Source organism: Sulfitobacter profundi, from assembly GCF_042661425.1.
In the GTDB taxonomy this organism is placed as follows: domain Bacteria; phylum Pseudomonadota; class Alphaproteobacteria; order Rhodobacterales; family Rhodobacteraceae; genus Sulfitobacter; species Sulfitobacter profundi.
The window spans coordinates 2,403,233-2,515,048 of record NZ_JBHSWA010000001.1; the positions used below are offsets into that span (position 1 = coordinate 2,403,233).

108 protein-coding genes, 1 tRNA gene and 14 pseudogenes (1 of these 123 running past the window's edge) are annotated in these 111,816 nt (G+C 62.0%); 63 read left to right on the top strand and 60 right to left on the bottom strand.

From position 1 onward, the window contains the following. Positions 1-203 precede the first annotated feature (203 nt). Positions 204-2,150 (bottom strand): threonine--tRNA ligase, encoded by a 1,947-nt coding sequence (thrS, locus tag ACFQAU_RS12560; protein WP_132445170.1) that lies wholly within the window; start codon positions 2,148-2,150, stop codon positions 204-206. Between the two features lie 173 nt (positions 2,151-2,323). Here thrS and ACFQAU_RS12565 point away from each other — a divergent pair. The 3 genes and pseudogenes from ACFQAU_RS12565 (at position 2,324) to ACFQAU_RS12575 (ending at position 5,265) form a co-directional block, all read left to right on the top strand. Continuing rightward, positions 2,324-3,609 (top strand): annotated as a pseudogene (locus ACFQAU_RS12565) (MFS transporter). 51 nt (positions 3,610-3,660) lie between these two features. Beyond that, positions 3,661-4,412 (top strand): annotated as a pseudogene (locus ACFQAU_RS12570) (alpha/beta fold hydrolase). A gap of 142 nt (positions 4,413-4,554) precedes the next feature. Next, the gene (locus ACFQAU_RS12575) at positions 4,555-5,265 is read left to right on the top strand and encodes an alpha/beta fold hydrolase (protein WP_067622867.1); all 711 of its coding nucleotides are present in this window, start codon (positions 4,555-4,557) and stop codon (positions 5,263-5,265) included. Positions 5,266-5,274: 9 nt separating this feature from the next. Here the strand turns inward: ACFQAU_RS12575 and phaZ are convergent, their stop codons facing one another. Next, positions 5,275-6,606: a polyhydroxyalkanoate depolymerase gene (phaZ, locus tag ACFQAU_RS12580; protein WP_132445164.1), complete on the bottom strand. Its 1,332-nt coding sequence runs from the start codon at positions 6,604-6,606 to the stop codon at positions 5,275-5,277. Positions 6,607-6,887: 281 nt separating this feature from the next. On the opposite strand from phaZ, the pseudogene ACFQAU_RS12585 reads away from it, so the two are divergent. The 4 genes and pseudogenes from ACFQAU_RS12585 to phaR all read left to right on the top strand — a co-directional run. Continuing rightward, positions 6,888-7,438 (top strand): annotated as a pseudogene (locus tag ACFQAU_RS12585) (class I poly(R)-hydroxyalkanoic acid synthase); the annotation flags it as partial. Between the two features lie 96 nt (positions 7,439-7,534). Then, the gene (locus ACFQAU_RS12590) at positions 7,535-8,398 is read left to right on the top strand and encodes a PHA/PHB synthase family protein (RefSeq protein ID WP_386283906.1); all 864 of its coding nucleotides are present in this window, start codon (positions 7,535-7,537) and stop codon (positions 8,396-8,398) included. Positions 8,399-8,611: 213 nt separating this feature from the next. Further along, the gene (locus ACFQAU_RS12595) at positions 8,612-9,055 is read left to right on the top strand and encodes a phasin family protein (RefSeq protein WP_067622858.1); all 444 of its coding nucleotides are present in this window, start codon (positions 8,612-8,614) and stop codon (positions 9,053-9,055) included. Positions 9,056-9,198: 143 nt separating this feature from the next. Then, positions 9,199-9,747, top strand: a complete 549-nt coding sequence (gene phaR, locus ACFQAU_RS12600) for a polyhydroxyalkanoate synthesis repressor PhaR (protein ID WP_067622929.1) — start codon at positions 9,199-9,201, stop codon at positions 9,745-9,747. Positions 9,748-9,793: 46 nt separating this feature from the next. On the opposite strand, the gene ACFQAU_RS12605 is transcribed toward phaR, so the two are convergent. The 15 genes and pseudogenes from ACFQAU_RS12605 to secG form a co-directional block, all read right to left on the bottom strand. Further along, the gene (locus ACFQAU_RS12605) at positions 9,794-10,972 is read right to left on the bottom strand and encodes a DegT/DnrJ/EryC1/StrS family aminotransferase (RefSeq protein WP_132445162.1); all 1,179 of its coding nucleotides are present in this window, start codon (positions 10,970-10,972) and stop codon (positions 9,794-9,796) included. 215 nt (positions 10,973-11,187) lie between these two features. Continuing rightward, positions 11,188-12,490, bottom strand: a pseudogene (locus tag ACFQAU_RS12610) (NAD(P)/FAD-dependent oxidoreductase). A gap of 14 nt (positions 12,491-12,504) precedes the next feature. Continuing rightward, complete coding sequence (locus tag ACFQAU_RS12615; RefSeq protein WP_132445158.1) at positions 12,505-13,866, bottom strand: glutamine synthetase family protein; 1,362 nt, start codon at positions 13,864-13,866, stop codon at positions 12,505-12,507. Continuing rightward, complete coding sequence (locus ACFQAU_RS12620; protein ID WP_120351506.1) at positions 13,866-14,555, bottom strand: type 1 glutamine amidotransferase; 690 nt, start codon at positions 14,553-14,555, stop codon at positions 13,866-13,868. Before ACFQAU_RS12620 ends, ACFQAU_RS12615 begins: the two co-directional genes overlap by 1 nt. Positions 14,556-14,565: 10 nt before the next feature. Next, positions 14,566-15,900 (bottom strand): glutamine synthetase family protein, encoded by a 1,335-nt coding sequence (locus tag ACFQAU_RS12625; RefSeq protein WP_132445156.1) that lies wholly within the window; start codon positions 15,898-15,900, stop codon positions 14,566-14,568. A gap of 100 nt (positions 15,901-16,000) precedes the next feature. Further along, the gene (locus ACFQAU_RS12630) at positions 16,001-16,807 is read right to left on the bottom strand and encodes an ABC transporter permease (protein WP_120351504.1); all 807 of its coding nucleotides are present in this window, start codon (positions 16,805-16,807) and stop codon (positions 16,001-16,003) included. After that, positions 16,804-17,688 carry an ABC transporter permease gene (locus ACFQAU_RS12635; RefSeq protein ID WP_067627062.1) on the bottom strand — a complete coding sequence of 295 codons (885 nt, stop codon included), beginning with the start codon at positions 17,686-17,688 and terminating at the stop codon, positions 16,804-16,806. Before ACFQAU_RS12635 ends, ACFQAU_RS12630 begins: the two co-directional genes overlap by 4 nt. Positions 17,689-17,797: 109 nt before the next feature. Then, a pseudogene (locus ACFQAU_RS12640) lies at positions 17,798-18,533 on the bottom strand (transporter substrate-binding domain-containing protein). A 24-nt stretch (positions 18,534-18,557) separates the two neighbouring features. Next, positions 18,558-19,334, bottom strand: coding sequence for an ABC transporter ATP-binding protein (locus tag ACFQAU_RS12645; RefSeq protein ID WP_132445154.1), 777 nt, complete (start codon positions 19,332-19,334; stop codon positions 18,558-18,560). 111 nt (positions 19,335-19,445) lie between these two features. Further along, entirely contained in the window at positions 19,446-19,886 is a 441-nt protein-coding gene (locus tag ACFQAU_RS12650; RefSeq protein WP_067938626.1) for a tellurite resistance TerB family protein, read from the bottom strand. Positions 19,887-19,922: 36 nt separating this feature from the next. Further along, a complete protein-coding gene (locus ACFQAU_RS12655) occupies positions 19,923-20,360 on the bottom strand; it encodes a tellurite resistance TerB family protein (RefSeq protein ID WP_120351501.1) in 438 nt (145 codons plus the stop codon). Positions 20,361-20,445: 85 nt separating this feature from the next. Continuing rightward, positions 20,446-20,739, bottom strand: a complete 294-nt coding sequence (locus ACFQAU_RS12660) for a DUF1330 domain-containing protein (RefSeq protein WP_067627071.1) — start codon at positions 20,737-20,739, stop codon at positions 20,446-20,448. A 3-nt stretch (positions 20,740-20,742) separates the two neighbouring features. Further along, a pseudogene (locus ACFQAU_RS12665) lies at positions 20,743-21,533 on the bottom strand (23S rRNA (adenine(2030)-N(6))-methyltransferase RlmJ). Positions 21,534-21,750: 217 nt separating this feature from the next. Continuing rightward, a complete protein-coding gene (locus ACFQAU_RS12670) occupies positions 21,751-23,394 on the bottom strand; it encodes a CTP synthase (protein ID WP_067627074.1) in 1,644 nt (547 codons plus the stop codon). A 179-nt stretch (positions 23,395-23,573) separates the two neighbouring features. Then, positions 23,574-23,939 (bottom strand): preprotein translocase subunit SecG, encoded by a 366-nt coding sequence (secG, locus tag ACFQAU_RS12675; protein ID WP_067627076.1) that lies wholly within the window; start codon positions 23,937-23,939, stop codon positions 23,574-23,576. 353 nt (positions 23,940-24,292) lie between these two features. Here secG and nthA point away from each other — a divergent pair, with 353 nt between their 5' ends. The 5 genes from nthA to ACFQAU_RS12700 all read left to right on the top strand — a co-directional run bounded on the left by nthA (position 24,293) and on the right by ACFQAU_RS12700 (position 27,521). Beyond that, positions 24,293-24,910: a nitrile hydratase subunit alpha gene (nthA, locus tag ACFQAU_RS12680; protein ID WP_120352251.1), complete on the top strand. Its 618-nt coding sequence runs from the start codon at positions 24,293-24,295 to the stop codon at positions 24,908-24,910. Then, positions 24,907-25,581 carry a nitrile hydratase subunit beta gene (nthB, locus tag ACFQAU_RS12685; RefSeq protein WP_132445150.1) on the top strand — a complete coding sequence of 225 codons (675 nt, stop codon included), beginning with the start codon at positions 24,907-24,909 and terminating at the stop codon, positions 25,579-25,581. The genes nthA and nthB overlap by 4 nt, the downstream gene beginning before the upstream one ends. Further along, positions 25,578-25,904, top strand: a complete 327-nt coding sequence (locus ACFQAU_RS12690; RefSeq protein ID WP_132445148.1) for a nitrile hydratase accessory protein — start codon at positions 25,578-25,580, stop codon at positions 25,902-25,904. Before nthB ends, ACFQAU_RS12690 begins: the two co-directional genes overlap by 4 nt. Before the next feature lie 89 nt (positions 25,905-25,993). Beyond that, entirely contained in the window at positions 25,994-27,289 is a 1,296-nt protein-coding gene (locus ACFQAU_RS12695; RefSeq protein ID WP_067938637.1) for an adenylosuccinate synthase, read from the top strand. 4 nt (positions 27,290-27,293) lie between these two features. Continuing rightward, positions 27,294-27,521, top strand: a complete 228-nt coding sequence (locus ACFQAU_RS12700; RefSeq protein ID WP_067626583.1) for a DUF2842 domain-containing protein — start codon at positions 27,294-27,296, stop codon at positions 27,519-27,521. A gap of 59 nt (positions 27,522-27,580) precedes the next feature. Here ACFQAU_RS12700 and ACFQAU_RS12705 read toward each other — a convergent pair whose 3' ends face one another. After that, positions 27,581-29,278 (bottom strand): hypothetical protein, encoded by a 1,698-nt coding sequence (locus tag ACFQAU_RS12705; protein WP_386282641.1) that lies wholly within the window; start codon positions 29,276-29,278, stop codon positions 27,581-27,583. Between the two features lie 164 nt (positions 29,279-29,442). Here ACFQAU_RS12705 and ACFQAU_RS12710 point away from each other — a divergent pair, with 164 nt between their 5' ends. Then, entirely contained in the window at positions 29,443-29,838 is a 396-nt protein-coding gene (locus tag ACFQAU_RS12710; protein ID WP_386282644.1) for a hypothetical protein, read from the top strand. Next, positions 29,835-30,530, top strand: a complete 696-nt coding sequence (locus tag ACFQAU_RS12715; RefSeq protein ID WP_240791613.1) for a thiamine diphosphokinase — start codon at positions 29,835-29,837, stop codon at positions 30,528-30,530. Before ACFQAU_RS12710 ends, ACFQAU_RS12715 begins: the two co-directional genes overlap by 4 nt. Here ACFQAU_RS12715 and ACFQAU_RS12720 read toward each other — a convergent pair. Next, positions 30,466-31,392 (bottom strand): DMT family transporter, encoded by a 927-nt coding sequence (locus tag ACFQAU_RS12720; RefSeq protein WP_132445146.1) that lies wholly within the window; start codon positions 31,390-31,392, stop codon positions 30,466-30,468. The two genes, ACFQAU_RS12715 and ACFQAU_RS12720, sit on opposite strands and share 65 nt — an antisense overlap. A 57-nt stretch (positions 31,393-31,449) precedes the next feature. On the opposite strand from ACFQAU_RS12720, the gene ACFQAU_RS12725 reads away from it, so the two are divergent. Next, a complete protein-coding gene (locus tag ACFQAU_RS12725) occupies positions 31,450-31,581 on the top strand; it encodes a hypothetical protein (protein ID WP_276321497.1) in 132 nt (43 codons plus the stop codon). A gap of 206 nt (positions 31,582-31,787) precedes the next feature. On the opposite strand, the gene ACFQAU_RS12730 is transcribed toward ACFQAU_RS12725, so the two are convergent. After that, the gene (locus ACFQAU_RS12730; protein ID WP_132445144.1) at positions 31,788-33,194 is read right to left on the bottom strand and encodes a diguanylate cyclase; all 1,407 of its coding nucleotides are present in this window, start codon (positions 33,192-33,194) and stop codon (positions 31,788-31,790) included. 97 nt (positions 33,195-33,291) lie between these two features. Between ACFQAU_RS12730 and ACFQAU_RS12735 the strand changes: the two genes are divergently transcribed. Continuing rightward, positions 33,292-33,576 carry a DUF3572 domain-containing protein gene (locus tag ACFQAU_RS12735; protein ID WP_132445142.1) on the top strand — a complete coding sequence of 95 codons (285 nt, stop codon included), beginning with the start codon at positions 33,292-33,294 and terminating at the stop codon, positions 33,574-33,576. Next, on the top strand, positions 33,567-34,262 hold the full coding sequence (locus tag ACFQAU_RS12740; RefSeq protein WP_120351494.1) for an HAD family hydrolase: 696 nt from the start codon (positions 33,567-33,569) through the stop codon (positions 34,260-34,262). The genes ACFQAU_RS12735 and ACFQAU_RS12740 overlap by 10 nt, the downstream gene beginning before the upstream one ends. Positions 34,263-34,269: 7 nt before the next feature. On the opposite strand, the gene ACFQAU_RS12745 is transcribed toward ACFQAU_RS12740, so the two are convergent. Genes ACFQAU_RS12745 through ACFQAU_RS12755 form a run of 3 tightly spaced genes read right to left on the bottom strand, consistent with a single transcriptional unit; the run spans position 34,270 to position 35,638 of the window. Next, positions 34,270-34,791 (bottom strand): DUF421 domain-containing protein, encoded by a 522-nt coding sequence (locus tag ACFQAU_RS12745; RefSeq protein ID WP_132445140.1) that lies wholly within the window; start codon positions 34,789-34,791, stop codon positions 34,270-34,272. Next, entirely contained in the window at positions 34,791-35,438 is a 648-nt protein-coding gene (locus ACFQAU_RS12750) for a DUF998 domain-containing protein (RefSeq protein ID WP_162931861.1), read from the bottom strand. The genes ACFQAU_RS12745 and ACFQAU_RS12750 overlap by 1 nt, the downstream gene beginning before the upstream one ends. Before the next feature lie 53 nt (positions 35,439-35,491). Next, entirely contained in the window at positions 35,492-35,638 is a 147-nt protein-coding gene (locus tag ACFQAU_RS12755; protein WP_161487393.1) for a hypothetical protein, read from the bottom strand. A 210-nt stretch (positions 35,639-35,848) separates the two neighbouring features. Here ACFQAU_RS12755 and ACFQAU_RS12760 point away from each other — a divergent pair, with 210 nt between their 5' ends. The 5 genes and pseudogenes from ACFQAU_RS12760 to ACFQAU_RS12780 all read left to right on the top strand — a co-directional run bounded on the left by ACFQAU_RS12760 (position 35,849) and on the right by ACFQAU_RS12780 (position 39,517). Continuing rightward, entirely contained in the window at positions 35,849-36,433 is a 585-nt protein-coding gene (locus tag ACFQAU_RS12760) for a heme NO-binding domain-containing protein (RefSeq protein ID WP_120351492.1), read from the top strand. Then, a complete protein-coding gene (locus tag ACFQAU_RS12765) occupies positions 36,430-36,687 on the top strand; it encodes a hypothetical protein (protein ID WP_386282657.1) in 258 nt (85 codons plus the stop codon). Before ACFQAU_RS12760 ends, ACFQAU_RS12765 begins: the two co-directional genes overlap by 4 nt. Positions 36,688-36,698: 11 nt before the next feature. Further along, positions 36,699-37,454 carry a diguanylate cyclase domain-containing protein gene (locus tag ACFQAU_RS12770; RefSeq protein WP_386282660.1) on the top strand — a complete coding sequence of 252 codons (756 nt, stop codon included), beginning with the start codon at positions 36,699-36,701 and terminating at the stop codon, positions 37,452-37,454. Positions 37,455-37,497: 43 nt separating this feature from the next. Further along, positions 37,498-38,589 carry a glycosyltransferase family 2 protein gene (locus tag ACFQAU_RS12775; protein ID WP_240791612.1) on the top strand — a complete coding sequence of 364 codons (1,092 nt, stop codon included), beginning with the start codon at positions 37,498-37,500 and terminating at the stop codon, positions 38,587-38,589. Then, positions 38,586-39,517: pseudogene (locus tag ACFQAU_RS12780) on the top strand (glycosyltransferase family 2 protein). The gene ACFQAU_RS12775 and the pseudogene ACFQAU_RS12780 overlap by 4 nt, the downstream one beginning before the upstream one ends. 3 nt (positions 39,518-39,520) lie before the next feature. On the opposite strand, the pseudogene ACFQAU_RS12785 reads toward ACFQAU_RS12780, so the two are convergent. Then, a pseudogene (locus tag ACFQAU_RS12785) lies at positions 39,521-40,266 on the bottom strand (WecB/TagA/CpsF family glycosyltransferase). A 130-nt stretch (positions 40,267-40,396) separates the two neighbouring features. On the opposite strand from ACFQAU_RS12785, the gene ACFQAU_RS12790 reads away from it, so the two are divergent. From ACFQAU_RS12790 to ACFQAU_RS12830, 9 genes and pseudogenes are all read left to right on the top strand, one after another. Next, positions 40,397-41,917 carry a hypothetical protein gene (locus ACFQAU_RS12790; protein WP_386282665.1) on the top strand — a complete coding sequence of 507 codons (1,521 nt, stop codon included), beginning with the start codon at positions 40,397-40,399 and terminating at the stop codon, positions 41,915-41,917. Between the two features lie 169 nt (positions 41,918-42,086). Beyond that, positions 42,087-48,530, top strand: a pseudogene (locus ACFQAU_RS12795) (type I polyketide synthase). Beyond that, the gene (locus ACFQAU_RS12800) at positions 48,527-49,537 is read left to right on the top strand and encodes a glycosyltransferase family 2 protein (RefSeq protein ID WP_346504537.1); all 1,011 of its coding nucleotides are present in this window, start codon (positions 48,527-48,529) and stop codon (positions 49,535-49,537) included. The pseudogene ACFQAU_RS12795 and the gene ACFQAU_RS12800 overlap by 4 nt, the downstream one beginning before the upstream one ends. Then, a pseudogene (locus tag ACFQAU_RS12805) lies at positions 49,537-54,128 on the top strand (MupA/Atu3671 family FMN-dependent luciferase-like monooxygenase). The gene ACFQAU_RS12800 and the pseudogene ACFQAU_RS12805 overlap by 1 nt, the downstream one beginning before the upstream one ends. Beyond that, positions 54,100-54,654, top strand: a complete 555-nt coding sequence (locus ACFQAU_RS12810; protein WP_386282670.1) for a 4'-phosphopantetheinyl transferase family protein — start codon at positions 54,100-54,102, stop codon at positions 54,652-54,654. Before ACFQAU_RS12805 ends, ACFQAU_RS12810 begins: the two are co-directional and overlap by 29 nt. Further along, entirely contained in the window at positions 54,573-54,809 is a 237-nt protein-coding gene (locus ACFQAU_RS12815; protein ID WP_386283909.1) for a 4'-phosphopantetheinyl transferase superfamily protein, read from the top strand. Before ACFQAU_RS12810 ends, ACFQAU_RS12815 begins: the two co-directional genes overlap by 82 nt. A gap of 4 nt (positions 54,810-54,813) precedes the next feature. Further along, positions 54,814-55,758, top strand: coding sequence for a hypothetical protein (locus ACFQAU_RS12820; RefSeq protein ID WP_132445128.1), 945 nt, complete (start codon positions 54,814-54,816; stop codon positions 55,756-55,758). Further along, a complete protein-coding gene (locus tag ACFQAU_RS12825; RefSeq protein WP_132445126.1) occupies positions 55,755-58,418 on the top strand; it encodes a hypothetical protein in 2,664 nt (887 codons plus the stop codon). Before ACFQAU_RS12820 ends, ACFQAU_RS12825 begins: the two co-directional genes overlap by 4 nt. Beyond that, positions 58,409-58,807, top strand: a pseudogene (locus ACFQAU_RS12830) (glycosyltransferase family 2 protein); the annotation flags it as partial. The gene ACFQAU_RS12825 and the pseudogene ACFQAU_RS12830, both read left to right, overlap by 10 nt. 6 nt (positions 58,808-58,813) lie before the next feature. On the opposite strand, the gene ACFQAU_RS12835 reads toward ACFQAU_RS12830, so the two are convergent. After that, positions 58,814-59,134 (bottom strand): hypothetical protein, encoded by a 321-nt coding sequence (locus ACFQAU_RS12835; RefSeq protein ID WP_386282675.1) that lies wholly within the window; start codon positions 59,132-59,134, stop codon positions 58,814-58,816. Between ACFQAU_RS12835 and ACFQAU_RS12840 the strand changes: the two genes are divergently transcribed. Further along, positions 59,133-59,261 (top strand): hypothetical protein, encoded by a 129-nt coding sequence (locus tag ACFQAU_RS12840; protein ID WP_386282678.1) that lies wholly within the window; start codon positions 59,133-59,135, stop codon positions 59,259-59,261. The two genes, ACFQAU_RS12835 and ACFQAU_RS12840, sit on opposite strands and share 2 nt — an antisense overlap. Here ACFQAU_RS12840 and ACFQAU_RS12845 read toward each other — a convergent pair. Then, positions 59,258-60,463 carry a glycosyltransferase gene (locus tag ACFQAU_RS12845; RefSeq protein ID WP_132445122.1) on the bottom strand — a complete coding sequence of 402 codons (1,206 nt, stop codon included), beginning with the start codon at positions 60,461-60,463 and terminating at the stop codon, positions 59,258-59,260. The two genes, ACFQAU_RS12840 and ACFQAU_RS12845, sit on opposite strands and share 4 nt — an antisense overlap. 158 nt (positions 60,464-60,621) lie before the next feature. On the opposite strand from ACFQAU_RS12845, the pseudogene ACFQAU_RS12850 reads away from it, so the two are divergent. Further along, positions 60,622-61,930, top strand: a pseudogene (locus ACFQAU_RS12850) (oligosaccharide flippase family protein). A gap of 5 nt (positions 61,931-61,935) precedes the next feature. Here the strand turns inward: ACFQAU_RS12850 and ACFQAU_RS12855 are convergent. The 13 genes and pseudogenes from ACFQAU_RS12855 to ACFQAU_RS22130 form a co-directional block, all read right to left on the bottom strand. Beyond that, positions 61,936-63,237: a GumC family protein gene (locus ACFQAU_RS12855; protein WP_132445120.1), complete on the bottom strand. Its 1,302-nt coding sequence runs from the start codon at positions 63,235-63,237 to the stop codon at positions 61,936-61,938. 114 nt (positions 63,238-63,351) lie between these two features. Beyond that, positions 63,352-63,990: a CpsD/CapB family tyrosine-protein kinase gene (locus ACFQAU_RS12860; protein WP_386282683.1), complete on the bottom strand. Its 639-nt coding sequence runs from the start codon at positions 63,988-63,990 to the stop codon at positions 63,352-63,354. After that, complete coding sequence (locus tag ACFQAU_RS12865) at positions 63,912-64,250, bottom strand: hypothetical protein (protein ID WP_386282686.1); 339 nt, start codon at positions 64,248-64,250, stop codon at positions 63,912-63,914. The genes ACFQAU_RS12860 and ACFQAU_RS12865 overlap by 79 nt, the downstream gene beginning before the upstream one ends. Positions 64,251-64,321: 71 nt before the next feature. Continuing rightward, a pseudogene (locus ACFQAU_RS12870) lies at positions 64,322-65,037 on the bottom strand (sugar transferase). A 1,146-nt stretch (positions 65,038-66,183) separates the two neighbouring features. Then, positions 66,184-66,516 (bottom strand): DCC1-like thiol-disulfide oxidoreductase family protein, encoded by a 333-nt coding sequence (locus ACFQAU_RS12875; RefSeq protein WP_067622436.1) that lies wholly within the window; start codon positions 66,514-66,516, stop codon positions 66,184-66,186. Then, positions 66,513-67,337 carry an HTTM domain-containing protein gene (locus ACFQAU_RS12880; protein ID WP_132445116.1) on the bottom strand — a complete coding sequence of 275 codons (825 nt, stop codon included), beginning with the start codon at positions 67,335-67,337 and terminating at the stop codon, positions 66,513-66,515. Before ACFQAU_RS12880 ends, ACFQAU_RS12875 begins: the two co-directional genes overlap by 4 nt. Further along, entirely contained in the window at positions 67,334-67,804 is a 471-nt protein-coding gene (locus ACFQAU_RS12885) for a hypothetical protein (RefSeq protein ID WP_132445114.1), read from the bottom strand. The genes ACFQAU_RS12880 and ACFQAU_RS12885 overlap by 4 nt, the downstream gene beginning before the upstream one ends. A gap of 687 nt (positions 67,805-68,491) precedes the next feature. Continuing rightward, positions 68,492-69,487 (bottom strand): patatin-like phospholipase family protein, encoded by a 996-nt coding sequence (locus tag ACFQAU_RS12890; protein WP_386282692.1) that lies wholly within the window; start codon positions 69,485-69,487, stop codon positions 68,492-68,494. Between the two features lie 208 nt (positions 69,488-69,695). Next, positions 69,696-70,094 (bottom strand): hypothetical protein, encoded by a 399-nt coding sequence (locus tag ACFQAU_RS12895; protein ID WP_132445110.1) that lies wholly within the window; start codon positions 70,092-70,094, stop codon positions 69,696-69,698. A gap of 174 nt (positions 70,095-70,268) precedes the next feature. Then, entirely contained in the window at positions 70,269-70,943 is a 675-nt protein-coding gene (locus ACFQAU_RS12900) for a response regulator (RefSeq protein ID WP_132445109.1), read from the bottom strand. A 2-nt stretch (positions 70,944-70,945) separates the two neighbouring features. Next, complete coding sequence (locus tag ACFQAU_RS12905) at positions 70,946-72,406, bottom strand: ATP-binding protein (protein WP_386282697.1); 1,461 nt, start codon at positions 72,404-72,406, stop codon at positions 70,946-70,948. Between the two features lie 65 nt (positions 72,407-72,471). Beyond that, positions 72,472-72,774, bottom strand: a complete 303-nt coding sequence (locus tag ACFQAU_RS12910) for a prepilin peptidase (RefSeq protein WP_386283912.1) — start codon at positions 72,772-72,774, stop codon at positions 72,472-72,474. Next, the gene (locus tag ACFQAU_RS22130; RefSeq protein ID WP_465320455.1) at positions 72,732-72,947 is read right to left on the bottom strand and encodes a prepilin peptidase; all 216 of its coding nucleotides are present in this window, start codon (positions 72,945-72,947) and stop codon (positions 72,732-72,734) included. Before ACFQAU_RS22130 ends, ACFQAU_RS12910 begins: the two co-directional genes overlap by 43 nt. Positions 72,948-73,129: 182 nt before the next feature. Between ACFQAU_RS22130 and ACFQAU_RS12915 the strand changes: the two genes are divergently transcribed. After that, entirely contained in the window at positions 73,130-74,755 is a 1,626-nt protein-coding gene (locus ACFQAU_RS12915; protein ID WP_120351471.1) for a DUF4331 domain-containing protein, read from the top strand. Positions 74,756-74,779: 24 nt separating this feature from the next. Beyond that, the gene (locus tag ACFQAU_RS12920; protein ID WP_132445105.1) at positions 74,780-74,977 is read left to right on the top strand and encodes a hypothetical protein; all 198 of its coding nucleotides are present in this window, start codon (positions 74,780-74,782) and stop codon (positions 74,975-74,977) included. 86 nt (positions 74,978-75,063) lie between these two features. On the opposite strand, the gene ACFQAU_RS12925 is transcribed toward ACFQAU_RS12920, so the two are convergent. From ACFQAU_RS12925 to ACFQAU_RS12935, 3 genes are read right to left on the bottom strand one after another with little or no spacing between them, the layout of a single operon-like run. Further along, the gene (locus ACFQAU_RS12925; RefSeq protein WP_386282702.1) at positions 75,064-75,912 is read right to left on the bottom strand and encodes a type II secretion system minor pseudopilin; all 849 of its coding nucleotides are present in this window, start codon (positions 75,910-75,912) and stop codon (positions 75,064-75,066) included. 17 nt (positions 75,913-75,929) lie between these two features. Further along, the gene (locus ACFQAU_RS12930; protein ID WP_120352242.1) at positions 75,930-76,457 is read right to left on the bottom strand and encodes a type II secretion system protein GspJ; all 528 of its coding nucleotides are present in this window, start codon (positions 76,455-76,457) and stop codon (positions 75,930-75,932) included. Then, positions 76,454-77,122 carry an ABC transporter substrate-binding protein gene (locus ACFQAU_RS12935; protein ID WP_386283917.1) on the bottom strand — a complete coding sequence of 223 codons (669 nt, stop codon included), beginning with the start codon at positions 77,120-77,122 and terminating at the stop codon, positions 76,454-76,456. Before ACFQAU_RS12935 ends, ACFQAU_RS12930 begins: the two co-directional genes overlap by 4 nt. Here ACFQAU_RS12935 and ACFQAU_RS12940 point away from each other — a divergent pair. Further along, complete coding sequence (locus ACFQAU_RS12940; RefSeq protein WP_386282707.1) at positions 77,093-77,362, top strand: hypothetical protein; 270 nt, start codon at positions 77,093-77,095, stop codon at positions 77,360-77,362. The two genes, ACFQAU_RS12935 and ACFQAU_RS12940, sit on opposite strands and share 30 nt — an antisense overlap. A 1-nt stretch (position 77,363) precedes the next feature. Here ACFQAU_RS12940 and ACFQAU_RS12945 read toward each other — a convergent pair whose 3' ends face one another. After that, positions 77,364-77,588 carry a hypothetical protein gene (locus ACFQAU_RS12945; protein ID WP_386282709.1) on the bottom strand — a complete coding sequence of 75 codons (225 nt, stop codon included), beginning with the start codon at positions 77,586-77,588 and terminating at the stop codon, positions 77,364-77,366. A gap of 35 nt (positions 77,589-77,623) precedes the next feature. Here ACFQAU_RS12945 and ACFQAU_RS12950 point away from each other — a divergent pair, with 35 nt between their 5' ends. After that, positions 77,624-78,241, top strand: coding sequence for a hypothetical protein (locus ACFQAU_RS12950; protein WP_132445099.1), 618 nt, complete (start codon positions 77,624-77,626; stop codon positions 78,239-78,241). Here the strand turns inward: ACFQAU_RS12950 and gspF are convergent. From gspF to ACFQAU_RS12975, 5 genes are read right to left on the bottom strand one after another with little or no spacing between them, the layout of a single operon-like run. Continuing rightward, complete coding sequence (gspF, locus tag ACFQAU_RS12955) at positions 78,238-79,449, bottom strand: type II secretion system inner membrane protein GspF (RefSeq protein ID WP_132445097.1); 1,212 nt, start codon at positions 79,447-79,449, stop codon at positions 78,238-78,240. The genes ACFQAU_RS12950 and gspF overlap by 4 nt on opposite strands. Next, complete coding sequence (locus ACFQAU_RS12960) at positions 79,430-80,974, bottom strand: GspE/PulE family protein (RefSeq protein ID WP_386282714.1); 1,545 nt, start codon at positions 80,972-80,974, stop codon at positions 79,430-79,432. The genes gspF and ACFQAU_RS12960 overlap by 20 nt, the downstream gene beginning before the upstream one ends. Next, positions 80,974-81,426, bottom strand: coding sequence for a type II secretion system protein GspM (gene gspM / locus ACFQAU_RS12965; protein ID WP_120351464.1), 453 nt, complete (start codon positions 81,424-81,426; stop codon positions 80,974-80,976). Before gspM ends, ACFQAU_RS12960 begins: the two co-directional genes overlap by 1 nt. Beyond that, positions 81,423-82,178 (bottom strand): type II secretion system protein GspL, encoded by a 756-nt coding sequence (gene gspL, locus ACFQAU_RS12970; protein WP_386282719.1) that lies wholly within the window; start codon positions 82,176-82,178, stop codon positions 81,423-81,425. The genes gspM and gspL overlap by 4 nt, the downstream gene beginning before the upstream one ends. Further along, on the bottom strand, positions 82,178-82,579 hold the full coding sequence (locus tag ACFQAU_RS12975) for a hypothetical protein (protein WP_386282722.1): 402 nt from the start codon (positions 82,577-82,579) through the stop codon (positions 82,178-82,180). Before ACFQAU_RS12975 ends, gspL begins: the two co-directional genes overlap by 1 nt. A gap of 175 nt (positions 82,580-82,754) precedes the next feature. On the opposite strand from ACFQAU_RS12975, the pseudogene gspG reads away from it, so the two are divergent. The 6 genes and pseudogenes from gspG to gspD form a co-directional block, all read left to right on the top strand. Further along, a pseudogene (gene gspG, locus ACFQAU_RS12980) lies at positions 82,755-83,045 on the top strand (type II secretion system major pseudopilin GspG); the annotation flags it as partial. A 289-nt stretch (positions 83,046-83,334) separates the two neighbouring features. Further along, positions 83,335-83,655, top strand: a complete 321-nt coding sequence (locus ACFQAU_RS12985) for a hypothetical protein (protein WP_386284006.1) — start codon at positions 83,335-83,337, stop codon at positions 83,653-83,655. Further along, positions 83,652-83,894 carry a type II secretion system minor pseudopilin GspI gene (gene gspI, locus ACFQAU_RS12990; RefSeq protein ID WP_386282725.1) on the top strand — a complete coding sequence of 81 codons (243 nt, stop codon included), beginning with the start codon at positions 83,652-83,654 and terminating at the stop codon, positions 83,892-83,894. The genes ACFQAU_RS12985 and gspI overlap by 4 nt, the downstream gene beginning before the upstream one ends. Beyond that, positions 83,858-84,013, top strand: coding sequence for a hypothetical protein (locus ACFQAU_RS12995; RefSeq protein WP_386282728.1), 156 nt, complete (start codon positions 83,858-83,860; stop codon positions 84,011-84,013). Before gspI ends, ACFQAU_RS12995 begins: the two co-directional genes overlap by 37 nt. Next, entirely contained in the window at positions 84,010-84,885 is an 876-nt protein-coding gene (locus ACFQAU_RS13000) for a type II secretion system protein N (RefSeq protein WP_120351459.1), read from the top strand. The genes ACFQAU_RS12995 and ACFQAU_RS13000 overlap by 4 nt, the downstream gene beginning before the upstream one ends. Continuing rightward, positions 84,882-86,831 carry a type II secretion system secretin GspD gene (gene gspD, locus ACFQAU_RS13005; protein ID WP_240791609.1) on the top strand — a complete coding sequence of 650 codons (1,950 nt, stop codon included), beginning with the start codon at positions 84,882-84,884 and terminating at the stop codon, positions 86,829-86,831. The genes ACFQAU_RS13000 and gspD overlap by 4 nt, the downstream gene beginning before the upstream one ends. 878 nt (positions 86,832-87,709) lie before the next feature. Here gspD and ACFQAU_RS13010 read toward each other — a convergent pair. Both ACFQAU_RS13010 and ACFQAU_RS13015 read right to left on the bottom strand, forming a co-directional pair. Next, positions 87,710-88,498, bottom strand: a complete 789-nt coding sequence (locus tag ACFQAU_RS13010; RefSeq protein ID WP_132445087.1) for a MauE/DoxX family redox-associated membrane protein — start codon at positions 88,496-88,498, stop codon at positions 87,710-87,712. 16 nt (positions 88,499-88,514) lie between these two features. Further along, entirely contained in the window at positions 88,515-89,033 is a 519-nt protein-coding gene (locus tag ACFQAU_RS13015; protein WP_165935576.1) for a DUF305 domain-containing protein, read from the bottom strand. A gap of 98 nt (positions 89,034-89,131) precedes the next feature. On the opposite strand from ACFQAU_RS13015, the gene ACFQAU_RS13020 reads away from it, so the two are divergent. The 14 genes from ACFQAU_RS13020 (at position 89,132) to ACFQAU_RS13085 (ending at position 96,667) form a co-directional block, all read left to right on the top strand. Continuing rightward, positions 89,132-89,371 carry a metal-sensitive transcriptional regulator gene (locus ACFQAU_RS13020; protein WP_162931852.1) on the top strand — a complete coding sequence of 80 codons (240 nt, stop codon included), beginning with the start codon at positions 89,132-89,134 and terminating at the stop codon, positions 89,369-89,371. Next, complete coding sequence (locus ACFQAU_RS13025) at positions 89,355-89,495, top strand: hypothetical protein (protein WP_240791608.1); 141 nt, start codon at positions 89,355-89,357, stop codon at positions 89,493-89,495. Before ACFQAU_RS13020 ends, ACFQAU_RS13025 begins: the two co-directional genes overlap by 17 nt. A gap of 3 nt (positions 89,496-89,498) precedes the next feature. After that, positions 89,499-89,813 carry a helix-turn-helix transcriptional regulator gene (locus tag ACFQAU_RS13030; RefSeq protein WP_240791607.1) on the top strand — a complete coding sequence of 105 codons (315 nt, stop codon included), beginning with the start codon at positions 89,499-89,501 and terminating at the stop codon, positions 89,811-89,813. Positions 89,814-90,073: 260 nt separating this feature from the next. Beyond that, positions 90,074-90,541, top strand: coding sequence for a DUF411 domain-containing protein (locus ACFQAU_RS13035; RefSeq protein ID WP_132445085.1), 468 nt, complete (start codon positions 90,074-90,076; stop codon positions 90,539-90,541). Positions 90,542-90,580: 39 nt separating this feature from the next. Then, positions 90,581-91,552: a cation diffusion facilitator family transporter gene (locus tag ACFQAU_RS13040; RefSeq protein WP_132445083.1), complete on the top strand. Its 972-nt coding sequence runs from the start codon at positions 90,581-90,583 to the stop codon at positions 91,550-91,552. A gap of 119 nt (positions 91,553-91,671) precedes the next feature. Beyond that, positions 91,672-92,013, top strand: a complete 342-nt coding sequence (locus ACFQAU_RS13045; RefSeq protein WP_317389269.1) for a hypothetical protein — start codon at positions 91,672-91,674, stop codon at positions 92,011-92,013. Between the two features lie 280 nt (positions 92,014-92,293). Continuing rightward, the gene (locus ACFQAU_RS13050; RefSeq protein ID WP_386282743.1) at positions 92,294-93,058 is read left to right on the top strand and encodes a WD40/YVTN/BNR-like repeat-containing protein; all 765 of its coding nucleotides are present in this window, start codon (positions 92,294-92,296) and stop codon (positions 93,056-93,058) included. Then, complete coding sequence (locus ACFQAU_RS13055) at positions 93,055-93,549, top strand: DUF411 domain-containing protein (protein WP_132445081.1); 495 nt, start codon at positions 93,055-93,057, stop codon at positions 93,547-93,549. The genes ACFQAU_RS13050 and ACFQAU_RS13055 overlap by 4 nt, the downstream gene beginning before the upstream one ends. 10 nt (positions 93,550-93,559) lie before the next feature. Then, positions 93,560-93,703, top strand: a complete 144-nt coding sequence (locus ACFQAU_RS13060) for a hypothetical protein (protein WP_260009635.1) — start codon at positions 93,560-93,562, stop codon at positions 93,701-93,703. A gap of 84 nt (positions 93,704-93,787) precedes the next feature. Further along, positions 93,788-94,174 carry a c-type cytochrome gene (locus ACFQAU_RS13065; protein ID WP_386282748.1) on the top strand — a complete coding sequence of 129 codons (387 nt, stop codon included), beginning with the start codon at positions 93,788-93,790 and terminating at the stop codon, positions 94,172-94,174. After that, positions 94,171-94,749 (top strand): DsbE family thiol:disulfide interchange protein, encoded by a 579-nt coding sequence (locus ACFQAU_RS13070; protein WP_132445077.1) that lies wholly within the window; start codon positions 94,171-94,173, stop codon positions 94,747-94,749. The genes ACFQAU_RS13065 and ACFQAU_RS13070 overlap by 4 nt, the downstream gene beginning before the upstream one ends. Next, a complete protein-coding gene (locus ACFQAU_RS13075; RefSeq protein WP_132445075.1) occupies positions 94,746-95,261 on the top strand; it encodes a TlpA family protein disulfide reductase in 516 nt (171 codons plus the stop codon). Before ACFQAU_RS13070 ends, ACFQAU_RS13075 begins: the two co-directional genes overlap by 4 nt. Before the next feature lie 348 nt (positions 95,262-95,609). Next, positions 95,610-95,738, top strand: a complete 129-nt coding sequence (locus ACFQAU_RS13080; RefSeq protein WP_386282753.1) for a hypothetical protein — start codon at positions 95,610-95,612, stop codon at positions 95,736-95,738. 62 nt (positions 95,739-95,800) lie between these two features. Continuing rightward, complete coding sequence (locus ACFQAU_RS13085; RefSeq protein WP_386282756.1) at positions 95,801-96,667, top strand: endonuclease/exonuclease/phosphatase family protein; 867 nt, start codon at positions 95,801-95,803, stop codon at positions 96,665-96,667. A 67-nt stretch (positions 96,668-96,734) separates the two neighbouring features. On the opposite strand, the gene ACFQAU_RS13090 is transcribed toward ACFQAU_RS13085, so the two are convergent. Continuing rightward, positions 96,735-96,983: a YrhK family protein gene (locus ACFQAU_RS13090; protein WP_120351446.1), complete on the bottom strand. Its 249-nt coding sequence runs from the start codon at positions 96,981-96,983 to the stop codon at positions 96,735-96,737. Between the two features lie 201 nt (positions 96,984-97,184). On the opposite strand from ACFQAU_RS13090, the gene ACFQAU_RS13095 reads away from it, so the two are divergent. Continuing rightward, on the top strand, positions 97,185-97,358 hold the full coding sequence (locus tag ACFQAU_RS13095) for a CsbD family protein (RefSeq protein ID WP_132445071.1): 174 nt from the start codon (positions 97,185-97,187) through the stop codon (positions 97,356-97,358). 438 nt (positions 97,359-97,796) lie between these two features. On the opposite strand, the gene ACFQAU_RS13100 is transcribed toward ACFQAU_RS13095, so the two are convergent. From ACFQAU_RS13100 to ACFQAU_RS13130, 7 genes are all read right to left on the bottom strand, one after another. Beyond that, complete coding sequence (locus ACFQAU_RS13100; RefSeq protein ID WP_276321498.1) at positions 97,797-98,060, bottom strand: ATP-binding protein; 264 nt, start codon at positions 98,058-98,060, stop codon at positions 97,797-97,799. A gap of 83 nt (positions 98,061-98,143) precedes the next feature. After that, a protein-coding gene (locus tag ACFQAU_RS13105; RefSeq protein ID WP_386282773.1) for an IS3 family transposase occupies positions 98,144-99,272 on the bottom strand; the annotation gives its coding sequence in 2 pieces (ribosomal slippage) (positions 98,144-99,029 and positions 99,028-99,272; 1,131 coding nt in all). A 1,165-nt stretch (positions 99,273-100,437) separates the two neighbouring features. After that, positions 100,438-100,512 (bottom strand) — tRNA-Glu (locus ACFQAU_RS13110). 116 nt (positions 100,513-100,628) lie between these two features. Beyond that, a complete protein-coding gene (recJ, locus tag ACFQAU_RS13115) occupies positions 100,629-102,368 on the bottom strand; it encodes a single-stranded-DNA-specific exonuclease RecJ (RefSeq protein ID WP_132444438.1) in 1,740 nt (579 codons plus the stop codon). Positions 102,369-102,419: 51 nt separating this feature from the next. Beyond that, positions 102,420-103,382 carry a class II fructose-bisphosphatase gene (gene glpX / locus ACFQAU_RS13120; RefSeq protein WP_132444439.1) on the bottom strand — a complete coding sequence of 321 codons (963 nt, stop codon included), beginning with the start codon at positions 103,380-103,382 and terminating at the stop codon, positions 102,420-102,422. 474 nt (positions 103,383-103,856) lie between these two features. Beyond that, positions 103,857-105,143 carry a homoserine dehydrogenase gene (locus ACFQAU_RS13125; RefSeq protein ID WP_120351428.1) on the bottom strand — a complete coding sequence of 429 codons (1,287 nt, stop codon included), beginning with the start codon at positions 105,141-105,143 and terminating at the stop codon, positions 103,857-103,859. Positions 105,144-105,259: 116 nt separating this feature from the next. Further along, complete coding sequence (locus ACFQAU_RS13130; RefSeq protein WP_206054294.1) at positions 105,260-105,619, bottom strand: hypothetical protein; 360 nt, start codon at positions 105,617-105,619, stop codon at positions 105,260-105,262. An 84-nt stretch (positions 105,620-105,703) separates the two neighbouring features. On the opposite strand from ACFQAU_RS13130, the gene ACFQAU_RS13135 reads away from it, so the two are divergent. Then, on the top strand, positions 105,704-106,288 hold the full coding sequence (locus tag ACFQAU_RS13135; protein ID WP_120351427.1) for a TetR/AcrR family transcriptional regulator: 585 nt from the start codon (positions 105,704-105,706) through the stop codon (positions 106,286-106,288). A 19-nt stretch (positions 106,289-106,307) separates the two neighbouring features. On the opposite strand, the gene ACFQAU_RS13140 is transcribed toward ACFQAU_RS13135, so the two are convergent. Together ACFQAU_RS13140 and ACFQAU_RS13145 are read right to left on the bottom strand one after the other, a co-directional pair. Further along, positions 106,308-107,219, bottom strand: a complete 912-nt coding sequence (locus ACFQAU_RS13140) for a pirin family protein (RefSeq protein ID WP_132444440.1) — start codon at positions 107,217-107,219, stop codon at positions 106,308-106,310. Between the two features lie 94 nt (positions 107,220-107,313). Further along, on the bottom strand, positions 107,314-108,687 hold the full coding sequence (locus ACFQAU_RS13145) for an L-serine ammonia-lyase (protein WP_132444441.1): 1,374 nt from the start codon (positions 108,685-108,687) through the stop codon (positions 107,314-107,316). Positions 108,688-108,690: 3 nt separating this feature from the next. Here ACFQAU_RS13145 and ACFQAU_RS13150 point away from each other — a divergent pair, with 3 nt between their 5' ends. From ACFQAU_RS13150 to hflK, 4 genes are all read left to right on the top strand, one after another. Continuing rightward, positions 108,691-108,927 carry a hypothetical protein gene (locus ACFQAU_RS13150; RefSeq protein WP_120351424.1) on the top strand — a complete coding sequence of 79 codons (237 nt, stop codon included), beginning with the start codon at positions 108,691-108,693 and terminating at the stop codon, positions 108,925-108,927. Between the two features lie 13 nt (positions 108,928-108,940). Continuing rightward, a complete protein-coding gene (gene rpiA / locus ACFQAU_RS13155) occupies positions 108,941-109,729 on the top strand; it encodes a ribose-5-phosphate isomerase RpiA (protein WP_120351423.1) in 789 nt (262 codons plus the stop codon). A 118-nt stretch (positions 109,730-109,847) separates the two neighbouring features. Beyond that, positions 109,848-111,227, top strand: coding sequence for a glutathione-disulfide reductase (gene gorA / locus ACFQAU_RS13160; protein ID WP_132444442.1), 1,380 nt, complete (start codon positions 109,848-109,850; stop codon positions 111,225-111,227). 217 nt (positions 111,228-111,444) lie between these two features. Next, a protein-coding gene (gene hflK, locus ACFQAU_RS13165) for an FtsH protease activity modulator HflK (RefSeq protein ID WP_067624537.1) crosses the window boundary here: on the top strand, positions 111,445-111,816 show its start. It continues 711 nt past the right edge of the window; 372 of the gene's 1,083 nt are visible here — the first part of the coding sequence; its start codon is at positions 111,445-111,447; the stop codon falls past the right edge of the window.

Genomic DNA, 111,816 nt, shown 5'->3' on the forward strand with positions numbered 1-111,816 from the left:
TTGAACAGGTTTACTAGAGCAGCCTGCTTCCTCACAAGCCAGTCACGAGGGAGTGCGTCACGGTCCCGTCAGAAATCACGCGGAAAACTAGCGAAAATTGTAACCTTCCCGCGCAGGAAGGGAATGATTGTTACAAAAACGCTCCGGCGGGCAGGGGGCAAGCTGCCCGCAAGACCGCCGGAGCGCAGATTTGTTACAAGCCGTTAGCGCAGGTCAGGCGGGGTCGCGTCCTGCGCCAGTTCGGCGGTGAGTGCATCCAGCGGCTGCACCGAAGTCTGCTTTTGCCCCAGACGGCGCACGGAAACGGTACGCTCTTCAACCTCACGCGCCCCGACGGCGAGGATCACCGGCACTTTGCCGACCGAATGCTCACGGACTTTGTAGTTGATCTTCTCATTACGCATGTCGGCTTCCGCACGCACACCAGCGGCTTTCAGGGTCTCGACGACCTCGGCCACATAGTCATCCGCTTCAGATGTGATGGAGGCCACGACCACCTGACGCGGGGCCAGCCAGAAGGGCAGCTTGCCAGCGTGCTCTTCGATCAGAATGCCGATGAAACGCTCGAAGCTGCCCAAGGTGGCGCGGTGCAGCATCACAGGGCGGTGCTTGTTGCCGTCCTGCCCGATGTAGCTGGCCTCCAGCCGCTCGGGCAGGTTGGCATCGACCTGTAGGGTGCCGCATTGCCAGTTGCGCCCGATGGCGTCGGTCAGAGTGAACTCCAGCTTCGGCCCGTAGAATGCGCCTTCGCCCTCCAGCACCTCAAAGTCATAGCCGGCAGCCTTGCAGGCATCGCCAAGCGCCTGCTCCATGTTGTCCCATGTCTCATCGGAACCAATCCGCTTTTCGGGGCGGGTGGAGAGCTTGATGGTCCAGTTCTCAAACCCGAGGTCGGCATAGACCTTCGACAGAAAGGCGATGAACTTGGCGGTTTCCGAGGTGATCTGATCCTCGGCGCAGAAGATATGCCCATCGTCTTGGGTAAAGCCGCGCACCCGCATGATGCCATGCAGCGCCCCCGAAGGCTCATAGCGCGCGCAAGATCCGAACTCGGCCATCCTGAGCGGCAGGTCGCGATAGGATTTCAAGCCTTGGTTGAAGACCTGCACGTGGCAGGGGCAGTTCATCGGCTTGAGCGCGTTCACCGCCTTTTCGCGGGCATGTTCCTCATCGACCTCAACGATGAACATGTTCTCTTGGTATTTGTCCCAGTGGCCGGATTTTTCCCACAGTTTGCGGTCGACGACCTGCGGGGTGTTCACCTCGACATAGCCGTCGCGGTCCTGCATGCGGCGCATGTAGTCCTGCAAGGTGGTGTAGATGCGCCAGCCGTTGGGGTGCCAGAAGACTTGGCCCGGTGCCTCTTCCTGCATGTGGAACAGGCCCATCTCTTTGCCAAGCTTGCGGTGGTCACGCTTGGCGGCTTCTTCGAGCATGTTGAGATGCGCGCGCAGCTTTTCCTTGCCGGTGAAGGCCACGCCGTAGATGCGTTGCAGCATCGCGCGGTCACTGTCGCCGCGCCAATAGGCACCGGCGATGGACATCAGCTTGAACGCATCGCCCGGCACTTGGCCGGTGTGTTGCAGGTGCGGGCCACGGCAGAGGTCTTGCCAATCGCCGTGCCAATACATGCGCAGCGGCTCATCGCCGGGTATCGCGTTGATCAGCTCGACTTTATAAGGCTCGTTCAAGTCCTCGTAATGTTTGATCGCGCGGGCGCGGTCCCAAACCTCGGTCCGGACGGCGTCGCGTTTGTTGATGATCTCTTTCATCTTCTTTTCGATTGCGCCGAGGTCTTCTGGGGTGAAGGGCTCTTTGCGGTCAAAGTCGTAATACCAGCCGTCCTTGATCACCGGGCCGATGGTGACCTTGGTGTCGGGCCAGATTTCCTGCACGGCGCGGGCCATGATGTGCGCGAGGTCGTGGCGGACCAGTTCATTTGCCTGCGCTTCGTCGGCCATGGTGTGGATCGCGATGTCGGCATCTGCTTCAATCGGCCACGCCAGATCGAAATGCGCGCCATTGACGGTGGCGCTGATGGCCTTTTTGCCCAAGGATTTTGAGATGTCGGCAGCCACTTCGCCAGCGGTGATACCGGCGTCATATTGGCGGCTATTGCCATCGGGAAGGGTGAGGGAGATTTGGGCCATCTTGGGCGCTCCTCGTCGGTTTGGCGCCTACGAGACGCCCGGTTGCGGGTTATGTGTTGCGCCTATGTGGCGGGACGGGGGCGTTTTGTCAATGCGAGCGGGACCTTGGGCAGGCAAGTTGCGGCCCTGCGGCGGCGCGCTATGTCAGGCGGGCAACAACGAGGATGGGTCACATGCAAGACGACACGGCGCAGCGCGCTTTCGAGACGATTTCGGGGGCGGATGACCCGGCACCGGGGTTGGACGACAAGGCGCAGCGGGCCGAGGCACGCAATGGGCTGCGCCATATCCTGTCGTTGTCGATGACCAAAGTGGCCGATGGGCTGATTGATCCCAAGCTGGTGTTGGCGTGGCTGCTGAGTGCCCTCGGCGCGCCTGCGGTCTTTGCGGGGCCTTAGTGCCGATCCGCGAGGCCGGATCGCTTTTGCCGCAGATCGCGCTGGCGGGCGTGGTGCAGCGCATGGCGCGGCGCAAATGGGCTTGGGTGTGGGGCTCGGTCGGGCAGGGCATGGCGGCGGCGCTGATCGCCCTCGCCGCGCTGAGCCTTGAGGGGGCCACGGCAGGCTATGCCATCTGCGCGGCCCTCGCGCTGCTGGCCGTTTGCCGCGCCGCCTGTTCGGTGTCGTTCAAGGAAATTCTGGGCAAGACCGTGGGCAAAACCCGGCGTGGATCGGTGACCGGTTTGGCGGGGTCCGTGTCCTCGGTCGGGGTGGTGATCTTTGCCGGGCTCTTGATGTCGGGCCTGTTTCAAAGCCGCGGTGTCGTCGTGGTGGCGATTGCGCTGGCGGCGGGGCTTTGGGTCGCGGCGGCGCTGCTCTTCTCAACGATCAAAGAAACGCCGAGCGAGACCGAAAAGGCCGATGGCGTGGATTTCAAACTGCTGCGCGGCAATCGCGACCTGTGGCTGTTCATTCTGGTGCGTGGGCTTTTGGTGTCGACCGCGCTTGCGCCGCCCTATTTGGTGGTGCTGGCCGGATCGTCGGAGGGCGGGCAGTTGGGGCAGTTGGGCGCCTTGGTGCTGGCCTCGGCATTGGCGTCCTTGGTCAGCTCCTATGTCTGGGGGCGGCTGTCAGATATGTCGAGCCGCCGAGTGCTGATGCTGACGGGCATCGTCGGCGCACTGGCGATGGCGTTGGCGGTGGGGCTGTGGTTCCTTGGTTTGGCGCAGGCGGTCTGGGCCATGCCCGGCGTGCTGTTCATCCTGATGATCGCCTATCACGGCGTGCGGCAGGGGCGCTCGACCTATCTGGTCGACATGGCCCCGAAAGACCACCGCGCCGCCTATGCCGCCGTGAGCAATACGGTGATCGGGTTGCTTTTGCTGCTGGCCGGGGTGCTGGGCGGTGGTGCTGCGCTGATCGGGGCGCAGGCGACGCTGATGCTCTTTGCCGTGATGGCGGTCGCCGCCGCGGTTCTGGCCCATTGGTTGCCCGAGGTTGAGCATCTTTCCGAGGACTGACTTGCCCTCATCCGCGGCGATGCCCATGATTGGGCCAAAGACGGAGGCAGCATGTCAGACAGCAAATTCATCGACACCCCAGAGGGGCGGCGCATCGCCTATCACAAGACCGACGGGGCGGGGCCCTGCGTGGTTTTCCTCGGCGGGCTGAAGTCCGACATGATGGGGACCAAGGCGGTCTATCTCGAAGACTGGGCGCGGGCCGAGGGGCGGGCGTTTCTGCGGTTCGACTACTCCGGTCACGGGGATCCTCGGGCAGCTTCACCGAAGGCTGCATCGGCGATTGGCACGAAGATACGCTGGCCGCAGTCACGGCGCTGACCGAGGGGCCGCTGATCGTTGTGGGGTCGTCCATGGGGGGCTGGCAGGCGCTGCTTTTGGCCCGGCACCTGCCAGAGCGCATTGCCGGGCTGGTCGGCATCGCCGCCGCACCTGATTTTACCGAAGACGGATACTGGGCGAATTTCACCGAGGCGCAGAAACAGACGCTGGCAGAGGTCGGGCAGGTCGAACTGCCGTCGGACCATATGGAGCCCTATGTCATCACCCGCCGCATGATCGAGGATGGGCGCAAGCGGCTGGTGCTGCGGGAGGCGCTCGACTTGCCGTTCCCCGTGCGGCTGCTGCAGGGCACGGCCGATACGGCCGTCAGCACGGCCACGGCGGTGCGGCTACTGGAGCACGCGCAGAGCCCTGATATGCAACTGACGCTGGTCAAAGACGCCGATCACCGCTTCTCAGATGCGCGCTGTCTGGCGATGATCGTCGCGGCGATCAACGAGGTTTCCGGCAAAGAGGGCTGACCCAAGGCGCGGGCATGGAACCGCCGATAAGGTTGCGCCCCCGATGCCACCCCAAACCACCCATGCTAAGAGACCGCCAAACCCAAGGGGGACGGCATGAAACCACGTCATTTCAACCGCATACCGCAGCGGATCCTGCGCAATGGCTGAGCCGCTTGTTCTGCTGCCCGGCATGATGTGCGATGCCCGTGTCTTTACGCCACAGGTCCGAGCGCTCTCCCCACGCAGCACGGTGGTGTTGGCTCCGATCACCCAAGGGGAACGGATCGAAGAGATCGCCTCGGGCCTTTTGGATCAACTGCCACCGCGTTTCGCGTTGGTGGGGCAGGGCATGGGCGGTGTTGTGGCGCTGGAGCTTTTGCGTCGCGCCCCCGACCGGATCAGCCGCATTGCCTTGCTGGCGACGCAGGTGCTGGCCGAACTGCCCGCCATCGCCGCGGACCGGGAGCCGCAGATCATCATGGCGCAATCCGGCAAGCTGGGGGAGGCGATGCAGGCGCGGATGGCCTCGGGCTTTCTCGCCCCCGGCAAGGGACGGGGCGAGGTGCTGACCCGCGCGATGGAAATGGCCGAGACACTGGGCGGCGATACCTTTGTGCGCCAGTCCCGTGCCCTGCAACGGCGGCGGGACCAGCAAGCGGTGCTGCGCAAATGCAAGGTGCCGGCACTGGTGCTTTGTGGGGAGCATGACATGCTCTGCCCCGTCAAACGCCACGCCTTCATGGCCGAGATGATCCCCTACGCCAAGCTGACGGTGCTGGAGGATGCAGGCCATTGGCCCAGCCTAGAGGCACCAGAGGCCACAACCGCCGCGCTGCGCGACTGGCTGCATCAACCTCTGGTGCTGCAATAGGGCGGCGGCTCAGGCCGCTGCCGGTTTGTCGGTCTTCTTGGGCGCAGATTTCTGAGACACGGGTTTCTGAGACTCGGATTTCTGAGGCTCGGGCGTTTTCGGCTCGGGCTGGCCATTGTTGGCATCGATAAAGTCCAGCACCAAGGGCCGAATATTGTTGCGCCAGCTTTTGCCTGCAAAAATCCCGTAGTGGCCCGCCCCATCTTCAAGATGGCTGGCCTTTTTGGAATCAGGCAGACCGGTCAGCAGATCAAGCGCCGCGATGCATTGGCCGGGAGCAGAGATGTCATCCTTGCTGCCCTCAACCGTTTTAACCGCCACCGTGGTAATCTTGCCGATATCGACCTGACGGCCCGCCACGGTAAAGACGTTCCGCGCGATCTCGCGCTCTTTAAACACGCGTTGCACGGTCGACAGATAGAACTCTGCCGGCATGTCCATCACGGCGAGGTATTCGTCGTAGAACTTGTTGTGCTTGTCGTGCTCATGCGCCGCTTTTTGCGCTACGCGGGTGATCTGATTGGTAAAGGCATCGCGGTGGGTGTCGTTGTTCATTGAGATGAAAGACGCCAGTTGCAGCAGACCGGGGTACACCTTGCGGCCCACGCCCGCGTATTTGAAGCCGACTTGCTGGATCATCAACTGCTCAAGCTGGCCCATGGTGACACTATGACCAAAGTCGGTCACATCGGTAGGCGCGGCATCCGGGTCAATCGGGCCGCCAATCAACGTCAGCGAGCGCGGCTGCGCTTCGGGCGCTTCTTCGGCCAGATAGGCGGTGGCCGCCAAGGTCAGCGGGGCGGGCTGACAGACCGCGATCACATGGGTGTCGGGGCCAAGGTGGTGCATGAAATCAACGAGGTAGAGCGTATAATCCTCGATGTCGAATTTGCCTGCACTAACTGGAATATCACGCGCATTGTGCCAGTCTGTCACATAGACGTCGCAATCAGGCAGCAGGGAGATCACGGTGGACCGAAGGAGCGTGGCATAATGACCGGACATTGGCGCAACCAGCAGAACCTTGCGGCCCGTCTCTTTGCGGCCTTGGACCGAGAATTTCAGCAGATCGCCAAAGGGGCGTTCCATCACCGGCTCGATGCTGACCAGACAATCTTGGCCCGTGGGGCCGACCACTGGGGGAATGTCCCAGTCGGGTTTCACGACCATGCGGGCGAAACTACGCTCCGTCACTTCGCCCCATGCGGCGAGCCATTCCATCGCAGGGTTTGGAAACAGAGAGAAAGCCGGGTAGGATGCCATAGCAAGCGCCGAAGCGCCGAGCCATTGATTGGTATTCCGGATGGACTCCATCATGTCGTAGGTGGCCATATAGCGCATGTGGGGGCTCCTTTATGCTGCACCTGCAAAGATAGGAGGTAAGGGTTAAGATGACAACAGAATCCGAAAATCCCGAGATCACTGAGCCTCAAGCCCTGTCTCGAATGGCGCAAAACCTGAAAAAGGTTGAAGAATTAAGTAAGCGCCTGACCCGCGTGATGTCGCAGCGCGAGGGCCATCAGCCCGCGTTGGACGGGCCGAACCAACAACTTTTCGCGAAAGCAGCACAGTCTTACTGGGCCGAGGCGATGACAAATCCGGCCCGTTTGATGGAGCATCAGATGGGCTATTGGACCAAATCGGTCGCCCATTTCGTCGAGGCGCAGCAGGCGCTGGCCAAGGGCGGGCTGGCCCCGGTCGAGGGGGAGGCGCCCACCGACAAACGTTTTGCCAATCCGCTGTGGCAAACCCATCCCTATTTCAACTTCATCAAACAGCAGTATCTGATCAACGCCGAAGCGCTGCGCCAAGCGGTCGAAGACGCCCAAGACATGGACCCGGCCGAGAAGAAGCGGCTGGTCTATTTCAGCCAGCAGATCATCGCGATGATGTCGCCGACCAATTTCCTTGCCACCAACCCCGATGTTTTGGAGCGCGCGGTAGAGACAGAAGGCGAGAGTCTTGTGAAGGGGCTGGAAAACCTGATCGCTGATTTGGAGGCCAACAACGGCGAGTTGGTCGTCAAACTGGCGGATGACAGCGCCTTTGAGTTGGGCCGTAACATCGCCACCACGCCCGGCAAGGTGGTGTTTCGCAACCGCATGTTCGAGCTGATCCAATACACGCCCAGCACCGAAGAGGTGCACAAGACCCCGCTGCTGATCTTCCCCCATGGATCAACAAGTTCTACATCCTCGACCTCAAGGCGCAGAACAGCCTTGTCAAATGGCTTGTCGATCAGGGGCACACGCTGTTCGTCGTCTCATGGGTGAACCCCGATGTCAGCTATGCCCAGATCGGCATGGAGGATTACGTCGAAGAAGGCTACCTCGCAGCGATTGAAGAGGTGAAGGCGATCACGGATGAAAAGCGCGTGAATGTCGTCGGCTATTGTATTGCAGGCACCACGCTGGCGCTGACGCTCTCGCTGTTGAAAAAACGCAGCGACACGTCGATCAAATCCGCGACCTTCTTCACCGCGCTCACCGATTTCTCGGATCAGGGCGAATTCCAGCCCTTCCTCACCAATGACTTCATCGACGGGATCGAGGCCGAGACGGCGGACAAGGGCATCCTGCCCTCCGTGGTCATGGCGCGGACATTCTCTTTTCTGCGCTCCAACGATCTGGTCTATGGCCCCGCCGTGCGCAGCTATATGATGGGAGAGACCCCACCGGCCTTTGATCTGCTCTATTGGAACGGGGACGGGGCCAATCTGCCGGGGCAAATGGCGATGCAATATCTGCGCGGCCTGTGCCAGCGGAATGAATTGGCCGAGGGCGGGTATAAACTGCTGGGCGAGCGGCTGACCCTCGACGATATCGAGGTGCCGCTCTGCGCTGTGGCCTGCGAGACCGACCATATCGCGCCGTGGAAAGACTGCTACCGTGGCGTGCAGCAGATGGGTTCAAAGGACAAGACCTTCATCATGGCGCAATCAGGCCATATCGCGGGCATCGTGAACCCGCCCAGCCGCAATAAATACGGCCACTATGTGAACGGTGATCTTAGCCAAGATTACGCAGCCTGGCGCGAGGCCGCAACTTATCACGAGGGGTCATGGTGGCCGCGGTGGGGCAAGTGGCTGGTCAAACGTGCAGGCGCTATGATTCCCGCGCTTTCCCGGCGATGATGGCCGCGAGGTTCTCGGCGACGCGCCGGGCGCCTATGTGGCCCGCAAGGCAAATGACTGATTACCTTACGTAATCTTAGCGCGCTAAGCAGCTTATGCTGCAATGCAGAAAAAACCTTGAAATGCTGCACTGCGGCATCTATATTGTGGTCAGACGCGAAACGGACGGGTCTTCCCGCTCCCTTGCCACAGTAGCAGTAAAAGGATTGAGACATGACCAAGACACCTGACATGACCGCGATGTTCAAAGACATTATGGGCGCTTTCCCCGTAGATAACGCCGCCATGCAAGACGCATTCAAAAACACCGCCTCCCTGAACGAGAAACTCTCGGGCGTTGCTTTTGACGCGGCTGAAAAATCGGCTGACATCTCCACCGCCTGGACCAAAGAAACTCTGTCCCGCCTGACTGAGATGACCAAAGTCAAAGCCGAGCCTACAGACTACGCCAAAGCGATGACCGATTTCGCTTCCGCCTCCGCTGAATCCGCGGCCGAGCATATGGCCGCCTTCGCCGAGATCGCGAAAAAGGTGCAGATGGACACTGTTGAGCTGATGATGTCGGCTGGCAAAGAGTTCCAGAGCGACGCGACTGCCGCAGCGACCAAGACAGCCGAGAACGCTCAGGCTGCTGCTAAGAAATCCACCGTGAAGTAAACCGCCCGTCGGTTTTATCTTCTCGGCATGATGCCTAGAAAAAGGGCAGGTCCAATCGGGCCTGCCCTTTTGTCATGCGCTCTTTCTATTTGCCGATCCCTGTCCTAAGCTGCGATGCAGCACCACTGGTCGGGAGTAACATCATGGCGGACAAACCGAAGCCCTTGCTGATAAAACGCTATGCCAGCCGCAGGCTCTACAATACCGAGACAAGCGATTACGTCACCTTGGAGGATATCGCCGGTTTCATCCGCGATGGCCGTGAGGTTCAGATCGTCGACCTGAAGTCTGGCGATGACCTGACACGGCAATATCTTTTGCAAATCATCGCCGAACACGAAAGTCGGGGCGAAGCCGTCTTGCCGGTCGATGTGCTGACCGATCTGGTCCGCAGCTATATGTCGGGCAATGTTTCGGTGGTGCCGCAGTTCTTGCAGGCCTCTTTCGACATGCTCCGCGATGGGCAGAGCAAAGTGGTCGAAAACATGAGCGCGATGAACCCGATGGCCAAAATGCCCGGCATGGAAGCGATGCAGGCGCAGCAAGAAGCCTTCATGAAAGCGATGACAGGGGGCTGGGCCAAATCGACCGCGCCGGAACCACCCAAGCAGCAGGCCGAGCAGGGCGACGATCTGGATGCGATCAAAAAGCAGTTGGCCGAATTGCAGGACAAACTGTCAAAGCTGAACTAACCCACCCCTGGTGAGGGAGCCCTGCGCTCCCTCCTTTCGGTGCACCCTATGCAGCCTGCGCATCCGCCACATCGGCCAGCGCCGCCAAGATCACATCCGCCACAGCGTCGATCTCATCCAGCGTCAACTGAACCGGCAGGCGCACGTCACAGGCCCGCATCAACATGGCGCGGGTACGCGGCAGGTCAGGCAGGTCTTCGATGAATTGCCAGTTCCAAAAAGCCCGGGCGTTATCGGTGCTCTGGCCAAAGACCTGCACCTTCACACCCGTCGCTTCAGCCGCCGCGGCGAAGGCGCGGATCGTGGCATCGGGCAGGCCCACCAGATTGAACTGGATCGAATCCGGCGCGCGGGTCTCTCCGGGCAGGGGGCTTGGCACATCGATCAACGGTGAGGCCGCCAGCCGCGCGGCCATGTGATCATGATTGCGCAGCCCATCCGCCACCCGGCGCGGCAGATGCGACAGTTGCGGGCGGATGATCGCCGCCGACAGGTTCGACATGCGCAGATTGTAAAGCGGCAGCCGGTTCTGCCACGTGGCAAAGCTGTCTTGCAGGGCTGCGTGTTTCTTCCAATTATGCTCATAGGCGCCCGACATGATGATGGCACGGGCCACCAAATCGGCATCATCGGTGATCAGGATGCCCCCTTCGCCGGCGTTGATCATCTTGTAGGACTGAAAAGAGAAACAGCCGATTTTGCCAATCGTGCCAATCTTTCGCCCCTGCCAAAGCGTTCCCAGCGAATGGGCGGCGTCTTCGATCACCGCCACATCGGCGGCCTCACAAAGCGCCATGATCGCATCCATATCCGAAGTGTGCCCGCGCATATGGCTGATAATCACGGCCTGAACACCGGGCAATTTGGCGGCGAAATCCTCAAGATCGACGCGGTAATTCTCGCCCACCTCGCAAAGCACCGGCTTGCAGCCTGCGTGGATCACCGCAGAGGGCACGGCGGCGAAAGTAAACCCGGGGATCAGCACCGACGCCTCTTTCGGCAGGTCCAAGGCGAGCAAGGACAGAAACAGCGCGGCAGAGCATGAAGAAACGGCCAAGGCATATTCGCTGCCCATCATCCGCGCAAATTCGACCTCCAGCAAGGAAACAGGCGCGTCCTTTGCCGCAGTGTAGCGAAAAAGATCGCCGCTTTGCAAAAGCGCCGCAATGGCAGCCTCGGCTTCAGCGGGGATAGGTTCGGCGCGGTGCATGTCGGGCAAAGCCATATTTCAAAATCCTGAATAATGATTTCCAGAATTGTAAAACAACGCGCCGCTCAGGCCAAGAGAAGACCAGCTCAACCCGCACCCCAGTTCTTCCTTCATTCTTTCTCAAATACCCGCGGGGGAATCGCGCCCCCGGCGCGATGGGGGCAGCGCCCCCGCTTTTCAAAGGCCCGCCCAAAACGAGCCCCCCGCCATTGCCGCTCACGCTGGAGAAGTCAAAGACCCAGCCGATCCCGCGTCGCATACCAAAGCATGGCCAGCACCAGCAGCGGGCTGCGCAGAGAGGCGCCACCCGGAAATGCCTGCGTCGGGATCGCGGCCATCGTGTCGAACCCAGCAGCATCGCCCTCGATCGCCTTGGCCATCAGATAGCCCGCATGGGTCGCGGTGCCGACCCCGTGGCCAGAATAGCCGGAAGCCGATAAGATGTTCGGCGCCAGCCGCGCGACATAGGGCAGGCGCTTCATCGTGATGCCCAAGGTGCCGCCCCAAGCATAGTCGATCTTCACATCCTTCAACTGCGGAAAGACCTGCGACATCGGTTTGCGCACCTTAGCGGCGATGTCCTGCGGGAACCGGTAGCCATAGCTTTCGCCCCCCGAAAAGCAGGCGCCCGTCGTGCGACAGCCGGAAGTAATTCACCACGAACCGGCTGTCAGCCACCGCCACGTCGCGGGGCAGCACATCGTTTACGCGGTCGCCCAAGGGTTCGGTGGCGGCGATGAAGTTGTTGATCGGCATGACCCGCGCGGCCACGTCGCCGTTCAACTTGCCCAGATAGCCGTTGCAGGCCAGCACCACATGGTCGGCGGTGACGCTGCCCGTGGCGGTCTGCACCAGTGCCTTGCTGCCTTCGACGATATTCTCGGCGGGGCTTGTCTCATGAATGCGCACCCCTGCCGCCGCGGCGGCGCGGGCAAGGCCGAGCGCATAGTTCAGCGGATGCAGATGCGCCGCACCCATGTCGAGCACGCCGCCCTTGTAGTCGGGCGAGGGGCAAACCGATTGCAGCGCGGCGTGATCCAGCACCTCGATTTCATCATAGCCGTAGTTCTTTTGCAGATGCTCCGCATAGTCATGCAGATGCCGCACGTCAGAGGCGGTCGATCCGGTCCATGCCACGCCGGGTTTCAGGTGGCAGTCGATCTCATGTTTTTCGATCAGCGATTTGACCAGCGCCTTGGCCTCTTGTCCCATCTCCCAAAGCTTGCTGGCATGCTCTTGGCCCAGCATCTTTTCCAGACCGTCCTGCTCAACACGCTGGCCCGACCCCAACTGCCCGCCATTGCGGCCCGAGGCGCCAAAACCCACGCGCTGCGCGTCCAAAAGCACCACATCATAGCCCGCCTCGGCCAGATGCAGCGCGGCTGAAAGGCCGGTATAGCCCCCGCCAACGACACAGACATCGGCTTTGGTGTCGCCCTGCAGCGGCGGGTAGGCCGTGTGCTTCGTGGCGGTGGCGGCGTACCAGCTGGTGGGATACTGGCCTGGCGTGTCATTGGCGTAGAGCAGGTTCATCGGGCCTCCGGGCGTTAGACGTTCATCAGCAGATGTTCACGTTCCCAAGGCGAGATGACCTGTAGGAACTCCTCATATTCCGCCCGTTTCACGATGGAATAGACGCGGGCGAACTCCGGACCCAAAGCCTCATGCAATTCTGTGGCTTCCTCAAACAGATCAAGCGCTTGGCCCAGAACTTGGGGGATGTCCCCTTCGCCGACATAGGCGTCGCCCTTGAATTCGGGCAGCGGGTCTTTTTGCTGGATTAATCCCAGATAGCCGCAGGCGAGGCTGGCGGCGATGCCGAGGTAGGGGTTGCAATCCATCCCCGCAAGGCGGTTCTCAACCCGGCGCGATTTTGGCCCCGAGAGCGGCACGCGGATGCCTGTGGTCCGGTTGTCGCGGCCCCACTCAAGGTTGATCGGCGCGGCGTGATCCTTGACGTAGCGGCGGTAGGAGTTGACGTAGGGCGCGATCACGGCCAGCGCCGAGGGCATGTGGTTTTGCAGCCCGGCGATGAAGTGCTTGAAGGGCGCAGTCTCTTCCCCATCCGCATCGACAAAGATGTTTTCGCCGGTTTCCACGTCCAGCACCGAGTGGTGGATGTGCATCGCGCTGCCCGGCTCATCGGCGATGGGTTTGGCCATGAAGGTGGCATAGCACTCGTGCCGCATCGCCGCTTCGCGGATCAGCCGTTTGAAGTAGAAGACCTCATCGGCCAGACGCACCGGATCGCCGTGCTGCAGGTTGATCTCAAGCTGGCCAGCACCGCCTTCTTGGGTGATGCCGTCAATCTCAAAACCCTGCGCCTCGGCAAAGTCATAGATGTCGTCGATGACGGGGCCGAACTCATCCACGGCGGTCATCGAATAGGCCTGCCGCGCCGCAGCCGGGCGGCCCGAGCGGCCCATCATCGGCTGAATTTCCTTGGCCGGGTCGATGTTGCGGGCCACAAGGAAGAATTCCATCTCAGGGGCCACCACAGGCTCCCATCCCTTGTCGCGGTACAGTTGCACCACCCGTTTAAGCACATTGCGCGGCGAATAGGCCACCGGCTCATTGTTGCGGTCATAGGCGTCGTGGATGACCTGAAGCGTCCAGTCCCCGGTCCATGGGGCGGCGGTGGCCGTGTCCATATCCGGGCGCAGGATCATGTCTTTTTCAATGAACCCATCGTCGCCTGCCGCTTCGCCCCATTCACCGGTGATGGTCTGGTAAAAGATGCTGTCGGGCAGGTGAAAGTAATCCTGCCGCGCGAATTTCGACGCCGGGACAGCCTTGCCGCGGGCGATGCCGGGCAGGTCGGGGATGATACATTCCACTTCGTCCAGACGCCGGCCCTCAAGATAGGCGCGCGCCGCTTCGGGTAGTGCTTCTGTCCAATCCTCGGCCATCAGGCCCTCTCTTTCCTGTTGTCTTTGAAGAATGCGGCCATTTGGTCCGCGATTTTTTGGTTATCGATGGGGCCACCAAGCGCGGCGGTCGCCTGTTCAAGCTGGTGGTCCGGCACCACGCCTTTGCCACGGGTTTTGATCAAGCCGTCGATGAAATCATGACCGAACTCGGGGTGAGGCTGAACCGTCCAGATGCGGTTGTCATAGGCCAGCGCCGCATAGGGGCAGAAATCAGATGAGGCGACGACCTTCGCACCTTCGGGCAGTTCGACAACCTGATCCTGATGCCATGCGTTGAGCGCCAGCTTGTCTCCGTCCATGTCGTATTCGGTGCGGCCAATGGACCAGCCGCCGGTGAACTTTTCGACCTTGCCGCCAAGCGCTTGGGCGATGACCTGATGGCCAAAACAGACGCCAATCATCGGGCGGCCATCGGCATAGGTTTCGCGGATGAAGTCTTCCAGCGGCGGGATCCAGTCGTGATCCTCGTAAGCGCCGTGTTTGGACCCGGTGATGAGCCAGCCATCGGCTTCATCCACCCCTTCGGGCAAGATCCCATCGACGACCGACCAGATTTGAAAGTCAAAGTCATGACCGTCCAGCAGCTTGGTGAACATTTCGCCATAGTCGCCCAGCTGTTCGCGGAAGTCGTCGGGAGAATGGCCGGTTTGAAGAATGCCGATTTTCATGTGTCACCTGTTACACAGTGTCGAGATAGATCTCGACCTGTTCCTCTGGGGTCAATTCCTGCATGTAATGCAATTCTTGGCGTTTCGTCAGCACGAAGTTGCGGACCATCTCGGGGGCAAAGATCCGTGCGACATGGGGGCAGCTTTCAAACAAGTCGATAGCGGTTTTCCAATCGCTGGGCATGCGCGGCAGATCGGCGGCATAGGCGTTGCCGGTGATCGGGGCAGGCGGCTCTGCTCCATCTTCGATCCCGTTAAGCGCCGCGCCCAGAACGGCGGCCAGCATCAGATAGGGGTTCACGTCGCCGCCAGAGACCCGATGTTCGATCCGCCGCGCCTTGTGGCTGCCCGAAGGGATGCGGATCGCGGCGGTGCGGTTTTCATAGGCCCAGCATACCCCGGTGGGCGCATGGGATTCCGGCACCATCCGGTCAAAGCTGTTGGCGTGCGGACAGAACACCAGCGCCGAGCCCCGCATCGCGTTCATGCAGCCCGCCACTGCGTGGCGCAGCGTGGCGGTCCCCTTGGGCCCGCCATCGTCAAAGATGTTGTCGCCATTTTCATCCAGCACCGAAAAATGCGTGTGCAGGCCAGAGCCGGAGTAATCCTCATAGGGTTTCGCCATAAAGCTTGCGGCAAAGCCGTGCCGCCGCGCCAGCCCTTTGACCAGCATCTTGAACAGCCATGCGTCGTCAGCGGCGCGCAGCGCATCGTCGCAATGCATCAAGTTGATTTCGAACTGGCCCAGACCCGCCTCGGAAATGGCGGTATCGGCGGGGATGTCCATCTCTTCGCAGGCGTCATAGAGATCGGTGAAAAAGAGATCGAACTGGTCGAGCGCGCGGATCGACATGGTCTCGGCCGCCTTGCGTCGTTTGCCCGAGCGGGGCGAGATCGGCACCTGAAGGTTGCGGCCCGAATCGTCGATCAGGAAGAATTCCAGTTCCACCGCGCAGACGGGCGTGAGGCCGCGCGCTTTGTAGCGGTCAAGCACGGCACGCAGCGCGTGGCGCGGATCGCCGGGGTAGGGGCGGCCATCTTCGCGGAACATCCAAATCGGCAGCAGGGCCGAGGGCGCGTCGAGCCATGGCATCGGCATGAAGCCCCGCTCGGTCGGTTTCAGCACGCCGTCCGCATCGCCAGTCTCAAACACCAGCGGGCTGTCGTCGATATCCTCGCCCCAGATGTCGAGGTTCAGCACCGAGACCGGAAAGCGGGTGCCTTCGGTTGTCACCTTATCGGCAAAACGCGACGGAATGCGCTTGCCGCGGGCTTGGCCATTGAGGTCGGCGGCGGCCACACGAATGGTGCGGACCTGAGGGTTTTTGCGAAGCCAGTTGTTCATACGTCACCTGCAAAGGCGGTGGGCATGTCACAGAGCGGTTCACCCGGGGGCAAAAGCAGTTGGCGCCCACGCGCCGCGTAATTTGATCAAATAATGGATACTACCGGATCAAATTAGGACGCAAGCGAATTTTACGGCGTTGGGCCTGTGGCAGGTGCCGGTTTAGGCGGGAATTGATCAAACCGAAGACGCCAATGATGCAGAGCGTCAGAAGGATGAAATAACCGGCAAGAATGGGATAGGGCACGAAGGGATTGAAGGTTTTGTCGGCAAAATAGCTGGCGTAATAGAGCGCATCTCCGCGCTGTTGCCAGGCCGGGAAACCGCTGAAAAACACCAGTGTCGTGGCGTGAAACAGAAAAATCGCCTCGTTCGTATAGGCGGGCCAGGCAAGGCGCAGCGAGGTGGGCCAGATCACCCGGCGAAAGCGCGACCAGCCCGACAGACCATAGGCATCTGCGGCCTCGACATCGCCCTTGGGGATGGACTGCAGCGCGCCGTAAAAAATTTCGCCCGAATATGCGGCAGTGTTGAGAAAGAGCACGATCAGCGCCCCCAACCATGCCGCGGTGAAGGGAGCGAAAAAGGCGTATTCGGACTTCAGCGACAGAAACAGGAAGTAGCCAAAGAAGAATTGGATGAAGAGCGGCGAGCCACGGAAGATGAAGATGAACCATTCCGCCGGTTTGCGGAACCAAGGGTTCGGACTGGCCTTTCCAACGCCAAGCGCCGTGGCAAAGAAGAACCCTGTCAGCAGGGCGATGACGCCGAAGTAGATGTTCCACAGCATCCCTGAGCCGATCAGCGTGAACTGTTCGCAGAGCGTGAAACCCTCGCGCGGCAGCAGGCGTTCACCATAGCCAAGAGAGCGCAGACCGTAGTCCTGAATCGTTTGCAGACAGCTCATGCGCCGGCCCTCCGCTGGGCTTCGCCGCCGGTGGTGGCTTGGCCGCGTGTCAGTCGTTTCATCAGGCGGTCCAACGAAATCTCGGAAATCCGGGTAAAGAGCAGGTAGAACACCAGCAGCCCGAGGAAGTACCACATGCGCCAGTCGGGGTGCGGATAGTCGGTAAAGCGCGGCGTCTTGGTGCCGCCCAGTTCGCGCGCCCAATAGACGATATCCTCGACGCCCAAAAGAAACAGCAGCGGCGTGGCCTTGATCAGCACCATCCACAGGTTGCTGAGACCGGGCAGGGCATAGACCCACATCTGCGGCACCAGCACCCGCCAGAAGGTCTGGCGGTGGTTCATGCCGTAAGCCTCGGCGGTTTCAAGCTGCGCCCGGGGCACGGCGCGCATGGCACCGAATAGGACGTTGGCCGCAAAAGCGCCGAAGACGATGGCAAAGGTAAAGACCGCAAGGCCGAAACCATAGGTCTCATGCACCCATTGCGCGGCATTGCCCAAAGGCATCTTGGCGGCCTGACAGACCACGAAATCACTGCCTTGGCGGACCGGCATGTCCCAATCGGAACAGAGCGCCTTGTGACGCAGGTATTCGATGCCCTGATCCAAGGCGATGACGAAAAACAGAAAGAAGGCGATATCCGGCACACCGCGCACCAGCGCGATATAACCTTTGCCGACCCAACTCAGCGGCGCGAAACGCGCACGCGCCATCATGGCCCCGCCAAAGCCGAAGGCCAGCGCCACAGGCGCGGTCACGGCAAGCAGCATCAAGACCTTAAGGAAGGACATGTAGAACGACATATGAACGCCGGTTGTCAGGTAACAGGCGGTCCAGAACCAGTCGTTCAGGATCGATGGGTCAGAGCAGAAAGAAAACATGGGCCCCCATGGGCTGGTCCGCGCGAGGGTGCTGCGCGAGGGCTAATCCGCGCGAGGGTGCCGCGCAGGGAAGGTCAGGCGCGCCGCGAAGGGCGCGCCTGAGGTTGGATCACTCGTAGGTGTTGGTATCGTCGCCGAACCACTTTTTGAGCATTTCGTTCAGCGAGCCGTCTTCTTTCATCTCAGTGATGACGGCGTCGAATGTGTCACGCAGTTCGGTGTCGGACTGACGCAGACCCATGCCGATGCCGTCGCCAAGCGGGACATCGTCGCCCACGAACATCAACTCACCGCCGGATTCCTCGACGATCGGAACGAGGTAATCTTTGTCAGCGAATACCGCGTCGGCTTCGCCGTTGCGCACGGCCGCAACGGTTTCTTCGGGGGTCGCGAATTCGATCAGCGTGGCACCGCTTTCGGCAACGTGACCAGCTTGGATGGTCGCTGTCTGACCTGCAACAACGCCGCCTTCGATGTCCGCATCCTCAGAGGCCGCAACATAAGCGGAAGCGGTCGGCGGATAGTAGTTCTGCGTGAAGGAGATGACTTCCTTCCGCTCGTCGGTGATGCTCATCCCGGCCATGATGTTGTCGTAGTTGCCCGACACGAGGTTGGGGATGATGCTGTCCCAGTCGTTTTTCACCCATTCGCAGGTCAACTCGGCGCGTTTGCACAGCTCGTCGCCCAGTTCACGCTCGAAACCGTCGACTTCGCCGGCGTCGTTGATGAAGTTGTAGGGGGTAGGCGCCCTCGGTGCCCATGCGGATGGTTTTGCCATGAGCTTCGGCCATCGCGAAACCAGCAGTCATGCTGAGCGCGGCGCTTGCCAGTAGGATCTTTTTCATTTGGTAACTCCCTTTGGTTTTTGTTTACGCAGGCTGGGTTGCCGAAAGGAACCCACGCAGACGTTCCGATTTGGGCGCGCCGAAGACTTCTTCGGGCGTCCCTTGTTCTTCGATCAGACCTTGGTGCAGGAACACGACATGGTCGCTGACATCAGCGGCCAGTTTCATGTCATGGGTCACGATCACCATCGTGCGCCCCTCTGCGGCGAGGTCTTTGATGACTTTGACGACTTCCTGCTCCAGCTCGGGGTCGAGCGCGCTGGTCGGCTCATCAAACAGCAGCGCCTCGGGCTCCATGCAGAGTGCACGGGCAATGGCGGCGCGCTGTTGCTGGCCGCCGGACAGTTGGGCGGGGTAGACATCGCATTTGTCACCGATCCCGACCTTTTCAAGATAGCCGCGCGCGGCGCGCTCTACCTCTGCCCGGTCGCGGCCCAGCACGGTCAGCGGCGCTTCCATGACGTTTTGCAGGATCGACATATGCGCCCAGAGGTTGAACTGCTGGAAGACCATCGACAGGTTGGTGCGGATGCGCAGCACCTGCTTGGCGTCCGCCGGGCAGCGGTGGTGGCCGTTGCCTTTCCAGCGCACCGGTTCGCCTTTGAAAATCACTTCGCCCTGCTGGCTGTCTTCCAGCAGGTTACAGCAGCGCAGCAAGGTCGATTTACCAGAGCCTGAAGAGCCGATCAGCGAGATCACATGGCCACGCGGGGCGGTCAGATCGACCCCTTTGAGAACCTCCAGTGAGCCATAGGCTTTGTGAAGGTTCTTGATCTGGATAACCGGGGTATCTGTCGTCACGGAAACTGTCGCCAATCTGTCATTTCAGTGCGCTATAAAGCGACGAATCGACGGAAATTGCAACGCAGAGTTTGGCCCGCGTTGCATCGCAGTACCGGTGCTGACGCTAGGTCAGCTTTCCTTGGCGACACGCTGGCGCGCCATGGCGCTGTCGGTATCGGTGACGCCCAATAGGTTCGACACCAACCGCAGCAGCGCGTCTTCTTCGTCAGAGCGGCTGCCATCGGCCAAAACCACCTGCCAAAGCGCTTCGATCACCTCCAGCCGACGCTCATAGGGCACCGCGTCTTTGATCGCGCGGGTAAAGCGCACAGTGTCGGGGGCTTGCGCCTCAAGCGCCTCGGCTTCTTCGCGCAGGGCGGTGGCGTCAGCCTCATTCAGCCCGTAGCGTTCAGCCGCGATCCGGTCGATCAAGCGCCGTTCGCTCATCGCGTAGTCATTGTCGGACCTGGCGATGCGGACCAAGAGCGCGGTCAGCGCGAGGCGGGCATCGTTGTCGGCCAATGGGTCGGGTTCGGGCTGGGTCAGCCGTTTGAGAAAGTCACCAAACATAAGTGCGTTATCATCCTGCTGCGGGGAAAGGGAATGTCAGAGCGTATTTAGAGCGTTGGCGCGGGCTGCGGCCATATCCTCATCCGATAGGCCAAGCGCGGTTTCGATGGCGACAAGCTGGATTTCCTCGTCATCATTGCGCGCCCCGTCCGAGAGGGCCACCTGCCACATCGCCTCGCCCAGTGCTTTGCGGTCGGCATAGTCGACCTCTTCGCGCAGGATGCGGGTGAACTCAGGCGTGCCGGGGGCGTCACGTTCCAGCGCCTCGCACGTGGCGCGCAGCTTGGCGGCCTCGATCGGTTTCAATCCAAAGGTCCGCGCCAGAATCTGGTCGATCTGGCCGATCTCGGAGGCGCGGTAGGTACGATCCGCAAAGGCCACACGGACCAAAAGCGCGCCCAGTGCCAGTTGGGCATTGGGCTGCGGCAAAGGTTTCGGCTGTGCCTTACGGCGGGGGAACAGTCGGTTCAGCATGGGGCTCACTTATCGCAGGAAACAGGGTCGCCATAGAGGAAACTGCGCGTGGGGCGCGCTGGTTCCTGCAATGGTCCGCATGGATTTAGCTGTCATAGCCTTCTACGATCACCAAAGACCCATCGGCCACGTTCAGGCGGATGTCTTTGGCACGCTGGTAGCCGGGGCTTTCGTAGCAGGCGACCGCGTCGGCATAACTGTCGAATTCCAAGACAACAGTGCGGGCGCGCATCTGGCCTTCGCGGACTTGTTGGGTGCCGCCGCGCACGAGGAAACGCGCGCCGTAATCCGCGAATGGTTTGGCATTGGCGGCGCGGTATTTATCATAAATCGCGGTGTCGTGGATATCCATGGTGGCGATCCAATAGCCCTTTGGCATCTGTTATCTCTCCTGTTGGGTCAAAGTGGCGAAACGGGCGGTGAGGTTCTGCGCCTCAGTTGCCAGCCCGTAGGGGGATTGATCACGAACATGCCTGAGCCGACCATGCCATGACCGGGGCGCGCAGGCGGGAAGCGCACTTCGTGGCGCAGCGCATCGGGGTGGTTGGCGGTGAGCGTGTCGAGCATGGGTACATGTGCGCGGTTGGTCAGGATCGGATACCACAGGGCGATGATCCCGACGTTCCATGCGCGGCTAAGCTTGGCGATCTGGCGCGGGATGGTCTCGTAATCTGTCTTGATCTCATAGGAGGGATCAATCAGCAGCATCCCCCGGCGCGGCGTCGGTGGGGTGAGGGCAAAGGCCATCTCGAACCCATCGCTGAGATGGCATTTCGCCGGGTAGGGCGACATCGCCAGATCAAGGGCGCTGTGCTCTTGGGGGTGCAACTCGGCCAGATGGATGCGGTCAACGGGGCGCAGCAGTTTCGCAGCCAGCAGAGGAGAGCCGGGGTAGGCGCGGGGGCCGTGGGTCTCGCGCAACGCTTGCAAGACTTGGGAATAGGGGTGATCGGGGGCGAACCAATCGGCCACCTTGTCGATGCCCTGCCGCGCTTCGCCGGTCTTTTCCGCCGCCGCGTCCGACAGGTCATAGAGCGCCCGGCCTGCGTGGGTTTCCAGATAGGTGAGCGGTTTGTCCTTGCGGGTGAGATACGACAGCATCCACGCCAAAAGCGCGTGTTTCTGCACGTCTGCAAGGTTTCCGGCGTGGTAGATGTGTTGATAGCTCAGCATGGCCTAGCTGTAGCGGAGTGGTTGGCGGGTGCAACGCGAAAGAGCGGAGAGGGCCATAGCATACCCGTCGCACCGCAGGTGCGGCGAATGAATGATGGCACGCCTGCGGCGTGGCGGGCGGGCAGGCGATGGCCCGGCGCCTGCGGCTTGATTCCGGGCCTGTTGATGCCTGCCAGACAGAAAAAAGGCCCGGCGTTTAACGCTCGGGCCTTCGATCTTATACCAACCGCGACACATCCTTCGCGGCGCGCACGAAATCCTTGAAAAGGGGATGCGGATCAAACGGCTTTGACTTCAGCTCAGGGTGGAATTGAACGCCGATGAACCACGGGTGATCCGACCATTCCACGATCTCTGGCAGCTTGCCATCCGGCGACATGCCCGAGAACTTCAGCCCAGCCTTCTCAAGCTGTTCCTTATAGGCGATGTCGACCTCATAACGGTGACGGTGACGTTCATCGATCGTAGTGGTGCCATAGGCTTCGGCCACGCGCGAGCCTTCGGCCAGCGTCGCGTCATAGGCACCCAGACGCATGGTGCCGCCTTTGTCGTCATCGACCTTCCGCGCCACCTTGTGGTTGCCCTGCACCCATTCTTTCAGGTGGTAAACCACCGGCTCGAAACGCTTTTTGCCTGCCTCATGGTCAAACTCTTCTGACCCCGCAGATTTCAGCCCGGCCACGTTTCGCGCGGCTTCGATCACCGCCATCTGCATGCCAAGGCAGATACCGAGGTAGGGGACCTTATGCTCACGGGCATATTGCGCGGCCTTGATCTTGCCTTCGGTGCCACGCTCGCCAAAGCCGCCGGGGACGAGGATCGCGTGGAAACCTTCAAGATGCGGCGCGGGGTCTTCGCTGTCGAAAATCTCGGCGTCGACCCATTCCACGTTAACCTTGACCCGGTTGGCCATGCCGCCATGGGTCAGCGCCTCGGCGATGGATTTATAGGCGTCTTCAAGCTGGGTGTATTTGCCGACAATGGCGACTTTGACTTCGCCTTCGGGGTTGTAGATGCGGTCGGCCACATCTTCCCAACGGCGCAGGTTCGGCTTGGGGGCAGGGGTGATCTGGAAGGCATCCAGAACCGCCTGATCCAGCCCCTCGCGGTGGTAGGCCAAGGGCGCTTCGTAGATCGATTTAAGGTCTTGCGCGGCGATCACCGAATCCGGGCGCACGTTGCAAAAGAGCGCCAGCTTCTCGCGTTCTTTCGCGGGGATCGGCCCCTCGGAACGGCAGACCAGAATGTCGGGCGCGATGCCGATGGAGCGCAGTTCTTTGACCGAGTGCTGCGTCGGCTTGGTCTTCAGTTCGCCGCTGGCTTTGACGTAGGGCAGCAGCGTGAGGTGCATGAAAATACACTGCCCGCGCGGCTTGTCTTGGCTGAACTGGCGGATCGCTTCAAAGAAGGGCAGACCTTCGATATCGCCCACGGTGCCGCCGATTTCGCAGAGCATGAAATCGACCTCATCATCGCCGATATCGATGAAGTCTTTGATTTCATTGGTGACGTGGGGGATAACCTGAATGGTCTTTCCCAGATAGTCGCCGCGGCGTTCTTTCTCCAGCACGGTGGAATAGACCCGGCCCGAACTGATGCTGTCGGTTTTCCGCGCGGCCACGCCCGTGAAGCGCTCATAGTGCCCAAGGTCGAGGTCGGTCTCTGCGCCATCATCGGTGACGAAGACTTCGCCATGCTCAAATGGCGACATCGTGCCGGGGTCGACGTTCAGGTAGGGGTCCAGCTTGCGCAGACGAACCGAAAAACCGCGTGCCTGAAGCAAGGCGCCCAAGGCCGCCGAGGCCAGACCCTTGCCCAGCGACGAGACCACACCGCCTGTGATGAAGATATAGCGTGCCATGTGATCGGAGACCCCCGTGAAATCAAAGTTTGTTGCAGGCAAAAACCAGCCAAACGCGCTGCGGAAAGCCGCAGCACCACGGGATTTAAGCCTTACAGGATTCGTGCGTGTGAGGCAAGGCCTGCCGCAACATGCAGTTGCGGAACAAGGCCGTGCCTCAAGGTTTTGTGTTCGTTAGCTTAATCGGCCGCAGGGACCAGCGGTGAGTTGCCATCCGCGGAAGGCGGCAGCAGATCGTCGCCCGCAGGCAGGGCAGGGCTGCCATCTTGGTTCTGGGCGGGCGGTGTCGCGCTCAGCCGGTCGATGACCGACGAGCCTGCGGATTTTTCCGCCGCGATGATGGTCAGCGTGATCGAGGTGGCGATGAAACCAGCGGCAAGGATCCATGTCACCTTGCCCAGTGCCGTCGCGGCAGAGCGGCCCGAAACGGCACCGCCGCCGCCACCACCCATGCCAAGGCCACCGCCCTCAGACCGTTGCAGCAGTACCACGGCGATCAGGCCGAGGGCCAGAATCAGGTGAATGATCAGAACGACATTTTCCATGGGTACGACAGCTTTCGGTTTTGGTTGGCGGGTATCTATTCGTCTTTGCCCATGGGGGCAAGGGTGGATTGCCGCCGAGCAGCGATCGGACCGGGGTGAAAAGCGGGGAGGGGGCACCAGACGGATGAAAGGCACGAGCAAAGACCGCCGCATGGGGGCGACGGTCTTTTGAAGCAGTACTCAACCACAATATGTAAGAGGGTTATCCTGGAATTAAGGTGGTGCAGACTCGCTTCGTAGGAATACTATAGCATGAAATGCGGGCAAATTCGCCCATTTTCTTTGCAGAGAAATGAAGGAATTGGCTTTGATCGGCGATGGACAGCCGATCCCCTCTGGGGCAGTCTGCCGCCATGCCTCATGATCATCCAGACCACGACCACCCCCATGCCCTGCTGCCGCCCGAGCCTGCGCTCAGGGTCAAGGCGCTGGAAACGCTGTTGACGGCCAAGGGGCTGATTGACCCCGCCGCATTGGATGAGATCATCGACACCTATGAGAACCGCATCGGCCCGCGCAACGGGGCCGAGGTCGTCGCCCGCGCGTGGAGCGATCCTGATTTTCGCGCGGCGCTGCTCAAGGATGCGACCGCCGTGGTGGCCGAGATGGGTTTCTTCGGGCGGCAGGGCGAGCATATGGTCGCGGTCGAGAATACGGATGAGGTGCATAACATCGTCGTCTGCACGCTGTGCTCCTGCTACCCTTGGCCGCTTCTGGGCATTCCGCCGGGTTGGTATAAATCCGACGCCTACCGCGCCCGCGTGGTGCGCGAACCGCGCAAGGTGCTGGCGGAATTCGGGGTGGACCTGCCCGCAGACACCGCCGTACGGGTCTGGGATTCAACAGCCGAGGTGCGCTATCTGGTGATCCCGCAGCGCCCGGCGGGAAGCGAGGGCTTGGATGTCGCGGCGCTGGCCGACCTTGTCACCCGCGACAGTATGATCGGCACCGGATTGGCCAAAGCGCCATGACCCGCGTGCATGATATGGGCGGGCGTTTCGGCGATGGCCCGGTCACGCCCGAGGCCGAAGACGTGATCTTTCACGCCGAGTGGCACCGCCGCGCGCTGGCGTTGACCTTGGCCACCGGCACCTTAGGCAAATGGAACATCGACGTGTCGCGCCATGCCCGCGAATGTCTCGCCCCCACTGATTACATGCGGTTCAGCTATTACGAAAAGTGGCTCGCCGGGGTGGCCGATATGTTGGTCGCCCGCGGGGTGGTCAGCCGTGAGGAACTGGCGGGCAAGGCCGATCCTGCGCCCAGCCCGCTGGCGGAAAAAGCGCTAAAGGCGCCGCAGGTGGCTGGGGTGCTGGCCCGTGGCGGCCCGGCGGATCGCCCTTCGGACATCGCAGCGATCTTTTCGCCCGGCGATGCGGTCGTCACCCGCAAGCGGCCTGAAAACACAATCGTTCCGGGCGGCCACACCCGGCTGCCCGCCTATGCCGCGGGCGCGAAGGGCCGGGTGCTGCGGCTGCATGGCGCGCATGTCTTACCCGACAGCAACGCCCATGATCTGGGCGAAGCCCCCGAGCCGCTTTATGCCGTGGCCTTTCCGGCCTCTGAGCTTTGGGCGCATCCCGAACACCCCCGCGATGAGGTCGTGCTCGACCTATGGCAAAGCTATCTGGAGGCCCCATGAACGCCCCGGAACCCGTCTTTGAGGCGCCATGGCACGCGCATCTCTTCGCGCTGACGGTGCATCTGAACGAGAGTGGTCTTTTCGATTGGCCCTTTTGGGCCGACCGCTTTGGCGCGACTTTGGCACAGCATGGGCTGAGGCGAGAGTTGAACGGCGGAGAGGACTACTTCAACGCTTGGCTGGAAACCCTCGAAACCCTGCTGATCGACGCAGGCCATGCCCGCCCCGGTGATCTGCGCAGCCTGCGCGACGGGTGGGAGGCCGCCTATCTCAGCACGCCACATGGCGATCCGGTGCGTTTGAGCGCGGCAGGAAACGTCTAAACCCCTCGCTGGCGCTCAGCGCGTTTTTCGAGTTTCACACGCCTGCCACTGTCGCTATACGGGCGCGGGACATCGCAAAGGAATATATCATGGCCAATGTCGTCGTTGTCGGCGCCCAATGGGGTGACGAGGGAAAAGGCAAGATCGTTGACTGGCTCAGCGAACGCGCAGATGTGATCGCGCGCTTTCAAGGCGGGCATAACGCGGGCCACACTCTGGTCATCGACGGCAAGGTTTATAAGCTGCACGCGCTGCCTTCGGGCGTGGTGCGCGGCGGCAAGCTGTCTGTCATCGGCAACGGCGTGGTGCTGGACCCGTGGCACCTGCTGAAAGAGATCGAAACGATCGAAGGGCAGGGTGTTGAGATCAACCCCGAGAACCTGATGATCGCGGAAAACACGCCGCTGATCCTGCCGTTCCACGGCGAACTTGACCGCGCCCGCGAAGAAGCGGCCAGCAAGGGCACCAAGATTGGCACCACTGGCCGCGGCATCGGGCCGTGCTACGAGGACAAAGTGGGCCGCCGCGCCATCCGCGTGGCCGATCTGGCGGACCCCGCGACATTGGAAGCCCGGGTTGACCGGGCGCTGCAGCACCACGATCCGCTGCGCAAGGGCTTGGGCGTTGAAGCCATCGACCGTGATGCGCTGATCGCGCAACTGCAAGAAATCGCTCCGAAAATTCTGCCTTTCGCTGCACCCGTTTGGAAAGTGCTGGCCGAAAAGCGCAAAGCGGGCAAGCGCATCCTCTTCGAAGGGGCGCAGGGCGCTCTGCTCGACATCGACTTTGGCACCTATCCCTTTGTCACGTCGTCGAACGTGATCGCGGGGCAGGCGGCGACCGGCGTGGGCCTTGGCCCCACCGCCATCGACTATGTGCTGGGCATCGTCAAAGCCTATACCACCCGCGTCGGCGAAGGCCCGTTCCCGACAGAGTTGGAAGACGCAGACGGCCAACGTTTGGGTGAGCGGGGCCATGAGTTCGGCACCACCACCGGGCGCAAGCGCCGCTGCGGCTGGTTCGACGCGGCCCTGCTGCGCCAGACCTGCGCCACCTCGGGCATCACCGGCATCTGCCTGACCAAGCTTGACGTGCTTGATGGGTTCGAGACGCTGAAGGTCTGCGTCGGCTATGATCTGGACGGTGAGCGGCTCGACTATCTGCCGACCGCCGCCGAACAGCAGGCGCGTTGTGTGCCCGTCTACGAAGAACTGCCGGGCTGGTCCGAATCGACCGAAGGCGCGCGCAGTTGGGCCGATCTGCCCGCCAATGCGATCAAATATGTGCGCCGGGTCGAAGAGTTGATCCAATGCCCCGTCGCACTCGTCTCCACCTCGCCAGAGCGGGAGGACACCATTCTGGTGACCGACCCTTTCGCGGACTGATCTGATGGCGCTGAGCTACAAAGCACGTCGCCGTTGGGCGCTGGTGATCCTGCTGATCGGGCTGCCAAGCTATATCGCGGTGGCGGTCTGGACGGTGGCCCAATTCGACCGCCCGCCGGTGCTGCTTGAGCTTGGCATCTATGTTGCCCTTGGCATCGTCTGGGCGCTGCCGTTCAAATTTGTCTTTAAAGGCATCGGACAGGCGGACCCGGACGCGGACGACGACCAGTAACACGCAATAAAAAAGCGCCCCGCGGGGCGCTTTTTCGTATCCGCACTTTTGTCGGGGGTTTAACCCACGGCGCGGTGATCGGGGCGGTAGCCAATCTCATCGGAGACGGTGAACCGCCCGCCTTTGATTTTCTCGATCTTGCCTGCGCGCAGCAGTTGACCGAAGGAGCGCAGCCCGTCTTCGCGGGTGAAATCCGGCAACCCGATCGAGCGGACCTTGCCCATCAGCTGCGGGCGGGAGAATTGGTCGCGCCCTTCAACAAAGGACATGTAGGATGCCGCAGCTTCGAGCAGTTCCGGCAGTTTGGTGGCGCCCATGTCCGCTGCGAAATCGGCAAAGCTTTCGGCATCGGGGTTGGTCTTGACGGGCTCGACCACCGCGGCCACACGGCGCGGACGCACGGGGCCGGCGCTGCGCAGCTTGTCGACGTCGATGCGCTGCTCGGCTACCAGTTTCAGCGGAGCAGAACGGGCGTCGGCCTTGGGTCGCTCGGTCCGGGCCGAACGGCTCACCGGGCGGCGCGGCCGGACCACATCGGCCAAGTCTTCACGGTAGGCGTCATCCGAGGTCGCGGTGGTGGCGCGGCCACCCATCGCCTCATCGGCTTTCTTCGCGGCGACGGCGGCGCGAAGATGGGCAAAGGCATCGCGGCGCGTGGTGCTTTCGGCCTCGTCCATCTTGCTGTCGGTTTCCGCCATCAGACGCGACATGTCGGGGCCGGTCTCATCGTCGATGGTGGGCAGGCTGTGACGGGCCGCTTGCGCAGGCTCGGCTTGCTCTTCGATCTGTTCAGCTGCGGCTTCAACCTCTGCTGGTTCCTGCTCTGCGGCTTTAACCTCTTCGGGCTCTTCGCCTGCGGGTTCGTCTTCAACAGGCGCGGCTTCCGGCTCGGTCATCTCGACCGCGGGGGCGGGCGTTTCCTCGGCCTCTGCCGGGGTGGACGCGCCAAGTTCGGCCTCCAACGCGGCCAATTCGCGGGCCAGTTCGTCTTCATCCTCGGGCGACAGCGAAGAGCTGCGCGCTTCCTCGGCTTTTGCGGCGGGTGCCTCTTGCGGTGCCGGGTCAGAGACTTCTTCCAGATCACCCCGGTCCACGGCGGCTTCGAGATCCGCGCGTTTGACCTTGATCACGCGCCCTTTGCGGGGCAGGTCGGCGGCGTCGATCTCCGGTGCGGCTTCGGCTTCAGGTTCCTCTTCGTCCTCTGCGTCGAACAGGCTTTCGTCCGTCTCGGCGACTTCTGCTTCGTCTTCTTCTTCGGCCTCGAGACGGTTGAGGATGTCAGCGAGATCGTCGTCGTCCTCTTCCGCTTCGTCTTGCGCCATCTCTGTGGCTTCATCGGCGTCCAGCGCATCTTCGATGTCGCGACGGGCGGCGTCGATGGCGGCTTGGCTCTCTTCGGATTCGACCTGCGTTTCGGCGGTGGCACGGGCCACTTGGGGCGCGGCTGCTTCTTCCTCGTCGTAGCTTGCGGCCTCATCCTCGTCCTGCTGGGCGACCACGGCGCGGATGCGCTGCAGTTTGGCGGCGATGCTGTCGGCGGGGGCGGCGCTTGCGGCGGGCGTCTCTTCGACGCTGGCGGCCTGCGCTTCATCCTCGTAGTGGGACTGCGGCTGCGGGCTGGCGGCAAAGAACGCCTCGGCGTCGCTGGTGTCTTCTTCCTCTGCTTCGGCTGCCGGTGCAGGCTCGGCGGTAGGGGCGGGCTCCGCCTTTTCGACGGCTTCAGCGATCTGAGGTTCGGCTGCTGCTGGGGCTTCCACGGCGGCGGTGTCGGCGATCTCAGCCTTAAGGGGGCTGGCGCTTCTTCTTGGACGGGCGCAGGCTCTGCCGCGGCGGGTGCTTGCGGCGCTGCGGTTTCGGCCTGAGCCGGAGCGGCTGCGGCAGGTGCTGCTGCCGGGGGCGCTTGGGCCGGAGCCTCCGCGCTTTGGTTCTCCAGCGCGCTCAGCACGATCTTGCCTTCCTGCTCACGGGCTTGCACCCGGCGGGAGACTTCGCGCTGCGCGATCCGGGTGAGCATCTCAGCATCCGGTTGTGGCGGCTCGGCACCGAAGTAACGGTCATCCGAGGCCAGATCGCGGAAATACTCGGCAATGGCCTTCATGGTGCCGAAGGAATCGTCGAAGCCTTCCAGCGTACACGAAAAAGTGCCATAGGAGACCGTCAAGATTTTGTTGCTGTTCATCATCGGATGCTCGTCCTCTGCGGTGTTGCAGGTATCGTTTACCACGATGTCCAAGACCAAAGCGGCTCGAATCTGTGCCATTCAACGTATGATTTCAAGGCAAGATTAAGGCAGATTTCCGAAAGGGGCACTAATTGACCACTTCAGACCATATCGTGCGGGACCACAAACCAGTCACGCTGCTCGGCGGCGGAGAGGTCTTTGAGGGAGACATCGGCGCGGCACTGGCGCTGGCACCCACCTGCGTTGCGGCCGACAGTGGCGCCGCGCTGGCTCTGGCGGCAGGGGTGGAATTGGCGGCGGTCATCGGCGATTTCGATTCCGCCCCGGCAGAGGTGTTGGCACGGATCCCATCAGAGCGGTGTCACCGGGTCGCCGAGCAAGAGAGCACGGATTTCGACAAGGCGCTGACCCGGATCGACGCGCCGCTGGTGCTGGGGGTTGGTTTTACCGGGGCGCGGCTGGACCATCAGCTTGCGGCCTTTAATACGCTCGCCACCTATCCGGATCGGCCCTGCATCTTGTTGGGCGCGCATGAGATCGTGCTGCTCGCGCCGCCGCGCATCACCCTACCGACGGGGGCGGGGGATGTGGTCTCTCTCATGCCATTGGCGCCGGTGACGGGGCGCAGTCGTAGATTGGAATGGCCGATTGACGGGCTGGATTTTGCGCCTGGTGGCCGAGTTGGCACGTCGAACCGCGCTTTGGGGCCCGTCGCGCTTGAGATGGACGGCCCCGATATGCTGCTGATCCTGCCGCGTCGTCTTATGGCGCCACTGGCGGCGCAACTGCTGCGGCCAGATCACGCGCAGTGGCCCGCTCGCGCATGATCACGTAGAGACCCGCGCTGACGCTGATCAGAATGCCCAAACCTGCGAGTGGATTGGGCAGGTCGGAGAAGATGAGCAAACCAAGCAGCGTGGCGAAGGGGATTTCAAGGTATTGCATCGGCGCCAATGTGGCCGATGGGGCAAAGCGCAAGGACCATGTCATCAGCAGATGCGCGATCGTACCGAGAACCCCGATGCCGAGCAGCAGGGTCCAGTCGAAGGCATCGGGTTGTATGATCTGTAAAGGCGCGAACTCCGTGATGGCGCCGAGCGCCAGCAAAGGCAGGATCATCACGACAGCCATCACCCCGCTCACGGCTTGCAGGCTGATCGGGTCCGTCTCCTTGGCGATCTGGCGGGTGACCAGCATGAAGAATGAAAAGACGACCGCCACGACGATCGGCAGCAGTGCGGGCCAGCCGACGTTCACGAAACTCGGTTGTACGATGAGAAGCGTGCCGAGAAACCCAACGATGCTCGCGCCCAAACGTCTTGGGCCGACCTCTTCCTTTAAGATGAGTTTGCCGAGCAGCAACATGAAAAAAGGCATGACGAAAGCAATGGCAACGGCATCGGCGAGGGGCAGGTATTTCAACGCGGTGAACATGGCGGCAATGCCCGCCATATGCAGCAGGGTGCGCAGAAGGGTCAGCCGAAACACCCGCCCGCGCATGTGCCAGACGCGGCCAGAGTACCACACGATTGGAAGCAGGATCAGCGCCTGAAGGGCGAAGCGGAGCAGCACCACCTGTCCCAAGGGGACCGAAGCGCCCAGTAGCTTGGCCACCGCATCGCCCACGGGCGCTACGATGCAGAAGCCCATCATCAGGGCTATTCCGATAAGGGGCCGATCCTGTTGCATTGCGTTACGCTAAGGAAGGTTTGTGTTTAATGCAATCTTTGGTTGAGGCTGGCTCATTTGTATCGCGTCCTTTTCGCAGAGGCAGAGGCAGAGGCAGAGGCAGAGGCAGAGGCAGAGGCAGAGGCAGAGGCAGAGGCAGAGGCAGAGGCAGAGGCAGAGGCAGAGGCAGGATGCGGGTGGAAAGGCTGACAAAAGGACCGGCATCGAAGGGGACGTTGATTGCGATTGCCTGCTTACGAAGACCCGGCGGTGGACAGTGGACTATGCAAACCTAGTACCCCCAAATGGACTTTCGTCTTGTCCTAAACGCAACCAGCGCCGCGAATGCGACTGACACTTGCCCGACAGAAGGGCGTCCGGCGCCTTTGGTCCCGGTTTCGTTCTGGGCCTCAGGTTCAAGCCGCGGGGCGGCTCAGGTTCACCCGGTTTCGACCGTGGGTTTTCGCAGCGTAGAGGGCCTGATCCGCCTGAGCCATCAACGCTTCCGAGGATAGCGGGCGGCCCTCTTCCTCCATCGGGCCGACGGAGAGACCGATGCTGATGGTCACATGTATCGGTAGGGGAGTGCCGGGAACGACGAAGCCGCGATTGCCGATATCGGCACAGATCGCCGCCGCCGTTTTTTCGGCATCCGCAAGGTTGGTCCCCGGCATGACGATAAGGAATTCCTCCCCGCCAATCCGCGCGACAAGGTCCATGCCGCGCAGATTGTTGCGCAGCCGTTCCGCCGTTTGCACCAGCACCGAATCCCCCGCGGCATGGCCATAGCGGTCATTGATGCCTTTGAAATGATCCAGATCGGCGACCATCACCGAAAAAGGGCGGGCGGTTTCAAGGGCATGTTCCGCGATGTGATCCAGATGGGGCAGGGCATAGCGGCGATTGTGCAGCCCCGTCAGAGGGTCGAAAACGGCAGCCTTCAGCCCTGTGCGTACCGTATCGCGAAGTTGGTCCGTCATCCGTTTGCGCCGCAAGATCGCATGAAGACGCAGGGCCATTTCCGCGGGGTTGAAGCCTTCGGTCATCAGATCGTCTGCCCCCAGATCTAGGGCAGTGGCAGCAAGCGCCGCATCCGGGGCCAGTTGCACCACCAGCAGCCCGGTATGGCGGGTTTGCGCATTGGCGCGTAGGGTCGAGATTAGGCGCAGAGCCGCCGTGGCAGGCACGGGATCTTGAGGCAGGACCAATACAAAGGCGTCTGGCGGCCCGTTTGCGGCGGCGGCGCGAATGGCCTCCTCCGGGTTGGCGAGGGTGAGGCGCGCGCGCAGTTGGGGGCGGAGGTGTTTGGCCCAATTCACGCTCATCGCGCTGTCGGAATGGATGATCACACAGTGGCTGCGGGCTGTGAATTCCGCCGTAAATTGAGCCGCGGGTTCCGCCAACCCAAGCGCGCGTGACGTGTCATCGCGCATCTCCCATTCGTCAGCCGCATTGCGGGCACGGATGAGACTGCGCGCCCGGCCTAGCAATAGCGTGCAATCAAGCGGTTTGAGCAACACGTCGTTTGCCCCCGCTTCGAGCGCGGCAAACCTATCCACCGCCTGATCGCCGTTGCCGATGGCCAGCACCGGAAGCTGCGCGCTATCGCCAGAGGCTTTGAGCGCGCGGCATAGGTCCGCCGCCCCGCCACCCGGCAGGGTCAGGGCGCAGATCACCAGATCCGGCGGGTTGTCCCGCACGCAGGTCAAAGCCTCTTCCATATTCTCTGCCTGCACGACGTGATAGTATGCCGCACAGAGCTTGACCTTGAGGGCGATCCGATTGGTTGCAATCGCATCTGCAATAAGGATGGTCCCTTGCACGACAGCTCCTTCACCGTACAAATCAGTTTGATGAGACTGTCTTTGCCCCTTAATGGTTAACAAAGGGTTTCCAACCTTCAGCAAAAGACGGTTTTCAATGTCCTATACCCAAGATTCCGCCGAAACTTTGGCACTTCAGGCGCTGGGCTGGCTCGCGGCGAATGATGATCTATTGCCGGTGTTTCTGGGCAGTACGGGCGCGTCCGAAGCGGACCTAACGAAAGAGGCCAGCGACCCTATTTTTCTGGGCGCTGTGCTGGATTTTCTGATGATGGACGACGCCTGGGTCATCGGGTTTTGCGACCATCTGGCGATACCCTATGAACGGATCATGCAAGCCCGCGCGGCGCTGCCCGGTGGGGAGCAGGTGCATTGGACTTAAGAAACGTTAAGGGTCTGCTCTTTGACAAGGACGGCACCCTTTTTGACTTTGCCGCGACTTGGGAACCTTGGGCCGAAGCCTTCTTGCTGCGGGTCTGTGATGGGGAGCGTGAAATGGCCGCGCGGGTCGGCGCAGACATTGGCTTTGACCTTGCCACCCGCCGCTTTGCCCCAGACAGTATCGCCATCGCTGGCACACCGCAGCAGGTGGTCGATGCCTTGGCCCCGCATTTCCCTGAACGGCCGCCTTCGGACCTTCTAGAGTTAATCAATGCCGAGGCGGCCCGTGCGCCGCAGCGCGAGGCGGTGCCGCTCAGACCGTTTTTGCAGGGACTGCGCGACCGGGGGCTGCGCCTCGGCGTGGCGACCAATGATGCGGAACACCCCGCGCGCGCGCACCTGCTGGCGGCGGGGGTGGTTGATATGTTCGACTTTATCGCAGGGTTCGACAGTGGGCATGGGGGCAAGCCATCTCCGGGGCAGTTGCACGCCTTTGCGACGCATGTGGGCCTGCCGGCCTCCTCCATCGCGATGGTCGGCGACAGCATTCATGATCTAGCAGCCGCGCGCGTGGCGGGCATGGGGCGGATCGCGGTGTTGACCGGACCGGCCACAGCGGAAGATCTCGCCCCGCACGCCGATCTGGTCTTGCCGGATATCGGCCATTTGCCGGGGCGGTTGATTTAAGGCCGGGTCAGTCCTTGATCACCCGCGCACCCTCAAGAATTCCCTCTTCGAGGGTATCCCCATGCAGGACCGAGATATCGCCCGTCGTCTCCAACACAACGGCACGCACCTCCGAAAAGCGCAGCGCATTGGCCTCCCGCAGCTTGGCAATCAGATCGGCGCGCGCGACGCGGGTTTCGCTTAGGGCGGCGTCGAAAATTTCACCCTCCCGCATCAGGATCACAGGCTCGTTCTGCACGACTTTTTCGAATTGGTCAGAGGCTTGCCGTATCCGCGCGATGACGAATTGCGCACCAAGCAGGGCGGAAATGGCTAAGGTCGGCTGCGCAAACTCTGGCCAAGTGGTGGCCTGACAGGCCCCGGCAAGCAGCGAGCCTGTGGCGACCGTGGCGACGAAGTCAAAGGCGGTCATCTTTGAAAAAGTGCGCAGCCCGATCACGCGGACCACAAAGATCACCCAAGTCAGCGCAATGGCGGAAAGCAAGAGCGCCCGGGCGAGGATATCGAGCGGAACGTGGTCGAAAAACATCACCCGTGCCCCCCGTTCAATGCCTTGCCCCGCTGGATAAAGAACCGCCCCAAAAGCACCACCATCGCCATGGCAATCAGCCCCAGATAGCGCTCATAGATGCCGTCGATCCCGGTGGGCAGGAAGAAGAACGGCGGGGCGGAGACCAGCCACAGAAGCGAGATCACCTTGAGCGCCTTGGCAAGGAACGCAGAGATATCAGCGAAACCTTTCGACAGCAGCCAAGGCACGGTGAGCATAATCAGCCCAAGCGCGTAGACCAGATAGACATGGATCACCACGCCATCGGAATCGCGGTCCCCGTATTCGTTTCTTGCGCCGACCAGAAAAACGATGAGCCCCAGAAGGGCAAGGCCAATGGTGGCGATGCTCCACCACCGATCGCCGAAATGCACATGGGCACAAAGCAGGGCACAGGCAATTAGCGCGGCGGAGAAGGCATAGATGCCGATGTCGACGATGAATTCATACCGCCCCGCACCCAAATCGCTGATCGTGTCGGCGATCCAGTCATGATTCGGCACCACAAAATCCGCGATCAGGATCGAGACGGCGAATATCACACAGCCAAGGATGGCGACCCAGCCCAGACAAATCATAAACCCCGGCGCGCTGTGCTGCCGGGGGGCTGTGACGTCATTGCTCATATTTAGACACCCTTTTTTACTTGAGGTCTGACACCAAGGTCAGACCCAGACCCTCAGTCCGATAGCCGCGAGCGTTCTTCGGCGTTGGGGCTTCCTGCGGGGGCTTCGTCCAATGTGGCCTCAGGGCGGTGCAGGTCTTTTTGAGGTTTCTTGGGCGGTGTCTTGTCTTCGTCTTTCGGGTGTTTGGGATCATCGCTCATGGATATGCTCCTCACTGGCTGGGGGAGAGGCGGGGCGTCGCCTCTTCTCTCCAATACCGAACGCGCGGAATGTGGCGGCGGTTCCGGGTGCGATTCCGGGCTTGGCGTGGCCGGGTGGACGACGCAATTTCCTGACAACTGTATTCATCAGGCCAATCTTAACCACTGCAACGGCAATCTGCTCTCGGGAAAAATGGGAATGAGGCAGTCATGCACGGGCTTATCAACCGCAGCATTCAGAACTACTTTTGTGCCAACTACGGGCAGAGACTTTGGGCCGAGGTGGCCTCTCGGGCCGGGTTGGACTTTACCGAATTCGAGGCGATGCTGACCTATTCGGATCACGTCACCCCGGCTGTCCTTGAGGCGGTCTGCGACGTGCTGGACCGACCCCGGGCCGAGGTGATGGAAGACGTCGGCACCTTTCTTGTGGCGCAACCGGGCTATGAGGCTGTGCGGCGTTTGCTGCGCTTTGGCGGGGTGAGCTTCAGTGACTTTTTGCAATCGCTCGACGATTTGCCGGACCGGACGCGCCTTGCCCTATCCGAACTGCATTTGCCTTGGGTCGAACTGCGCGAAGACCCCGATGGCCAGTATTCCTTGATCTGCGAAGCCCCGCTCGTTGGCTATGGCTACCTTATGATGGGGGTCTTGCGGGCCATGGCCGATGACTATGGCGCGCTGGTGCTGTTGGAACACTGTGGGCGATCGGATGGCATTGAGGTGCTAAAGATCATTCTGGTCGAGGCCGAATTCTCGGAAGGGCGCCGGTTTGAGCTTGGGGCGCGGGCATGAGCGGAGGGTGCCATGATCCGGCGGTTCTGGACAAACTATGTCCGATGCATCTGCTGTTGTCCGCCAATGGCGAGATCCGCCACGCCGGGCCGACGATCCAAAAGCTTCGCCCGCAGTCCCCGCTGGCGGGGCGGCATTTTCTGGAAACCGTCACCGTCAAGCGGCCCCGCGGGATTGACGGGATGAAAGACCTGCACCGGGCCACGGGGGTAAAGCTGCACCTCGCCTTTCGCGATTCCCCCGGACCGAGCTGAAGGGGCTGCTGGTGCCCTTGGGGGATCGGCGGCTGATCGTGAACCTCTCTTTCGGGATTTCGATTTTCGACGGGGTGCAGGACTATGCGTTGACCAATGCGGATTTCGCCGCCACCGATCTGGCGATCGAGATGCTCTATCTGATGGAGGCGAAATCAGCCGCGATGGAGGCCTCCCGTCGCCTGAACCTGCGCCTGCAAGAGGCGCGGATCACGGCAGAAGAACAGGCCTTTACCGATACGCTGACCGGGCTGAAAAACCGCCGCGCGCTGAACGCGGTGCTGGAGCGGTTGATCACCGCCGGAGAGGGGTTCGCGGTGATGCATGTCGATCTCGATTACTTCAAGGCGGTGAATGACAGTCTGGGCCATGCCGCGGGCGATCATGTGCTGCAAGTTGTCGCCCGGATCATGCAACAAGAAACCCGAAGCTCTGACATGGTGGTGCGGTTGGGCGGGGATGAGTTCACCGTGGTTCTGCCCGATGTGCGGGGCGAGGGCATATTGCGGCGGATCGGCCAGCGGATCATCGATCGGCTGGAAGAGCCAATCCGCTACAAGGGGGAGGTTTGCAAGGTTTCCGCCAGCATCGGCACGGTCTGGATCCAGCGCGGCGATCGGCGACCGCGTGAGGTGGTTCTGGCCAATGCAGATGCCGCGCTCTATGCCTCGAAACACGCTGGCCGTGCGCGCCACACATTCTTTGACCCCGCCCTGCGGGCGGTGGCCGGGCCTGCTGCCGCGCCCGGTCAAAACGGTGGCAGCTAATCGCTCGGGGCGCTGTGACGCGGATCAGAAAGCCCTGGCGGCAGTGGACCGCGCAGATTGCCTGTCGTATCACAACGGCATGAAATCGCCCCTGCATCTGCTCCGCCGCCTGCGCCAACGCCTGCACGACGCCCGCCGCCGGGCGCGCTTTGCCGCTTCCTTGCAGCATCTGCACGGGCCGAGCAAACTGGACGTGGCCCTGGGGGAGGTGGTGCTGATCGCCTTGGTGCGCGACGGCAGCTATTACCTCGACGCCTTTTTTCGCCATTACCGCGCGATGGGCGTGCAACATTTCGTTTTCATCGACAACGGCTCGCGCGATGACACCATCGCCCGGATCAAAGCGCAGAAAGGCACTGTGATCGACCGCTGCACCCTGCCGCTGGCCGAATACGAAGACCTGATCCGCCAGTATCCCGCGCAGACCTATGGTAGAAATCGCTGGTGTCTTTATGTCGATATGGATGAAATCTTTGATTTCGAAGGGCGGGGTCAGATTGGCATCAAGGGGCTGACCGCCTATCTCGAACAGCAGGGCTATACCGCCTTAGTGGCGCAGATGCTTGAGATGTTCCCTAAAACCAGCCTCGCTGCCGCGGCGGGGGTGCCCTATAAACAAGCGCTGCAATCCTTTCTCTATTATGACATCAGCGCGGTGCGCAAAACCGACTACCACAGTCCGGAGATTCCGTTCTCCGCGCTGCTGGCCGATAATGATCTTTCCAACGATGCGGTGAAGTTCGCCTTTGGCGGCGTGCGCGGCAAGGTCTTTGGAGAGAACTGTTGCCTGACGAAACATCCGCTGATCTTCAACGGGCCAGAGGTCACACCGGCGCCGCATCCGCATCTGTCCTGCGGGCTGCGCGTGGCGGATATGACGGCAGTGATCAAACACTACAAGTTCGCCAATGACGCCGCCGCGCGGGATGCCGAGACGCTGGGCGCAGGCAATTTGGCGCATGGCGAAGACGCACGCCGCATGGCGGTGATCGGGCAAAACCCCGATGTCTCGCTCTTCTCGCTGGACGCGCGGCGTTGGAACCGGGTCGAACTTCTGTACCGCGCGGGCTTTCTGGTACCCTCCGACAGCTACAGCGCCCATGTCGCCGCTTGGCGTGATGAGCATGCCGCATGAGCATCGGCGCCGTTGTCATCGGACGCAATGAAGGCGCCCGGCTGGAGCGGTCCTTGCAGGCTTTGGCGGGGCAGGTGGCGCAGATTGTCTATGTCGACAGCGGCTCAACCGATGGGTCCGTCGCTGCGGCGCGGGGGCTGGGCGCGGAAGTGGTCGAACTGGACATGCAGCAGCCCTTCACCGCCGCGCGGGCCCGCAATGCGGGCGTGGCGGCATTGGGCGAAGGGATTACGCTGGTGCAATTCCTTGATGGCGATTGCATCCTGCGGGACGGTTGGCTGGCGGCGGCTGAGGCCCATCTGAGCGCGCATCCTCAACTCGCCGTGGTCTGCGGCAGACGGCGCGAGGAACATCCCCAAACCTCGATTTACAACAGTCTGATCGACGCTGAATGGGACACGCCGCCGGGCGAGGCGCGCGCCTGTGGTGGCGATGCGCTGATACGGCTTGAGGCGCTGCGCGCCGTGGGTGGCTACCGGGCAGAGATGATCGCCGGAGAAGAACCAGAACTGTGCCAGCGGCTGCGCCGGGCGGGTTGGCAGATATGGCGGCTCGACGCCGAGATGACATGGCATGACGCGCAGATCACCCGGTTCAGCCAGTGGTGGCAGCGCAGCCTGCGTGCTGGTCACGCCTTTGCCGAAGGGGCGGCGCTGCATGGCGCTGGTCCCGATCGCCATTGGGTGGCCGAGACGCGCCGCGCCGTGCTTTGGGGCGCGCTTTTGCCTGCGGTGATTTTGCTGCTGGCGCTGTTGACGCCGTGGGCCGCAGTCGGGCTGATGCTGCTCTACCCACTGCAACTCTTGCGGTTGATCTGGCGCGGGGGGCGGCTTGGGGCTTTTTCACCCTGCTGGGCAAATTCCCCGAAGCCTTGGGCGTGCTCAAGTATCACATGCGCCGCGATGGGCGGATCATCGAATACCGCTGACGCCTAGCGCGCCCGCCAAGCCTCAAGCGTCAGGCGCGGGAGGATCGCGAAACAGCGCGCATAGCGCGGCACCATCCGCGCCGGGCTCTGCAGGGCACGCCAAAACCATTCCAGAGCCAGCATCCGCATCCATTTCGGCGCACGGCGCTGCCGCCCGGCCAAAAAATCCAATCCCGCCCCGACAGAGGCGAACCCCACCCCCGGCGCAACCTCACGCCCGCGCGCGGCGAGCATCTCTTGTTTGGGCGCACCTAGTGCCAGAAAACACAGACGCGCCCCGCTGTTGGCGATGTTGCGCAGGGCGGTATCCGCTTCGGCGCTTTCGGGGTCAAAGCCCTTCGGCGGGGCGGCGATGTGGCAAATCTCCAGCCCCGGCACACGGGCCCGCAGGGCTGCTGCGGCCCCGTGAAGGGCTTCCTCATCACTGCCGAAGAACGCGATGGGCAACGATTGCTCGGCGGCCAATTCGCAAAGCGGGATGATCAGATCAGAGCCGGGCATCAAGGCAACCGGCTGCTTGGCCAGTTGCGACAGCCAGACAACGGGGCGGCCATCGGCCACGATCAGATCCTGCGCATGATAGGCAGCGGCAAAACCCGCATTGCGGGGCAGTTTGGTCAGATGGTCGAGGTTGAGCGTGGCAAGCGCGATCCTTGGCCCTTGGCAAAGCGCGCGCGCAGGGCCTGAAACAATGCGGCCCTTGTCGCCACATTAACCACCACCGCGGCATCGCCCTTGCCATACTTCATACCGCGCGCCCCGCCTTTGGGCTGCCACAGGCAGGCGCAAGGGGGAGGATGCACGCTTTATGTAATTGATTTCACATGCCATCTATCAACCACGCCCGTGCCAGATTGAACCTGCCGCAAAACTAGCGGGATGACAGGGCTGGGGCCAGATGGTATTTTCGCCCCGCCCCATCCTGCCGCGCATTCGTCCGGCTTTCGTGAAGGACATCATGCCAAATCCCGTCGCCTATCTGATGCTGCTGATCTGGCCCTTCGTCTGTCTGGGGCTGTTTCGCAACCTGCCGCTGCAGCGGGCGTTGATCTGGTCGATCTTGGGGGCTATCTTTTCCTGCCGCCGCTGGCCGAATTTAACCTGCCGCTGGTGCCGGGCCTCGACAAAGTGTCGATCCCGAACCTGAGCGTTTTGTTGATCATCTGGCTGGGCACGCAAGAGAAACTGCAGCTTTGGCCCGCCTCTCGTTTGGCGGGGTTCTTGGTGGTGGGGCTGGTCTTTTCCGCTGTGCCCACGGTGCTGACCAATGGCGATCCGATCCTGTTTCAGGCAATCCGAGGGTTCGAGCCGATCCTCTTTCCCGTGGACGCCCTGCCGGGGCTGTCGATCCGCGACATCGGGTCGGTCTTGATCGGCCAGATGCTGATGCTGGTGCCCTTCTTGTTGGCGCGGCAGTTCCTTGCGGACGAAGAGGGCCTGCGCGAGCTGTTGCTGGCCTTCATGATCGGCGGGCTTATCTATTCCGTGCCCTCGCTCTTCGAAATTCGTTTCTCTCCGCAGCTAAACACCTGGATCTACGGATTCTTTCAGCACTCCTTTGAGCAGATGATGCGCAATGGTGGCTTCCGGCCCATCGTGTTTTTACCGCATGCGCTGTGGCTGGCGATTTTCATGTGTATCGCGCTGTTGTCGGCGGTTGCGCTGGCGCGGCAGACCCCGGTGATCGACCGTTGGAAAATGCTGCTGTTGGCGGCCTATTTGGGCGTGGTTCTGCTGCTGTGCAAAAGCCTTGCCTCCATCGCCTATGCGCTGCTTTTGGTGCCGATGGTGCTGCTGGTCCCGGCGCGCTGGCAGATCCGTCTGGCGGTGGTCTTTGCGGCGGTGGCGGTGATCTATCCGATGCTGCGCAATGCCGGGCTGGTGCCGCTCGATGCCATCCTCGCGCAGGCCGAGGCGATCAGCGCGGACCGGGCGCACTCGCTTGGCTATCGGTTCATGAACGAAGAACGGCTGCTGGCGCGGGCAGCCGAAAAGCCGTGGTTCGGCTGGGGTGGATGGGGGCGCAACCTGATCCGGGATGCGACCAACGGCAATATCCTATCGATTCCGGACGGCCGCTGGATCATCGTTTTTGGCACTTTCGGCTGGGTCGGGTATCTTTGTGAGATGGGTCTTTTGGCGCTGCCGATCTTTCTTATGGGGCTACACCTCTACCGGCAGGGGGATGCGGGCCTCTCCCCTTGGGTCGCGCCGCTGCTTTTGATCCTTGGCATTACCATGATGGACATGTTGCTTAATGCCACGCTGACGCCGCTTACTTGGCTTACGGCCGGGGCGATCCTCGGTCATGCCGAGGGTCTGGCGGCGGCGCGCAGGGGGCAGACCGCACTTGATGCCAGCGCAAATCCTGCGCTGCAGGCAAAGCGGACGGTTTTCTGAACTGGCATCTGCTCACCGTTCCGTGAAGCGATTTTGTCCAGAATAGACCCAAGGGCACGCTCTTGGCTCATTTTTGACAGATTTGCCTGTTGTATGCTGCACCCGAAGCTTAAATTGAACCTTGAAGGCTCATCACTGTAGTCGAACGGGCGATGGGACATGTGTCGCAATGAATAGCACAGACAAAACTCTTGCACGCGATGATATCGCGATTGTCGGCATGTCGGTGAACGTGCCGGGGGCCGCAGGAGTCGACGCCTATTGGGCGAACCTCCGCGATGGCGTGAGCGCGCTCAAGCGGCGCGACGCGGCCCAGCTGCGCGCCGCCGGAGAGAGCGCCGAACGTATGGCCCGGCCAAACTACGTGCCCGTCACCGCCGAGATGCCCGGTTACGACATGTTCGACGCCGAGTTCTTCGGCTTTTCCCCAAAAGACGCCGCCATCCTCGACCCGCAGCACCGCAAATTTCTTGAGGTCGCTTGGGAGGCGATGGAGCAGGCGGGGCATATGCCCGAAAGCCTCTCTGGCCCCGTCGGCGTCTATGCGGGCTGTGGCATGGGCAGCTATTTCTATTTCAACATCTGCTCGAACCCCGATCTGGTCGATGATGTCGGCATGTTCCTGCTCCGGCATACCGGCAATGACAAGGATTTCCTGTCGACCCGGGTCAGCCATGTGTTTGACCTCAAAGGCCCATCGATCAACCTGCAAACCGCCTGTTCGACCTCGCTGGTGGCAATTCACTATGCCGCGCAGGCGCTGCGGGCGGGCGAAATTGACATGGCGTTGGCGGGCGGGGTGACGATCGAACTGCCGCAGGGCAGGGGCTATGAGTTCAAAGAGAACGAAATTCTCTCCCCCGATGGTGAATGCCACGCCTTCGACCACCGCGCGCAGGGCACCGTCTTTGGCTCTGGCGCAGGGGCGGTGGCGCTGCGGCGGTTGGAAGATGCCATTGCGGATGGCGATCCTATTTGGGCGGTCATCAAAGGCTCGGCGGTCAACAACGACGGCGCGGCCAAGGCGGGCTATCTGGCCCCTTCGGTTGATGGGCAGACGGCGGCCATTGCCCGCGCGCTCGACAATGCAGGCGTGGCGGCGCAGAGCATCGGCATGGTCGAATGCCACGGCACCGGCACCTATCTAGGCGATCCGATTGAGGTCGCCGCCCTGACCCAAGCCTACCGGGCCGAGACGCAGGCCGAAGATTTCTGCCGCATCGGGTCGGTCAAAACCAACATCGGCCATCTCGATACTGCGGCGGGTGTGGCGGGGCTGGCCAAGGCGGCGCTGGCGTTGCACCACCAGCAAATCCCCCTCGCTGGGCTATGAAGCGCCGAACCCGGCGATCCCCTTCGAAGGCTCGCCTTTCCGCGTGAACGACCGGCTTTATGACTGGCCCGCCCAAGCCGCGCCCCGGCGTGCCGCGGTCAATGCGCTTGGCGTTGGCGGGACCAACGCGCATATGATCTTGGAAGAGGCGCCCGCCCGCGCGGCGTCGGAAGAAAGCGATTTCCCGTTCCATGTGCTCTGCCTCTCGGGCCGGAACAAAGCGGCGTTGGACGCCAACAGCGCCGCCCTCGCGGCGCATTTGCGCGCGCATCCCGAACAGCCCTTAGCCGATGTGTCCTTCACCCTGAAAGAGGGCCGTCGGGGTTTCGACAAACGCCGCATCTTGGTCGCCGAAACCCATGAAGAAGCCGCAGCCCTTTTGGAAGGCGGCGACAGCCGCCGTGTCTTCACCCATGACCACCTTGGCCCCGAGGCTGAGGTCGTTTTCATGTTCCCCGGCGGCGGCGCGCAATATGCCGATATGGCCCGCGACCTTTATGAAACCGAGCCGGTCTTTGCCGGATGGATGGACCGGGGCTCGACCATCTCGCGCCGCAGCTTGAGTATGACATCCGCGCGATCTGGCTGCCGGAACCCGAAGACCGCGCGGCGGCAGAAGCCAAGCTGAAACGGCCTTCGGTGCAATTGCCGCTGATCATGATCGTCGAATACGCGCTGGCGCAGCTTTGGCTCTCTTGGGGGTGAAACCCGCGGCGATGGTGGGGCATTCCATGGGGGAAAATGTCGCCGCCTGCCTTGCCGGGGTGATGCGCTTTGAGGAATGCATCGACCTTGTCCTGCTGCGCGGGCGGCTCTTTGATGAGGTGCCAGCAGGCGGGATGATCAGCATCTCCGCTCCGCTGGATCAGATCACGCCACTTCTGGGCGAAGGGCTTGATATCGCCAGCGTCAACGGCCCGGAACTGATCACGGTCTCTGGCCCGGACGACGCGCTAAAGGCGCTGCAAGCACGGTTGGATGCAGCCGGTCTCGACCACCAGCGCATCGCCATCGACATCGCCGCCCACTCGCGGATGCTGGACCCGATCCTTGACCGATACCGCGCTTTCCTTGCCACGCTTGACCTGCGCGCGCCGCAGATGCCCTTTTTGTCCAACCGAACAGGCAAGATGATCACGGCGCAGATGGCGGCGGACCCCGACTATTGGGTCGAACAGCTGCGCAACACGGTGAATTTCGCCGATTGTATCAGCACGTTGAGCGCTGACGCGCGGCGGGTCTTCCTAGAGGTCGGACCGGGCAAGGCGCTTTCCGCCTTGGCGCAGATGAACGCGGATGTGGCACCGGGGCAGGTGATGTCTTCGCTGCGCCACCCCGAGCAAGAAATCGCGGATGATGCCTATTTCCTCAGCGTGATCGGGCGGCTTTGGGCCTCGGGGGTCGAAGCTGACTGGGCGCAGATCTGGGGCGAGGCACGGCGCAACCGCGTGGTGCTGCCGACCTATCAATTCCAACGTGCGCGTTATTTCATCGAACCGGAAGAGGCCGCGACCCGCCCCGCAGAGCAACCGCTGCAACGGCTGGATGACATCAGCGATTGGGGCGCGCTGCCGCATTGGCAACCGCGCTACGCCGAAGGGGATATGGCGCTCTCCGGCCCGGTGAACTGGCTTATCTTCGCCGATACGGCGGGGCTGGGGGCCGAGGCCGCCGCGCAGTTGCGGGCCAAGGGGCATCACGTGGTGCAGGTCACGGCGGGGGATGCCTTTGCCCGCGTCACCACGGATCACTTCACGCTGGCCCCCGAACAGGGACGGTCGGGCTATGACCAGTTGATCGCGACGCTTCAGGCCGAAAGGCAAATGCCCGACCGGATCGCGCATTTCTGGCTGACCGATGATCAGGTCGCCCCGCGCCCCGGTTCCAGCAGATTTGACCGCAATATCGAACAGGGGTTCTGGAGCCTGACGTGGCTCGCACAGTCCTTGGCCGAGGCCGAGATTGACGCGCCGCTGCACCTTGACGTCTTCACCACCGGTGGGGCGCAGATCGCGGAAGAGGGGCTGGCCTATCCCGAAAAGGCGCTGATCTCTGGCCCCGTCGGCGTCATGGCACGAGAGGTGCCGGGGCTGACGGCGAGCCAGATTGACCTGCCCGTCGCAGCACCCGTGGCACCGGCAAGATGGTTCGCGAAACCAGCTGACCCCGCGCCGGTGATTGATCCCGGTGACCTGATCGAAGAGCTTTTGGCCAGCCCGGCCAACCTTCAGGTCGCCCATCGTGCTGGCCGCCGCTATGAACTGAGCTACCGCGCAGCCAGCCTGCCGCCAAGCGATTTACCGGGGTGGAAGCCGGAGGGACATTACCTCATCACCGGCGGTTTCGGGGGCATTGGCCTGACCCTTGCCGCAGACATTCTTGAGACGCCGGGCACCCGCGTCATCCTGCTGAGCCGCGCTGCGCTTCCGATGCGCCACGAATGGGACAGCCACCTTGCCAGTCACGGCCCCGCCGATGCCACGGCCCGCCGACTGCGTGCCGTTCTGCGGCTTGAGGCGCAGGCGGCGCAGTCGGGCGGGGCGGTCGAAGTGGCCCGCGCGGATGTCACCAACCTTGCGCAGATGCGCCGGGTGATCGACGATCTGACCGCCCGCCACGGGGGGCTGACAGGGGTGATCCATGCCGCCGGGGTGCTGGACGATGCGCCGCTCTTGGCCAAATCTGACGCGGGCATCGACGCGGTGCTGGCCCCCAAAGTGCAGGGGCTGCGGGTCTTGGACCAACTGTTGCCCGATGGCGCGCTTGACCTGATGGTGCTCTTTTCCTCGACCTCTACCGCCAGTCGCGCGGCGGGGCAGGTGGATTATGTGGCGGCGAATGCCTGGCTCAATGCCTTTGCGCAATCGCGGCGCGGCGCGAAGACCCGCGTGGTCGCGGTGAACTGGGGTGTTTGGGCCGATGTGGGCATGGCCGCTGACACGCTTGCGGGGGACGGTGCCGTGGCGCTGCCTGCCCGCGCGATCAATGCGGCGCTGCTTGAAACCGCAGGGTCAGGCGACAGCGGCGTACCGGAATTCACCACCGAGATCGCCACCTCACATTGGCTGCTCGACCAGCACCGCACCTTGGATGGCCGCGCCATCATGCCGGGGACAGGCTATATTGAGCTTTTGGCCGAGGCCGCGCAGGCTCAAGGGCTGCAGGGGTTCACGCTGCAAGACCTCTATTTTCTGCGTCCCCTGCCGCTGGCCGATGGGGCGCGGCGCAAGATCAAGATCACCCTGACCCACGAGGGCGCAGGTTTCGCCGCCGAGTTGCGCAGCGCCTGTGTGGTCAATGGCAGGCCCGCGTGGCAGTTGCATGTCCAAGCGCGTTTGACCCCCACGGGGCGCACAGCCAGCCCTCTAGATCTTGCTGCCCTCGCGGCCCGTTGCGAGGACGTGGCCGAGGCCGCGCCCGGGGGCCGTCTGCCCGCCGTTCAAGAGGCGCATCTGAAATTCGGCCCGCGCTGGCATGTGCTGCAACGCACCGCCATGGGACAGGGAGAGGGGCTCGCCGCGCTACGGCTGCCCGAGGCCGCGCAGGGTGATCTGATCGATGGCTATGTGCTGCACCCCGGTCTGATGGACATCGCCACCGGTTGGGCCATGGCGCTGATCCCGGGCTATGCCGCGCGTCACCTTTGGGTGCCGCTGTCTTATGGTGAGATCACGCTTCACGCGGCGCTGCCTGCCGAGGTCCGCTCGCACGTCCGGCTTGCCGAAGGATCGGCGGCGGAGGGCTTGGCCCGGTTCAATGTGACGATCACCGATGCGCAGGGAGCGGTCCTTGTCGATGTGCACGATTTCGCGATGAAACGGCTCGAAGGGGCCTTCGCCGAGGTGCCGCCGCCCGACGCCCGCGAAGTGGTCTTTGAGGATGCCCAAAGCGCTGACAGCCTCAGCCCCGCCGAAGAGCGTTTGGCCCGTCTGGTGCGCCAAGGTATCCGCGCGCAAGAAGGGCCAGAGGCCCTGCGCCGTGCGCTGGCGCTGGATGCGTCACAGGTCATGGTGTCCTCACTGCCCCTGCAGACATTGATTGCCCAAGCCGACGCGCCGCTGACCGATGCCTCCGCCCAAGGGCAAAGCTTTGAGCGGCCCGATCTGGACGGTTCTTTCGTCGCCCCCCGCAACGGGATCGAAGAGAAACTGGCCGAGATTTGGTCGAACCTTTTGGGCGTTAGCCCGGTGGGGGTCGAGGATAGTTTCTTTGACCTCGGCGGGCATTCCCTGATCGCTGTCCGCCTGTTTGCGGCGGTCAAGCGCGAGTTCAAGGTGGAATTCCCGATCTCCGTTCTGTTCGAGGCTCCCACGATCGCCAAATGCGCAGCGCTCATCGCGGCGGAGCGCGGAGATTTGGCGCAGACGGAAGTGGCTGATACGGCAGCGGCGGCCCCGCAGCAGCGCTTTGACCACCTTGTACCGCTCAATCAATCGCCGCAGGATGCGACGCCGCTTTTCGTGGTGGCGGGGATGTTCGGCAATGTGCTGAACCTGCGCCACCTTGCCTTGCCCTTTAGCGGCGAACGCGCGGTCTATGGTGTGCAGGCCCGTGGGTTGATCGGCGACGCTGCCCCCCACGAAGAGGTGCAGGCCGCTGCGGCTGACTACATCGCAGAGATCCGTGCGCTGCAGCCCCAAGGGCCCTATCTGTTGGCCGGATACTCCGGCGGCGGGATCACGGCCTATGAGATGGCGCAGCAGTTGCAGGCGGCAGGGCAAGAGGTGGCCGTTCTAGCGATGCTCGACACGCCGCTGCCCGTCCGCCCGACGCTCAGCAAGATCGACAAGGCGCATATCAAATTGGCAGAGCTGCGGCGTAAGGGTCCGGCCTATCTGCTTGAATGGGCGCGCAACCGCTGGGCGTGGGAGCGCGCGCGCCGCCGGGGGCCTCAGGAGGCGGTCGGCGATGGTGAGGGGGGCTTCCTTCAACAGTCTGCGCATTCAGGCGGCCTTCCTGCGCGCGATGGAGCGCTATGAAACGCCCCAGTGGGACGGGCCGATGACACTCTTCCGACCACCGCTGGATCGGCATTGGGCTGTTTCTGCCGGGCAATATGTCACCGCGGAAAAAGAATATGTCTATGAGGACAACCAGTGGCGGCAATATGCGCCGCGCTTGCAGGTGATCGAAGTGCCGGGCGACCATGTGAGCATGGTGCTGGCGCCCAATGTGACTGTCTTGGCGCAAGAGCTGGCCGAGGTGATCGCGGCGGCCCTGCCAATAGACGCCAGCCACGACCAGCCCGCTGATCAGCCTCAGGCCACGGCGGCGGAATGATGCAACAATCACCCCGCCTTTTGGTCATTATTCTCAACTACCGCACCGCAGAGATGACCCTGCGCGCGGCTGAGGCCGCCTTGGCCGATATGCCCCAGACCCATGCCGAACTGGTGATCGTTGACAACGACAGCGGCGACGGTTCTGCCGCGCTCTTGGCGCAGGAGATTGCCGCGCGGGGCTGGGGTGCGGGCAATCGGGTGCGGCTGATCACATCGCCCCGCAACGGTGGCTTCGGGGCGGGCAACAACATTGCCATGCGGGCGGGGATGTCCGACGGGGCAGCGCCGGATTTCGTGCATGTGGTGAACTCGGATGCCTTCCTTGATCGGGGCTGTATCGGGACGCTGTTGGACCATCTACAGAACCACCCCCGCGCCGGGTTGGCCGGAAGCCATGTGCGCGGCGAGGATGATCTGCCCCATGCCACGGCCTTCCGGTTCCCTTCTGCCGCGGGTGAGTTGGAAGCTGCCGCGCGGTTGGGCCCACTGACGCGACTGCTGTCCTCTGCCGTGGTGGCCCCGCCCTTGCCGGAAGAGGCCGCAGAGGTCGATTGGGTGGCCGGTGCCAGTGTCATGATGCGGTGGGATATGCTGGCTGATGTCGGTCTCTTCGACGAAGCGTATTTCCTTTATTATGAGGAAACTGATCTTTGCCTGCGTGCCGCGCGGGCTGGGTGGGACTGCTGGTATGTGCCTCAGGCGCGCTGCGTTCACGTTGGCTCGGTCTCGACCGGGATGAAGGAATGGCGCCGGATGCCGCGCTATTGGTTCGACAGTCGCCACCGCTATTTCGCCAAGAACCATGGCCGCGCCTATGCCGCTTTGGCCACCTGTGCACGGCTTGCCGGGGGCGGATTGCACCGCCTGCGCTGCCTGCTGACCGGACGCCAGCCAGAAGATGCCCCCGGTTTCTACCGTGACCTCGCGGCCCATGCGCTCACGGCGAGGCGCGCGGCCCCCGCCGACCAAGACCCAAGCCGTAGCCCCGCCACGGAGGACCGTTGATGACCGCCAGTTTCAAGACAGAACCGTTTTCCGCGCTCTTGATGGGCGACGAATCTCTGACCATTGCCTGCGGCGACATGCTGCTGGCGGGCGGCCATCGGATCGCCGCCGTAATCACCCGAGATGACGCGGTGCGCGCATGGGCCGAAGGGCTGGGGCTGGTCCTCTGCCACGATGCGGAAGATCTGCTGCCCATGGGTCTGGCCGCCGACTGGCTTTTGAGCATCGCCAACCTGCGGCTGATCCCTCAGACGGTTCTGGCCCTGCCCACACGTGGCGCGGTCAATTTTCACGATGGGCCCCTGCCGCGCTATGCTGGGCTGAACACACCCGCTTGGGCAATCATCAACGGCGAGGCGCAGCATGGGGTCAGTTGGCATCTGATTGAAGCGGGCGTTGATACCGGTGACCTGCTGGCGCAGCGGGAGGTAGAGATCGCGCCCGATGAGACGGCCTTTAGCCTCAACTCTAAATGCTACGCCGCCGGGATGGAAAGCTTTGGCGCAGTGCTGGCCCAGTTGGAAAGCGGCAAGCTGCAAGGCACCGCCCAAGACCTGCGTCAGCGCAGCTATTTCGCGAAGGACAAACGGCCCGAGAACTGCGGGCTGATCGACTTTACCAAGACCGCAGGAGAGATCAGCGCGCTGGTCCGTGGCTTGGATTTCGGGGCCTATTGGAACCCTTTGACCACGGCAAAACTCGCAGGCGCGGCAGGCGCGGTAGGCGCGGTGCTGGCCGTTTCCCGCGTCGAGGTGCTGGCGGGCCAAGGCGGCACCCCCGGCGAGGTTGTCGATGTCGACAGCACGCGGGTGGTCGTGGCGGCGCGCGATGCCCATATCGCCCTCTATGATCTGCGCGATATGGCGGGGGAGAGTATTGCTCCGGCCCAGTTTTTTGCCCCCGGTGATAAAGTGCCCCACACGGCGGGCAGCGCTCCGGCTTCGGCTGAGGAGGCACATTGGCGGCGCGCTTTGACCGGGTTTGAGGCGCTGCCGGTCCCCTTGGCCACCGCAGCTGAAACGACGGCAGCGACATGGGCAGAGCGAGAGATCGCGCTGCCGCAGAGGAGTGACCTTTCGCAGCAGGCCGCAGCCGCAGCCCTCGTCGCGCTGCGCAGCGCCGGGGCAACAGAAGGCGGCATCGCCCTCAGCCGCAAAGGGGAATCCGCGCCGCTGATCGCCGATTGGTTGCCGGTCACCATCGCGGCAGAGGCGGGCTTGCCCGTGGCGGAACTGATCGCACAGGTAGAACCACAACTTGCCCGCGAGAAGGACGCGGCAGGTTTCGCGCTTGATCTGCCGCTGCGCGACCCGGCGATTGAAGCGCTTGGCACCCCGGATTTCGCGATCTCCTTTGACAGTGAACCGCTCGCGGGCGCGGCGCTGACCCTTTGCCTCGGGGCGGGGGGCGCGCGCCTCTTTGCCGACAGCACCCGGCTCTCTGAGGCCGCAATCGACCTCCTCGTCGCGCGGTTTGAGGCGGCTTTCGCCAAGATTTCCAAGGCTACGGATTGCGGCACCCTCTGGGCCCTTCCAAAGACCGAGATGCAGCTTCTGACCCGCGATAACGCGACGACCCGAGACTATGAACCGCTCACCATCCATGCCGCTTTTGAGGCGCAGGTGGCGCGCACACCCGAGGCCCCCGCGCTGGTGTTCGAGGGGAGACGCTTAGCTATGCCGCGCTGAACGCCTGCGCCAATCAATTGGCGCATGTGCTGGGTGACATGGGGGCCGGGCCGGGGATGCCGGTGGCGCTTTGCGTTGCACGGGGGTGGACCTGCTGGTGGGCACGCTTGGCATCCTGAAAGCTGGCGCCGCCTATGTGCCGCTTGATCCGGCCTATCCGGCGGACCGTCTGGCACATTACCTTTCAGACAGTGGCGCTGCGGTCGTGGTCACGCAATCGGTCCTTTCCGCCAGCCTGCCCGCGCAAGGCGCGCAGGTGTTGGAGCTGGACCGCGACCCGCGCCTCGCCACGGCTTCGGACGTGAACCCTGCCGCCAGCGCGGGGCCGGATGACCTTGCCTATCTGATCTATACCTCCGGCTCGACCGGGACCCCCAAGGGCGTGATGGTCAGCCACGGCAATGTGGCAAATTTCTTTGCCGGGATGGACGACCGGATCGATCATGAGGCGGGCGCTGTCTGGCTCGCTGTCACCAGCCTCAGTTTCGATATCTCGGTGCTGGAACTGTTCTGGACCCTCGCACGGGGGTTCAAACTGGTGTTGGCCGGCGACGATAGCCGGGCGCTGATGTCGAACGGGCCGATCGCCACAAGCGACCGCAAGATCGACTTTAACCTGTTTTATTGGGGCAATGACGATGGCGTAGGCCCTAAGAAATACGAACTGCTGCTTGAGGGGGCCAAATTCGCCGATGCCAATGGGTTCAACGCCGTCTGGACGCCTGAGCGGCACTTTCATGCTTTTGGTGGCCCTTACCCGAACCCCTCTGTCACAGGCGCTGCCGTGGCCGCGGTGACGCAGAACCTTGATGTGCGGGCCGGGTCTTGCGTCGCCCCGCTGCATCACCCCGCGCGGATCGCCGAGGAATGGGCGGTGATCGACAACCTGACAAACGGGCGCGTGGGACTGGCCATCGCCAGCGGTTGGCAGCCTGACGATTTCGTGCTGCGCCCGGAGAACACGCCGCCGCAGAACAAGCCCGCGATGTATGACGCCATCGACCAGTTGCGCAAACTCTGGGCCGGGGAGCCGGTGGAATTCCCCCGTGCCGATGGCACGCCCCACGCGGTGGTAACGCAGCCGCGCCCCGTCTCGAACAGGCTGCCGATCTGGGTCACCACGGCGGGCAATCCACAAACGTGGAAAGAAGCAGGAGAGATCGGGGCCAATGTGCTGACCCACCTGCTCGGCCAATCGGTGGAAGAGGTGGCGGACAAGATCAAGATCTACCACGACGCCCTGCGCGGTGCGGGCCATGACCCGGCGGATCACCGGGTCACCGTCATGTTGCACAGCTATCTTGCCGAGACCCGCGCCGAGGCCGAGGAAATCGCCCGCGCGCCCATGAAGGACTACCTGCGCTCGGCGGCGGGGCTGATCAAACAATACGCTTGGGCCTTTCCGGCCTTCAAGAAACCGGCCGGCACGACAAACCCGTTTGAGATCGACCTCGAAGGGCTCTCGGCCGAGGAAATGGATGCGATCCTAGAGTTCGCCTTTCAACGCTATTTCAACGACAGTGGCATGTTTGGCACCGTGGCAGATGGGCTGGCGCGGGCCGAGCAACTCAAGCGGATCGGTGTGGATGAGATCGCCTGCCTGATCGACTATGGCATTCCCACCGACAAGGTGATGGCGGGGCTGAAGCCGCTGGCCGATGTGCTGCGCCGCGCCAATGCGGGTGGGCAACCGGCAGAGGACGACCACTCAATCGCCGCGCAGATCGTGCGCCATGGCGTGACCCATCTGCAATGCACGCCCTCGATGGCGCAGATGATGGTGATGAACGATGAGGCACGTGGCGCTTTGGCGCGGGTAAAGGCGCTGATGGTCGGGGGAGGCGTTGCCCGGCACGTTGTCACGCGCTTTGCGTGCGGCGACGCAGGCGCAGATCCAGAACATGTACGGCCCGACCGAGACGACGATCTGGTCGACCACCCATGTGCTACAAGACACCCACAGCACCACGGCCCCCATCGGCACACCGATTGCCAACACGCAGGTTCATGTCCTTGACGCCGCGCGGCAGGTGCTGCCGATCGGTGCGGCGGGTGAACTTTGGATCGGGGGCGCTGGCGTGACACAGGGCTATTGGCAACGGGCCGAGATGACCGCCGCGCGTTTCATCGACGATCCCTTCGCGGGCCACGGTCGTCTCTATGGCACGGGCGATCTGGTGCGCATGGACGCCGAAGGCGTGCTGCATTTCGAAGGCCGCGCCGATGCGCAGGTCAAGATACGCGGCCACCGGATTGAGCTTGGGGAAGTCGAAGCGCGGCTGGCCGATCTGCCGGGGGTGCGTCAGGCCGTGGCCCTGCTGCGCGATGATGCGGGGCCGGGTGGCGCGCAACTGGTCGGCTATGTGGTCGCCGATGCGGCGATCGACTGCGACGCGGCGCGGCGGCAACTGGCCGCCCATCTGCCCGATATCATGGTGCCGCAGGCCATCGTAACGTTGCCCGCCATGCCCTTGACGCCCAACAAGAAAATTGACCGCAAGGCCTTGCCCGCCCCGGTCAAACGCAGTGCTGCACCTGCCGCCTCGCCACAGCCGGCCACGCAAGACGGCAACAGCCAAGCCGCCATCGCGCAGGTCTGGGGCGCGCTTTTGGGCATCGGGGACATTCGCGGCGGCGATAACTTCTTTGCTCTTGGGGGCCATTCGCTGCTGGCGGTGCAGGCGCATCGCGATATCAAGGCGGCCTTGGGCGCCAGCGCGCTGTCGATCACCGATATCTTCCGTTTCCCGACCCTTGCGGGATTGGCGGCGCATATTGATGGATTGGACGGCCAGAAAGCCGAACCGCCCAAGGCGCCCCCAGCCGCCGAAACGCCTGCCCGGACCGAAACCATGTCGAAACGTCGCCTCATGCGTGCCGAGCGCGCCCGCGGGCGGGGTTGAGGTGACGGCAGAGGCCGAGATCAAGACCGCAGTCCGCAGTCTGTTCGATCTGCCAGTCGCCGTTGCTGTAACCCAGATCGACAGGCCCCATCCGCCATTGCTGGGGGACGAAGCCGCCGTCATCGCACGTGCACGGCCCAAGCGGGTCGCCGAATTCACCGCCGGACGCCACGCCGCACGCGAAGCGATGCAGGCCCTTGGCCACCCGCCTGCGCCGGTGCTGGCCAGCACCGACCGCGCCCCGATTTGGCCGCAGGGCCTGACCGGTTCGATCAGCCATTCCGATGTGTGGTGCATCGCCGTGCTGGCGCGGTGCTCTGATGTGGTGGCACTGGGCGTCGACATCGAAGAAGACAGCCCGCTGCCCGACGACCTGATTGCAGAAATCTGTCTTCCGTCCGAGATTACCCGCCTCGGGGGGCTGATCTCGCCGCCGCCAAACGCATCTTCTGCGCCAAGGAGGCGGCCTATAAGGCGCAATATCCGCTCACCAAAACGCTCTTTGGCTTTGATCGGTTGGACGTAACCCTATCCGCCGAAAACCCCGCTTTTGACGCGCAATTTACCCAAGACACTGAACGCTTTAAGCGCGGCGAGAAGCTGCCGGGGCGGATCGTTTCGGTGGCGGGCCACCTTGTCAGCGGGGTGGCGATTGGGCAGATTGATCGCAAAGGAGCTTGATCTCATGGTCGCACTCTCTCGCCGTGCCTTTCTGGGGGGCGCCGCTCTTGCCAGCCTTGGCGGCGGGACTTGGGTCTTTCGCCGGGCGCAGGTGCAGGACCGCGCGGAACAACTCTATGCCACGCCGCTGACCCCGCCGGCGGGGCCGATGCAGGTCTACCATCTGGGGCATTCACTGGTGGGCCGAGACATGCCCGCGATGCTGGCGCAGATGGCGGGGGCCGGGCACAGCTATCACAATCAAACCGGCTGGGGCAGTTCGCTGCGCGATCATTGGGAGCCGAATGTGCCGGTGAATGGGTTTGAGCGCTCTAATGACCATGCGCAGCACCGGCCCGCCCGGGCGGCGATCGGTTCGGGCGATTACGACGCCGTGGTTTTGACCGAGATGGTCGAGATTGCCGACGCCATCCGCTACCACGACAGCCCCGACTACCTTGCCCGCTGGGCCGATCTGGCGCAGGCGGCCCGGCCCGACACGCGCGTCTATCTTTATGAGACATGGCATCACACCGACGATGGCAAGGGGTGGCTGAACCGGATCGACCGTGACCTCGATCAATACTGGCGGCAGCAGGTGATCTACCCCGCTTTGCAGCAATCGGAGGTGCCCATTTATCTGATCCCCGCCGGGCAGGTCATGGCGGCCTTTGGCCGCGCAGTCGATGCGGCCGGAGGGGTGGGCGGCATCATCAGCCTGCAGAACCTCTTTTCGCGCGATGAGCAGGGCCGCCGCGATACGATTCACTTCAACGATCAGGGGGCCTATCTTGTGGCGCTGACCCATTACGCAACGCTCTATCACCGCGACCCGGCGGGGCTGCCGCATCAGTTGACCCGCGCGGATGGCACCCCGGCTGACACACCAAGTGCAGAGGCCGCAGCGCTGATGCAGCGGGTGGTCTGGGACGTGGTCCGTGCCCATCCCGACAGCGGTGTCGCGGCATGAGCGGTCTGGGCGGGCTGTTCTCGGTCTTGATGGTGGGCCACAGCCTTTTTGGGGCGGACGGGCCGGATATGTTGCAAGAGGCGCTGCGCGCCGGGGTGGGGCAGGGCGAGGTGCGCGCGCAGATCATCAACGGCGCGCCCCTGCGTTATAATTGGGACGAATCTGACCGGGCCGAGGGCGTGGATGCCCGCACTGTCTTGCCCGAAGGGCAGACCACCCATCTGATCCTGACCGAGGCGATCCCGCTGGCCAATCACACCCGTTGGTCGGATACCGAAGTCTATGCGCAGGCTTTCTTTGGCCTTGCTGCGGCGGCCAATGCGACGGTGAAGGTCTATCTGCAAGAGACATGGCATTCGCTGAAAAGCGGCAGCGGAGAGGCAGTGGCCTATGACGACCACGCCCATATCCCTTGGCGCGAACGGTTGCAGAATGATCTGCCCGCATGGGAGGGGATCGCGGCGGCGGTGAGCGATGGGCGCAGCTCTGACACTGCGACGATTGAGGTGATCCCCGCCGGGCAAGCGATGGCGCGGCTTTACGATGAAATCGCCGCCGAACGTGTGCCGGGGCTGAATGAGATCGACGCGCTTTTTGCCGATGACATCCACCTGAACGATCTGGGCCACTACTTTGTCGCCATGGTGCAATATGCCACGCTGACGGGCAAAGATCCCTTGGGCCTGCCGACGGATTTCAATGACCGTTGGGGCAAAGCGTTTGACACGCCCACCCCCGACCTCGCGCGGGAGCTTCAGCGTGTGGCGTGGGATGCGGTGCGAGAGTATCAGGGCAGTGCTGTGGTGCCGGTGCCGCCTGCCACGCGCCCTGCCGCCGCAAACAATGCACAGACCGCCCCGATTTCGCCCACTGGCCCGCCCGCGGTGCCTGAGTCTACGCTTGCCCGCGATGAGCCAGCGCCCGCCCCAGATGAACCTGCGTCCGCTCCTGATGAGCCAGCGCCGGCCCCAGATGAGCCCGAAGTACCTGTCACGCCGATTGCGAATGCCCCGTTCAAGATCACACCGCCGCAGGACGCCGTCGCAGGCACCCGCGACATGGGCATCGGCCTTGCCGCCATCGCCGATTGGAGCGTGCAGGCTCCTTTCCTCGACCTGATGAAAACCGCGCGCCCGTGGCTTGGCCATCTGGCCGGGCGCTTTGGCGGGATGGAATATGCGCAACTGGTTGAGGGTGGCTACCTCGATTCCGAAGGCTGGCCGGTGAAGATGCCCCGCGCCTTGGGCAGCATCGGCACATTGATCCTGACCGACATGCCGCCGCAGGCGACCACGCTCAGAGGCCGCTATCTGCTTCGCTTTGAGGGGCAGGGCGTGATCGAGGTCACGGGCCGGGCCGAGAATGTCCGCTATGGCAAGAACGAGGTGCGGTTCGACTATGCGCCGGGGCCGGGCAGTGTCGACATTCGCATTCAGCGCATGCACCGCAGCGATCCGCCGCGCGATATCACCGTCGTGCGCGAAGACCGCGCTGCCGATTTCGACGCTGGCGCGCGGTTCAACCCCGATTGGACGCAGCATCTGACCGGGATGAAGGTGCTACGCTTCATGGATTGGATGGGCACCAATGACAGCCCCATCGCCGCATGGGAGGACCGCCCGCGCCCCGAGGATGTGACCTATGCCCTGCGCGGTGTCCCGGTAGAAGTCATGGTCGCCTTGGCCAATGAACTCAAGATCGACCCGTGGTTCAACATGCCACATCTGGCGGATGATGGCTATGTGACCGCGTTCGCGACCTACGTCGAGGAGACGTTGAGCGAGGACCGAAAAGCCTATGTGGAATTCTCCAACGAGGTTTGGAATTGGCAATTCGCCCAGACCCAATGGGCGGATGAGATGGCGCAGGCCCGCTGGAATGAGGCCGAGAAGGGGATGCAGTTCTATGGCCTGCGCGCCGCCGAAGTGGCGCGCATCTGGACGGATGTCTTCGGCGGTGAGGCTGAAGCGCGGTTGCGCAATGTGATCGCGAGCCAGACCGGATGGCTGGGGCTTGAGCGTGAGGCTTTGGAAGCCCCGCTTTACCAAGCTGAAAAAGCAGGAAACCGCGCGCCCGCCACCGCCTTTGATGCCTATGCGATCACCGGCTATTTTGGTGGGGTGCTGGGGCTGGAAGACAACGCCGAGTTGGTCAAGGATTGGCTGTCGGAAAGCCTCGAATTGGCCCGCGCCGAGGGGGAAGCGGAAGGGGTGAGCGGCAGCGCTCTCGACGATTATATCAAGACCCACCGCTTTGACGCGGCCACCGCCCGTGCGGCGAAAGATCTGCGCAACGGTGGCATCAGCGGGCTTCAAAACGATACGCTTGCCGACCTTATTGGCCGTGTCTGGCCCTATCATGCCGCCGTGGCGCGGGCGCATGACCTAGATCTGGTGATGTACGAAGGCGGCAGCCATGTGGTTGGCCTTGGGGCACAGGTGAATGACGAAAGTCTGACCGCCTTCTTTCACCATCTCAATTACGCGCCTCAAATGGGCGCGCTCTATACCGATTTGATGGCAGGGTGGCTGGCTGTCGGCGGGCAATTGTTCACCCATTATTCAGATGTCTATGCCCCGACGAAATGGGGGTCTTGGGGCGCGCTGCGCTATCTGGCGGATGAAAATCCACGTTGGGACGCTTTGAACGCATGGAAGTAGCAACAGGCGCGTTCCAAGGGGTGAGCGTGTTGATCCCCGCCCATAATGAGGCCGACTGGCTGCCCGCCTGCCTCGACGCGCTCTGCGCCACTGACCCGGTGGCGGGGCCGGTGGAGGTGATCGTCGTGGCCAATGGCTGCACGGACGACACCGCAGAACTGGCCCGCAGAAAGGCCCCCGCGTTCGAGGCGCGAGGCTGGGCGCTGCGGGTGCTGGAACTGGCTCAAGGCAGCAAACTCGGTGCGTTGAATGCGGGCGAGGCTGCGGCGCGGGGTGCGGTCTTGGTCTATCTCGACGCCGATGTGCTGGTCTCACCGCCCCTGCTGGCGCAACTGGCCGGGGCACTGGCCGAGGACGCGCCGCGCTATGCCAGCGGGATGCCGCAGGTGACGACCTCAGGCGATTGGGTGACGCGCCATTACACGCGGTTTTGGCAGACCACCGGCTTCATGACCCATGGCGTGCCGGGGTTTGGTGTCTTTGCCATGAACCGCACCGGGCGGGCGCGTTGGGGGGATTGGCCGGACATCATCTCGGACGACACTTTCGCGCGGCTGAATTTCCGCCCCGAGGAACGCATCGCGGTGCCTGCCCCCTATGCTTGGCCCATGATCGAAGGCTTTGCGCCGCTGGTGCGGGTGCGGCGGCGGCAAGACATTGGCGTGGCCGAGGTCGAGCAGCTTTTCCCCGACCTGATGCGCAATGATGACGCGCATGATCAGATGCGCCCCTTGGCGGCGCGCGCTGGCGGACCCTTTGGGGGCGCTGGTCTTTGTCGCCGTGCGGCTGACGATTTACGCACCGGTCTTTCGCAGTGCAAACCGCTGGGTGCGGGGGCGCTAGCGGGCGGCGTCTTGCATGTGGTCCGCGAGCTTTGCCGCCTCGCGGGACACATCATGGCGCGCGAAGACCCGCGCGCGGGCGTTCGCTCCCATCTCTTCCAGCGTCGAGAGCGGCGCGTCATGCAGGGCGGTCATCGCCTCGGCCAAGGCCGCCACATCGCCTGCGGGCACCAGCCAGCCGGTTTGGCCGGGCTGCACCAGTTCCGGCGTGCCTGCGATATAGGTGGCGATCACCGGGCGGGCGGCGGCCATGGCCTCCATCACCACCATGGGCAGACCTTCGGCGAAACTGGGCATGACGAGCGCATGGGCAGCGCTGAGTTCGGAGGTAACTCGCGCCTCGTCGACCCAGCCGGTCAGGGTGATGCGATTTTGCAGGGTATGGCGGGCGATTTCCGTTTCAATCGCGCGGCGCAAAGGGCCGTCGCCAATCAGCGTCAGATGCAGATCGAGGTGGCTGTCGCGCAGCTGGGCCATGGCGTCGATCAGGGCAAGCTGGCCCTTCTGCTCCACAAAACGCCCGATGGAGACGAGGCGCCGCGGGCCATCCGGCAGGGCGGCGGGGGCAGGGAATTTAGCGGGCTCAATGCCGCAATGCACAACTTTGATGCGCGGCCAATCGGCTGGGTCAGCCCATCGGCACAGTTGACTGCGCCCGAACTGGCTGATCGCTACGGCAAATGCCGAATGATGGATTTTCGCGCCGAGTGACAACGCGCGGGGGCTGTCGAATTCCTCAGGCCCATGGGTGGTGAAACTATAGCGCGGCCCGCCAAGCAGGTGGCAAAGCATCGCGACCATCGTGGCGTTGGTGCCGAAATGAGCGTGCAGGTGCTCTGTGCCGCTGCCGTCCAGCTGCGCCTGCAGATAGCATGCCTCGGCCAGATAGATCAGATGGCGGGCCATCCCAGTCTCGGCCCGACGTGCGGCGTGCCAGACTTCGCGCAGCGCTTTGCCGAACCGGCGGGGCGAACGCAGGACACTGCGCAGGCTTGCATGGGCGAGGGCGGCCCCGCCAGCGGCCAGAACATAGTGGCTGCGCGCCTCTTCGGCCTTGTCCTGCCCATCGACCAGCGGCACATCGGGGCCGCGCATGGCAAAGCGCAGCACCTCATGGCCCGCCGCCTCTAGCGCCGCGATCTCGCGGCGGATGAAGGAATGCGAGGGCTGCGGGTAGGTGTTGAGGATATAGGCGATCTTCACGGGGGCGCGGCCTTGGCTTATGGCTGATAAACCTTGTTACCCGCCCGCTTGCCACTGGCACAAGGGCGGGCAAGCCTTTAGTCTCTCGCAAAGAATTGGCAAAGGCGCAGCAACGGGTGTTTTCACAGGTTTCCCAAGCGGTGACGGGCAATCGCCTGATGGCACGGGCGCTGCGCTCAACCTCATGGATCGTCTTGGGCTATGGCGGGTCGCAGGCGATCCGGCTGGCCTCGAACCTGATCCTGACGCGGCTGCTTTTCCCCGAAGCCTTTGGTCTGATGGCGCTGATACAGGTGGTGATCGTCGGGTTGACGCTGTTTTCGGACGTAGGCATCGCGCCCTCCATCGCACAGAGCAAACGCGGCGATGATCGCGACTTTCTGGACACCGCGTGGACGATTCAAGCGATCCGGGGGCTGTGCCTCTGGCTGGCGGCCTGTGCGCTGACGTGGCCAGTGGCGGCGTTTTACGATGAGCCTTCGCTGCTGACCTATCTGCCCATCGCGGCGCTGAGCCTTGTGGTCGCCGGGTTCAATCCCACGCGGATCGAGACGGCGCACCGGCATCTGCAAATGGGGCGGCTGACACTGCTGGATCTGGCGTCACAGGTGATTGGCATCGTGGTGATGATCGTGGGCGCGGTGCTTTATCAATCCGTGGCGGCGCTGGTGGTCGGTGGCGTGGTGGGGGCGCTGGCAAAACTGGCGCTGACCCATGCGTTCCTGCCGGGGCCGGGCAACCGCTTTCGCTGGGAACGGCCTGCGGTGCAGGAGTTGGTGCATTTCGGCAAATGGATTTTCCTGTCGACCATGTTTTGGTTCTTTGCCAGCCAAGGGGACAAGGCGATCTTGGGCAAGTTCCTCTCACTCGAAGGCTTGGGGATCTACAATATCGGTTATTTCCTCGCCAGTTTTCCGCTGCTTTTGGGGCAGAACGTCACCGGGCGGGTGATGATCCCGATCTACCGCGAGGCCGGGGGCGGCGATCATCCCAAGCTGCGGCGGATGCGCTATGGGCTGAGCGGGGGCTGCTGATGCTATTGGCCGCAATGGCGCTGGCAGGGCCGTGGCTGGTCTCAGTACTCTATGACCCGCGCTATCTGCAAAGCGGCGCGATTCTGGTGATGCTGGCGCTGGCGCTGATGCCGCAGGTGATCGGGATGACCTATGACCAAGCGGCGCTTGCGGCCGGGGATCGCGGCGGTTTTTTATCTCCTCGGCCTCGCGGGCCAGCTTGCAGATTGGGTTGCTGTTGGCGGGGGTGATCGCCGCCGGGCTGCCCGGTGCGTTGATTGGCCTAGGCGCGGCGATGGCGCTGTCGCATCTGGTGCTGATCTGGCTTGCGCGGGCGCATGGCGTCTGGGACGCGCGCCACGATTTGATCTTTGCCCTGCTGGGGATCGTGCTTGGCGCACTGGCGCTTTGGCTGCATTGGGGCCGGGTACAGGGGCTCAGCGCTACGGTCTGAGCGGATCAGCTCTTTTGCTTGCGTGCCATACGTGCGGCGCGGCCCTCTTTACCTGCCTTTAAGCGTTCTTGCCATACTTTGCCCAAGGTGCGGCGCTTTTCGCGGGGGCTGAGGTCGGGGATCGACACGACGGGGATGAGCCCCGTCTCGCGCGTCATCTGCCGGGAAGAGCGGATCACCGGGCGGCGCAGTTCCAGCAAAAAGGCCACGATCAGGGCAAGCGCGAAGCTGCCCATGCCACCTATCGCCGCCCGCTTTTTGCGGCTGAGAGAGACGGGGTAATCCGGCAGTTCGGCCTGCTCCAGCGTGATCAGTTTCTCACCCCGTTGATCGGATTCGAGTGAGAACCCCACCTCCGCTTCGTTGCGGCGGGCGGTGATCACCTCCAACTGGTCCTGCAACTGGGTCAGGCGACGATCAAACCGGGCCAGTTCACGCTCGACCTCGGGCGAGGTTTGCAGGCTGGCGGTCAGCGTTTCGCGCTGCTCTTGCAGCAAATCGCGCTGCGTGGTGAGGCTTTCCAACGTGGCGTCCAGTTCGGCCTGTTCGCGGGCGATGGTGGCGGCGCGGGCGTCGGGGTTGACCCGGTCGCGGGCCAGCCGGGTGGCGATGATCTCGCGGTCAAGCTCAAGGAGGGCGTCGTTCAGGCTGCTGATTTCGCCGCGGCGAAACTCAAGACTGCCTTCGAGAGACAGATCATTCTCGGCCCGGTAATCGGCCAGTTCCGCCTCAAGCTCAGAGATGTCGCGGATCAGGTTCTGCTCTTGGCGCTGAAAGAACTCCAAGGTCTCTTGGGTCTGGCTTTGGCGTTGGGCCGCCGACATCTGGCGGGTGCGGTCGGCAAATTCGCGCGCCACGGCCTGCGCATCGGCGGGGTTGTCCATCTCGGCGGTGAAGGTCATGACAGAGATGGTGCCGTCATCGGCAAAGCCCTCGCGCGCGGCGGCCACACCGGTGATGGTAACCGAACGGCGCAGCAGATCAACCTTTTCCGACATCCGCAGCGCGGTAAGATCATCATAAAGATCAAAGTGTTGGATGATGTCCACGAGGGTGCCGCGGGCCATCAACTGCTGTTCGATCAACTGCAGACGACGCGCCGATGACCCCTCTACGGTGGAGGGGGCCAGATCATTGGCGATCTTGGGCTGCTCGATCTGAATGACTTCGGAAGATTGGTAAACATGCGGCGTCGAAAGCGCCCAGTAGACCGAGGCGATGCAGCCCAGTAGCGTGATCAAAATGATCACGCCCGCCCGACGGCGGAGCATGTCGATGATGTCATCGAATGTATAGATCGGTCCCATGTGCCTCTTTCCAACCTGCCTAAAGCCCCCGACCGTTGCCCGGCGGAGTTTCCCTGCCTAGACCAGAAGACTTGGGCGATAATAGGGCGCTAGAGGGGGCAGCGACAGGGGGTGTCAGGCATATTTCGGCAGGCTGGACGCGCGCGCCCGGTTCAGTACGATGCCCAAGAGCGGCACCTGACCTTCGAGCATGCGTTCGCATTCGCGCAGATGGCGCGCCATTGTTTGCGTCCCGTCCGAGATCAGCAACACACCATCAAGTTGCGGCAGGAATGCCGACAGATCGTCATGCTCCAACATGGGTGGCATATCATAGAGAACGATTTCTGGCTGCAGCGAGGCACGCAGGCGCAGCAGTGTTTCGGCGGTGGCGCTGTCTTGGAGGATTTCCGCGGCGTTCACCTCGGGCTGGTCATTCAGGCCGAGGGCCAGCGTGTCACTGACCCGCAGCATCCCTTTGCCAAGATCGACCCGTCCGCTGAGCAGGTCGCTCATTGCGCCGGGGGCTTGCAGGTCAAAAGCGCGGGCCAGACCGGGGTTGCGCATGTTCATGTCCATCAACACGGTGCGCGATCCCGGCACACGCGACAGGCTCAGCGCCAGATTGGTCGCTGAAAAGCTGTTGCCGCAGCCCGAGGTGGGGGCGGTGACAGCGATATTGACCCAGCGGTGCTCTATAGTGGTTTGACGCAGGCGCGTGCGCAGCAGGTCAAAAGCCCGCGCGGCGGCGCTGTTGCGGTGATCGTCGACCAACGGCATGTCCCCCCGGGGCCGGGGGTGGCGATGGGCAGGTCTTGCCAACGCGGCGCGCGGTCGTCGCCGATATAGCGCGACACGGCCGGAGCGGCGGTGGGCAACGTCTCTTCAGACGCAAGATCGCCGTCGAACTCATCCTCATGGTCGATCACGGTGCGGCGCGGGCGGATGCTGTGCCGCATCCCCGGGCCGCCAAACTGCGCCGACACATCGCTGTTGTCCGCGCCAAGGGCGTCGGATGCATAGAGATCTTTCATCGTCTTCCCTTTCGATTTTCTGAACATGAGGCGCTAATTTTCTCGTTGTTGCCGGGCGCGGCAAGCATCGCTCAGCACCCGGTCCGGCGCAAGACGACGCCAACGGTTTTGAGCAGAATCGTCAGGTCCATCGGCAGCGAGAGATTGCGGCGATAGGCGGCGTCGACCTCATTGCGGTATGTAAAACGGCTGTTGTTGCGCGCCGAGACCTGCCACAACCCGGTGATGCCGGGGCGCAGGGCGAAATAAGCTTTCGCTTCGCCGTACATCTCAAGCTGGTCGGGCATCATCGGACGCGGGCCAATCAGGCTCATGTCGCCTTTAAGCACGTTCCAAAGCTGCGGCAGCTCATCCAACGAGGTTGCCCGCAGGAAGGCGCCAACCCGTGTGATGCGCGGATCGTCCTTCAGTTTTTGCATCTCGTCCCATTCGGCCCGCATCGCCGGGTTCGCGGCAAGGTAGCTTTCCAACACGGCATCGGCATCGCGGACCATGGTGCGCAGTTTCAGGATAGAGAAGCGTTTGCCCCCCGCCCAAGACGCTGCTGGGTATAGAAGGGCTGCCCGCTTTCAATCCAAAGCGCCAGCGCGCAAAGGGCGATGATCGGCAGCGCGATGGGCAGGGAGGCAAGGATCAGCAGCCGGTCGATAATCGGTTTCGCATAGCGCCCATAGAGGCCGGTAGGACGCAGACGAAAGGCCGCCAAAGCGCGCGGCGCGGGCAGCGCGGCGGCACCCGCAGCAGCAGGCTGCGTGCGGCCCAACATCGGGCCGGCGAGGGCTTCCATTGAGCCATAGGTATGGCTGTGGGCGTCAAAGTACTTCATTCCAAACCCCCCAGGGTTCATTCGCATTCAATCGGACCTGTCCGGCCCACGGCGCCTTCGCCCCGCTTTGTCTCAACGGCCTAGGCGGCCTATACGTTCAGGTAGGATATGTATCATTTGTTACCACCTTTTCGCCTTATTCGATCCATTTTCTCAGAAACAGACTGTTTCGCAGGAGAGGGGGTGGCAGAAATTAGCGAGGGAACTGTAGGGGTTAGGCAGGGGGGCTCGGGCGTGGACCCTGCTGGCATGCCGCGAAAAGAGGGGTGCGGATGGGCGGGAAAGTGTGTATCAAGAGCTTGATATTGTTGTGGAATATCTTTTATTTCAGGGCTGTTCCGCGATGCGCTCCGTGTATCGGCCGCTTGCATCTCCTACACTGAGGCACTTGTGGAGGGATGAGATATCGGCACGCCTGCGGTCACCTCTCGCGGAGCTCTCACAAAAATGTCAGGGCGATAAATGGGCGACAGTTGGGCGCAGGTAGTGGATGTGTGAAAGCAAATTCGTCCTGCATGGCAGCAAGATTTCAGAGGATTCTTCGGTTGGTTGTGAGGCTTGGCTTGGTGCGGACCAAGGCAAATACTGAAGACCCAAAAATTACTGTGTTCAAACGAGAGGAAAGGACACCCTGGGTCAAGATGAGCGTGCCCCGCCACCCACCAGTACAGCAGCCCCTCATTACCACCGACGATTTGTCGCTGGTTGCGTCACACAACCCAGCCGAGGTCTATTCTCCGTTTCAGCTATTGCCGTTCACGACATGTTTTTTGCCGGAACGCTGCACGTCCTCGGCCAAGGGCGTCGGCAGGTCGAAGTCGTCGAAGGTGCCTGCATAGCCGTTCCCGCCCATCCGGCCGAGCGCGTCGAGTGTTTCTGCCGCGCCGGTATGTCGGGCTTCGCCATAGGCTGGCGGATCTGACGGATACTGTGCTGGTCGATGGCCTAGTAGCCTCCGCGATCTTTGCCGCTGCGTTGACCTGTTGCTGAATGCACGTGAACTGTAGACCTGCACTGTCGGCGTCAATTTTTGGCTTAGGGTTGCGCGTGGGCGTTAACAGCGTCGCCTATGGGCAAAGCAGTGTCACCGTTCTCGCTCGGCGCGGGTCAGAGAGGTTTTCGGCCCAAAACCTTAAGTGTTACCGCCCGACCAAACCGCATCACCGGGTAGACCGCCTTCGCAACGCGGTCCGAGCTTAAAACCCCTCGCCGCCGCGACAGACGCGAGAGCAGGGCGACAGCTTTCGCGCCATGGAAAACCTCACCGTCAAGATCGACGATCATCCCATCGTTGAGATCCAGACCATAACTATTGGCCCTGGTTCGATCGGTGCGCGCATTGATCAGTTCAACGGCATGGCCTTCCCGAAGTCGAAGGAGCGCGACATAGTTTGCGCAAAAAGGACATTCACCATCGTAGACGATCCGCAGCGGCGTCATGGCTCTTGTATTCTCTTGGTGAACTTTTGGACGGATTGCGGGTCCAACAACGCAAGGTATAGCAGCATCATCGTCGCAGAATAGGTGCTGACGGGGAGCAACAGGTAGAACGTGGAATGCATGCTTAACCCGATGAAAATGGCCGTTGCGCGATGGCGACGGGTAAGGATCGCATAGGCGAGAAAATATTCGACGACCAAGACGGCGCAGGACATCAACGCAAGGAGCATGGGAGAAGCGAGAAGTATCTCAAGCGTGCGACCCGAATAGCTCCAAACGAAAATCTGTTCGAGCCTTTGTCCTGAAATGAAGGCTTGGTCTGACTTGTCCACCGCAGTCCAGAAATAGAGTGCCGACATTTGCAGGGCGATCAGGCGCTGCCCCCACAAGATGCCGTGTTCAGGTAGAACCCGATTTCCGCTCTGGATGGCCGTCCATCGGTCAAAGGAATAAGACCGGCCGCAATCCGTAAACATGAGGAAAATACAAGAGATGCCAAGAAGATAGACATGGTGATGATTCCAACCCGCGGTACCAAGGCCCGCTTGTCTCATCCCGTATAGAAGAAATATTGTCAGCCCAAGCAGACCGATTGACAGTCTGGCGCGGACGCCCAGCAGGGCTGCGATTGCAAAGATAAAGAAGACCAATCCCAGCAGCAGTTCGCTGAATGTCTCCGCCGCGAAGGGTGCGACTTCGGCACCGAAGCGGACAATTGCCATGGTTGCCAGCCCAATTCGCATAAGCGCAACTGCCCGCGTTGGACCAGTGGCGTCTGGGCCCCAAGCGACGAAGTCGCGCAACATCACCCCAGCGTTCATGGCTTCTTCCCTTCGCTGGAGGCGCAGATATTTTCGATCTTCAAGGCTTGCCAGCCCTGACGGGTTCCAACCGACCCTTCGAAACGAACCGAACTTGTTTCAGGTGCCGTTGCGCATAGGGGCGCGGCAAAATGGGCGAAATGCTCTGTCGCGAAAATGCGATTCTCGAAAAGGTAGTGCAAAATCAACGGATATTGCTCGATATCTGCCGCTTCCAATGGGGTGTGCATTGTCTCGGCACCATCCTCATGTCGCACGACAAAGCGGCCATTGGGAATGCCCACACCCACCCCAGAGAACATGACCCACTCGCGCAGCCATGGCGAATGGGAGCCGAAGATCTGTCCAGGAGCCGGGCCCAGATAGATCAATACCGCAAACAAACCGAAAGCAATGTGGCGCGCTAACATCGAAAGGTTACCGCTCTGCGGGCGTGACACGGCTCCTGGTGTGGGTACATGGGTCATTGCTGCGGCCTCTTTCACTGCTTGCGCCAGTATCTAGGTTTCACACAACCATGTTAAGAAATCGGGACGAAAATTGGGCAAAATGTGAGCCATGGTTGGGAAACATAGAAATTGCACCGGGTTTGGGCAGTTAGATGCTTGATAGGTGACTGAAACCCCGCAGTTCACATTGCCCAACGGCAGGGGTGATTTTACTTCCTTCGCTCCTATCTGACCCGATCTTCGGCACTGCAGGGAACAACTGAAATCTGCCCATTTTGAATAAAACCACCCATTAGCGAACGCAAAAATTGACGAACCGAGGAGGGTGCAAGCACCTTTCTGATTGGGCTTGCATGTTTAATCCTTCGCTTTCGGGGCGCACTCGATTTTCTCGGTGCTACTGTCGTGGCGGCCACTCCTCCTTTGCGTTCGTCCAAAGTGTACCGCTCTGCGCCCGCTCTACGCCGTGTTGATAAAGAGCGTTCATATAGGTTGATGAAAACCGATCCGACGGATCATAGACGATCCCAGATTTCGGATCGATTGAAGTTACCGAAAAGCGTAGCCCCCGTCCGCGCGCGTAAAGCTGGGTCGCGTTGACCTGCAGCAATGCGTTGGCTCGGCCTGTTGTCGTGAGTGCCTGTTGCGAAATGCTTAGCGCGGATCTTCCTACTGTTTCAGGGGCCGGATTAAGCGTGTTGTTGATCAGGACGTAAATATGCCCGCCTTGCAGCCTGTGGTCAGGTGTCGTGAACGCGAAGCTGGGGACCGCCAGAAACTGCATGTGTACGCCCCCGTCGACATGCGTTTCCGCATAGGTTTTACCCCCGCAGTGTATCGCAGATTTACCGGCGGAAAGAGCCCCGGCAGTGCGGCAGAGGCGCGTAAGATGCTGCGAAACAACTCGTATTGCCCTGCGGCGGCGATGGCGCCCATGTCCCAGACCGAGGCCCGCGCACTATCAAGTTCCGAGGTGACAATGAGCAGGCTTTTTCCCGTTCTGTGCTTTTGCGCGATGGCACGAAGGAACGAGGGTGGGGTGTGCTGGGTGATCAACGCAGCCAGCGGCGCGGTGTCATATAGCGCGTCGCTAAAGACCGCTTGAAATGGCCGCATCCGCATGATGTCACCTGCGTCACTTTCGGTGAAAACGCGGGTTAGAACATTATCGTAATTCGGTCCCATAAACGCAAACGGAGCGATGAGGGCGCCGGTCGAAATGCCGGTCACCAAGTCGAAATTGGGCCTGTCGCCGCGCTTTGACCAGCCCACAAGCGCGCCCGCCCCAAAAGCACCGTCCTCACCGCCGCCGGATAGGGCCAGCACGTTCGGCCCGGCAGAGGGGTCCGGTAAAGACGACGGGGGATGCAGGTGTTTGCGCCATTCATCCGGCCCATCATCCGCAAAGAGACGAAACCGCGACAGCGGGTCATTGTCCGTTTCGACGCGCGTCGCCAAAGGCGTCTGAACGGGGCTTGTGCAGGCTGAAAGAGCGGTTGCCCCAAGGCCCATGACAAACGAACGGCGGCCCACAATGCCCTTGTTTGGTTTCGTGCAAATCATCTTAATTCCCTCAGGGGCATCGAGCGATTGGCCTTGCTCGGTAAGCTGTGATTCAGCCCGATGGTTTTCGTGGTCGGGCGCCGTGATCTGGTAGCGGGCGGATGCAGTGCCATCCTCAAGTGTAAAATCTACGGTCAAGGGACGCTCAGCGCTCGCCGTCGTGATCGGTTCGTCTATGTCGGAATGCACCAAAACCGCCCGAGCGAGACTAAGTGAGGCGCGCATAAGTAAGCCCGGGCAAAGGTGGGGGGAGGTTCAATTCAGCCTATCCGTTTCTCGGCAAGACACGGAGAATACGGCAACCCCCTGAGGGTTGCCGCATCGCAATCTCGTGGCGAAGCGCGAACTAACCCTTCTTCGGCATATTGGCCGGGGCGCACGCCAGTGGCACATCTGCTTTGGGGGACATACAGGTGCCCCGAACGGTGCCGCCATCGCGGCCCGAGAACTCGCAGACAGACTGTGGCTCAACATTCTCGCAAGCTTCAATAGCCTCGCGCGGCGGGCGGCCTGCGCGTTCGCCCTGACCGGAAGGCGCAGATTGCGCATAAACGGTACCTTGATCCGTTGCCGAAGCACTTTCAGCGCGCACGGCGGAAATGTTAAGCGCGCCCAGAACCACAGCGGCGAAGGTGATCGCGAGGATGATGCTTTGGTTGCCTTTGATGCGGGGTACTGTTGGCCGGTAAAGTGGGATCTTACGTTGGGCCGCAGCCTGTTCGCGTTGTGCTCTAAGTTTATCCATGAACATCGTAGGTTCTCCTGTTGTGGCGTTAAGTCGCCATTCACAGGGCCTTTTTCCATGTTCTTTGAGCAGTGAGTTTGCAGCAATTATGCAGCGAGAATGCAGATCGTAAAAAAATGCACTCTGTAGCTTTTCTGGCTCAATTCTCGAAAGGTTGGGGTAGGGGCGGCCCCTTTAGCCATCGTAGGCGTATCCCACCCCATAGACAGAGCGGATCGGGTCCCAAGTGCTGACCGATGCGATCTTGCGCCGGATGTTTCGAATGTGGCTATCGACGGTTCGGTCAAAAACCTCTGTGTCGTCGGGAAAGGCCAGTGCAAGCAGTTGGTCGCGCGAAAAAACGCGGCCTGGCCGGGAAGCAAGCGCCTGCAGCACCGAGAATTCCCGGCGTGTGAGGTCAAGGAGGCTGCCATCCAGTGTTGCCTGCCACCGGTCGCCGTCGATGATGAGGCGGTCGTTCGTGGCAGGGATTTGTGCGGGCTGACCCATAGGGCGTCTGCGTAAAACCGCCCTGACCCGCGCGACAAGCTCACGCGGAGAGAAGGGTTTGCACAGGTAATCATCTGCCCCCAGTTCAAGACCCAGAAGACGGTCGATTTCTTCTACTTTCGCGGTGGTCATGATGATCGGTACATCGGATGTTTTGCGCAATTCTCGACAGATCGTCAGGCCATCCACCTCGGGCAGCATCAGATCCAGAATGACCAGATCATGCTGATTTGTCTGGGCAAGCGCGATGGCACCCGCGCCCGTACCCAACATTTCTACGCTCATACCGTCAGCAAGCAGGTAATCCCGCACGACTTCTGCAAGTGCTATTTCGTCTTCTACGATCAGGATGCGCGCCATGGTCACACTGCTTGTTTCGGCAATCGTATGACAATTTGTACCCCGCCCAACTCGGATCGGCCAGCAGAGATGGTGCCGCCATGCGCCTCTACGATGGCCCTACAGACGGAGAGCCCCAGCCCAGACCCCCCATGCGCGCGAGACCGCGATGCCTCCACGCGGTAGAAACGGTCAAACAGCTTGTCCCCATCGTCTTCGGGCGCGGCTGGCGGCGTGTCCTCTACAGTCAGCTGCGCGAAACCCTCGCCGTCTTGCAGATTAACGCGTATCTGGCCGGGCCCATCGGTATATCGAAAAGCGTTCTCAAGCAGGTTATCCATGACTTGGCCAATCTGCCCTCGGTCACAGGGAACCCACATCTGCATCGGCAGATTAAGCTCCAACTCTATCCCTTTAGCGCTGAGCTTTGAACGCATCGTTTCAGCCGCCTGCTTCACAAGGGACGGGAGGTCTTCTTGTTCAATTGACGATGTCAGCTCGGCTTCGCGGCCATAGGACAGTGTTTTGAGGTCCTGTACGAGACGCGACAGTCGCATGAGCGCTGCATGCATTTCGGTCAGCGTTTTGTCGTCGGGCTGGCGGATCCCGTCCTGTAGCGCCTCAATCTGGGCGCGTAGCACCGCAAGCGGCGTTTGCAGTTCGTGGCTGGTATTGGAAATCCATTCACGCTCGGCCTTAGCGGTTTGTTCAAGTGTCGCCGCCAAAGTGTTGTAGTGGCCGATCAACTGCCCCAATTCGTCACTTCTGTCTTGTTTGATCCGGGCCGTGTAATTGCCCGCCGCCATCGTTTTCGCGCCGGCCTCCAACCGCCGAACGGGCTCAAGCAACTGGCGCGCGATGATAAACGCAGCCGCAGCCGAGAGGGCGATGGCGATCAGCGCTGCAAGAGCAAGAGAGGCATACTGCCCGCGCAAAAAGAATGTGTCGCTCGCATCTCGTTGCTCCATCGGCGCGTTCAATCCGATATAGCCAAGAAGGTTTGCGCCCGCGCAGGTGTTGTTCGCGCATACGGGGCGCCGCTCAAATAGCGCCGAGCGTTCAATATGGCCCGCGATCTGATTGCCATCGCGGTCAAGCAGCACGATACGTTTTTCCAGCCTCATATTGTCATCGCCTAATGTAAACGGCGGTGGGTTGTCTGGCCTTGGTGGGGGTGGTGCTTCAGGTGGAAATCTCGGGGACCGGCTTGGGAGAGGGGCATGCGCATGTACAAATGCAGCCCACAGTTGCGGGTCTTCATCAAACTCGGCCCAACCGTTCTGTCCACGCTCAGCCAAGGATGTTGCGAGCTCGTCGAACCGTGCCAGTTCCCCCTGAGCAGGTAGCGCGCAAAACCCTCGCGCATCCACAGGGCGACCATCAGCGCCATCACCAATACGATAAGAATGGAAATCGCTGCGACGGCTGTGAAAATCTTGGCGAACAATGACTTCCGGATTGGGTTCATATGTTAAGTCTACCACCAAAATGTGCAGTTAGTTTGCAGGGACACCAATGGTTCAACGCTCCAACAGTGGCCTGCCGATCACTACCAGACGGTATCAATCCTCAATACCCACAAGACAAAGAACGCTGCCGCAAGCCAAGGGCCAAAGGCCAGTTGGTCCGTTCGTCCACGCTGGGTGATAACCGCAAAGCCCAAGGCGCCGAGCGCCGCCAACAGCACGACCATCGGCAAGGCGCTAATACCCAGCCACGCGCCAGCGGCGGCCAGAAGCTTCGCATCGCCGAGCCCAAGCCCTTCTTGTCCTCGCAGTCTGAAAAACAAACTGCCGAGCGCCCAGAAGGTCACATAGCCGACAATCGCCCCCCAAATCTCGCCCCCGGTAATGTGCCCCTAGCATAGGCAATTAGCGAAAGCCCCAGAACGATGAGCGGCAAGGTATACCGATCCGGCAGGCGCTTCTCGCGCAGGTCGATCCGTACCAGCAGACCCAGAAACACGGCCAAAATGGCCGTGCTCGCAAGGAATAGGGCAGGCGACATATCCGCGTTCAAAGGCATTCCGTTGGCCTACAAATCATCCCGTCCTTCGGCAACAAAACTTTTTTCAGAAAGGTTGAAACCTTTTCTTAACGAACCACGTGACTGCGTTAATGCGGGTACTGAGTTGCATTTTTTTCAGCGTTCGCAGGGAGAGTAGAACCAACAATTACATCAGAAAAATGCCAACTTGGGAGAGACAAATGACTATTTCTGTTCGTACCCTGCTACGAGGGAGCTGCGCCAGCGCATTGTGCCTGACGACGACCCTTGCATCAGCGTCGTCACACCGCGAAGCGCCCGGTATCACCGAGCAGCCAAAGATCGACGCCACCGATTTCTACATGTTCAAAAGCTATGAGGCAGGGCGCGGCGACTATGTGACCTTGATCGCCAACTACCAGCCTTTGCAGGCCCCTTATGGCGGTCCGAACTATTTCACCATGGATCCCGATGCGATCTATGAGATCCACGTCAGCAACGATGCCGACGCCGAGGAAGAGATCACCTTCCAGTTCAAATTCGACAACAACCTGACGGGCGGCACCGGTATCCAGCTTGATATCGGCGGTGAGACCGTGGGCATCCCGCTGCGCGCGGCTGGCCAGATCACCGCCAGCAACCCCACAGCCGCCTTGGGCGAGACCGAAAGCTACGGTGTCACCATGATCACCGGCGACCGCCGTAGCGGCGATCGCGCCGAACTGACCCACTCGGGCGGTGCAACCTTCACCAAGCCCCTCGACAACGTCGGCAACAAGACACTGCCCGACTACGAGGCCTATGCCGACGCCTATATCTACGACAATGTCGAGATTCCGGGCTGTGGCACCGGCCGTGTCTTTGCCGGTCAGCGCGAAGAAGCCTTTGCCGTGAACCTCGGCGAGATCTTCGATCTGGTGAACCTTGTGCCCGTGCAAGGCCCTGATAACCCGATGTGGCCGCAGTACAATGACCCGGATTTCAATGCGAACGGCATCGTGCAGGACCGCGCCAATGACGATCTGATCGGCAAGGCCAATGTCACCACGCTGGCACTTGAAGTCCCGATTGACTGCCTGACCCAAGGCGATGAAGCTGTGATCGGCGCTTGGACCACCGCAAGCCTGCCGCAGGGTGAGCTTGAAGATCCGTCGCCGACCTATGAGCAGACTTCGCTCTTTGGCGGTGCTTGGGTGCAGCAGTCGCGTCTGTCGAACCCGCTGGTGAACGAAGTCGTCATCGGTCTGGCCGACAAGGACCTCTTCAACGCAGCCGAGCCGACCATCGACGAAGCCCTCGCGGTCTATGTTACCAACCCGACCCTGCCGGCCTTGCTGGACATCCTGTTCCGCGATGCGCTTGGTGCCTCGGGCGACATCGCACCGTCGAACTTCCCGCGCAATGACCTTGTGACGGCGTTCTTGTCGGGCTTTCCGGGTGTGAACCAGCCAGCTAACTTCGATGCGTCCACCGACCTGTCGGAAATGCTGCGTCTGAACACCACTTTCCCGGCGACACCACGTGATGATCAGCACACCTTTGGCCTGCTGGCCGAAGATCTGGGTGGTTTCCCGAACGGCCGTCGCCCCGGCGATGACACGGTCGACCTTGCCCTGCGTGTGATGATGGGCCGTCTGTGCCACAACGTGCCGCTTGGTCAGGAAGTCAGCGGTGATCCAAGCGCCGAAGACAGCATCAACCTTGGCCTTTGTGGCGATGGTGACCCTGATGACACAGCACCAGCGGGCGAAGTTCCCTTCACCGATGGTGCGCCGTTGCGGGCCACCGAACTGCGGGCGTCCTTCCCCTATCTGAATACGCCGATCGCCGGTTCGCCGAACAACTAAACCCAAAGGAATAGGAGAATTCCAATGTTAAAGAATATCTCGATTCTTGTGCTTCTGGGCGGTGTTTTGGTCGCCTGCGGCGGCGGGAGCGGGCTGAATGGGATCGCCTCGCTGGGGTCGGACTTTGCCCGTGCCTTCGCGCAGGATCGCAACGATGAGCCGATTTCCCTCGCCGGGGTGTCGTTGCCCCAGTTCCCCACACGGGAGCCGTTTAACCCGTAAGGGGACGGCAAGCGCCTGATTGGCGTGAATGACCTGAAACGCGGCCTTCCCCCGGGAGGCCGCGTTTTTCTTGGCGTCTGTGGTTTTTAGGGGCGAAAGGGCGGCGGGTCGGGCAGGGGGGCTGTATCTGCCCCTTGGGGCGAGAAACTGCGCGCAATGACGCGCACTTCCTTTTGACCTAGCACCGTGCGGCGCAGCAGCCGCGAACTCAGCGTGACCGTGAGACCGTCAACCTCGGCCCGGCTTTCGACGTCAAAGACCGCCGAGGTGAAGCCAATCCCGTCCAGCGTCACAATCCCCGCGTCGGTGAGGTCGCCCTTGGTAAGAAAGCCCGCCGCCGCGCGCCGTTTGACAAGCTGTCGCGCCGCACTGGGCGAGCCCAGCATCACGGCCATCACCGTCTCGTTGGCCGTGTTCAAGTTCACATTCCCGGACTGCGGCAGCAGGCTGACATGGGGTGCCAGCGCGGCGCGGGTCTGGGCGTCCAACGCTTGGATTTCCGCCAAGTCCCGCACCGGGCCGCGCCGGATCAGGTGGTCATTTATATCGAGCGCCACACGGTCCGGCAGTTCCAGCGCAGTGATCAGTTGCGTCAATGTCTGCTGCTGCGCAAGCCGGCCCGCCGCCAAGGCATTGAGGTCAAACCGCGCCTGCGCGTCATTCACGGTGATCGAGAAGCTGCCGGTTTCCAGTTCAACTTCCTCCTGCGCGGCCAGCGCCCAAGGCTCGGCCATATGGTCGGTCTCGGGGGCCACTTCCATGTCGCGGCGCAGGGCGGCGACCAGTGATGCCTCCGCGCCAAGCGCCAGCGCTTCGGCCTGCGTGGCCGCCGCAGCCCGGCGGGTGCGGTCCATCAGGTTTTCCTGCGAGGTGAACATCAACACGACAATGGCCGCGCCAAGCGCCAGTGCCACCAGCACGTTTATCAGGATCACCCCAGCCTCACGCGCCCTCATTTCGGCACCACTTGGCTTAATGGCACCAGCCGCCGCAGCGTGCCTGCTCCGGTGATCTCAAGGCGCAGGTCCACGGCAGACGCCGGAGTGTCGCTGGCGGGGTCAGGCCAGGTGTCATGCCAAATGCCCCCGTCGTCGAGCACCCGAAAGGTCAGGCTCTCGACCTCTGGCACAAGGGTCTGCGTCAGATCGGGGTCAGCGTTTTGCGTGCCCGACTGGCGGTGCAATTCCCCCTCGGCACGCAGGTAGCGGCGCAGGGTGCGCCCGTCTTGCAGCGGAGCCGAGAGTACGCCCGCCTCCAACGTGACCGCCTGCGGATCGGCTTCGATCAGATCGCGGCCAAAGATCATGAGCGCGCGGTCAAGCCGGGCCAGATGCTCCAGCCGCCCATCGGTCTGCGCGCGCACCCGCAGGATCGTGTCCAAGGTGGTAAAGGCGGCAAGACCGACCATGGCAAAAAGGCTCAGCGCCACCAGCATTTCGACCAATGTCACCCCGGCCATGCCGTCGCGCCGAGGGGTCATGCGCCGGTCGAGCCGATCAGGTTGTTGGCGCCATTGGTCACACTAAGGATCGCCAGGCCGCGGCTGCATTGCCCGTCTTTCTGAAACCGGTAGGGGCCGACAACACCGTCAAAGCCCGCCTCACGCAGCAGTCCCTTGCGGTCTTGCTGGGCAATCCGGCCAAGGATGCGGGCCATCTCCACGGCGTCGAATGCCAGCCCTGCCAGCACGCCGGGGTCGGCCTCGCTGACCTCGGCAAAGGCGGTGGCGAAGGCTTCGAAACCCACCGGGTCGGGGGCGGCGAACCACCCGTCTTGCAGCGCCGCGATCCGGTAGGGGGTGATCGAGGCCCATTGCTCGGAGCCCAGCAGTTGCACCCCGCTGGATTTGAGGGCAGTGGCCTGTTCCTCGAAGGGTCCGCCGACCACGGGCAGATAGACCGCGTCGGGCAGCGCGCCGCCGTTGGCCGCGCGGATTTTGTCCACCAGCCCTGCGGCCGAGGCCGCGACCACTGGGGCGGGCATCTTGATCCCAACGCTGGCCGCCACCGCCTGCGCGGCTGTCGCCGACAGGGCCCCGAAGGCACCGGGCGGGACGACGGTGGCCACGCTGCGCTTGCCACGTGAGGCCGCAAACCCAAGGATCGATTTGGCCGATTGCTGCGGGGTGATGCCAAAGACAAACAGGTTCCCCCAGCGATTGAGCTGTCGTTGGACAGCGACACCACCGGCACATCCACCGCCGCCGCCACGGCGCGACTTTGCCCTGAGAACATTGGCCCAAGGATCATCCGCGCGCCGCCCGCCTGCGCGGCTTTGGCCGCCGCAACCGCCGAGGCGTCGCTATCGCCCGCGTCAACCACCGCCACCTCTGCGCCCGGTGCTGTGGAATTGCCGCCAAGGCTTGCAGCGGCCAGCATGATCTGACCTAATGACGCTCGCGGCCCGCTGAGAGGGGCCAGCAGAACCGCCTGACCCACCGCATTCGCTGGCGGCAGCTTATCGCCCCCTTCAGAGACAGCCCGCCACAGCCCGACAGACCAAAGAGCGCCGATGACCCACCAAGACCCAGCAACAGACGCCGCCGTGTCAGCGCCGCCCCAGCCCCGCAAATCGCGGCTTCGGGGGTTTGTTTCGCTCGTGCTTTTGGCATCTTTCGCGCTCCTTTTTTACCTGGCTGCATTGATCGTGACCCTCCCGGCCACCGCGCTGCACCGTGTGGCGGTTGTCCCTGCACAGATTACTGACCTGTATGGCAGCCTGTGGAAAGGCCGCGCGGTGCTTAGCGGTGGATATTCGCTGGACTGGGAGGTTCGGGGCCAGCCCTTGCTGCTGGCGCGCGGCGTGGTCGATTGGACGCTGCAGGGCCGCGACACCCAGCTGACCGGGGTCGCCCGTGCCACGCCTTGGGCACTGGAGGCTGAAACGGTCGTGGGCCGCGCCGGGCCGGGACTTATGGCACTTATCCCGGGGCTGGCGTTGAAAAACTGCACCTCACGCGCGGTGGTCGATCTGCAGAGCCTGAGCTGGCGAGAGGGCCGTGCCACGGCGGCGGGGGTTGTTTCGGTCGAGGCGGGCAACTGCGAAGATTTGCTGGGGCGCGCCGCGTCGGTGCCGCAGATGACGCTTGATCTGACCACGCAGGGCAATGATGCCCGCGGCCTGCTGCGCGACCGCGACAGCGTGCTCGCGGAACTCACCGTGACCGGCGACCGCCGGGTGATTGCGCGGGTTGAACCCGAAGGGGCGGTCTTGGTGCCCGGCATGCCGACCGGCGGCCCGATCATCATCGAATACCCTTTCTAAGTCACCAGATTGTTCAGGTTGACGATCGGCAGCAGGATCGACAGCACCAAAAGCATCACGATTCCGCCCATGATCAGCAGAACGGCCGGCTCGACCAGGGCTACCAGTGCTGCGACCAGCGCATTCAGGTCGCGTTCCTGATCATCGGCGGCGCGGGTCAGGGTCGCGCCCAGCACGCCGCCTGCTTCACCGCTGGCCACCATGGCGATCAGCATCGGCGGAAACACCTTGGCCTCCTCTAGCGCCTGCGACAGGGCCACCCCTTCGCGCACCCGCGCCGTGGCCTGAGTGACCTTCGCGCGGATATGCAGGTTCGGCACCGTCTGCGCCGCCGCAGCCAACGCATCGACCAAAGGCACGCGGCTGACCGTCAGGGTCGCGAGGGTGCCCGCGAACTGCACCGCATTGGTCTTGAGCGAGAACCCCCGCGTCAGCACCGAGCGCGACAGGAGACGGTGCCAGCGCAGCCGGACCGCGGGCTGCCGCAACAGGCTCACCGCCGCCAGTCCCGTCGCGGCCAATCCCCCAAGGACCACGAGCCCCCAAGCGTTGATAAAGTCGCTCACCGAGATCAGCGCCCGGGTCAGAAACGGCAGTTCCGCCCCGCGTGAGGTAAAGACGCGCACGATGTCGGGCACAACGAATGTCAGCAGCGCCACGATCACCGCCAGCGACACCACGGCAAGGATCGCCGGATACAGCAGCGCCAGTTGCACCGTCTGGCGGTTCTTGGCGCGGGTTTCCACAAAGCCTGAGAGATGCTCCATCACCTGACCCAATTGGCCCGAGGTCTCTCCCGCCGCCACCGAGGCGCGGTAGAAATCGCCAAAGACATTCGGGTAATCGCCAAGCGCCTGAGCAAAGCTGCGACCCTCTAGGACCGAGGCGCGCAGGTTGAGCAGCAGCGAGGTCACCGCCGGTTTTCCGCTTTGATCCGCCACGGTTTTCAGCGCCTGTTCGACCCCAATGCCCGACCCGACAAGCGTGGCCAATTGCCGTGTCAGCAGCGTCAGCGCCCGGCGCGGGATGCGAGGCTTGCCAAAACCCGATTGCTTGGCGGTCTTGCTCTGTTTTGTCGGCTCGACAGAGAGCGGCGCGAGGTTGCGCTGGCGCAGATTGCTGCGGGCGGCGGCGGCGCTGGCGGCCTCGATGATCCCCTTGGTCGATTTGCCCGCGGGGGTGAGGGCTTCATAGGCAAAGGCGGGCATCAGTCAGCCTCCGGTGCGGGCGAGGCGTCTTGGGCAGGCGGGGGAGAACCGCGCCCTCATGGATCGCGCGGGCGACCTCTTGCGCCGTGGTCATGCCTGCGCGCATCTTGGCGATGCCGTCTTCCAGAATGCCCGGACCCCGCGCCCGCGCCGCGGCGATCAGGCTGGCTTCGGATTGGCCTTCGTGCATCATCCGCTCAAGATCGCCATCGACCTCGATGATCTCGTACAGCGGCAGGCGCCCGCGATGCCCGCTGTTTTGGCAATTGTCGCAGCCCATGCCTTTCTGAACGATCTCTCCGGGTTTAACCTTGCCCGCTAAAAGATCGCTTTCGGTCTGGGTGACGGTGTGATCGGCCAGACAGTCCGGGCAGTTGCGCCGCACAAGACGCTGGGCGATCAGCCCGCGCAGCATTGGTGCCAGCAGGAAGCGCTCTACCCCCATCTCCACCAACCGTGAAACCGCGCCGATGGCCGTATTGGTGTGTAGGGTCGAAATCACCAAATGCCCGGTCATCGCCGATTCCACCGCAATCTGCGCGGTTTCGCGGTCGCGGATCTCGCCCACCATGATGACATCCGGGTCCTGCCGCAGGATTGCACGCAGCCCGCGGGCAAAGCTGAGGTCGGTCTTGGCATTGACCTGCATCTGGCCAACCCCGTCCATCGTGTATTCAATCGGGTCCTCGACCGTCATGATATTGCGCTGCCGGTCGTTGAGCATGTCGAGCCCGGCATAGAGCGTTGTGGTCTTGCCCGAGCCAGTGGGGCCGGTCACCAGCACCATGCCGTCGGGCAGGGCGAGGATGCGTTTCAGCACAGTGTTATCGCGAGGCGACAGACCTAGATGGTCGATGCCGCGCAGGGTCTGGCCACGGTCCAAGAGACGCAGCACTACCCGTTCGCCGAATTGCGACGGAATGGTCGAGATCCGCACGTCGAGGTCATAGCCCCCGACCCGTAGCGACACCCGACCGTCCTGCGGCAGGCGTTTTTCGGCGATGTCGAGCTTGCCCATGACCTTGATCCGGCTCACCAGCAAGGGCGCCAGCGCGCGTTTCGGGCTGATCACTTCGCGCAGGATACCGTCGACGCGGAAACGCACCAGCAGGCGGCGCTCTTCGGTCTCGATATGCACGTCCGAGGCGCCTTCCTTGACTGCTTCGAGCAGCAGCGCGTTGATCAGCCGCACCACCGGGGCATCGTCGTTCTGCGCCAGAAGATCGTCGATAGAGGCCGCCGTATCGGCAAGCGTGACCAGATCGTCATCGGCATCGGCGGCCACTTGCGCGGCCTCGGACGCGGAATCGCGATACAGCGTGCCAAGCGCGGCCTCGAATTCCGTGGTGCCGACTTCTTCGAAGGTCAATGTCGTGCCGCAGACCCGCTGCGCTTCGATCAGCGCCTCAAGCGGCGCATCGCTGCGATACTGGCATAGCGGACCCTCGGCGCCGGGCGTCACGATGACGCCATGGCTTTGGGCAAAGCCGTAGGCGAGGCGGGTCAGGAGGCTTGGTTCAGGCATCACAGGGCTCCCAGCAGCAGACGGGCCGAAATCACACCGGGCGCCGGGCGGCGGTCGACTTCGAGCGCCTCAAGGGTCACGTCATGCTGTTCTTCGAGATCGGCAAGCCAAAGCAGCAGGGTGGCAAAGGGCGTGTCGTCCAAGGTCACGCGAATGCCGTCGTTTTCGGGCTCGATCCGGCGCAGGGTCAGCTGCGCCGCGCTGGCGGAACTGGTGATCCGGGTGGCAAGCGGGGTGTCATTGATTGGCGCAGTCGGCGCGATCTCGGTCTGGGCGGCCAGTGCTGCGGTGTCCTGCACAAGGCGGTACGCCGCGATATCGGCCCGCGCCTGCGCTTCACCCGCTTGCAGCGGCATCCATGCAAAACGGTAAAGCGCCACCAAAAGGGCCAGCGGGATCACAAGAGCGATGAGCAGTTTTTCGCGTCTGCTGAGCCGATCAAAACCTGTCATCCGCCCGCCCCTTTGGTGATGCGCATTTCAACTTCCGCGCCGCCATTTCCAGCGGTGGCCGCCCCGCTGCGCACGGCAAAGCCTGCGGTTTCAAGTTCCTGCTCAATGCGTTGCAGGTCTTCCAGTCCGGGGCTTTGCATCAGCACCACCAGTGTATTGTCGCGCCGCCCCCAAGAGAGGCGGCGGAACCCCACGCTGGCAGGGTCTGAGGCCAATGTACCCGCGACCTCGTTCAGCAGCGGCAAAAAGGGGCCGCGCCCCTCCTCGCTGGGGGCCGGGGTGAGCCGTGCGAGGATCGGCCCGACATCGCCGGTCAGCGGGACGCCGGGCAGTATGTTTGCAATGGCGGCTTCGGCTGCGAGGCGTTCCTGCTGCGCGATGCGTTTGAGGGCGGCGGTGTCAAAGGCCGTCAGGCCAAGATGGATCATCAGCGCCGCACCGGCGGCCACCGCGGCCCATCGCCATGCCGCAACCCCTTCGGCCCCTGTCGTGCGCTGGCGTGCAAAGCTGAAAGCAAGGTCGCGCGGGTCCGGCGGCGGCGGCGCGGCAGAGAGGTCTTCGGCTGGCAAAGCGTCACCCAGCGGTTCGGCGAGCGCATAGAGCTTGGGGCTTCCCGAGCGGCTCCAGAACACCGGCAGCATCTCGGTCCGCAGGGCAAATCCGGTGCCATCCGAGCAGCGTACCACCGCCCTGTCGCCATCGCGCCAGACCGACCATGCCGGGCCGCCCCCGGCATCGGGGCGCGGGATCATCAGAAACTCCGGCAGATAGGGGCCTCGGCGGCGGCGATCTCTGCCATGATCTCTTGCGACAGGACAAAGGCCAGCAGTTGACCCGGATCGGCGTTCTCAAGTGGGCCTTGGATCACCTGCACCGACTGGATCGGAGCGGCGATACGGTCTTCGACGGCAAAGGTCAGCAAAGCGCGCCGTTGGCGGGCAGTGGCGCGGGGCACATCGACCAGAAAGCTGCCGACTTGCTCGGCGGCCACAAGCCTTGCGGACAGGCCATTTTCTTTCGGGCAATAGGCATCGGCGCGGGCCAGTAGACCGGCCGTGGCAGGAGACAGCAAAGGTTTCAAAGTATTTTCATCGCGCAGGTCTATGGGGCGCTCAGAGGCGTCCATTTCTGACGTAATACTTTGATTACTCACGTAAAATTGCCTTTTCAATCATCCTGTTTTTACCATAGTATAGCCAAAGCCACGCGACAGATAGGGGAACAGTTTCATGGGCCATCGGAAAAACTTGCGCCAAGCGTGCCCGCGCACTCATCCAGCGCTCAAAGGCGCGCGTAACCCCGAGGCCGGGGTGACCCTGATCGAGATGATGGTGGTGCTGGTGATCATCGCGCTGGTGGCCGCGATCATCGTGCCCAACGTCATTGGCCGCCCCGATGAGGCGCGGGCCACGGTAGCGCAATCGGACATCCGCGCGGTCAGTTCGGCGCTGGAACTTTACCGCCTTGATAACCGCACCTATCCCACGACCACACAGGGGTTGGAGGCGCTGGCCGTGCGCCCGACCTCCCCGCCCGAGCCGCGCAACTGGGTGGCGGGAGGCTATCTGACCGCCGTGCCGATTGACCCTTGGGGCAATGATTACCTCTATGCCTCGCCGGGGCAGAATGGTGGCTTTGACTTGATGTCGTTGGGCGCGGATGGCGCGCCGGGGGCGAGGGCGCCAATGCAGACATCGCACATGGGCAGTTGCAGGCTAAAAGGTGACCCAAATCTCCGCCACATCCACATCCACATCGCCGGGCCGACACCGGCTGCCCGATGCTGGCGTGACACTGGTGGAGGTGCTTGTCGTTCTCGCTCTGATCGGCATTCTGGCCGGAGTGGTGGGGCTGAGTTTTGGCTCTGGTCCGCGCGGCGATGTGGCAGGGCAGGAGGCGGACCTGCTGGTGGCGCGGCTGAACCGAGCGGCGGATGAGGTGATCTTGACCGGGGTGCCCTTGGGGTTTGTCTGGGCGGCCGAAGGCTATCGTTTTGATTTATATGATGGCGACAGATGGCAGGCGCATGACCTGCCGATCCTCGCCGCGCCGCATCTATTTGACGGCGGCACCCGGATCGCCGATGCGGCGGGCAGCTTGGTGCTGTCGCGCGACATGGACCCCGGTGTGTCCGGGCCATTGACGCTTGAGTTGCTGTCGGGCGCGGGCGCTTCGGAATTGATCCGTTTTGACGGTCTCAACGCCGCCCGGTTGGAGGTGGCGCAATGAGGCGGCAGGCGGATGCAGGCTTTACGCTGATCGAAGCCTTGGTGGCGATGGCGGTGCTGGCGCTTGGGGCGGTGTCTTTGCTCTCGGCCAGCGAGGGTCATACCCGCCGCATCACTGACCTGTCGGACCGCGTCGCCGCCCGCTGGGCCGCCGAATACCGCCTGTCGGAACTGCGCGCCGGCTGCCAGCGGCGACCTCAGCATTGGAAATCTATGGCATCGACTTTGACATCACCGTAACCCGCCGTCCCACCGAAGACCCGGCGGTCGAGGCCGTGACCCTGCGCAGCGCGATCGCGGGCAGCGACCAGCCGCTTTACGTGTTGGATGGGTATCTCGATATTGGAGCGCCGTCATGATCCCGATAGCACCCCTTGGCAGATGGCTGCGGCTTGCCGTGATCCTTGGCGCTCTGGGCAGCGTGGCGGTGGCCGGGGCGGATGTGACATGGCGGGTGATGGGCCATGACCGGGTGATGCCGTCCGTCGCCGTGCTGCGCGCGCCGGTCGAAGCGCAAACCGCCCCCACCGATCTCGGCCCCGCCTTGGCGCTGGCGCCTTTCGGTGCCGCCGAGGTGGCGGTGGCCGAGGTCGAAGCCGTCGAGGCGCCGCTCAATCTGGTCCTTCTGGGCGTGATCGTGCGCGATGATCCCAGCCGTTCGCTGGCCCTGCTGCGCTCGGACCAATCGGAGGGCAACTACCGCATTGACGAGGAGGTGGCACCGGGCACCACGCTCACCGCCATCGCGCAGGACCGCGTGACCCTCAGCAAGGATGGCGCTGAAATTGTGCTCTATTTTGCAGGTGCCGAGGCCACTCCGGATGCCGAGGCCGTGCCGACCGGCGCAGAGCGGCTGATGGCGCTGATCACTTCGGGGAAGGGCGGGTCGATCAGCGAACAGGTGGATGCCGCGTCCCGGGCAGAGCCTGTCACCACGCAGGACTATATCGACATGTGGCGTAAGCGCATCATCGCCAATCCGGCTCAGGTGCTCGACACGATTGGTTTGGTGCCGGGGGAAAAAGGCTATACCATCGCAGAAAAGCACGACGTGGGTGTAAACCGCGCTGGTTTGAGGGCAGGAGACATCGTGACAAGTGTGAACGGGCAGAGTGTCGGCAACGTGGATAAGGATCGCGCGCTTTATGACGTGATCGCCGAATCCGGCCTTGCCCGCATCGAAGTGGAAAGGGATGGCCGCACGATCGTGATGTCATTCCCGCTGCAGTGACCCGTCCGCTCACTCTCCTTGCCGCCCTGATGCTGGGGCTGCTGACCCTCTTGCCCGCCCCGTCGCGGGCACAAGAGACCTTTGTCATCAATCTGCGCGATGCGGATATCTCGCTCTTGGTCGAACAGATATCCGAGATCACCGGCCGGACCTTGGTGCTGGACCAGGGCCTTGTGGGTGAGGTCACGGTGGTCTCTGCCGAGGCGCTGGATGCCGAAGGCGTTTGGTCGCTGTTCCAGTCGATTCTGCGGGTGCGCGGCTTCGTCGCCGTTCAGGCCGGATCAATCTGGCAGGTGGTGCCTGAGGCCGAGGCCCGCACCGCGAGCGGTCCCAATCTGGGCGAGGCCGACGACGCAGGCAGTCAGGACTTCGTGACCGAGATGCTGCGTCTCAATCGCTTACCCTCGGCAGAGGCTGTCCGAGTGCTGCGCCCGCTGGTGGCTGAATCGGGCTATATCGAAGCGGTCGAAGACCCCAACGGCGTGGTCATCACCGATACCCGCGCCAATGTGGACCGGATCATGGCAATCGCCCGCAGCTTTGACGGTGACGCGCTGGTGCGCTCCGAAGTGCTGCGCTTTCGCAGTGCCGATGCGGCGACCGTGGGCAATGCCATTCTTGAGGTGCTGGGCCCGGCAGGCACCGGCGCACGGCTCTCTGTCGATCCCGGCTCGAACCTTTTGCTCGTGCGGGGCACGCCCGAAGACATCACCGAGATCCGCAACCTTGCCATCGCGATGGACGTGGCCCCACGCCGTGATCCACGCGAGGCCGTGGCCACCACGGTCTTCAACCTGCAGTACGGCGATGCTCAGGTGATTGCCGACATCATAAAGGGCACCGTGGGCGAAGCCACCGACATCACCAATGTCGTGGCCGCCGATGTCGGTGCTGCGGCTGAGGCCGAGCAGGGCGCGGAGGGTGCCTTTGTCCCCCTGAGCCGCGTTGTGGCGCCGGATGCCGTCAATATCACGGCCTCGGTCGCAACCAATTCCATCATTGTGCGTGGCACCGCCGCGCAGGTTCAAGAGATCGGCCAACTGGTTCATGCGCTCGACGTGCGCCGCCCGCAGGTGATGATCGAAGCGGCTATCGTCGAGGTCTCGGGCGAGGTTGCCGAACGGCTTGGCGCGCAGCTGGGTTTGGGTCCGAACATTCCCACCGGTGCCATCGCTGCGACCAATTTTTCCAATGGCGGCGGGGTCTCGCTCGGCTCCGTTTTGTCGGCTGTCGGCGTGCCTGCCGGATCCGCGCTCTCGACCGGGCTGACACTGGGCGCAGGGGGCAACGATTTTGGCATCCTCGTGCAGGCGCTGTCGCAATCGACCAGCGCGCGGCTCTTGTCCACGCCTTCGGTCACCACGCTCGACAACGAGCCTGCGACCATCGTAGTCGCCCAGAACGTGCCATTCCGCACCGGCAGCTTTGCAACAGACGGTAATACCGCCACGCCTTTCACCACGATTGAGCGGCGTGACGTCGGCATCACCATGAACGTGGTGCCGCGGATCACCGCGGGCGGGGTGGTGCAACTGGTGATCGAACAAGAGGTTTCGAGCCTCACCAACGCCAATGTCGAGGGCGCAGCCGATCTCGTGACCAACCGACGGGCTATCAACACCACTGTCATGGCCGACAACCGCGGCACCGTGGTGCTGGGCGGGCTGATCACCGACGACCGGATCAACGGCAGCAGCAAGGTGCCGGGACTGGGTGATCTGCCGGTGGTCGGCGAGCTGTTCAAGACCCGCAACGGCCGCAACACACAACGCACGCTTTTCGTCTTCCTGCGCCCCACCATCCTGCGCAGCCGCGAAGATATCTCGGCCGCCTCGGCCAACCGCTACAACAAGCTGAGATCAGCAGACTCGACGCCCCAGCCGAAGACCGTGCTGAAACAGCAGCAGGTGAAGCAACTGCCACTGGAAATTCAGGGGCTGTATTGAGGTGGGGTCACGCGGGTGACGTCTACGGTCGGGTTATGGAACGATGACGTTGCGTTGATTGATCCGTAGGATTGGCGCTTAGAGCCGATAGGTGCTGCATAGCCGCCTCTCCCCGAAGAACTGGCGTGGGGGATTAGCATGATGCTACTCTTGCCGTCAGTAAGCTCTGTAGCCCATCTATGGGGCGTGCAGCGCGGTTTGACATGTGCTTTGAAAGTTATTGGGGAAAGCCGGGAAGCGCAAATCGAACTGAGCTTTCTGTTGCAACATGGCGTTCGCAAAGCGCGCCCCCCAAAAAAATTCTTGGTCCAATCTGGTGCCAACCTGTGCGAGATCGCTGTCCACCTGTTTCCCTCCGACTATAGGCGTCCGCTCAATATGTTCAGGAGCTTGATTGTGAGGGGCTTGCCGAGTCATGCTTGGACTGGCTCGAGAAGGCCCGTCTATCGCGGAGTGACCCGCAGCCAGAACCTCGTCGGACAACCAGTGCCCGGAGCGGTCATTGAAGCATTAATTCGTAGAAGATAAGTGGCAGCCCGTAGGGGGCTCCCATAAACCCGGTTCAGACCAAGAAAATAAGGGATAGGGTGGACCACGGGCACTTAGAATCTGGGTGATGGAAAACAATGGGTTAAATTCGAGGTGGACCACGGCTGAACGTCAGCTCGAAGATGGTTTTCAGGTTTCAGGAGCTCGGTTTCCGCTGCGACTGCGAAGACTCCGGTGATAAGGGCGGAGAGACGCCGTTCGCCGCAAAACACGCGAACGGCAGCTATGCGAACAAAGCTGAGACAAGCACTTGTGCCATGCACGTTTGCTTCAGTTGACCATTTCCGCCCTGCGAACTCGTGCTAAGCGCAAGATGCTGCGCCCGATCTTCAGGTAAACATCTTGGCCAACATCACGGTGGCCATGCCCATCATCATCAGATTTTCGGACAGGCTCACAAATCCGAGAGGCACGTTCGAATTGCCGCCAACGCAGGCGCATTTTAACTCGCGCTTGTCGATGTAGACGGCCTTGAACACGCTTACTGCGCCAACCGTGGCTATGAAGAGTGCGGCTGGGGCGGCAATTGAGGTTAGCAACATCCCGGTCATCAAGACGCCCGCCCCGGTTTCAACCCATGGATAAACGTAGGCATATGGCACCCATTTGCGTGCCAGCAGGTCGTAGTTGAGGAACATCGTCGTAAAGCTTTCAATATCACGCAGCTTCTGCATCCCCAGTAGGATCATCGAGACCGAAATGAACCAACCGAGCGTCTGCCACGTGATCGCGCCGAGAAAGCCGATGGACAGAGCAAGTGCAGTCGCCGCAGCTACGGCAAAGAGATAGATCACCGGTTTGTAGGTGGTCGCCGCAGGGTCATAGCCGGTAAGTTCCTGGCGCAGGGCTTCATAGCCGCCGATGCGTCTCCCTTCGATCCAAACTTGTGGCGTTGTGGGAACATCGTATTGCGCCTTGAACGCGTCGACTTCGGACCGCGCGCGGAACAGGCGGTCATCGACCTCGTAGCCCTTGCTCTCCAAAAGCCATCGCGCCTTCTGCCCTGACGGGCACAGGTGGTTTGGCAGGGCCATGCGGTAGAGCACGGCGGTTTTCCCTGTCGCGGATGCGGCTGGGTTAGATGTTACGTCGGCCACATCGCGGGTGTCTCTGGGCATGATATGCTCCTTTATCTTAGGGTTTGGTGCGGGGCGTGCCAGGCGCTGCATCCCCGTTGGCTTCGATGTCTTCGATATAAAGCTTCATCTCTTCGATCTCGCTGCGCTGTGCCTCGATGATCGCGTCGGCCAACTCGCGCACGCGCGGATCGGACAGGTTTGCGCGTTCGCTGGTCAGGATCGCGATTGAATGGTGCGGGATCATGGCTTTCATCCAAGCGGTGTCGCCTACCGTATCTTGCGACCGGACCAAGTAGACGCCGGCCGCAAAGGCGATGGCAGCCCCAGTGAAGATCGCAAAATTCGTCTTTCGATTGGAATACATGCCGAGCATGAAGGCGAGCATGATGATTGCCATTACCCCGCCCATATAAAGCGCCATCCACATCCGCGTCTGCGAGAAGAAGACATGGTCAAGGGCATAAGTGTTAAGATACATCAGACCGTACATCACGATCGTCGAAGTGCCGATCATCGCGAAGAACAGACCATAGCCGCTGCCTGTGCTATCGTCGTGCTTATTCTTAGAATCCATTGTGTTGTCCTCCCAAATTGCCAATGTGTGCCTTCGTTTTATACCCATATGGGGTAAATTTTCCGATTGGCGACAAATCTCAAATGGAGCGACGCCTCATGAAGGCTAACAAGGAAAAGACGCTGGACCGCCTATCACGGCTCGAAGGACAAGTGCGCGGCATCGCGAAAATGGTTGAGGCCAACCGCTACTGTATGGACATCTTAGCACAGACCGCGGCCATCCGATCCGCCGTTTTGGGCGTCGAAAAGCTTGTGCTGGAGAACCACGCCCAGCATTGCGTTGGCGATCTTTTTCTCCATCTGCTTCCTGCTGGACGCCATGGGACTGGAGCCTGATTTTCTGATTTGGCAAAGCCACGAATATCAGCAAACGATCTTGGCCATCGGCCTGAACCTCGGCGTGGCCCTTGGCTGGATCGCCCTCAGGACCAGTCTGCAACGTGCGCGGCTGGCCGAATAGAAGATGCGCAGATGCACCTCGGAGTTCTCGCTGGTGATGACGCAGCATTTCACGGATTGGGGGCTGACCCCCGCAGAGCGGGACGTCGCGGTCTTTTTGGTCAAAGGACTAAGCACCCGCGACATTGCGGAACTGCGCGGCACCTCAGAAGGGATAGTCAAGGCGCAGACAAACGCGATCTATCGCAAGGCTTCGGTCACCGGACGCACGCAGTTGCTGAGCACGTTCATTGAGGATTTGATGGATGACGCATTGATGCCCGCAGAGGCCCTGCAAACTGTGGCTAAGAAGGGTTCGGATATGGCTGCCGCCGCATGAGCACCAGCTTTCGCATAACCGCCCGGAAAAAATGGCCCTCATACAAGCCTGATCGAATTGCCAGGGAAAAGATATTGATAAGTCCGCGTATTGGAACGCGATCTTGGCCGATACCAGGGCAACCGTGTCGGGGGCGCTGAACGGCCTGCGGATGCTGTTTTTCCGGCCAACTACCGCCGAGCGGTTGGCCGACCCCAGCTGTCGATCTACAACCCATGCAACCAATAAAACGACAGCCTGAACCTTTGGAAGGATTTCACATGACCCTCACACGACGCAGCCTGCTGGCCTGTTCTGCAAGCTTTGCCGCCGCCGCACCCTTCGCGGCACGGGCTGAAACAAAGCCCGCCATCCATGTGATGAAAGATCCCAACTGCGGCTGCTGTTCGGCGTGGATCGAGATTCTGGAAAACGAGGGTTTTGCCGTGACGACGGAACGCAGCTTGGGGACGCTCTTGATCAAATACAAGCAAGACAACGGCATCCCGCAAAATATGGCCTCCTGCCACACCGGAAAGATCGAGGGCTATATGATCGAAGGTCACGTCCCGCCCGCCGATATCCGCAAACTGCTGGCCGAGCGCCCGGATGCCATTGGCCTCGCTGTGCCGGGGATGCCCTATGGCTCACCGGGGATGGGACCGGAGAGCGAGCGCGATGCCTATGATGTCTATCTGATTGGCCGTGACGGCAGCAGCGAAGTCTTCACACACTACGAAGCTGCCTAAAACGCAGCGGTTCTGACCCCAAACCGGTAGGAAGCACAGATGGCACATGATCACGCCCATATTGACCCCGAAAGCGGGGATCGCAGAGTATCACTGGCCATCTGGGCGAATGCGCTTCTCACGGTGGCGCAGATCGTGGGCGGGATCTTTGCGGGGTCGCTCGCCCTAATCGCGGACGCGCTGCACAATTTTTCGGACATGGCCTCATTGGTCATCGCCTTTGTGGCCCGCAAAATCGCCCGGCGTCCGGCAGATGCGCGGATGACCTTTGGCTATGGCCGGATCGAAATCGTTGCCGCCCTGATTAACTACACCACGCTCATTCTTGTCGGGATCTATCTGATCTACGAAGGCGGGATGCGGATGATTGATCCGCCTGCGGTGGCGGGCTGGACGGTGGTCATTCTGGGCGGGGTCGCGCTTGTCGTCGATACGCTGACGGCGCTGCTGACCTACTCGATGCAGAAAGGCAGTGTGAACATCAGAGCGTTGTTTCTGCACAATCTGTCAGACGCGCTGGCCTCGGTCGCGGTTATTTTCGGCGGTACGCTCATCATCCTTTACGATCTGCGTTGGGTTGATCCGGCGATCACCATCGGGATCGCGCTTTATATCCTTTATCTGGCACTCACTGAGATCGGAGGTCCGATCCGTATGTTGATGCTGGGCAGCCCGCCCGACATGGATGCAGAGGCAGTGGTTGAGGCGATGACCAAGGTCGCTGGCGTCAGGGACGTGCACCATGTTCATCTTTGGCAGATGCAAGAGCATGAGGTGGCGCTTGATTGCCATGTGGTGTTGGAGGGGCAAGATTGGAGGGACCTTGATGCTGTGAAGCAAGCGGTCAAGAAAATGCTCGCGGATGACTTTGGCATCACCCATTCAAGCCTTGAGTTTGAAACCTCCGCAAATGCCCATCAGGATGCCGCGTTGTTTGGGCATGAGGGCGGCCCGACGCGCGCTGGCACAGATGCTGAGCACAACGATGGGACGTCGCACGACGACCGCTGAGGCGCATCGCAATACGCTGTGTCTTGCCGATCTGCGGGCCTGCGGCGTCTTGCTCAGCCTCACTTTCTGGTGAGGGGATCGACAGCACCGCATCGGGTTCCTATATCAGTGCCATGCGCATGCTGCTTCGCCTTGCCACATTCTGCCTCTCGCTCGTTCTTTTGACGGGTATATTGGCGCATGATTTGGCGGCGGCGAACATGTCCTTGCAGATGTCAGGTTTGACCGCATCCGCGACGATGGAGGAGGACGATAGCTGCACAGCTTGCTTGCAAGAAGATCAGGGTGAGGTGGTGTGCGACATTGATTGCACGGCATCTGTCTTTGTGATGTCGCAGTTGCTTCAGTCCCAACCCGAGAGCGTGCAGCGTTTCTTCGCGCCTGTGCCCGGGGATCTTGGCCTCGCCGGGATTGATCTCGGATCTGACCCTTTCCCACCGCGAACCACCTCCCTAAGTTGACCGGCCGCATCGAAGGGTGACGGCCCGGTTTCGCGACGTTTGCTGCCACTGCGCAGCGACACGCTCGACCTTATCTGTCACTTTCGGGAACGACCTTTATGTCTATTCATCCACCGCGCGATATGTCGCGCAGGCGTGTGCTGTCCGGCGGGCTTGCCACAGTTGGGGCGACGCTGATCCTACCTCATGTCTCCCTCGCAACGACAACGGGGAGTCGATCCGCGCCCTTCAGTATGACGGCGATGCACTTGTTGTGGCTTCAAAGCGCAAGCTTTGGCGCGTGCCCGCCCCAAGCGACATCCAGCATGTGTCGTTGGAGCGATCAATCACCGCGATCACCAGCCATCCAGAGACTCCGGGCACTTTGTTCGCGGCAGTTGATCCTGTCGGCCTTATGCGCAGCCGGGATGGGGGGCGCACATGGGCAGACGCCAGCGCGGGCCTGCCGGCAACCCGCGTCACCGCGCTCACCCAGGCCGCGCTTGAGCCGGATATGCTCTATGCCGCCCTTGCGGATGACGGGCTTTGGCGCAGCAAAGACGCGGGCGAAAGCTGGGAATTCGTCATGGACCGGCCTTATCTCGATGGGGCCGAACGCGAGGTGTTGACGCTCGTCTCGGTGGGCAATCCGACTGGCATGGGCGGCATCTGGCTTTATGCCGGAACCGACGCCGGGCTGACCCGCGTGCCAGATTGTTTTTGCCGTTGGCAAGATGTGACCGCGGGCGATGCGATGGATGCGCTGGCTGCGGGTAAAACGCCGCCGCCTGCCAAACCTCTGCCCGAAGACCAGCCGATCACCCATCTGGCGCTCTCCCCCAAAGCGCCTGAACGGCTCTACGCTGGGCTGGCGACTGGCCTTTGGACCTCGACAGACGCAGGCGTGAATTGGACGCGTGCCGCGCCGGGAAGGATCGAAGCGCTGGCTGTCGACCCTGCCGACCCTGAAAACCTTGCCGCAGTTCGCGACGGCATTCTTTCGGTCAGCCGCGACGGTGGGCTGACCTTTGACCCCCTCAACATCCCTCACGGAGACCAGACATGAACAGCAAATTCACCCTCGGCGCGGCCGCAGCTCTCACCGCTGCCGGTATCATCGGTTTTGCCACCTTCGGCATGGCCGAAAGCGACAAAACAGCGCCCGCCGACACCGCAGCAAGCACCGTCCCGGCGGACCGCCAAATGACCATCTGGCGCGACCCGTCCTGCGGCTGCTGCGACGCCTATGCCGACTATGCCGAAGAGAACGGCTATCACGTGACCCGCATCGACGATCGGGATTTCGACAAACGCTCGGTTGAGGTTGGCGTGCCGGAGCAAGGGCTGGGGTGCCACCTTGCCGAGGTCGATGGCTACTACGTTAGCGGTCTGGTGCCTGTTGAAATTATCCAGCGCCTGACTTCCGAGCGCCCCGATGTCACCGGCATCACACTCCCCGGCATGCCGCAAAACGCGCCTGGCATGGCAGGCAAGAGCGGCACACTCAAAACCTATGCTTTCGGTGAGGACGGCGTGGCCGTGTATTCAAATGAATGAGGTTGGATTGATGAATATGATGAACGGAACTATGATGAATGGGCCGATGTCGGTCGGAATGATGATCGCCTGTGGCGTGCTCTTCCTCTTGGTGCTGGCGGTGCTGGTGCTGGGCGTGCTGGCCTTGGTCAAATACCTACGGCGGCCCGCATGAACCGGTTGGGTCTGACAGCCATGATCGGCATCGCGGGCGCGGCGGCGGTCGCTGTCTGGGCCGGGGGAAGGAGGACAGCCCCCGGTGCTCGCCGTGCTTGGTGTGCCGGTGGACGCAGAGATGATCGAGCGTGGCGCGGGGCTTTATGCCGAAAGCTGCGCGTCCTGTCACGGTGCCGATCTCGAAGGCCAGCCGGACTGGCGCAGGCGGCTCGACGATGGCCGTATGCCCGCGCCGCCGCATGATGAGACGGGCCATACGTGGCATCATGCCGATCAGCAGCTTTTCGACATTACCAAGAACGGGTTGGCTTCGGTCGTGCCCGGCTATGAGAGTGACATGCCGGTGTTCGACGGGATCCTGAGCGATGCAGAGATCACGGCCATCCTCGGCTATATCAAAAACACGTGGCCCGAGCGGGAGCGCGGCTTTCAGGCCGAGGTCACCGCCAAGGATGAGGGCGGGACATGAGCAAGGACAGCCGGTCTGTCCGCAAGCCTCGGTGGTCGCTGTTCATCGCGGCCCTGCCTGCGATGGTCTTTGGGGCCATCGCGGCGGCGTTTCTCTGGGGGCTGTTCAACAACAACGATAGCCTGCCCAGCACGATGATCGGCCGGGACATTCCTGAGTTTGAGCTGCCGCCCATCGAAGGGCGCAGGAAAGGGCTCACGACGGCTGATCTGCGTGGTGAAGTGTCTCTCGTGAATGTCTGGGCTTCTTGGTGCGTGCCTTGTCGGGTTGAGATGCCACTGCTGGTGGAACTGGCCCAAACCGACAGCGTGCCGATCCACGGCATCAACCTCAAAGACAAGCCCGCCGCCGCCCGCAGGTTCCGTGCGGAACTTGGCGATCCTTATGACCGGATCGGTGCCGACAACTCGGGCCGAACTGCGATCGACTGGGGCGTCTATGGCGTGCCGGAAACCTTTGTTATCGATGCCGAAGGGCGCTTCGCTTACAAACATGTCGGCCCGTTCAATCGACGTTCGCTGGAGGAAGATATCCTTCCCGTGGTGCGGCGTTTGCAACAGGAGCAGAACGCATGAAGCGGCGTGGGTTTCTGAGCGGCGCATTGGCGCTTGGGGCTTCGCCAGTCGCGGCGCGCACCGTGATGGCGGAACATCAAAAGCCCCTGCCAATGCTGTCGCCGCCCATCACGGATGGGGCAGGGCGGAGCCTGACTTTGGCGGACTTTAGTGGCCGGACGGTGTTGCTCAATATCTGGGCGACGTGGTGCCCTCCCTGCCGTCATGAAATGCCCACCCTTGATCGGCTTCAGGCGCGATTGGGTGGGGCGGAGTTTCACGTTCTCGCACTCTCAATCGACAAGGGCGGGTTCGACATTGTGCGCGATTTCTATGCCGAGATCGGCATCACGCATCTCGATCTTTATCTGGCGGACCAGTTACGGGCGATGATGGCTTTCGGCGTTGTCGGCCTGCCCACGACACTGCTGGTCAACCCCCAAGGCCACGAGGTCGCTCGCAAGGTCGGCCCCGCCGCTTGGGACAGCCCGGCGGCCATTTCCCAAATCCAAAGCGTCATTGCAAAAGGGTGAACCCAACAGTGACCCAACGTTCAAAAGCAAACCGGTCCTCATCCGCAATCTCCATGTCCTTTTGGCGTCAAACCCTCATGCTGACCGGCGCGGGTGCGCCTGACACGCTGTCCCTGCTATCCGGTGAACCGCAGGACTCCGCCGCGAGCGTCTGTAGAGTCAGTTCGCGTCCGACTTTACGAAAGGCTGTTTTTGGACCTTCGCCGCGCAGTGCGCCGGCAATTGCTCTGTGCGGTTTCTGGACTACGCAGCCCCCACTGCCGAGAGGTGGCCTTGCGAACAACTTAGGAAAGATGAAACTCTGCCGGCCCTTGCGGTGTTCTTTGGGTAACTAACGGGGGAGAACACATGAAATACGTCGTATCAACGCTGCTCACTTTGGCCACGCTGGCTCTTTTTCTGCTTAGCTTCGGCGCGTTGATCGAAACCAACCTTTGGTGGGTGCGGATGACGGATTTCCCCGGCTACAGTATCTAATTGCGCTCATAGCAGTTCTTGCCCTGATCGCGATTTCTCGAACAGTTAGCCGCAAGCTTCGGATGGTTCTGGTTGCGCTTGTCGCGCTGGCGATCGGCTACAACACCTTGAAGCTTTTCCCCTACGTGCCCCAGAGCAACACCCCTCAATTTGCCTGCGAAGCCGACCAGAAGTTCGTAGTAATGGTCGCCAACGTAAAAAAAGGTAATAGGAGCGCAGATGGGCTGATCCGGCTTGTCGAAGAGCACAGCCCCGATCTATTCCTCGCTTTAGAGACCGATGAGTGGTGGGATGCGGAACTCGCGGCTTTGGATAGCCAAATGCCGCATAAGGCTCAGCGCATCACCGGTGGGTTCTTCGGCATGCACCTCTTCTCACGCCTGCCAATAAGCGAAACTGAGGTCATTTTTCCAGTCGAACAGGACGCCCCTGCTATCCTTACGAATGTCGAGATGCCGTCTGGAGACAGCGTTCAGTTCATGGGGCTACATCCCCGCCCGCCGCACCCGGGGCAATCCTCTACGGGGAGGGACGCTCAGCTGATGTGGGCGGCACTGAAGTCCCGCGGCAGCGACCTTCCGGTGCTCGTTGCAGGTGACTTGAACGCAGTCCCATGGGAAACCTCCATTGAGCGGCTCCAGCGCGTTGGCGGCTTCATAGATCCGAGAGAGAAATTTGGCTATAAGCCCACTTACGACGCGCATTCTTGGTGGATGTCGTGGCCACTCGATCAAATCCTGCATCAACCGGAATTGGCTGTCGCCAACTTTGAAGTGTTGCCGGAATGGGGTTCGGATCATTATCCGATCAAGGTGGAAATGTGTAACACGGCCACGGATTCGGAACCGCCCCAACTGCGCAAAGATGATATCGCAGAGGCCGAGCAGGATATCGACCTTGCCATAAGATCCGCACCAGACCAGCGGTGAAGTGTTCAAGCAAGGCAAAGCAAGGTCCGCCGCCAGTGGCGTAGAACGCGCTACGGGCAAAGGTGTATTACTCTTGCTCCCGTGCCTCATAAATTTTGACCAGTAGATTGCCGAGCGTGCCGATCAGCATGAGAAATGACCCCACAATGAAGATCCATACGCCCACTGTTTGCCATTCCATCCCAACTTCCTCCCATCTCTTAAAGGTCGGGAGAAATGCAATACTCCCGAGGAAGAACAACGTATTTCCTGCAAGCCCAATGCCGGTGTGAATCCAACCGTAGTCCTGCACCAAAGTGCGTATTGCGTTACTCATGTTGCATCTCCTGACTATGTTACCATTTGACAGGACCAACGCGAGGAGTGAGCTTTGGGTCCAGCTTCTTACTCTGCCGCTGGCCGCTTAGTTGCCGGTGCTTCTCCGCTGAAAAACAAACCATTTAGGGCCACTGCCGGGGGCACTTCCGGGTCTCTCATCCCCGTGGTTCGATACCAACTAAATGCAAAGGAGAGAGAAATGGCAAACGAAGATCAAGCCAAAGGTAAAGTGAAGGATATCGGCGGGAAGGTTAAAGAGGAAGTCGGCGACGCTGCTAACAAGGACGACCTAAAGAACGAAGGCCAGGCCGATCAGGCCGAGGGCAAGGTCCAGAAAGGCGTCGGGGACGCCAAAGAGAAACTGTCTGACTGATCCAATTGGTTCGCCACCACCTTCCTTTCCAGTGGTGGCGTTCCACCCTGTCGAGGCTCCACGTCCAATATCCAGGGCTCTCAATGATCACCTAAGGTCTGTGTCCCATCAACGGTCTGTTCTGCCCGCACGATGGATGCGACTTACCCCTTATGAAAGCCTGCCCTTTGGGACCTGATGGGAGTGCTCGAATGGGCCGAAATCTGAAGGCATTGCTATGTGCCCTGACCCGCGACGTTGAGGTGAAACTGCGCCTGATGGCTGCATTTAATAGTAAAGCGAGGAACGACCGCAATGGTTGATACAAGGCTTCCAACGGTGAGTGAAAAGCCCGCATTTATGATCGCTCTGGGCTGGTATGCGAACCTTGTGTCAACGCCGTTTGAACTTTCCCCAAAAGTGCCGAAGTAAAATTCCCCACTTGCTTGATTCCGGTGATCAGCCGGCACAGTGATCAGCGGCTCCATTCCTTACTATTGGCGGCCGTCCGCGGCGCTTTGGCGGCGGTGGCGGAGCGATTGGAGCGTTGGCTCGGACACGCTCGGGGATAAGGTCGGCATGGCCACGCAGACGGTAGCTGGCGCCCTCGATCTTGATAACGACAGCGTGATGCAGGAGTTGGTCGACCAGTGTGGTCGCGACGACTGGATCGCCGACGATTTCGCCCCATTCCGCGAACCTGCGGTTCGAAGTGAGGATCATGGCGCCCTTTTCGTAGCGAGCGTTGACGAGCTGGAAGAACAAGTTTGGACCTGTCGCGTATTTGTGCCGCTCCGAGTGCTAGTTTAAGCCACCTTTCGCTCGAAAGCGACAGGGCTTTTCCAACCCAATGCTGAGTGGCGGCGGCGCGGATTGTAGAACCCGTTTATGTATTCAAAGATCGCCATCTCAGCCTTGCGCCTTGTCTCCCAAGGATGCCGCCAGATCAGCTCTGCTTTGATGGTCTTGAAGAACGTCTCGACCGCCGCGTTGTCATAGCAATTGCCCTTGCCGCTCATCGATACCTTGAACCCGTGCTGGCGCAGGAGTTTCTGGTAGTCGTGTGAACAATATTGCGACCCACGATCCGTGTGATGAATGCAGCCTTTGGGTGGTTGCCGGAACGCGATGGCCATCTTCAACGCCCGGATCGCGAGGTCACGCTTCATGCGGTTACTCACAGCCCAGCCGATGACGCGTCGGGAATGCAGATCCAAGATCACGGCCAGATACAACCAGCCCTCGCGCGTCCAGACATAGCTGATGTCACCGGCCCATTTCTGGTTTGGTTGATCCGCCGTGAAGTTCCGATCCAATAGGTTGGGCGCAATGTTGAACTTGTGATCGCTGTCGGTCGTCACCTTATGTTTGCGTGTTCTCACAACAGATACGCCGTTCTGACGCATCAATCTGCCAACACGGCGGTGCCCGACATCCAAGCCGATCTCCTTAAGCTCTTCCGTTATCCGCGGCCTGCCGTAGCTGCCCAGGCTGAGACGGGACTGTTCTTTGATATGTGCCAGCGTCACCAGATCAGACCGCTGTCTGCGGCTGGCTGGCCCACTGCGGAAAGCCCGCAAACCGCGCATGCTGACATCCATAACCTGACACAGGCGCGCTGCCGGAAACGCATCCCGGTGTTCTTCCACGAACCTAAACCTCACGGCTTTTGGCTCGCGAAGAACTGCGTTGCTTTTTTAGGATGTCCCGCTCCTCCTTGAGAATGCGGTTCTCACGCCGAAGCCGGTCATTCTCTTGAGCAAGGCTCAAATCTTCTTTCGACACCACGTCTGTGTCTCTGTGCGCGGTGATCCATTTGTTAAGCGTCGACATACCGACGCCGAGATCATCCGCCACCTGCTTACGCGTTAGCCCGCTGGTCAGCGCGATCCGCACCGCATCTTGGCGAAATTCGTCCGTCCGTTTCAATCCCATAGTCAGTCTCCTTTGTTGCAGTAAATGCTATCAAAGGAGCGGCACAAATACGCGACAGGTCCAAACCTGGCTTTCACGAGCATTATCATGCTGCGCGTGCCGGGCAAAAGCCCATTGTAGAAAGAGCGGAGCAGTCCAAAAAAGGTACGCTTGACGAGTTGTGCAAGAAGCACCTTGAATGGCTGGAAAGGCAGGTGGCCGCTGGAACTATGTCCTCCAAAACTCACCAAAGCCGCCGAACCGGATTGAAGCAGGCATGCGAGACACTTGATCCGGACGGAGATCGTATGGGCTCGCTCAATTGCGATCTCCCAGAAGAAGCCTTTGCTCATATTCAGGACGCGTTTGGCATTCGCACAGCAGCTGCGGACACCTGCATAAAGGCTTTACGTGCCGCATATAGGTGGGGGCAAAACGTGGCTTCCCCAAGAGCAGCCCTGTATTCGAAGTGGAAAGGGTGCATCTCGAAGGTGGCGGCGCCAAACCGTGGCGGGCTGAAGATGTTGAGAAATTTCTGGCAACCCACGGTCCTGGCACCATGGCGAGATTGTGGTTTTGTCTCGCGTACGACAGCCACGGCCGTATTGGAGATATGCATCTGCTCGGCTCAAAGAATTTGGTGCAGTACGACGGTGAACGCTACCTTGAATGGCAGCCCACTAAGCGTGGCTCGGCGTTCGTATCTATACCGCTTGGTGAAATGCTCGCCACGGAACTTGAGCTGCACGAGGATCGCGACGTCTTCTTGGCAACCCGGCACGGCAAACCCTTCGCATCGCCCGGTGCGCTCGGCAACCGTGTGCGGGAATGGATCATAGAGGCCGGCCTTTGCGTCGAAGCGAAAGATGCTGACGGCAACTTAATTTATGAGCTCAAGGGCAAACAGAAAACCGTCAAGCGACGCGCCACGCGGTCACAGCATGGTATCCGCAAAGGTATTGCCGAACTTATGGCGGAACGCGGTGCCACGGAGTACGAACTTATGGCTGCGTTCGGCTGGAACGAGGCGAAGACTGCCAGCGTCTACACCAAAAAGTTTCACCGTCGTGGCGCGGCAACAGCGGCATCGAAGCGCATTGCCGAAATGAAGAGTGGACCACGGGAACCAGACTGTGGTCCACATTCGGAACTCAAGGTCAACAAAACAAATAAATTTGAGGATAAGTGGCAGCCCGTAGGGGAATCGAACCCCTCTTTCCAGGTTGAAAACCTGGCGTCCTAACCGATAGACGAACGGGCCACTCTTTGTCAGGTCAGTGCAGCGTTTCGTGTGTTGCTGCTCTGTCTGTGAGCGGACGTTTAAGTAATCCGGCGGGGGCTGCAAGCAGAAAAATGAACTTTTTCTAGAAAAAGTTTTCAGGCCCGCGCGGCGTCCTCCAAACGCAGTTGAACTGTGCGCCGACCGCGGAAATTATTGATGTCGAGACGCCCGGCAAGGTGGAAGCGCGCGCCGCCGTGGTTTTCAAGCGCGGGGCCGAGGGGGCCGTCGTAGGCGCCGAACGCAATCGCTTCGAGGTTCGCGCCCAGACCGTCGCCAAAGCTAACCTTGAGGTGGTTCTCGCCTACGCGTTTGGCAAAGCGGATTTGCATATCGGCGAAGGCATAGCGCGGGGCAGGGGCGCCCGCGCCGAAGGGGCCGGCCTGGTCGACCATCTCGGCCAGTTCTACCGTGGCCGCGCCGGGCATCATCATGCCGCAGAGGTTCAGATCAGCGGGGCCAGCCAGATGCGCGCCCTGTTTGGTGAGCAATTCGCCAAGCCGTTCCATTGCCGCGTCGATCTTGTCTTCGGCCACCGTCAGACCCGCCGCCATCTTGTGGCCGCCGCCCTTGATCAGCAGCCCTTCGGCAGCAAGGCGCTGGATCGGCGCGCCAAGGTCGATGCCACTGATCGAGCGGCCTGAGCCTTTGCCGATGCCGTCTTCGACGCCGATGACGATGGAGGGGCGGTTGGCGGCTTCTTTGAGGCGCGAGGCGACGATCCCCACCACGCCGGGGTGCCAGCCGGGGCCAGCGGCCCATGCCAGCGGCCCGTCAAAGCCGCGCTCTTCGGCCTGTGCCATGGCGCTGGCGCGCACGGCGGCTTCGACCTCGCGGCGGTCGGTGTTGAGCTGGTCCAGTCGCTCGGCCAAGGCCGCGGCCTCATGCGGGTCGGCGGTGGCCAAAAGCCGCGCGCCAAGGTCGGCCTGCCCGATGCGCCCGCCCGCGTTGATGCGGGGGCCAAGCAGAAAACCGAGGTGATAGGCCGTGGGGGCCGTGTCCATCCGCGCCACATCGGCAAGGGCGGCCAGACCGGGGCGCGCGCGGCGGGCCATGACCTTCAGACCCTGACGCACAAAGGCGCGGTTGACGCCGATCAGCGGGGCCACATCGGCCACGGTGGCCAATCCCACGAGGTCTAGCATCCCCATGAGGTCCGGCCCCTTAAGGCCCGTCTCACGCAGCTGGCGGCCTGCTTCGACGAGCATCAGGAACACCACCGCAGCGGCACAGAGATGCGCCAGCGTGCCGTCTTCGTCTTGCCGGTTGGGGTTCACCACAGCGAGCGCATCCGGCAGCGTCTCTCCGCCCAAGTGGTGATCGAGCACGATGACATCCGCGCCCTTGGCAGCGGCGATGGGGCCATGAGACAGCGTGCCGCAGTCGACGCAAACGATCAGGTCATGGTCGGCGGCGAGTGCCGACATGGCCTCGTCATTGGGGCCATAGCCTTCGTCGATACGGTCAGGGATATAGAGCGTCGCGCGGTGGCCCATGTCGCGCAGCCAGACGAGCAACAGCGCAGCGGAAGAGCCGCCATCCACGTCGTAGTCAGCGAAAATCGCGATGCGTTCACGTTTTTGGAGGGCCGAGAGAAACCGCGTTGCGGCTGCCTCCATATCGCGCAAGCTGCGTGGGTCGGGCAGCAGGTCGCGCAGGGCGGGGGCGAGAAAGCCCGCCGCCTCGGTGTCGACCACGCCGCGCCGGGCCAGCACTTGGCACACTGGGTCGGGCAGGCCCGCGCGCTGCACCAGCAGTTCCGCCGCGCGGGTCAGTTCCACGTCAGGGCCGATCCAGCGCCGCCCGGTCAAAGATGTTTCGACACCGAGAAAGCTCATGCGGACCTCATCTGGCCGTTATGGAAGGGGTGGGGAGGGCCAGTCTGGCCCTCACTCCGCCGGGGTGCGGTAGTTGATGCGACGGACCGACCCGGTGCGCGAGCGCATGATCAGCGTCTCGGTGGTCAGCCAGCCCGGCTCGCGTTTCACGCCCGGAAGGATGTTGCCGCCGGTGACGCCGGTGGCGGCAAAGATCACGTCTTGGGTGACCATCTCGTCGCGCGAATAGATGCGGTCAAATTCGGTGATCCCGGCCTTGGCAGCGCGGCCTTTTTCGTCGTCGTTGCGGAACAGCAGGCGGCCATACATCTGCCCGCCCATGCATTTCAGGGCGGCAGCGGCCAGCACGCCTTCGGGCGCGCCACCTTGGCCCATATACATGTCGATGCCGGTCTCGGGGTCGGCGCAGTGCATCACACCCGCCACATCGCCGTCGGTGATGAGGCGGATGGCAGCACCGGTGGCGCGAACCTCGGCGATCATATCCGCATGGCGGGGGCGTTCGAGGATGCAAACGGTGATGTCCGAAGCCGCACAGCCTTTGGCGCGGGCCAGCGCTTCTACGCGCTCACCGGGGGTCATGTCGAGGGTGACGACATCGGTCTCGAAACCCGGACCGATGGCGAGTTTGTCCATATAGGTGTCGGGCGCGTGCAACATGGAGCCGCGCGGGCCCATGGCGATCACGGTGAGCGCGTTGGGCATGTCTTTGGCGGTCAGCGTGGTGCCTTCGAGCGGGTCAAGCGCGATGTCCACGCCGGGGCCTTTGCCGGTGCCGACCTCTTCGCCGATATAAAGCATGGGTGCTTCGTCACGCTCGCCTTCGCCGATGACCACGACGCCCGCGATGTCGAGCATGTTGAGCTGTTCGCGCATGGCGTTGACGGCGGCTTGGTCGGCGGCCTTCTCGTCACCCTTGCCGATCAGCTTGGCCGAGGCCAATGCGGCGGCTTCGGAAACACGGGCGAGGCCCAGTGAGAGCATGCGGTCTTGGAATTCGGCAGAAGCGGTCATGAGGTGTCCTTGGGTGCAATGTGTTTTCTGTCCTGTACCCTCGCGCGGGCCTCGGGGCAAGTTTTGGGTTGGGCGCAGGTAGCACTTGGCCGGGAATCAAGCCGCAGGCGCCGGGCCGTCACGCCAAAGGCGTGCCGTATTATAAGGGCGCACCTTTGGTGCGACCGGGTGGGCGATTTGATGAGGTTGGGTGCACCCTCGCGGAGCGCACATCACGGCTGCGCCATAAAGTGGCATGTCGCTGCCTTCAGTTTGCCGATCCGCTGGCAAACGCCGGAGCTTGGCTCCAAATGCCACCTAAGCCCGGAATCAAACCGCAGGCGCCGGGCCATCGCCTGCCCGCCCAGACGGGTAGGCGATTTGGTGGGGCTGGGTGCTGCTTTGCGAAGGTACATCTTGGCTGCACCATAAAGTGGCAATATTCGCGGTCAGATCGCCGACCCGCGGGCAGGCGATGGCCCTCAACGCAAACCTTCAGACCTCTTCGATCCGCAACGCGACCGGCTCACCCGCCAGCACGCCGGTCTTGTCCATATTCGCCAGCGCCTCAACCAGCGCATTGCGGCTGGTCTTATGGGTCACAATCAGAACCGGGGCAGAAGTGTCGGAATGTTCATACTGGCGCATCCGGTAGATGCTCACGCCCGCTTCACCCAACACCGTGGCGATTTTCGCCAGTGCACCGGGTTTGTCGACTAGCGCCATGCGCAGATAGTAAGGGGCCGGGCGCTGGCTGCTGGCGGGGGTGGTTTGCTCTAACGTCTCGGCGGGCTGGCCAAAGACCGGCCCGCGCAACCCGCGCGCAATATCGCAGACATCGGCCATCACCGCGCTGGCCGTTGGACCTTCGCCCGCGCCGGCACCGCGCAGCACGATCTGCCCTACCGCGTCGCCTTCGATCACCACCATGTTGGTGCCGCCGTCCAGTTGTCCCAAAGGCGAGGTCTGCGGCACGAGGCAGGGCATCATCCGCTGCTCCAGTCCGCGTCCGGTTTTCTGGGTCACGCCCAGCAGTTTGATCTTATAGCCCATGTCGGCGGCGGCGCGGATGTCTTCGATGGCGACCCGCTCGATCCCCTCAAGCTGTATGCCGTCAAAGTCGATTTTGGTGCCAAATGCGATCGATGACAGAATCGCCAGCTTATGCGCCGCGTCAATGCCGCCCACGTCCAGCTGCGGATCGGCTTCGAGATAGCCCAGCCCATCGGCCTCGGCGAAAATCTCTTGATAGGTTTTGCCAGAATCTTCCATCCGGGTGAGGATGTAATTGCACGAGCCGTTCATCACCCCCATGATCCGGGTGATCTCATTGCCAGCAAGCCCTTCCATCAGCGTCTTGATGACCGGGATGCCGCCCGCCACGGCGGCCTCATAGCGCAGCGCCACGCCTGCGCCTTCGGCCTGTTCGGCTAGCGCTTGGCCGTGCATCGCCAGCATCGCCTTGTTCGCGGTGACCACATGTTTGCCCGCCGCCAGTGCGGCTTCGGTCGCGGCCTTGGCAGGGCCGTCCGCGCCGCCCATGAGCTCGACAAATACATCGACATCATCGCGGGTCGCCAGTTTGACGGGATCGTCTTCCCAGTCATAAGACGCAAGCGACAGCCCGCGATCCTTGTTGCGGGTGCGGGCCGAGACCGCAGAAACCGTCATCGCGCAGCCGGTGCGGGCCTCTAGCAGGGCGGCCTGCTGGCGCAGAATGCGCAGCACGCCCACACCCACAGTTCCCAATCCAGCAATCCCGAGGCGAAGCGGTTTAGACATGGTGGTGGTCCTTCTGGTCTGATCCGAAAGGCCCGGCGGATGGGGCCGGGCATAGCCGCGATGTAGCGGGTTCAGCGCCTGCGTGCAACGCGCATACGCATCTCGGACATGCCTGTTTATTCAGCTTCTGCACTGGTTTCGGCGGCCTGACGTGCGCGCCGCAACTCAGCGGCCTTTGCCCGCAGACGCGCCACCCGCGTCGCGGTCGTGGCATTGGTGCTTGTCGTCCCGATCCGTCTGGCGCGGGCTTCAAGCTGTGCGGCACGCCCCGAAAGTTCGGCTTCGGTCCGAACGGGGTCGATGCGCCCGGCGGTGGCCTTGGCCAAAAGCGGGTCAATCGGCACCAGATCGGGGTAGGGCGCTGCCTCAAGCTCTGGGGTAATCGTGCGGTCGAGTTCGGGAAACTGCGTGCAGCCCGCAATCAGCGAGACGCCCAGAAACAGGGCGGTGATCGAATGGGGGCGGGGCGTGCGCATGAGAGTCATGCCTCGTTCTGCCCCAGCGGCGATCTTCGCGCAAGCGGGGTTTGCTTTTGAACGCTTGTTCATTAAATTGCCGCCATGGCAAGAACCACAGGCTCACACTCTGACATCACCGGCCCGCGCGTGCGCGCAGCTGCACTGCGGCTTTTTGCACGGGGCGGCTATGCAGCCGTGTCGATGCGCGCGATTGCTGCTGAGGTCGGCGTTCAGGCCGGGGCGCTTTATAACTACACGCCCGATAAACAAAGCCTTCTGTTCGACCTGATGCGGGCGCATATGACCGACCTGCTGGCCGAAACGCCCAACAATGCAGACCGCTCTGCACTGCAGCAGTTGCAGGACTTCGTGGCCTTCCACATCCGCTTTCACGCGGATCGGCCTGATGAGGTTTTCATCGCCTACATGGAATTGCGCAATCTGACGGAGGAGAATTTCGCCGTGATCGAGCGTTTGCGCCGCGACTACGAAGACCGCCTCGAAGCGATCCTGCGAGCCGGAGTTGCCAACGGCGATTTCGCCGTCGCCGACACCAAGATCGTGACGCTGGCGATCATCGCGATGCTGACGGGCGTGAATACTTGGTACCGCGCGGGCGGGCGGCTGTCGCTGGACGAGGTTGTCGCGCAATATTGGGATATGGTGCGCAAGGCCGTGACCGCCTAAGCGGCCACGGCCCTTCGGTTCAATGCGCGGGGCGGATGAAAGTCCCGTTGTTCAGATCGCGCATTGCCTGCTGCAACTCGGCGCGGGTATTCATCACAATCGGCCCATGCCACGCGACTGGCTCTTCAATCGGCGCGCCAGAGATGAGAAGAAAGCGCACACCTTCCTCGCCAGCCTGAACCGTCACCTCATCCCCGGAGCCGAAACGGATCAGCGTCCGGTCGCCCGACATGTCGCGGATGTTGACCTCCTCACCGGCGACCTCTTTCTCAAGCAACACGCCCGAGGGGGCAGAGGCATCGGCGAAAGCGCCCGCGCCTTGAAAGACATAGGCGAAGGCCCGGCGGTAGGTGTCGATCTTAAAGGTCTTCTTGACCCCTGCGGGCACGAAAACATCCAAATACTGCGGGTCAGCCGCGATGCCATCGACGGGGCCGCGTTTGCCCCAGAACTCGCCGGTGATGACTTTCACCCGCGTGCCGTCGTCGTCGGTCACCACTGGGATATCGCTGGACTTCATATCCTGATAACGCGGCGCGGTCATCTTCTGGGCTGACGGCAGGTTCCCCCAAAGCTGGAAGCCATGCATCTGCCCGGCGGCATTCCCGCGCGGCATTTCTTGGTGCAAGATGCCCGAGCCTGCGGTCATCCATTGCACGTCGCCCGCGTTCAGATCGCCGGTGTTACCCAGCGAATCCGCGTGTTCCACGGTGCCTTCGAGCACATAGGTGATCGTCTCGATCCCGCGGTGGGGGTGCCAAGGGAAGCCCTTTTCAAAGTCTTCGGGCCGGTCGTTGCGGAAGTCGTCGAACAGCAGAAAGGGGTCCAGCTCCGACGGGTCGTGGAAGCCGAAGGCGCGGTGCAATTTGACGCCTGCGCCTTCCATTGTGGGCGTGGCGCGGCGGGTTTCCAATGTGGGTCTGAGGGACATGATGCTCTCCTTTGCGGTTGCTTAGAAGATAGGCGGTGGCAGTGCCCTCAACAATTGGCCCCGGCGAACGGGCCCTGTGCAAATTTGCGCAGCTTCAACAATTTGGCACATTGACAGCCAATCCGCCGAGCGAGGTTTCCTTGTATTTCTCGCTCATGTCCGCGCCGGTTTGGCGCATGGTTTCGATACAGGCGTCCAGCGGCACCAGATGCGTGCCGTCGCCGCGCAGCGCCAATGAGGCCGCCGATACCGCCTTGATCGCGCCCAGCCCGTTACGTTCAATACAAGGCACTTGAACCAGCCCTTTGACGGGGTCGCAGGTCATGCCGAGGTGATGCTCCAGCGCGATTTCGGCAGCGTTTTCAATTTGCGGCGGCGTGCCGCCCATCACGGCGCAGAGCCCGGCGGCGGACATGGCAGCGGCGCTGCCGACCTCGGCCTGACAGCCTGCCTCGGCGCCTGAGATTGAGGCGTTGTATTTGACCAGCCCGCCAATCGCGGCGGCGGTGAGCAGGAAGTCTTCGATATGCGCCTCAGACGCGCCGGGCACATGGTCGAGATAATAGCGTAATGTCGCGGGCATCACGCCTGCCGCGCCGTTCGTGGGCGCGGTGACGACCTGACCGCCCGCCGCGTTTTCCTCGTTCACCGCCATGGCATAGACGCTCATCCAGTCGTTGATCGTATGCGGCGCGGATTGGTTCTGCCCACGCTCGGCGATCAGCGCGTCATGGATGCCCTTGGCGCGGCGTTTCACCTGAAGGCCGCCGGGCAGGGTGCCATCGGTCGTCAGCCCCCGGTCGATACAATCGCGCATCACCTGCCAAAGCCGTTTGCTGCCCGCGCGCAGGTTCTCGGCCCCGCCACGCGCCTCTTCGTTGGCGCGTTTCATACCTGCGATAGTCTTGCCGGATTTCGTCGACATCTCAAGCATTTCGGCGGCGGACTTAAAGGGGAAGGGCACCGGCGCGCCTTCATTCGTGTCCTTGCCTGCGGCCAGTTCCTTTTCGGTCATCACGAAGCCGCCGCCGATGGAATAATAGGTTTCGCGCAAGGCAACGTCGCCTTGGGCGTCGGTGGCCATCAGCATCATGCCATTGGCGTGGCCTGCAAGCTTGGTGTCGTAGTCGAAGATCATGTCGTGCTCGGGGTCGAAGCGCAGTTCGGGCAGCCCCTCGACGCTGATGCGCCGGGTCTGCTTGATCTTGTCCAGCGTCTTCTCGGCGGCTTCGGCGTCATAGTCTTCGGGCGTGAATCCGGCGAGGCCGAGGATCGTGGCGCGGTCGGTGGCATGGCCCACCCCGGTAAAGGCCAGACTGCCGTGGAGCGACGCGCGCAGCCCGGCGAATTGGAAAGGCGAGGCGCGCATCTGGTCAAGGAAACGCCCCGCCGCCACCATCGGCCCCATGGTATGCGAAGACGAAGGGCCAATGCCCACTTTGAACATGTCGAAGACGGAAAGAAACATCAGGTGGCGGACCCTTTTATGGTTGCGGGTGTCGGGGCGCGGTGGAACGGGTATCGCCCAGACCTTTGGCGCATTGCAAGCGGTGTGGGCCGATCCAACCATTTCCTGCCGCCGCTTGGCGCGCTGAAAGCGACAGGGCGCGCGCTCTGGCCGTCCTGTCGCATTGCCGTGCGTCCAAAAACCGCCGACTTGCCCCTCGCACCCTATGCCAATTCGCCCTATAACGCGGCAAACGCCTGAGAGGGAGCACCCGATGTCCGGAGACCTATCACCGATCGACAAGGCCAAATTCGTGGCCGCGAAACGGGCCTGTGAGTTCGTGGAAGATGGGATGCGCGTGGGCCTTGGCACCGGATCGACGGCGGCGTGGCTGGTGCGCTGTCTGGGCGAGTTGGTGCGCGAAGATGGGCTGCGGATCAAAGGCGTGCCGACCTCCTCGCGCACGGCGCAACTGGCGCGGGAGGTGGGGATCGAGGTGATCTCGCTCGATGAGGCGAAATGGCTCGACCTGACGATTGACGGCGCGGATGAGTTCGACGCAGAGCTGAACCTCATCAAAGGCGGCGGCGGCGCGTTGCTGCAAGAAAAGATCGTAGCGACGGCCAGTGACCAGATGGTGGTGATCGCCGATATCGGCAAAGAGGTGCATCATCTGGGGGCATTCCCCCTGCCGATCGAGGTGATTCCCTTTGGCTGGCAGACCACGCAGGCGCTGGTCGAAGAGACGCTGATCTCGATGGATGTGCTTGGCCGCAACTCGACCCTGCGGATGAACGGCGAGGTGCCTTTCATCACCGACGAAGGGAACTATATTCTAGACCTGCGGCTGGGGCGCATCGGCAACGCGCGGCAACTAGCGCTGGTGCTGAACCAGATGCCCGGCGTGGTGGAAAACGGCCTGTTCATAGATATCTGTGACGCGGTTGTGATCGGCTACGGGGATGGCAGGGTTGAGGTGCGCGACATAAATGAAGGCACCGTGGCGACCGACCGGCTGGAATTCGTCGAGACCGACAACCTGTTTTCCGACCTCAGCGATTAACGCCCAAGAGCGATCCACGCGCGATCCCGCGCAAGACCAAAATATGCGCGATCCCGCGCAATACCAAAAAATATGCGCGATCCCGTGCAATACCAAAAACGACTAAGAGAGGCGCCAAATGGCCAAGAATGAATTCGACTACGACCTGTTTGTCATCGGTGGCGGCTCGGGCGGTGTGCGCGCGGCGCGTGTCGCGGCGGGCGAGCATGACGCCAAGGTCGGACTGGCCGAAGAAGACCGCTATGGCGGCACCTGTGTGATCCGGGGCTGTGTGCCCAAAAAGCTGATGGTCTTTGCCTCGGGCTATGCCGATGTGGTGGATGAGGCGAAATGCTTTGGCTGGGATCTCAAGGCCGGGCCCTTCGATTGGCATGACTTCAAAAGCCGCCTGAACACAGAGTTGGACCGCCTTGAAGGCGTTTATCGCAAGCTCTTGAAGAACTCTGGCGTCGATACCTTCGACGCCCGCGCGCGGATCAAAGACGCCCATACCGTCGCCCTTTCCGACGGGACCGAGAAGACCGCCAAACATATCCTCATCGCCAGCGGCGGTCGCCCCGTGCGCCCCGAGATCGAGAATGCGGAACTGGGTCTGGTCTCCGACGATCTGTTCCACCTTGAGAAGCTGCCCAAGTCGATCCTGATTATCGGCGGCGGCTATATCGCCTGTGAATTCGCCTGTATCCTCAACGGCTTGGGTGTCGAGGTGACGCAATACTACCGCGGTGCGCAGATCCTGCGCGGCTTTGACGACGAAGCCCGCGGCATGGTGGCCGAGATGATGCAGGAAAAGGGGATCGACCTGCATCTTGGCACCAACATTCTGGAAATGTCGCCCAGCCACGAAGACGGCAGCGGCCCGATGAAGGTCAAGCCGACCAACGGCACCGAAAAGATGTTCGACCAAGTGCTCTTTGCCACTGGCCGCCGCCCCAACAGCGACGACATGGGGCTGGAAGAACTGGGCGTGAAACTGGGCCGCAGCGGTGCGATCGAAGTGGATGAGTACAGCCAGACCGCCGTGCCCTCGGTCTATGCCATCGGCGACGTGACCAACCGGATCAACCTTACGCCCGTGGCGATCCGCGAAGGCATGGCCTTTGTCGAAACCGTCTTTGGCGGCAACCCGACGCAGGTCGATCACGATCTGGTGCCCTCGGCGATCTTCACGCAGCCCGAAATGGGCACCGTGGGGCTAAGCGAGGAAGACGCCCGCGACAAAGGACCGATTGAGGTCTATGCGACCTCCTTCAAACCGATGCAGGGGGCCTTCGCGGGCAAGGCCGACCGGGTGCTGATGAAGCTCATCGTCTGCGCCGATACGCGGGTCGTGCTGGGCTGTCATATCGTCGCACCAAATGCGGGCGAGTTGATCCAGATGGTCGGCATCGCGGTCAAGATGGGGGCCACGAAAGAGCAGTTTGACGCCACCTGCGCGGTACACCCAACCATGTCCGAAGAGCTGGTGACGATGCGTAATCCGACCCGCACGGCTTGAATATCGCGCGAAAGCGTACAATTTTTGGAACGATAGGCCGCATGGGCGGCCGAGAGGGGAACATATCAATGGCAGGAAATTCGCAAGGCCCCTGGGGGGCGGCGGAGGCGGCAACCGGGGCAACGGCGGAGACCGGGGTACCAATGGTGACCGCGGCAACGGGGGACGCAACGACGGGCCGCAGGGTCCACGCGGGCAGGGCGGTGATCGCCCCCAGATGCCCGAGATCGACGATCTGGTGCGCAAGGGCCAAGAGCAGCTGCGTGTCCTGATGGGCGGCCGTGGTGGCGACCGGGGCAATGGCACCGGCGGCGGTGGCCGCGGCTCTGGCGGGCCGGGCGTGACCCGCTCGACCATTGGTATTGCCCTTTTGGCCGGCGTGGCGCTTTGGGGTTTTGCCAGCTTTTATACCGTGCGGCCCGAACAGCAGTCGATCGAACTGTTCTTGGGCGAATTTTCCGGCATTGGCACCGAGGGTTTGAACTTTGCCCCATGGCCGCTGGTCACGGCAGAGGTTTTTGACGTCACCACCAACCGCACCGAAGAACTTGGTGTGCGGCGCGGCACGGGCGGCAACGAAGGCCTGATG

Excerpts from the sequence above, each read along its gene's own strand:
- ACFQAU_RS13085 (WP_386282756.1), top strand. The coding sequence starts at position 95,801 with ATGGTTCTGGTTGCGCTTGTCGCGCTGGCGATCGGCTACAACACCTTG.
- ACFQAU_RS13035 (WP_132445085.1), top strand. The coding sequence starts at position 90,074 with ATGACCCTCACACGACGCAGCCTGCTGGCCTGTTCTGCAAGCTTTGCC.
- rpiA (WP_120351423.1), top strand. The coding sequence starts at position 108,941 with ATGTCCGGAGACCTATCACCGATCGACAAGGCCAAATTCGTGGCCGCG.
- ACFQAU_RS12865 (WP_386282686.1), bottom strand. The coding sequence starts at position 64,250 with ATGAAAGATCTCTATGCATCCGACGCCCTTGGCGCGGACAACAGCGAT.
- ACFQAU_RS13135 (WP_120351427.1), top strand. The coding sequence starts at position 105,704 with ATGGCAAGAACCACAGGCTCACACTCTGACATCACCGGCCCGCGCGTG.
- ACFQAU_RS12745 (WP_132445140.1), bottom strand. The coding sequence starts at position 34,791 with ATGTTTTTCGACCACGTTCCGCTCGATATCCTCGCCCGGGCGCTCTTG.
- phaR (WP_067622929.1), top strand. The coding sequence starts at position 9,199 with ATGGCGGACAAACCGAAGCCCTTGCTGATAAAACGCTATGCCAGCCGC.
- ACFQAU_RS12630 (WP_120351504.1), bottom strand. The coding sequence starts at position 16,807 with ATGAGCTGTCTGCAAACGATTCAGGACTACGGTCTGCGCTCTCTTGGC.
- ACFQAU_RS13145 (WP_132444441.1), bottom strand. The coding sequence starts at position 108,687 with ATGTTTCTTTCCGTCTTCGACATGTTCAAAGTGGGCATTGGCCCTTCG.
- ACFQAU_RS13000 (WP_120351459.1), top strand. The coding sequence starts at position 84,010 with ATGATCCCGATAGCACCCCTTGGCAGATGGCTGCGGCTTGCCGTGATC.
- ACFQAU_RS12875 (WP_067622436.1), bottom strand. The coding sequence starts at position 66,516 with ATGACGCCGCTGCGGATCGTCTACGATGGTGAATGTCCTTTTTGCGCA.
- ACFQAU_RS12700 (WP_067626583.1), top strand. The coding sequence starts at position 27,294 with ATGGCGCTGAGCTACAAAGCACGTCGCCGTTGGGCGCTGGTGATCCTG.
- ACFQAU_RS12930 (WP_120352242.1), bottom strand. The coding sequence starts at position 76,457 with ATGACCCCTCGGCGCGACGGCATGGCCGGGGTGACATTGGTCGAAATG.
- thrS (WP_132445170.1), bottom strand. The coding sequence starts at position 2,150 with ATGGCCCAAATCTCCCTCACCCTTCCCGATGGCAATAGCCGCCAATAT.
- ACFQAU_RS12650 (WP_067938626.1), bottom strand. The coding sequence starts at position 19,886 with ATGTTTGGTGACTTTCTCAAACGGCTGACCCAGCCCGAACCCGACCCA.
- ACFQAU_RS13020 (WP_162931852.1), top strand. The coding sequence starts at position 89,132 with ATGAAGGCTAACAAGGAAAAGACGCTGGACCGCCTATCACGGCTCGAA.
- ACFQAU_RS12595 (WP_067622858.1), top strand. The coding sequence starts at position 8,612 with ATGACCAAGACACCTGACATGACCGCGATGTTCAAAGACATTATGGGC.
- ACFQAU_RS12765 (WP_386282657.1), top strand. The coding sequence starts at position 36,430 with ATGAGCGGAGGGTGCCATGATCCGGCGGTTCTGGACAAACTATGTCCG.
- ACFQAU_RS12885 (WP_132445114.1), bottom strand. The coding sequence starts at position 67,804 with ATGACCCATGTACCCACACCAGGAGCCGTGTCACGCCCGCAGAGCGGT.
- ACFQAU_RS13080 (WP_386282753.1), top strand. The coding sequence starts at position 95,610 with ATGAAATACGTCGTATCAACGCTGCTCACTTTGGCCACGCTGGCTCTT.
- ACFQAU_RS13130 (WP_206054294.1), bottom strand. The coding sequence starts at position 105,619 with ATGCGCACGCCCCGCCCCCATTCGATCACCGCCCTGTTTCTGGGCGTC.
- ACFQAU_RS12620 (WP_120351506.1), bottom strand. The coding sequence starts at position 14,555 with ATGAAAATCGGCATTCTTCAAACCGGCCATTCTCCCGACGACTTCCGC.
- gspI (WP_386282725.1), top strand. The coding sequence starts at position 83,652 with ATGAGGCGGCAGGCGGATGCAGGCTTTACGCTGATCGAAGCCTTGGTG.
- gorA (WP_132444442.1), top strand. The coding sequence starts at position 109,848 with ATGGCCAAGAATGAATTCGACTACGACCTGTTTGTCATCGGTGGCGGC.
- ACFQAU_RS12895 (WP_132445110.1), bottom strand. The coding sequence starts at position 70,094 with ATGGATAAACTTAGAGCACAACGCGAACAGGCTGCGGCCCAACGTAAG.
- nthB (WP_132445150.1), top strand. The coding sequence starts at position 24,907 with ATGACCCGCGTGCATGATATGGGCGGGCGTTTCGGCGATGGCCCGGTC.
- ACFQAU_RS12915 (WP_120351471.1), top strand. The coding sequence starts at position 73,130 with ATGACTATTTCTGTTCGTACCCTGCTACGAGGGAGCTGCGCCAGCGCA.
- phaZ (WP_132445164.1), bottom strand. The coding sequence starts at position 6,606 with ATGCGCTATATGGCCACCTACGACATGATGGAGTCCATCCGGAATACC.
- ACFQAU_RS12735 (WP_132445142.1), top strand. The coding sequence starts at position 33,292 with ATGTCCTATACCCAAGATTCCGCCGAAACTTTGGCACTTCAGGCGCTG.
- ACFQAU_RS12670 (WP_067627074.1), bottom strand. The coding sequence starts at position 23,394 with ATGGCACGCTATATCTTCATCACAGGCGGTGTGGTCTCGTCGCTGGGC.
- ACFQAU_RS13040 (WP_132445083.1), top strand. The coding sequence starts at position 90,581 with ATGGCACATGATCACGCCCATATTGACCCCGAAAGCGGGGATCGCAGA.
- ACFQAU_RS12880 (WP_132445116.1), bottom strand. The coding sequence starts at position 67,337 with ATGAACGCTGGGGTGATGTTGCGCGACTTCGTCGCTTGGGGCCCAGAC.
- ACFQAU_RS13025 (WP_240791608.1), top strand. The coding sequence starts at position 89,355 with ATGGGACTGGAGCCTGATTTTCTGATTTGGCAAAGCCACGAATATCAG.
- ACFQAU_RS12750 (WP_162931861.1), bottom strand. The coding sequence starts at position 35,438 with ATGAGCAATGACGTCACAGCCCCCCGGCAGCACAGCGCGCCGGGGTTT.
- ACFQAU_RS12835 (WP_386282675.1), bottom strand. The coding sequence starts at position 59,134 with ATGCGCGTCATCATTGCGCATCAGGTCGGGGAAAAGCTGCTCGACCTC.
- ACFQAU_RS12825 (WP_132445126.1), top strand. The coding sequence starts at position 55,755 with ATGAGCGGTCTGGGCGGGCTGTTCTCGGTCTTGATGGTGGGCCACAGC.
- ACFQAU_RS12760 (WP_120351492.1), top strand. The coding sequence starts at position 35,849 with ATGCACGGGCTTATCAACCGCAGCATTCAGAACTACTTTTGTGCCAAC.
- gspL (WP_386282719.1), bottom strand. The coding sequence starts at position 82,178 with ATGATCCCGCGCCCCGATGCCGGGGGCGGCCCGGCATGGTCGGTCTGG.
- ACFQAU_RS12660 (WP_067627071.1), bottom strand. The coding sequence starts at position 20,739 with ATGCCAAAGGGCTATTGGATCGCCACCATGGATATCCACGACACCGCG.
- ACFQAU_RS12840 (WP_386282678.1), top strand. The coding sequence starts at position 59,133 with ATGATCAGATGCGCCCCTTGGCGGCGCGCGCTGGCGGACCCTTTGGGG.
- ACFQAU_RS13075 (WP_132445075.1), top strand. The coding sequence starts at position 94,746 with ATGAAGCGGCGTGGGTTTCTGAGCGGCGCATTGGCGCTTGGGGCTTCG.
- ACFQAU_RS12655 (WP_120351501.1), bottom strand. The coding sequence starts at position 20,360 with ATGCTGAACCGACTGTTCCCCCGCCGTAAGGCACAGCCGAAACCTTTG.
- ACFQAU_RS12790 (WP_386282665.1), top strand. The coding sequence starts at position 40,397 with ATGACAGGGCTGGGGCCAGATGGTATTTTCGCCCCGCCCCATCCTGCC.
- ACFQAU_RS13055 (WP_132445081.1), top strand. The coding sequence starts at position 93,055 with ATGAACAGCAAATTCACCCTCGGCGCGGCCGCAGCTCTCACCGCTGCC.
- gspF (WP_132445097.1), bottom strand. The coding sequence starts at position 79,449 with ATGCCCGCCTTTGCCTATGAAGCCCTCACCCCCGCGGGCAAATCGACC.
- ACFQAU_RS12755 (WP_161487393.1), bottom strand. The coding sequence starts at position 35,638 with ATGAGCGATGATCCCAAACACCCGAAAGACGAAGACAAGACACCGCCC.
- ACFQAU_RS13125 (WP_120351428.1), bottom strand. The coding sequence starts at position 105,143 with ATGTCTAAACCGCTTCGCCTCGGGATTGCTGGATTGGGAACTGTGGGT.
- glpX (WP_132444439.1), bottom strand. The coding sequence starts at position 103,382 with ATGACCGCTTCTGCCGAATTCCAAGACCGCATGCTCTCACTGGGCCTC.
- ACFQAU_RS13095 (WP_132445071.1), top strand. The coding sequence starts at position 97,185 with ATGGCAAACGAAGATCAAGCCAAAGGTAAAGTGAAGGATATCGGCGGG.
- ACFQAU_RS12960 (WP_386282714.1), bottom strand. The coding sequence starts at position 80,974 with ATGCCTGAACCAAGCCTCCTGACCCGCCTCGCCTACGGCTTTGCCCAA.
- ACFQAU_RS12605 (WP_132445162.1), bottom strand. The coding sequence starts at position 10,972 with ATGGCTTTGCCCGACATGCACCGCGCCGAACCTATCCCCGCTGAAGCC.
- ACFQAU_RS13090 (WP_120351446.1), bottom strand. The coding sequence starts at position 96,983 with ATGAGTAACGCAATACGCACTTTGGTGCAGGACTACGGTTGGATTCAC.
- ACFQAU_RS22130 (WP_465320455.1), bottom strand. The coding sequence starts at position 72,947 with ATGCCTTTGAACGCGGATATGTCGCCTGCCCTATTCCTTGCGAGCACG.
- ACFQAU_RS13070 (WP_132445077.1), top strand. The coding sequence starts at position 94,171 with ATGAGCAAGGACAGCCGGTCTGTCCGCAAGCCTCGGTGGTCGCTGTTC.
- ACFQAU_RS13140 (WP_132444440.1), bottom strand. The coding sequence starts at position 107,219 with ATGTCCCTCAGACCCACATTGGAAACCCGCCGCGCCACGCCCACAATG.
- ACFQAU_RS12855 (WP_132445120.1), bottom strand. The coding sequence starts at position 63,237 with ATGGGACCGATCTATACATTCGATGACATCATCGACATGCTCCGCCGT.
- ACFQAU_RS12945 (WP_386282709.1), bottom strand. The coding sequence starts at position 77,588 with ATGCCAAAAGCACGAGCGAAACAAACCCCCGAAGCCGCGATTTGCGGG.
- ACFQAU_RS13100 (WP_276321498.1), bottom strand. The coding sequence starts at position 98,060 with ATGATCCTCACTTCGAACCGCAGGTTCGCGGAATGGGGCGAAATCGTC.
- recJ (WP_132444438.1), bottom strand. The coding sequence starts at position 102,368 with ATGAGCTTTCTCGGTGTCGAAACATCTTTGACCGGGCGGCGCTGGATC.
- ACFQAU_RS13045 (WP_317389269.1), top strand. The coding sequence starts at position 91,672 with ATGCTGCTTCGCCTTGCCACATTCTGCCTCTCGCTCGTTCTTTTGACG.
- ACFQAU_RS12920 (WP_132445105.1), top strand. The coding sequence starts at position 74,780 with ATGTTAAAGAATATCTCGATTCTTGTGCTTCTGGGCGGTGTTTTGGTC.
- nthA (WP_120352251.1), top strand. The coding sequence starts at position 24,293 with ATGCCTCATGATCATCCAGACCACGACCACCCCCATGCCCTGCTGCCG.
- ACFQAU_RS13060 (WP_260009635.1), top strand. The coding sequence starts at position 93,560 with ATGAATATGATGAACGGAACTATGATGAATGGGCCGATGTCGGTCGGA.
- ACFQAU_RS12690 (WP_132445148.1), top strand. The coding sequence starts at position 25,578 with ATGAACGCCCCGGAACCCGTCTTTGAGGCGCCATGGCACGCGCATCTC.
- gspM (WP_120351464.1), bottom strand. The coding sequence starts at position 81,426 with ATGACAGGTTTTGATCGGCTCAGCAGACGCGAAAAACTGCTCATCGCT.
- ACFQAU_RS12900 (WP_132445109.1), bottom strand. The coding sequence starts at position 70,943 with ATGGCGCGCATCCTGATCGTAGAAGACGAAATAGCACTTGCAGAAGTC.
- ACFQAU_RS12820 (WP_132445128.1), top strand. The coding sequence starts at position 54,814 with ATGGTCGCACTCTCTCGCCGTGCCTTTCTGGGGGGCGCCGCTCTTGCC.
- ACFQAU_RS13030 (WP_240791607.1), top strand. The coding sequence starts at position 89,499 with ATGCGCAGATGCACCTCGGAGTTCTCGCTGGTGATGACGCAGCATTTC.
- ACFQAU_RS12575 (WP_067622867.1), top strand. The coding sequence starts at position 4,555 with ATGGCTGAGCCGCTTGTTCTGCTGCCCGGCATGATGTGCGATGCCCGT.
- ACFQAU_RS12635 (WP_067627062.1), bottom strand. The coding sequence starts at position 17,688 with ATGTTTTCTTTCTGCTCTGACCCATCGATCCTGAACGACTGGTTCTGG.
- secG (WP_067627076.1), bottom strand. The coding sequence starts at position 23,939 with ATGGAAAATGTCGTTCTGATCATTCACCTGATTCTGGCCCTCGGCCTG.
- ACFQAU_RS12720 (WP_132445146.1), bottom strand. The coding sequence starts at position 31,392 with ATGCAACAGGATCGGCCCCTTATCGGAATAGCCCTGATGATGGGCTTC.
- ACFQAU_RS12625 (WP_132445156.1), bottom strand. The coding sequence starts at position 15,900 with ATGAACAACTGGCTTCGCAAAAACCCTCAGGTCCGCACCATTCGTGTG.
- ACFQAU_RS13015 (WP_165935576.1), bottom strand. The coding sequence starts at position 89,033 with ATGGATTCTAAGAATAAGCACGACGATAGCACAGGCAGCGGCTATGGT.
- ACFQAU_RS12695 (WP_067938637.1), top strand. The coding sequence starts at position 25,994 with ATGGCCAATGTCGTCGTTGTCGGCGCCCAATGGGGTGACGAGGGAAAA.
- ACFQAU_RS13010 (WP_132445087.1), bottom strand. The coding sequence starts at position 88,498 with ATGCCCAGAGACACCCGCGATGTGGCCGACGTAACATCTAACCCAGCC.
- ACFQAU_RS12615 (WP_132445158.1), bottom strand. The coding sequence starts at position 13,866 with ATGGCCGAGGATTGGACAGAAGCACTACCCGAAGCGGCGCGCGCCTAT.
- ACFQAU_RS12800 (WP_346504537.1), top strand. The coding sequence starts at position 48,527 with ATGATGCAACAATCACCCCGCCTTTTGGTCATTATTCTCAACTACCGC.